Annotated in this window: 100 protein-coding genes and 1 pseudogene (1 of these 101 only partly in view); 40 read left to right on the top strand and 61 right to left on the bottom strand. The window is 63.3% G+C overall.

The genetic code is table 11. The features are described 5' to 3' along the window. Nucleotides 1-163: 163 nt before the first annotated feature. From P0D96_RS04665 to P0D96_RS04655, 3 genes are read right to left on the bottom strand one after another with little or no spacing between them, the layout of a single operon-like run. Entirely contained in the window at nucleotides 164-1,054 is an 891-nt protein-coding gene (locus tag P0D96_RS04665; protein WP_408175070.1) for a transglutaminase family protein, read from the bottom strand. Next, on the bottom strand, nucleotides 1,051-3,687 hold the full coding sequence (locus P0D96_RS04660) for a circularly permuted type 2 ATP-grasp protein (RefSeq protein ID WP_408175072.1): 2,637 nt from the start codon (nucleotides 3,685-3,687) through the stop codon (nucleotides 1,051-1,053). The genes P0D96_RS04665 and P0D96_RS04660 overlap by 4 nt, the downstream gene beginning before the upstream one ends. Nucleotides 3,688-3,716: 29 nt before the next feature. After that, the gene (locus P0D96_RS04655) at nucleotides 3,717-7,190 is read right to left on the bottom strand and encodes a transglutaminase family protein (RefSeq protein ID WP_408312074.1); all 3,474 of its coding nucleotides are present in this window, start codon (nucleotides 7,188-7,190) and stop codon (nucleotides 3,717-3,719) included. Nucleotides 7,191-7,525: 335 nt separating this feature from the next. Here P0D96_RS04655 and P0D96_RS04650 point away from each other — a divergent pair, with 335 nt between their 5' ends. Next, nucleotides 7,526-8,800, top strand: a complete 1,275-nt coding sequence (locus P0D96_RS04650) for a zinc-binding metallopeptidase family protein (RefSeq protein WP_408280941.1) — start codon at nucleotides 7,526-7,528, stop codon at nucleotides 8,798-8,800. A gap of 175 nt (nucleotides 8,801-8,975) precedes the next feature. On the opposite strand, the gene P0D96_RS04645 is transcribed toward P0D96_RS04650, so the two are convergent. From P0D96_RS04645 to P0D96_RS04635, 3 genes are all read right to left on the bottom strand, one after another. Then, nucleotides 8,976-10,253, bottom strand: coding sequence for a DUF3443 domain-containing protein (locus P0D96_RS04645; RefSeq protein ID WP_408175075.1), 1,278 nt, complete (start codon nucleotides 10,251-10,253; stop codon nucleotides 8,976-8,978). 11 nt (nucleotides 10,254-10,264) lie between these two features. Next, the gene (locus P0D96_RS04640; RefSeq protein WP_408175372.1) at nucleotides 10,265-10,714 is read right to left on the bottom strand and encodes a DUF2844 domain-containing protein; all 450 of its coding nucleotides are present in this window, start codon (nucleotides 10,712-10,714) and stop codon (nucleotides 10,265-10,267) included. Nucleotides 10,715-11,295: 581 nt separating this feature from the next. After that, nucleotides 11,296-11,721: a phasin family protein gene (locus P0D96_RS04635; protein ID WP_132377920.1), complete on the bottom strand. Its 426-nt coding sequence runs from the start codon at nucleotides 11,719-11,721 to the stop codon at nucleotides 11,296-11,298. A gap of 352 nt (nucleotides 11,722-12,073) precedes the next feature. On the opposite strand from P0D96_RS04635, the gene P0D96_RS04630 reads away from it, so the two are divergent. Then, nucleotides 12,074-12,520, top strand: a complete 447-nt coding sequence (locus P0D96_RS04630) for a hypothetical protein (protein ID WP_408175076.1) — start codon at nucleotides 12,074-12,076, stop codon at nucleotides 12,518-12,520. An 807-nt stretch (nucleotides 12,521-13,327) separates the two neighbouring features. Then, nucleotides 13,328-14,095 (top strand): DUF4410 domain-containing protein, encoded by a 768-nt coding sequence (locus P0D96_RS04625; RefSeq protein WP_408175078.1) that lies wholly within the window; start codon nucleotides 13,328-13,330, stop codon nucleotides 14,093-14,095. Between the two features lie 86 nt (nucleotides 14,096-14,181). On the opposite strand, the gene P0D96_RS04620 is transcribed toward P0D96_RS04625, so the two are convergent. The 3 genes from P0D96_RS04620 to P0D96_RS04610 form a co-directional block, all read right to left on the bottom strand. Further along, the gene (locus tag P0D96_RS04620) at nucleotides 14,182-14,859 is read right to left on the bottom strand and encodes a dihydrofolate reductase family protein (RefSeq protein ID WP_408175079.1); all 678 of its coding nucleotides are present in this window, start codon (nucleotides 14,857-14,859) and stop codon (nucleotides 14,182-14,184) included. A gap of 148 nt (nucleotides 14,860-15,007) precedes the next feature. Continuing rightward, nucleotides 15,008-15,172 (bottom strand): sigma factor-like helix-turn-helix DNA-binding protein, encoded by a 165-nt coding sequence (locus tag P0D96_RS04615; RefSeq protein ID WP_408280930.1) that lies wholly within the window; start codon nucleotides 15,170-15,172, stop codon nucleotides 15,008-15,010. Between the two features lie 178 nt (nucleotides 15,173-15,350). After that, the gene (locus P0D96_RS04610; protein ID WP_408175082.1) at nucleotides 15,351-16,448 is read right to left on the bottom strand and encodes an NADH:flavin oxidoreductase/NADH oxidase; all 1,098 of its coding nucleotides are present in this window, start codon (nucleotides 16,446-16,448) and stop codon (nucleotides 15,351-15,353) included. 87 nt (nucleotides 16,449-16,535) lie between these two features. Between P0D96_RS04610 and P0D96_RS04605 the strand changes: the two genes are divergently transcribed. Then, nucleotides 16,536-16,865 (top strand): ArsR/SmtB family transcription factor, encoded by a 330-nt coding sequence (locus P0D96_RS04605; RefSeq protein ID WP_132377930.1) that lies wholly within the window; start codon nucleotides 16,536-16,538, stop codon nucleotides 16,863-16,865. Between the two features lie 54 nt (nucleotides 16,866-16,919). On the opposite strand, the gene P0D96_RS04600 is transcribed toward P0D96_RS04605, so the two are convergent. Both P0D96_RS04600 and P0D96_RS04595 read right to left on the bottom strand, forming a co-directional pair. Beyond that, on the bottom strand, nucleotides 16,920-17,351 hold the full coding sequence (locus tag P0D96_RS04600) for a response regulator (protein ID WP_207915701.1): 432 nt from the start codon (nucleotides 17,349-17,351) through the stop codon (nucleotides 16,920-16,922). 69 nt (nucleotides 17,352-17,420) lie between these two features. Then, nucleotides 17,421-18,584 (bottom strand): MFS transporter, encoded by a 1,164-nt coding sequence (locus P0D96_RS04595; protein ID WP_408175084.1) that lies wholly within the window; start codon nucleotides 18,582-18,584, stop codon nucleotides 17,421-17,423. A gap of 336 nt (nucleotides 18,585-18,920) precedes the next feature. On the opposite strand from P0D96_RS04595, the gene P0D96_RS04590 reads away from it, so the two are divergent. From P0D96_RS04590 to P0D96_RS04575, 4 genes are all read left to right on the top strand, one after another. Next, on the top strand, nucleotides 18,921-20,468 hold the full coding sequence (locus tag P0D96_RS04590) for a sensor histidine kinase (RefSeq protein ID WP_408175085.1): 1,548 nt from the start codon (nucleotides 18,921-18,923) through the stop codon (nucleotides 20,466-20,468). Then, a complete protein-coding gene (locus P0D96_RS04585; RefSeq protein WP_408175086.1) occupies nucleotides 20,453-21,817 on the top strand; it encodes a sigma-54-dependent transcriptional regulator in 1,365 nt (454 codons plus the stop codon). The genes P0D96_RS04590 and P0D96_RS04585 overlap by 16 nt, the downstream gene beginning before the upstream one ends. 158 nt (nucleotides 21,818-21,975) lie before the next feature. After that, nucleotides 21,976-22,686, top strand: a complete 711-nt coding sequence (locus P0D96_RS04580; RefSeq protein WP_408175087.1) for a hypothetical protein — start codon at nucleotides 21,976-21,978, stop codon at nucleotides 22,684-22,686. A 34-nt stretch (nucleotides 22,687-22,720) separates the two neighbouring features. Next, the gene (locus P0D96_RS04575) at nucleotides 22,721-23,308 is read left to right on the top strand and encodes a hypothetical protein (protein ID WP_408175089.1); all 588 of its coding nucleotides are present in this window, start codon (nucleotides 22,721-22,723) and stop codon (nucleotides 23,306-23,308) included. Nucleotides 23,309-23,498: 190 nt separating this feature from the next. Here P0D96_RS04575 and P0D96_RS04570 read toward each other — a convergent pair whose 3' ends face one another. Next, on the bottom strand, nucleotides 23,499-23,807 hold the full coding sequence (locus tag P0D96_RS04570) for a DUF4148 domain-containing protein (RefSeq protein WP_408175090.1): 309 nt from the start codon (nucleotides 23,805-23,807) through the stop codon (nucleotides 23,499-23,501). Nucleotides 23,808-24,684: 877 nt separating this feature from the next. Here P0D96_RS04570 and P0D96_RS04565 point away from each other — a divergent pair. Then, on the top strand, nucleotides 24,685-26,832 hold the full coding sequence (locus P0D96_RS04565; protein ID WP_408312069.1) for a hypothetical protein: 2,148 nt from the start codon (nucleotides 24,685-24,687) through the stop codon (nucleotides 26,830-26,832). Between the two features lie 48 nt (nucleotides 26,833-26,880). Here P0D96_RS04565 and P0D96_RS04560 read toward each other — a convergent pair whose 3' ends face one another. Further along, complete coding sequence (locus tag P0D96_RS04560) at nucleotides 26,881-27,108, bottom strand: hypothetical protein (RefSeq protein WP_408175092.1); 228 nt, start codon at nucleotides 27,106-27,108, stop codon at nucleotides 26,881-26,883. A 230-nt stretch (nucleotides 27,109-27,338) separates the two neighbouring features. Here P0D96_RS04560 and P0D96_RS04555 point away from each other — a divergent pair, with 230 nt between their 5' ends. Beyond that, a complete protein-coding gene (locus P0D96_RS04555) occupies nucleotides 27,339-27,614 on the top strand; it encodes a DUF4148 domain-containing protein (protein ID WP_408175093.1) in 276 nt (91 codons plus the stop codon). Nucleotides 27,615-27,692: 78 nt separating this feature from the next. Here P0D96_RS04555 and P0D96_RS04550 read toward each other — a convergent pair whose 3' ends face one another. The 5 genes from P0D96_RS04550 to P0D96_RS04530 form a co-directional block, all read right to left on the bottom strand. Continuing rightward, nucleotides 27,693-29,135, bottom strand: coding sequence for a heavy metal sensor histidine kinase (locus P0D96_RS04550; RefSeq protein WP_408312067.1), 1,443 nt, complete (start codon nucleotides 29,133-29,135; stop codon nucleotides 27,693-27,695). Beyond that, the gene (irlR, locus tag P0D96_RS04545) at nucleotides 29,132-29,812 is read right to left on the bottom strand and encodes a heavy metal response regulator transcription factor IrlR (RefSeq protein WP_408175096.1); all 681 of its coding nucleotides are present in this window, start codon (nucleotides 29,810-29,812) and stop codon (nucleotides 29,132-29,134) included. The genes P0D96_RS04550 and irlR overlap by 4 nt, the downstream gene beginning before the upstream one ends. Nucleotides 29,813-29,817: 5 nt before the next feature. Beyond that, the gene (locus P0D96_RS04540) at nucleotides 29,818-33,039 is read right to left on the bottom strand and encodes an efflux RND transporter permease subunit (protein WP_408312064.1); all 3,222 of its coding nucleotides are present in this window, start codon (nucleotides 33,037-33,039) and stop codon (nucleotides 29,818-29,820) included. An 89-nt stretch (nucleotides 33,040-33,128) separates the two neighbouring features. After that, nucleotides 33,129-34,604 (bottom strand): efflux RND transporter periplasmic adaptor subunit, encoded by a 1,476-nt coding sequence (locus P0D96_RS04535; protein WP_408312061.1) that lies wholly within the window; start codon nucleotides 34,602-34,604, stop codon nucleotides 33,129-33,131. Between the two features lie 9 nt (nucleotides 34,605-34,613). Then, nucleotides 34,614-35,918, bottom strand: coding sequence for a TolC family protein (locus tag P0D96_RS04530; RefSeq protein WP_408312058.1), 1,305 nt, complete (start codon nucleotides 35,916-35,918; stop codon nucleotides 34,614-34,616). A gap of 201 nt (nucleotides 35,919-36,119) precedes the next feature. Between P0D96_RS04530 and P0D96_RS04525 the strand changes: the two genes are divergently transcribed. Beyond that, nucleotides 36,120-37,037: an NAD(P)-dependent oxidoreductase gene (locus P0D96_RS04525; protein WP_408312055.1), complete on the top strand. Its 918-nt coding sequence runs from the start codon at nucleotides 36,120-36,122 to the stop codon at nucleotides 37,035-37,037. Between the two features lie 78 nt (nucleotides 37,038-37,115). Here the strand turns inward: P0D96_RS04525 and P0D96_RS04520 are convergent, their stop codons facing one another. From P0D96_RS04520 to sauS, 3 genes are all read right to left on the bottom strand, one after another. Beyond that, a complete protein-coding gene (locus tag P0D96_RS04520) occupies nucleotides 37,116-38,495 on the bottom strand; it encodes an MFS transporter (RefSeq protein ID WP_408312052.1) in 1,380 nt (459 codons plus the stop codon). Between the two features lie 117 nt (nucleotides 38,496-38,612). After that, a complete protein-coding gene (locus P0D96_RS04515) occupies nucleotides 38,613-40,268 on the bottom strand; it encodes an AMP-binding protein (RefSeq protein WP_408312049.1) in 1,656 nt (551 codons plus the stop codon). Then, nucleotides 40,265-41,710: an acylating sulfoacetaldehyde dehydrogenase gene (gene sauS, locus P0D96_RS04510; protein WP_408312046.1), complete on the bottom strand. Its 1,446-nt coding sequence runs from the start codon at nucleotides 41,708-41,710 to the stop codon at nucleotides 40,265-40,267. The genes P0D96_RS04515 and sauS overlap by 4 nt, the downstream gene beginning before the upstream one ends. A 204-nt stretch (nucleotides 41,711-41,914) precedes the next feature. Here sauS and P0D96_RS04505 point away from each other — a divergent pair, with 204 nt between their 5' ends. Further along, nucleotides 41,915-42,679, top strand: coding sequence for an IclR family transcriptional regulator (locus P0D96_RS04505; protein ID WP_132377965.1), 765 nt, complete (start codon nucleotides 41,915-41,917; stop codon nucleotides 42,677-42,679). 110 nt (nucleotides 42,680-42,789) lie between these two features. Here P0D96_RS04505 and P0D96_RS04500 read toward each other — a convergent pair whose 3' ends face one another. Both P0D96_RS04500 and P0D96_RS04495 read right to left on the bottom strand, forming a co-directional pair. Continuing rightward, on the bottom strand, nucleotides 42,790-44,100 hold the full coding sequence (locus P0D96_RS04500) for an MFS transporter (protein ID WP_132377967.1): 1,311 nt from the start codon (nucleotides 44,098-44,100) through the stop codon (nucleotides 42,790-42,792). A gap of 178 nt (nucleotides 44,101-44,278) precedes the next feature. Further along, nucleotides 44,279-45,934, bottom strand: coding sequence for a GMC family oxidoreductase (locus tag P0D96_RS04495; RefSeq protein ID WP_408175105.1), 1,656 nt, complete (start codon nucleotides 45,932-45,934; stop codon nucleotides 44,279-44,281). 205 nt (nucleotides 45,935-46,139) lie between these two features. Here P0D96_RS04495 and P0D96_RS04490 point away from each other — a divergent pair, with 205 nt between their 5' ends. Together P0D96_RS04490 and P0D96_RS04485 are read left to right on the top strand one after the other, a co-directional pair. After that, entirely contained in the window at nucleotides 46,140-46,976 is an 837-nt protein-coding gene (locus P0D96_RS04490) for an IclR family transcriptional regulator (protein WP_408312041.1), read from the top strand. Nucleotides 46,977-47,094: 118 nt separating this feature from the next. Next, nucleotides 47,095-47,847, top strand: coding sequence for an IclR family transcriptional regulator (locus P0D96_RS04485; protein WP_132379389.1), 753 nt, complete (start codon nucleotides 47,095-47,097; stop codon nucleotides 47,845-47,847). A 26-nt stretch (nucleotides 47,848-47,873) separates the two neighbouring features. Here the strand turns inward: P0D96_RS04485 and pdxR are convergent, their stop codons facing one another. Then, a complete protein-coding gene (pdxR, locus tag P0D96_RS04480; protein ID WP_408312039.1) occupies nucleotides 47,874-49,406 on the bottom strand; it encodes a MocR-like pyridoxine biosynthesis transcription factor PdxR in 1,533 nt (510 codons plus the stop codon). 275 nt (nucleotides 49,407-49,681) lie between these two features. Between pdxR and tauA the strand changes: the two genes are divergently transcribed. From tauA to P0D96_RS04445, 7 genes are all read left to right on the top strand, one after another. Continuing rightward, nucleotides 49,682-50,740: a taurine ABC transporter substrate-binding protein gene (gene tauA, locus P0D96_RS04475; RefSeq protein WP_408175110.1), complete on the top strand. Its 1,059-nt coding sequence runs from the start codon at nucleotides 49,682-49,684 to the stop codon at nucleotides 50,738-50,740. 32 nt (nucleotides 50,741-50,772) lie between these two features. Beyond that, entirely contained in the window at nucleotides 50,773-51,588 is an 816-nt protein-coding gene (locus P0D96_RS04470) for a taurine ABC transporter ATP-binding protein (protein ID WP_408312036.1), read from the top strand. Further along, entirely contained in the window at nucleotides 51,581-52,501 is a 921-nt protein-coding gene (locus tag P0D96_RS04465; protein WP_408312033.1) for an ABC transporter permease subunit, read from the top strand. The genes P0D96_RS04470 and P0D96_RS04465 overlap by 8 nt, the downstream gene beginning before the upstream one ends. Nucleotides 52,502-52,717: 216 nt before the next feature. Beyond that, nucleotides 52,718-54,151 carry a phosphonoacetaldehyde dehydrogenase gene (phnY, locus tag P0D96_RS04460; protein ID WP_408312322.1) on the top strand — a complete coding sequence of 478 codons (1,434 nt, stop codon included), beginning with the start codon at nucleotides 52,718-52,720 and terminating at the stop codon, nucleotides 54,149-54,151. A gap of 168 nt (nucleotides 54,152-54,319) precedes the next feature. Next, entirely contained in the window at nucleotides 54,320-56,152 is a 1,833-nt protein-coding gene (xsc, locus tag P0D96_RS04455; RefSeq protein WP_207915703.1) for a sulfoacetaldehyde acetyltransferase, read from the top strand. Between the two features lie 142 nt (nucleotides 56,153-56,294). Beyond that, complete coding sequence (pta, locus tag P0D96_RS04450) at nucleotides 56,295-57,332, top strand: phosphate acetyltransferase (protein ID WP_408175114.1); 1,038 nt, start codon at nucleotides 56,295-56,297, stop codon at nucleotides 57,330-57,332. Beyond that, the gene (locus tag P0D96_RS04445; protein ID WP_408175116.1) at nucleotides 57,329-58,090 is read left to right on the top strand and encodes a sulfite exporter TauE/SafE family protein; all 762 of its coding nucleotides are present in this window, start codon (nucleotides 57,329-57,331) and stop codon (nucleotides 58,088-58,090) included. Before pta ends, P0D96_RS04445 begins: the two co-directional genes overlap by 4 nt. 25 nt (nucleotides 58,091-58,115) lie before the next feature. Here the strand turns inward: P0D96_RS04445 and P0D96_RS04440 are convergent, their stop codons facing one another. The 5 genes from P0D96_RS04440 to P0D96_RS04420 all read right to left on the bottom strand — a co-directional run bounded on the left by P0D96_RS04440 (nucleotide 58,116) and on the right by P0D96_RS04420 (nucleotide 64,474). Then, nucleotides 58,116-59,840 (bottom strand): cobaltochelatase CobT-related protein, encoded by a 1,725-nt coding sequence (locus P0D96_RS04440; protein WP_408312031.1) that lies wholly within the window; start codon nucleotides 59,838-59,840, stop codon nucleotides 58,116-58,118. Then, a complete protein-coding gene (locus tag P0D96_RS04435; protein WP_408312028.1) occupies nucleotides 59,837-60,826 on the bottom strand; it encodes an AAA family ATPase in 990 nt (329 codons plus the stop codon). The genes P0D96_RS04440 and P0D96_RS04435 overlap by 4 nt, the downstream gene beginning before the upstream one ends. 139 nt (nucleotides 60,827-60,965) lie before the next feature. Beyond that, nucleotides 60,966-62,396, bottom strand: a complete 1,431-nt coding sequence (locus tag P0D96_RS04430) for an amino acid permease (protein ID WP_408280864.1) — start codon at nucleotides 62,394-62,396, stop codon at nucleotides 60,966-60,968. Between the two features lie 238 nt (nucleotides 62,397-62,634). Next, nucleotides 62,635-64,050, bottom strand: a complete 1,416-nt coding sequence (locus P0D96_RS04425) for an NAD(P)/FAD-dependent oxidoreductase (protein WP_207915704.1) — start codon at nucleotides 64,048-64,050, stop codon at nucleotides 62,635-62,637. Nucleotides 64,051-64,063: 13 nt separating this feature from the next. Continuing rightward, nucleotides 64,064-64,474, bottom strand: a complete 411-nt coding sequence (locus P0D96_RS04420) for a nuclear transport factor 2 family protein (protein WP_408280861.1) — start codon at nucleotides 64,472-64,474, stop codon at nucleotides 64,064-64,066. Nucleotides 64,475-64,817: 343 nt separating this feature from the next. On the opposite strand from P0D96_RS04420, the gene P0D96_RS04415 reads away from it, so the two are divergent. Genes P0D96_RS04415 through P0D96_RS04400 form a run of 4 tightly spaced genes read left to right on the top strand, consistent with a single transcriptional unit; the run spans nucleotide 64,818 to nucleotide 69,042 of the window. Then, nucleotides 64,818-65,027: a DUF3311 domain-containing protein gene (locus P0D96_RS04415; protein WP_106300676.1), complete on the top strand. Its 210-nt coding sequence runs from the start codon at nucleotides 64,818-64,820 to the stop codon at nucleotides 65,025-65,027. A 12-nt stretch (nucleotides 65,028-65,039) separates the two neighbouring features. Beyond that, the gene (locus tag P0D96_RS04410; RefSeq protein ID WP_408312025.1) at nucleotides 65,040-66,425 is read left to right on the top strand and encodes a sodium:solute symporter family protein; all 1,386 of its coding nucleotides are present in this window, start codon (nucleotides 65,040-65,042) and stop codon (nucleotides 66,423-66,425) included. 32 nt (nucleotides 66,426-66,457) lie between these two features. After that, on the top strand, nucleotides 66,458-68,116 hold the full coding sequence (locus P0D96_RS04405) for an amidohydrolase (protein WP_408312022.1): 1,659 nt from the start codon (nucleotides 66,458-66,460) through the stop codon (nucleotides 68,114-68,116). Next, nucleotides 68,113-69,042, top strand: a complete 930-nt coding sequence (locus tag P0D96_RS04400; protein ID WP_408312019.1) for a CobW family GTP-binding protein — start codon at nucleotides 68,113-68,115, stop codon at nucleotides 69,040-69,042. The genes P0D96_RS04405 and P0D96_RS04400 overlap by 4 nt, the downstream gene beginning before the upstream one ends. 30 nt (nucleotides 69,043-69,072) lie before the next feature. Here P0D96_RS04400 and P0D96_RS04395 read toward each other — a convergent pair whose 3' ends face one another. Next, entirely contained in the window at nucleotides 69,073-69,894 is an 822-nt protein-coding gene (locus tag P0D96_RS04395; RefSeq protein WP_408312319.1) for a LysR substrate-binding domain-containing protein, read from the bottom strand. 126 nt (nucleotides 69,895-70,020) lie between these two features. On the opposite strand from P0D96_RS04395, the gene P0D96_RS04390 reads away from it, so the two are divergent. Next, nucleotides 70,021-70,872 (top strand): alpha/beta fold hydrolase, encoded by an 852-nt coding sequence (locus P0D96_RS04390; RefSeq protein WP_408175124.1) that lies wholly within the window; start codon nucleotides 70,021-70,023, stop codon nucleotides 70,870-70,872. A 59-nt stretch (nucleotides 70,873-70,931) separates the two neighbouring features. On the opposite strand, the gene P0D96_RS04385 is transcribed toward P0D96_RS04390, so the two are convergent. After that, the gene (locus tag P0D96_RS04385; RefSeq protein ID WP_408312016.1) at nucleotides 70,932-71,336 is read right to left on the bottom strand and encodes a VOC family protein; all 405 of its coding nucleotides are present in this window, start codon (nucleotides 71,334-71,336) and stop codon (nucleotides 70,932-70,934) included. Between the two features lie 453 nt (nucleotides 71,337-71,789). On the opposite strand from P0D96_RS04385, the gene P0D96_RS04380 reads away from it, so the two are divergent. After that, nucleotides 71,790-72,215 (top strand): organic hydroperoxide resistance protein, encoded by a 426-nt coding sequence (locus tag P0D96_RS04380; RefSeq protein WP_408249109.1) that lies wholly within the window; start codon nucleotides 71,790-71,792, stop codon nucleotides 72,213-72,215. Nucleotides 72,216-72,339: 124 nt separating this feature from the next. Here the strand turns inward: P0D96_RS04380 and P0D96_RS04375 are convergent, their stop codons facing one another. From P0D96_RS04375 to P0D96_RS04360, 4 genes are all read right to left on the bottom strand, one after another. Continuing rightward, nucleotides 72,340-73,362 carry an aldo/keto reductase gene (locus P0D96_RS04375; protein ID WP_408312013.1) on the bottom strand — a complete coding sequence of 341 codons (1,023 nt, stop codon included), beginning with the start codon at nucleotides 73,360-73,362 and terminating at the stop codon, nucleotides 72,340-72,342. 92 nt (nucleotides 73,363-73,454) lie between these two features. Further along, complete coding sequence (locus P0D96_RS04370; protein ID WP_408312010.1) at nucleotides 73,455-74,321, bottom strand: NmrA family NAD(P)-binding protein; 867 nt, start codon at nucleotides 74,319-74,321, stop codon at nucleotides 73,455-73,457. 49 nt (nucleotides 74,322-74,370) lie between these two features. After that, nucleotides 74,371-75,684 (bottom strand): serine hydrolase domain-containing protein, encoded by a 1,314-nt coding sequence (locus tag P0D96_RS04365; RefSeq protein WP_408312007.1) that lies wholly within the window; start codon nucleotides 75,682-75,684, stop codon nucleotides 74,371-74,373. A 50-nt stretch (nucleotides 75,685-75,734) separates the two neighbouring features. Continuing rightward, entirely contained in the window at nucleotides 75,735-76,076 is a 342-nt protein-coding gene (locus tag P0D96_RS04360; protein WP_408312004.1) for a DUF4148 domain-containing protein, read from the bottom strand. A 221-nt stretch (nucleotides 76,077-76,297) separates the two neighbouring features. Here P0D96_RS04360 and P0D96_RS04355 point away from each other — a divergent pair, with 221 nt between their 5' ends. Then, nucleotides 76,298-77,212, top strand: a complete 915-nt coding sequence (locus P0D96_RS04355) for a LysR family transcriptional regulator (protein ID WP_408312001.1) — start codon at nucleotides 76,298-76,300, stop codon at nucleotides 77,210-77,212. A 169-nt stretch (nucleotides 77,213-77,381) separates the two neighbouring features. Beyond that, nucleotides 77,382-77,795: a DoxX family protein gene (locus tag P0D96_RS04350; protein WP_408311998.1), complete on the top strand. Its 414-nt coding sequence runs from the start codon at nucleotides 77,382-77,384 to the stop codon at nucleotides 77,793-77,795. A 45-nt stretch (nucleotides 77,796-77,840) separates the two neighbouring features. Here P0D96_RS04350 and P0D96_RS04345 read toward each other — a convergent pair whose 3' ends face one another. Both P0D96_RS04345 and P0D96_RS04340 read right to left on the bottom strand, forming a co-directional pair. Beyond that, nucleotides 77,841-79,451 carry a Na+/H+ antiporter gene (locus tag P0D96_RS04345; protein WP_408175132.1) on the bottom strand — a complete coding sequence of 537 codons (1,611 nt, stop codon included), beginning with the start codon at nucleotides 79,449-79,451 and terminating at the stop codon, nucleotides 77,841-77,843. A 298-nt stretch (nucleotides 79,452-79,749) separates the two neighbouring features. Then, a complete protein-coding gene (locus P0D96_RS04340; protein WP_408311994.1) occupies nucleotides 79,750-80,196 on the bottom strand; it encodes a GNAT family N-acetyltransferase in 447 nt (148 codons plus the stop codon). Between the two features lie 102 nt (nucleotides 80,197-80,298). Between P0D96_RS04340 and P0D96_RS04335 the strand changes: the two genes are divergently transcribed. Next, nucleotides 80,299-80,979 (top strand): helix-turn-helix domain-containing protein, encoded by a 681-nt coding sequence (locus P0D96_RS04335; RefSeq protein WP_408311991.1) that lies wholly within the window; start codon nucleotides 80,299-80,301, stop codon nucleotides 80,977-80,979. 48 nt (nucleotides 80,980-81,027) lie between these two features. Here the strand turns inward: P0D96_RS04335 and P0D96_RS04330 are convergent, their stop codons facing one another. From P0D96_RS04330 to P0D96_RS04300, 7 genes and pseudogenes are all read right to left on the bottom strand, one after another. Then, entirely contained in the window at nucleotides 81,028-81,633 is a 606-nt protein-coding gene (locus P0D96_RS04330; RefSeq protein ID WP_408311988.1) for a hypothetical protein, read from the bottom strand. A 101-nt stretch (nucleotides 81,634-81,734) separates the two neighbouring features. After that, complete coding sequence (locus tag P0D96_RS04325; protein ID WP_408175140.1) at nucleotides 81,735-82,490, bottom strand: amino acid ABC transporter ATP-binding protein; 756 nt, start codon at nucleotides 82,488-82,490, stop codon at nucleotides 81,735-81,737. Nucleotides 82,491-82,519: 29 nt separating this feature from the next. Next, nucleotides 82,520-83,029, bottom strand: a complete 510-nt coding sequence (locus P0D96_RS04320) for a hypothetical protein (protein WP_408311985.1) — start codon at nucleotides 83,027-83,029, stop codon at nucleotides 82,520-82,522. Between the two features lie 171 nt (nucleotides 83,030-83,200). Further along, a complete protein-coding gene (locus P0D96_RS04315) occupies nucleotides 83,201-83,968 on the bottom strand; it encodes an ABC transporter permease (protein WP_408280807.1) in 768 nt (255 codons plus the stop codon). A gap of 3 nt (nucleotides 83,969-83,971) precedes the next feature. Continuing rightward, nucleotides 83,972-84,649 carry an ABC transporter permease gene (locus tag P0D96_RS04310; RefSeq protein WP_408280804.1) on the bottom strand — a complete coding sequence of 226 codons (678 nt, stop codon included), beginning with the start codon at nucleotides 84,647-84,649 and terminating at the stop codon, nucleotides 83,972-83,974. Between the two features lie 13 nt (nucleotides 84,650-84,662). Next, a pseudogene (locus tag P0D96_RS04305) lies at nucleotides 84,663-85,391 on the bottom strand (transporter substrate-binding domain-containing protein). Nucleotides 85,392-85,614: 223 nt separating this feature from the next. Beyond that, on the bottom strand, nucleotides 85,615-86,853 hold the full coding sequence (locus tag P0D96_RS04300) for a LysR family transcriptional regulator (RefSeq protein ID WP_408175147.1): 1,239 nt from the start codon (nucleotides 86,851-86,853) through the stop codon (nucleotides 85,615-85,617). 143 nt (nucleotides 86,854-86,996) lie between these two features. On the opposite strand from P0D96_RS04300, the gene P0D96_RS04295 reads away from it, so the two are divergent. The 7 genes from P0D96_RS04295 to P0D96_RS04265 all read left to right on the top strand — a co-directional run bounded on the left by P0D96_RS04295 (nucleotide 86,997) and on the right by P0D96_RS04265 (nucleotide 94,109). Next, on the top strand, nucleotides 86,997-87,848 hold the full coding sequence (locus P0D96_RS04295) for an amidohydrolase family protein (protein ID WP_408311982.1): 852 nt from the start codon (nucleotides 86,997-86,999) through the stop codon (nucleotides 87,846-87,848). Nucleotides 87,849-87,883: 35 nt separating this feature from the next. Beyond that, nucleotides 87,884-88,807, top strand: coding sequence for a substrate-binding domain-containing protein (locus P0D96_RS04290; RefSeq protein WP_408175150.1), 924 nt, complete (start codon nucleotides 87,884-87,886; stop codon nucleotides 88,805-88,807). 68 nt (nucleotides 88,808-88,875) lie between these two features. Then, nucleotides 88,876-90,234, top strand: coding sequence for a C4-dicarboxylate transporter DctA (gene dctA, locus P0D96_RS04285; protein WP_408175152.1), 1,359 nt, complete (start codon nucleotides 88,876-88,878; stop codon nucleotides 90,232-90,234). 167 nt (nucleotides 90,235-90,401) lie between these two features. Beyond that, nucleotides 90,402-91,442: a porin gene (locus P0D96_RS04280; protein ID WP_408175153.1), complete on the top strand. Its 1,041-nt coding sequence runs from the start codon at nucleotides 90,402-90,404 to the stop codon at nucleotides 91,440-91,442. A 64-nt stretch (nucleotides 91,443-91,506) separates the two neighbouring features. After that, nucleotides 91,507-92,532 carry an amidohydrolase family protein gene (locus P0D96_RS04275; protein ID WP_408311979.1) on the top strand — a complete coding sequence of 342 codons (1,026 nt, stop codon included), beginning with the start codon at nucleotides 91,507-91,509 and terminating at the stop codon, nucleotides 92,530-92,532. A gap of 2 nt (nucleotides 92,533-92,534) precedes the next feature. Next, nucleotides 92,535-93,218 carry a 4-carboxy-4-hydroxy-2-oxoadipate aldolase/oxaloacetate decarboxylase gene (ligK, locus tag P0D96_RS04270; protein ID WP_408175157.1) on the top strand — a complete coding sequence of 228 codons (684 nt, stop codon included), beginning with the start codon at nucleotides 92,535-92,537 and terminating at the stop codon, nucleotides 93,216-93,218. Between the two features lie 267 nt (nucleotides 93,219-93,485). Further along, nucleotides 93,486-94,109 (top strand): LysE family translocator, encoded by a 624-nt coding sequence (locus tag P0D96_RS04265; RefSeq protein ID WP_132378153.1) that lies wholly within the window; start codon nucleotides 93,486-93,488, stop codon nucleotides 94,107-94,109. Nucleotides 94,110-94,118: 9 nt separating this feature from the next. Here P0D96_RS04265 and P0D96_RS04260 read toward each other — a convergent pair whose 3' ends face one another. Beyond that, nucleotides 94,119-95,534: an aminotransferase-like domain-containing protein gene (locus tag P0D96_RS04260; RefSeq protein WP_408311976.1), complete on the bottom strand. Its 1,416-nt coding sequence runs from the start codon at nucleotides 95,532-95,534 to the stop codon at nucleotides 94,119-94,121. Between the two features lie 235 nt (nucleotides 95,535-95,769). Between P0D96_RS04260 and aptA the strand changes: the two genes are divergently transcribed. Then, on the top strand, nucleotides 95,770-97,098 hold the full coding sequence (gene aptA / locus P0D96_RS04255; RefSeq protein WP_408311973.1) for an omega-aminotransferase AptA: 1,329 nt from the start codon (nucleotides 95,770-95,772) through the stop codon (nucleotides 97,096-97,098). A 210-nt stretch (nucleotides 97,099-97,308) separates the two neighbouring features. Here the strand turns inward: aptA and P0D96_RS04250 are convergent, their stop codons facing one another. The 5 genes from P0D96_RS04250 to P0D96_RS04230 all read right to left on the bottom strand — a co-directional run bounded on the left by P0D96_RS04250 (nucleotide 97,309) and on the right by P0D96_RS04230 (nucleotide 100,093). Beyond that, on the bottom strand, nucleotides 97,309-97,827 hold the full coding sequence (locus P0D96_RS04250) for a DUF6496 domain-containing protein (protein ID WP_408280784.1): 519 nt from the start codon (nucleotides 97,825-97,827) through the stop codon (nucleotides 97,309-97,311). Nucleotides 97,828-98,072: 245 nt separating this feature from the next. Further along, entirely contained in the window at nucleotides 98,073-98,789 is a 717-nt protein-coding gene (locus tag P0D96_RS04245) for an O-methyltransferase (protein WP_408280781.1), read from the bottom strand. Between the two features lie 102 nt (nucleotides 98,790-98,891). Then, entirely contained in the window at nucleotides 98,892-99,188 is a 297-nt protein-coding gene (locus P0D96_RS04240; RefSeq protein ID WP_132378163.1) for a 4Fe-4S dicluster domain-containing protein, read from the bottom strand. 2 nt (nucleotides 99,189-99,190) lie between these two features. Further along, entirely contained in the window at nucleotides 99,191-99,499 is a 309-nt protein-coding gene (locus P0D96_RS04235) for a hypothetical protein (protein ID WP_408311970.1), read from the bottom strand. Nucleotides 99,500-99,511: 12 nt separating this feature from the next. Then, nucleotides 99,512-100,093: an RNA polymerase sigma factor gene (locus P0D96_RS04230; protein WP_408280778.1), complete on the bottom strand. Its 582-nt coding sequence runs from the start codon at nucleotides 100,091-100,093 to the stop codon at nucleotides 99,512-99,514. 151 nt (nucleotides 100,094-100,244) lie between these two features. Between P0D96_RS04230 and P0D96_RS04225 the strand changes: the two genes are divergently transcribed. Then, the gene (locus P0D96_RS04225; RefSeq protein WP_007178046.1) at nucleotides 100,245-100,496 is read left to right on the top strand and encodes a hypothetical protein; all 252 of its coding nucleotides are present in this window, start codon (nucleotides 100,245-100,247) and stop codon (nucleotides 100,494-100,496) included. A 101-nt stretch (nucleotides 100,497-100,597) separates the two neighbouring features. Here the strand turns inward: P0D96_RS04225 and P0D96_RS04220 are convergent, their stop codons facing one another. The 11 genes from P0D96_RS04220 to P0D96_RS04170 all read right to left on the bottom strand — a co-directional run bounded on the left by P0D96_RS04220 (nucleotide 100,598) and on the right by P0D96_RS04170 (nucleotide 114,749). Continuing rightward, complete coding sequence (locus P0D96_RS04220; RefSeq protein WP_408280775.1) at nucleotides 100,598-101,806, bottom strand: ABC transporter substrate-binding protein; 1,209 nt, start codon at nucleotides 101,804-101,806, stop codon at nucleotides 100,598-100,600. A 70-nt stretch (nucleotides 101,807-101,876) separates the two neighbouring features. Then, a complete protein-coding gene (locus P0D96_RS04215) occupies nucleotides 101,877-105,485 on the bottom strand; it encodes a molybdopterin cofactor-binding domain-containing protein (protein ID WP_408311967.1) in 3,609 nt (1,202 codons plus the stop codon). Further along, on the bottom strand, nucleotides 105,482-106,000 hold the full coding sequence (locus P0D96_RS04210) for a (2Fe-2S)-binding protein (RefSeq protein WP_408175168.1): 519 nt from the start codon (nucleotides 105,998-106,000) through the stop codon (nucleotides 105,482-105,484). The genes P0D96_RS04215 and P0D96_RS04210 overlap by 4 nt, the downstream gene beginning before the upstream one ends. 31 nt (nucleotides 106,001-106,031) lie before the next feature. Beyond that, nucleotides 106,032-107,231 (bottom strand): amidohydrolase family protein, encoded by a 1,200-nt coding sequence (locus tag P0D96_RS04205; protein ID WP_408311964.1) that lies wholly within the window; start codon nucleotides 107,229-107,231, stop codon nucleotides 106,032-106,034. 88 nt (nucleotides 107,232-107,319) lie between these two features. Next, on the bottom strand, nucleotides 107,320-108,033 hold the full coding sequence (locus tag P0D96_RS04200) for an ABC transporter ATP-binding protein (RefSeq protein ID WP_310817780.1): 714 nt from the start codon (nucleotides 108,031-108,033) through the stop codon (nucleotides 107,320-107,322). After that, entirely contained in the window at nucleotides 108,030-108,839 is an 810-nt protein-coding gene (locus P0D96_RS04195; protein WP_408311961.1) for an ABC transporter ATP-binding protein, read from the bottom strand. The genes P0D96_RS04200 and P0D96_RS04195 overlap by 4 nt, the downstream gene beginning before the upstream one ends. Further along, nucleotides 108,836-110,776, bottom strand: coding sequence for an ABC transporter permease (locus P0D96_RS04190; RefSeq protein ID WP_408312316.1), 1,941 nt, complete (start codon nucleotides 110,774-110,776; stop codon nucleotides 108,836-108,838). Before P0D96_RS04190 ends, P0D96_RS04195 begins: the two co-directional genes overlap by 4 nt. Before the next feature lie 181 nt (nucleotides 110,777-110,957). Then, on the bottom strand, nucleotides 110,958-111,542 hold the full coding sequence (locus P0D96_RS04185; RefSeq protein WP_106276889.1) for an amino acid synthesis family protein: 585 nt from the start codon (nucleotides 111,540-111,542) through the stop codon (nucleotides 110,958-110,960). A 60-nt stretch (nucleotides 111,543-111,602) separates the two neighbouring features. Further along, complete coding sequence (locus tag P0D96_RS04180; protein WP_408311959.1) at nucleotides 111,603-112,193, bottom strand: amino acid synthesis family protein; 591 nt, start codon at nucleotides 112,191-112,193, stop codon at nucleotides 111,603-111,605. Next, nucleotides 112,169-113,107, bottom strand: coding sequence for a UPF0280 family protein (locus P0D96_RS04175; RefSeq protein ID WP_408311956.1), 939 nt, complete (start codon nucleotides 113,105-113,107; stop codon nucleotides 112,169-112,171). Before P0D96_RS04175 ends, P0D96_RS04180 begins: the two co-directional genes overlap by 25 nt. A gap of 49 nt (nucleotides 113,108-113,156) precedes the next feature. Beyond that, nucleotides 113,157-114,749: a 6-hydroxynicotinate reductase gene (locus tag P0D96_RS04170; protein WP_408311953.1), complete on the bottom strand. Its 1,593-nt coding sequence runs from the start codon at nucleotides 114,747-114,749 to the stop codon at nucleotides 113,157-113,159. Between the two features lie 375 nt (nucleotides 114,750-115,124). Here P0D96_RS04170 and P0D96_RS04165 point away from each other — a divergent pair, with 375 nt between their 5' ends. Then, nucleotides 115,125-115,343, top strand: partial view of a TetR family transcriptional regulator gene (locus P0D96_RS04165; RefSeq protein ID WP_132378183.1) — the 5' end (the start) only. It continues 504 nt past the right edge of the window; 219 of the gene's 723 nt are visible here — the first part of the coding sequence; it begins with the start codon at nucleotides 115,125-115,127; the stop codon falls past the right edge of the window.

Genomic DNA, 115,343 nt, shown 5'->3' with positions numbered 1-115,343 from the left:
GCCGCGTTGCTGCATGCCGAGTGCAAACGTGCACCAGCGGGAGATTTGCGAATGCGGGAGAGGAGCGTAGCCGTGAGCGTGGCAGCCGCGACACATGGGTCGCGGTCTGAAGCTTATCCAAGCCGGGGATAACTATGTGAAATAGAGAGGGAAGGCGCGGCCCCTACAGCGCAAGCACCGTCACACCCACTTCCACCCGATGCGCGCCGCCGCCGAGAATCATCCCGCGCAGCAAGGACACATCGCTGTAATCGCGGCCGATGGCGAGCGTCACGTGATCCATATCGGCCAGCACGTCATTGGTCGGATCGAGATCGATCCAGCCGCTGCCGGAGCAATACACCGACACCCACGCGTGCGACGCATCCGCACCGATCAGTCTCGGCTGTCCCGGCGGCGGATCGTTGCGCAGATAGCCGCTCACGTAGCGCGCCGGCAAACCCAGCGAGCGCAAGCAGCCGATCATCACCTGCGCGAAGTCCTGACACACGCCGCTCTTCAATTCGAAGGCGCGTTCGGCGGGCGTATCGAACATCGTCGCGGAAGGCTTGTAGGCGAAGTCTTCGTGAATGCGGTGCATCAGATCGATCGCACCCGCGGCGATGGGCATGCCGGGCGGAAAACTCGGCAACGCATAGTCGCGCAGCGACGGACGCGGCACGATATTCGGCGACGCGAAACAGAACTCCACCTCGGGCCGGAACTGGCCGCCGACGCGAAAGCGCAGCGCATCGGCCACGTCGTCCCATTCGGGCGTCGCTTCCGGATCGAGATCGGTCCAACGCGGCATGAGCGCCACGGTCGTTTCGCTGACGAGTTGCAAGCGCTCATGCGGCGCATCCAGCGCGAAATACAGCACGTCGTTGCCGAATGCGTCGATCCGGCTATTCAGATAGGACGGTTCGGGTTCGATCTTTTCGCTGTGCGAGACCACCCGTTGCCACGAACAGGCAATCGGCCGGATTGTCGCGAGATGCTGCGCGGTCTCCACATACGTGGAGTAGCGATAGGTCGTGCGATGCGAGACGGACAGCACGGTCGGCGTGTGCTTCATGACCACACCTGCGAGGCGACCGTGCTGGCATGACTGAAATAGCGCGCGCTGATTTCATGCGCGGCCGCGCCGACGAAGCCGCCGATCTGATCGCACACCGCAATCAAATTGACGTACGTGCCGTTTTCGTCCACCTCGCACAGCGATTCGAGCGTCGGCAACAGATCGGTCGGCGCCATCAATTCAGCGAACGGACGATGCCGCGTGCTGCCCGCCGCCACGGCGATCTCGTCGAGCTTTTTGCGCAGGCGCTCGTACACGCCGTAGATGCCACGCGGATTGGTCGGCTCGATGACCAGCAGGTCGAGCAAGGCCGGCACTTCGAAGCGGCCCGGATAGAGCGAGCGGTACGTCAGCGTGCTGTCGAACAACTGCAGCAGCAGATCGAAACCGGCGGGCGTCGAAAGCTGGCCTTTGTCGGCGACCACGCGCAGGAACGAGGTCATCGCCGACACGCGTTCGATGTGGCGGCCCACGAACAGCAGACGCCACGCTTCGTCGCGTGTCATGCGATCGCCCTGTGCGCCGCTGATCGCCGACAACTGCACCGACAGGTGTTCGAGCGCGTTCATCAGCGTGACGCGGTCGTAACGCTCGTAGCGTTCGCCGCGGCCGTTACCGTTACCTTGTGATGAAGATGAACCATTACCGTATCCCGGCGCCGGCATCAGCATTTGCAACGCGTCGCGGAAGTCGTTGCGCGCCGCGAGAATCGTGCGCCAGTGATCGTTCGACAGACGCCCACGCACCTCCCCATTCGAGCGCGCCTGCGAGGTCAGGTTCTGGCCGATACTCGCGGCGCCGGTGCTCTCGCTCAGATTGGCGACCAGCGCACGCTCGAAAGCTTGCGGCGAATGCGGCGCGAACATGTCGCCGGATTGCACGAGCCCGCAGTGCATGGCGAGTTCGACCAGGGTAGGAAACATCGCGTCGGCATCATTGCCTTCCAGCGAGCCGAGGATAAGACGCAACAGCCGCACGTTGTTTTCAGCGCGTTCGCCGTAACGTCCGGCCCAGAACAGGTTTTCCGCCGCGCGGCTCGACACGGTGCGATGCTTGCGCGCGAGGTCGGCGGGCTGCATCGGCGAAGGCAGCAGCGTGAAGGTCGAGGTCGGCTGACTCGACAGCACCCACGTATCGACGCTGCTGCCGCCGTACTGCATCGACACGGTGGCCTGGCGTTCGGCGGCCATGCGGGTGAAGCCGCCCGGCATCACATGCCAGCCGCCGTTGACGTCCGCAATCGCATAGACGCGCAGCACCGACGGACGGCGGCCGATGGTGCCTTCCTCGTAACGCGGCGTGCAGGAAAAGCGCTGCGCCTGCTGGATCGTGTAGGTGTCGGGCATGGCCTCGATCCGCTCGCGCCACGTCGATAAGCGCTGCCGGCCTTGCTCCACGCCGGGCGGCGCATCGCGCCCGGTGACCGGCCACGTCGGCACGACGAACGCTTCGTCGAGACGCGCGAACGCATGGTCGCGCGCCGCTTCTTCGCCGCACCACCACGTCGCCACGCTCGGCAACACGAGGTCTTCATCGAGCAGCACTTCGGCAATGCCGGGCAGAAAACCATGCAACGCCGGCGATTCGACGAAGCCCGAGCCCGGCACGTTCGAGACGATCACGTTGCCCGCGCGCATCACCTGCAACAAGCCGGGCACGCCGATGCTCGAATCGGCGCGCAGTTCGACCGGGTCGCAGAACGCATCGTCCAGACGCCGCAGCACCACATGCACGCGTTCGAGACCGGCGAGGGTCTTCAGATAGAGCTTGTCGTCGCGCACGGTCAGGTCCTTGCCCTCGACCAGCGTCACGCCGAGATAGCGCGCCAGAAACACGTGCTCGAAGTAGGTTTCGCTGAACGGCCCCGGCGTGAGCAAGGCAATATGCGGCGAATGCTCGGCGTCTTCGCTGTCGTGCCGCATCGTGGCCTGCGCCGCCTGCACGAGTGTCGCGATCAGTTGCGAGTAGGTCGGCGCGAGCCGGCTCACATGCATGGCGCGAAACGGATCGGCGAACAGCGTCGACACGATCAGGCGGTTTTCCAGCGCGTAACCGAGGCCGGAGGGCGCCTCGGTGCGATGCGCCATCACGGTCCAGTCACCGTTGGGTGTGCGCGCCAGGTCAACCGCGACCACTTGCAGAAACTGGCCGCCCGGCGGCGCGTAGCCCTTCACCGAGCGCAGATAGCCGGGGTGGCCGAAGACCAGCGCGGGCGGTAATTGTCCGCGCTCCAGCAAGGTTTGCGGCCCATAAATATCGGCGACGATCGCATTGAGCAGATGCGCGCGCTGCGTCACGCCGCGCTCGATATGCGCCCACTCGTCCTCGCTGATCAGGAACGGCAGCAGGTCGAGCGCCCACGGCCTCGGCTCGCCGTTATCCGCGTAGACGTTGTAGCTGATGTCGTTGTCGCGGATCTGCTGCGCGACCGAGGCGAGGTGATCGTCGAGCCGCGCAATGCCGTCTTCGCCGAGCCGCTCGAAGAATTGCCGCCACGGTTCGCGCAACGCGCCCGAGGTGTCGCGTAACTCGTCCCAATGTCCCTCGTGGGCCGGCAGCAGGCGCAACAGGGACGAAGCGTCCGCACGCGCCGCGGACGTTTCGAAGGGAAAAGTCGATTGAAAGGCCAAGGTCGTGTCGTTTTAAGAGTGTGCTGGTTTCACCAGTAGCGCAGATCCAGTGTGAACGGAAACTCCAGACTGCGATGCGGCGCATCGACCGTGAGCGGCCCCGGCGTATGTCCAGACGCGAAGAAGCGCGCGCGCCGCCGGCTTTCCGCCTCATAGGCGTTGACCGGGAAGGTCTGGTAATTGCGCCCGCCCGGATGAGCGACATGATACTGGCATCCGCCCACCGAGCGGCCAGCCCATGTGTCGACCAGATCGAAAGTCAGCGGCGCATCCACGCCGATGGTCGGATGCAACGCCGATGGCTGCGCCCACGCGCGAAAGCGCACGCCGGCCACATATTCGCTGACGCGGCCGGTCGGCTGCAAGGGTACCGGCACGCCGTTGACGGTCAGGACATGGCGGTTGTCGTTCAGACCGAGCGCGCGCACTTCGAGCCGCTCCACCGACGAATCCACATACCGCACCGTGCCGCCCGGCGATCCCTCCTCGCCCATCACGTGCCACGGTTCGAGCGCGTTGCGGATGGTCAGCGAGACGCCGTTCACCGTGGTCTCGCCGACCAGCGGGAAGCGGAATTCGAAGTGCGGCGCGAACCAGCTGCTGTCGAAGGCGAAGCCCGCGCGGTTCAGTTCGCCGAGCACGTCGTCGAAATCCATCTTCACGAAGGTGCCGAGCAGGAAGCGGTCGTGCAGTTCGGTGCCCCAGCGCGTGAGCCGCTGTGTGTACGGCGTGTGCCAGAAACGCGCAACCAGCGCACGCAGCAGCAGTTGCTGCACGAGACTCATGCGCGCGTGCGGCGGCATTTCGAAGCCGCGCAATTCGAGCAGGCCGAGACGGCCGGTCGGACCATCGGGCGAATAGAGTTTGTCGATGCAGAACTCGGCGCGGTGCGTGTTGCCCGTCACGTCGATCAGGATATTGCGCAGCGAGCGGTCGATCATCCACGCCGGCAGGCTCGCGCTGTCGCGGCCGCCGAGCATGTCGATCTGCCGTTGCAATTCGCGGAACGCCACTTCGAGCTCGTAGACCTGATCGTTGCGCGCTTCGTCGATGCGTGGCGCCTGGCTGGTCGGCCCGATGAACAGCCCGGAAAACAGATACGACAGCGACGGGTGGTTGTGCCAGTACGCGATCAGGCTCGCCAGCAGATCGGGACGGCGCAGGAACGGACTGTCGGCGGGCGTCGCGCCGCCGAGCACGAAGTGATTGCCGCCGCCGGTGCCGGTGTGCCGGCCGTCGGTCATGAACTTCTCGCTGCTCAGATAGCTTTCAGCCGCCGACTGATACAGATACTCCGTGTGATCGACCAGTTGATCCCAGTTCGCCGCGGGATGAATGTTCACCTCGATCACGCCGGGGTCCGGCGTGACCTGCAGCACTTTCAGACGCGCGTCGCGTGGCGGCGGATAGCCTTCGAGCACCACCTGCATGCGCAACTCGGCGGCCGTCGCTTCGACGGCGGCGAGCAGATCGAGATAGTCGTCGAGTTCGGTGAGCGGCGGCATGAACACATGCAGCAGCGTGCGGCCGCTGCCGAACGCGTCCGTTTCGGCCTTCGGACCGGCCGCGCGTTTCGGGTCGCGCGCTTCGACGCAAATCGCCGTGCGGATCGTTTCTTTCGACGACTGGCCGCGCGCCGGCGCCGCCTGGTCGCCGGGCTGACGCGCATAGGCCAGCACGCCGCTGCCGGGCATGCCGCTCAGCAACTCCGCCGCAGAGGACGACAACGCCGCCGCGCGCCGCGCGTCGGCGGGACTCATGGTGCGCTGCTCGCCGTCGTATTGCATGCGTAACTGCGCGGCTGAACGCAACGGCACGGGCGGCGCAAACGGATCGTGCGCGTGCTGGTACGGATAGTCGGTCTTCGACACCCACGGCAGCGAATCGAGCGGCAAGCGATAACCCATCGGCGAATCGCCCGGAATCAGGAACATGCGCTCGTCGCGGAAAAACCAGCGGCCGCTAACCCATTGCGGCGCCTCGCCGGGCACCTCGCGTTCGCGCGCGAGCGGCAGCACAAAGCCGGTCGCGCCGCCCAGCCCGGCGTCGAACACGCGGCGCAGGCGCACGCGCTCCAGTTCGTCGTCCAGCCGTGCGTCGAAGGGATCGACGTTGACCGGCAGACGGCGCTCGCGCCACAGGTAGTACCAGACGTCCTCGAAACCGGGCTGGATGCAATCCGTGTCGAGCGAGAGCTTGATCGCCAGATGCGCGAGGAAGCGTTGTGCGTCCGCGGCGGTGTAGGTGCCGGGCTCGCGTTCGTCCGCGAACAGCGCCGGGTCGTGCCAGCAAGGCTCGCCGTCGGCGCGCCAGTACAGCGACATCGCCCAGCGCGGCAATTGCTCGCCCGGATACCACTTGCCTTGGCCGATATGCAGGAAGCCGTTCGCGCCGTAACGCGAGCGCAGCTTGTCCATCAGCGCGACCGCGTAGCCGCGTTTAGTCGGGCCGAGCGCGTCGGTGTTCCATTCGGCGGCGTCGCGATCGCGCACCGAGACGAAGGTCGGCTCGCCGCCCATCGTCAGACGCACGTCCATGTCGGCGAGCTGCCCGTCGACCTGCGCGCCCATTTTCAGCACATCGGCCCACACCGCTTCGCTGAACGGCTTGGTGACGCGCGGCGTCTCCAAGACCCGTTCGATCGACATGGTGTGGTCGAACTCGACCTCGGACTCGTCGACGGCGCCGGAGATCGGCGCCGCGCTGCCCGGCTCGGGCGTGCAGGCGACGGGGATATGCCCTTCGCCCGCCAGCAGCCCGGAGGTCGGATCGAGGCCGATCCAGCCGGCGCCCGGCAGATAGACCTCGCACCACGCGTGCAGGTCGGTGAAGTCGACTTCGGTGCCGCTCGGGCCGTCGATGGATTTGACGTCGGGCGCGAGTTGCAGCAGGTAGCCGGACACGAAGCGCGCCGCCAGTCCCAATTGCCGCAAGATCTCCACCAGCAGCCAGCCTGAATCGCGGCACGAGCCGGCGGCGCTCACGAGCGTTTCCTCGGGCGTCTGCACGCCCGGCTCCATGCGGATCAGGTAGCGGATCTCGCGTTGCAGCCGCTGATTCAGAGCGACGAGGAAGTCGGCGGTGCCGGCCGGCGTGCGGTCGATACTCGCGACGAACTCGGCGAAGCGCGGCGTCATCGGCCGCTTGACGCGGTACGGCGCGAGTTCCAGCGCGAGGCCGGGCGAATAGTCGAAGGGAAACTGCTCGGCCGAGGGCTCGAGAAAAAAGTCGAACGGGTTGTAGACGGCCATCTCGGCGACCAGATCGACGGTCACCTTGAATTCGCGCGTCTTCTCGGGGAAAACGAGCCGGGCCTGATAGTTGGCGAACGCGTCCTGCTGCCAGTTGATGAAGTGCTCGGCCGGTTCGACCCGCATCGAATACGACAGGATGGGGGTCCGGCAATGCGGCGCAGGCCTGAGACGCACGACCTGGGGCGACAGTGAAACCAGCCTGTCGTAACGGTAATGTGTGACATGATGCAACGCGACGCGTATGGACACACCGGACTCCTGGACGAAGGATGGCAGCCCGCCAAAAAGCAAGCTTCATGCCGTTTACTGAACGCTTGTTGAACAAGTGCGAAAAACTGCGTGAACTGCCTGTACTGCCCGGATCACCGCCTCTCGTGAAGTATGCCGCGCCTCGCCGACCGTCCGGTCGATCGAACAAAGCGCCCTTCCACCGCCGTTTTCAAGGCCGCGCACCAAAGCGGCGCAGCGCTCATGCACGATCATGCACGTAATGTGCGTTAAACCAGTGACGTCTGGCAAATGCGGCATGAAGATTGCGGCAGGTGTTCGCTTATGACTGCCCTCCTACGTCCCAAACTCGACCGATGAAAACCTTCCACTGCAATCACTGCTCGCACCTCGTGTTCTACGAAAACGTTCGTTGCGAACGTTGCGAGTCATTGCTCGGCTATGTGCCTGAACTGGCGGAAATCAGCGCGTTCGAAGATGCCGGCGAAGGCCGCTGGCGCAGCCTGCATCCGGGCGCCGAAGGCGCGCTGTTCCGTCAATGCCACAACTATGCCGTCGAAAACGTCTGCAACTGGATGATTCCCGCCGACTCGCCGGACGTGCTGTGCCGCGCCTGCCAGTTGACCCTCACGATTCCGAATCTGAGCGCGCCGGACAACCGGCTCTACTGGTACCGGCTGGAGATGGCCAAACGCCGTCTGCTGTACACGCTGGCCGAACTCGGCCTCGACGTGAAGTCGCGCCAGGCCGATCCCGAGCACGGCCTCGCCTTCGAATTCCTCGAGGACGGCGGCGACGGTTCGCGCGTCATGACTGGCCATGATAACGGGCTCATCACGCTGAACATCGCCGAGGCCGACGACGCGTATCGCGAGAAAGTCCGTACCGCGATGGGCGAGCCCTACCGCACCTTGCTCGGCCATTTCCGGCACGAGACCGGGCACTACTACTTCAGCCAACTGGTGGAGAACAACCCGCGCTGGCTCGAGCCGTTCCGCAAACTGTTCGGCGACGAGAGCGTCGATTATGGCGAGGCGCTGAAGGCTTACTATCGCGACGGCGCGCCGGCCGAGTGGCAGGCGTCGTATATCAGCGCGTATGCCACGATGCATCCCTGGGAAGATTGGGCCGAGACGTGGGCGCATTACATGCTGATCGTCGATGTGCTGGATACGTCGACCTCGTACGGTGTGGCGCTCCTGCCCGACGACCCGAGCGAGCCGACGCTGACCGACCGCACGCCGGTGGAAGACGCGAGCTTCGAGAATCTGATGAAGCGCTGGTTTCCGCTCACCTATGCGCTGAACAGCCTGAATCGCAGTCTCGGCATGCCGGACGGGTATCCGTTCACGCTGGCTGCGCCGGTGGTGGAAAAGCTGCGCTTCGTGCATCGCGTGATCGAAGGGGCTGGCGACAAGTCGCAGCCGAGAGAAGCGGCGACGCCGCCGGGTCAGGGTGCCGCGCAAGCCGGCGCGCAGCCGGCGGCGCCGATCGAGGCTTCACCCGCGCCGCTGCAATCGGTGGACGTGACACCTGTGCCGCAGCAGCCCGTGGCGTCCGAGCCGCCGTTGCAGCCCGCGCCTGTCGCCGCTCAGGCAGCCCCGGCGAAGCGGGCTACGAGGCGGCGCTAGCCGGGTGCGCTCGAAACCATCGAGACGTGCAAGGCGATCGCTCATACCGCGCGCGTGCCGGTCAAATTCCATTTCATGACATGCTGGAGCGAAAGCATCGATCTCGCGTACGTCAGAAAGTCGATTTACGCGACGCTGCCGGAATCGAATGTGGACGTCTATGGCTTCAACCGATTCAATACGCGACGTAAGGCCCCGTGCCGCCGGGCGTCGGCTGCTGCTCGACTGCGGCGTACACATTGCGGCCATAAAAAAACGGCAGCCCCCAATCGAAGATCGCGGACGTGACGAAAGCCGGTCCCGCCAGCAGCGGCAGCGCCGAATTGCCGCTATACATCTGCGCAATCGTCGCGGCATTGCCGACGCTGAAATTCACCGTGCTCGTGGCGCCGTTCACGCCCTGGATCAGCGCGCTCAGTTGCTCGGTCGACACTGGGCAGTAGTACGCACTGTTCGGGCTCGCGCAGACCGGCAACGCGCTGGTCTGGAAGAACAGGCCCGTCGAGCCGCTGTCCAGGATACTGCGCGAATACGTGGTGCCGTTCTGCACGGTCGTGAAGGTGCCATTCGACGGATTCACGCCGATCACCAGCGCGCCGCCCAGCGAATTGTTGGTCTGCGTGCCGATGCCAAACACCAGTTGCCCGGTGACTGACTGCGCGGCGCCCGATACCGTCGGCAGGCTCAGCATCGAACCGTTGTTGTCGGCGGCGAAGTACGGAATCGGATTAGCCACCTGCAGTTCTTCGGCGAGGGGAATCGACGTGCATGTCGTGCCGCTGCAGCCATAGTACGTGCCTGCCAGCGCCTGCTGCACGCAGTTCGCGCCGCAATCGTGCTTGAACACGCCGATGCCGAGAATGCCGTTGGCCTGCAACGTGTCCGGCGTATTGCGCGATGCGCCGAAGTTCGCGCAATCGGCGGGTAGCGTTGCGTAGTTCGGGTCGATGACCTGGATCGGCAGCGAGGCGGCTTTTTCATCGGCAATCTGCAGATCGGCGAGCTTGACCGGGCCCCACGTGTAGCCGTCGAAGAACTGCATGCATTCGGCAACCAGATGGCCCGATGCGTCTTTCTGTTGCGGCAGCGTCATCGAAGCGGGCAACTGGGATGCGAACAGGCGCAGGCCCCACGACCCGGTATCGACCAGCACGTGGTCAATGGTTTGACATTGCGTCGTGCCCGGCGTGCAGATCGTGAGGCTGACGAACGGCATGTTCGGCACATCGCTCACGCCGGAATCGACCGTCACGCTCACCGCGTTCGCGGCCAGCGTCTGCGACGAAGGCGAGGTGCTGGCCACGGAGGGACCGGATGAAGTACCGGTCGAACCATTGGTGCCGGCCGCGCTGCCCGAGCCGCTGGAGCTGCCGCCCCCGCCGCCGCACGCACTGACGAGCAACGCGAGCAGCGCCGCGCACAGCAAAGTCTTGAACGAAGACCTATGTCGCATGATCCGCTCCATTATTGAATAACGCCGACATCGACGCCCGCGGGCACCGCTTGTGGCAAATAGGCATAGCCGGAGAAAGCGCGCAGATGCCCGCCGGAGTACACGACCAGGTCGCTGCTGGAAACCGCGAGTGGCGTGCCGCGGCGCTTCGCGGTGGCGGCGACGTACACGTCGAATGAAGACCCCAGTATGGATTTCAAGTCCGGCAGCGTCGGCCCTTCCCACGCGACGCCGAACACGATGCCGTTGCGCGCGACGTACTCGCGCACCAGCGTGCCGGACGGCAGCGTCATCAGGTGTACCGAATACGCGCTTTGCGTAGTGGACGTGTGAGCCACCGCGCGCAAGCGGGACTGATCGCCGTCGACGGTGCTGACGTTCTGGCCGAGCGTCGCGTGCGCGGCGAACGACAGCGCACAGCTTGCTCCGAGCATCGCGCGGGCAATGCTGGAATAGAGCATCGGTTTCAAGTGACTTCCTTCGAGGTGAAACGCTCGTGACCAGGCGCCGAGCCGATCACGGACGGGAAACAAGGGGCGCACGCTTCGCCGGTGCTGCCGTGTCGTATTCACACTGGTTGAGCAGCGTGAATGCGTCTACGGAGTGGCGGCGTGAAACTTTAACCATCGCGGCGAGACGCTGCAATCGTTTGCAAAAGGATTTAAACCTTTCCGTCGCGCGGCGCCGTTTTAACGTATTCGATATTTCGGAACCAGATCACCAAGGGGCGGCGCTTTGACCCGGCATTTCCGCTTCACGGCTCGTTAAAAGCCAACAGCGAAGCAAACTGTCCAAGGTCCATGCAGAAAAAAATAACGCGCGCAGCATTGCGCAGCCAATGTAAGTGGATGCCGAAAAAGTCGAGCAAAATGCCTGTTTTCCTCTGACAATACGACGCCTCAAAAGGCTTTTCGTGTGAAGAGAAAATCGATTCAGTGAGCGTGATTCGCGTAACAAAAAAATGCCACGGAGGACTCGAAAGTCATCCGCGGCATCGGTCATTCGAACGTAACGCGTCAGCGATTCGACGCGTCAGCGTCCGTTACTTTTTTTGCTGCTGCAAAAGCGACTTGAGCTCCTGCACGTTTTCTTCTACGCGTTTTGCGATGACCGCATACGACTCGGCTTGCGTTTGATACGCTGCTTGAGCCAGTTGCTGCATATCGGCAAGCGACTTGTGCAGACTCTGCTGGATCAACTCGGCAGCTTTGCCCGAAGGCGCGGCACCACCGGCCGACAACTGGCCCGTCAGCGACTGCAATTCGCTCAGGGTCGAGCGCAACATGTCGGCCTGTTTCTGCGCAAGCGACTGCATCCCCTGGAAGGCCGTCTGATTCGCCTGAACCAGTGCTTCCATGTCCTTGCGTCGCGCTTCCATGATGGCGGGTACGTCGAAGCCGGGGAGCTTGAACTGCTCCAGCATTTTGGTGAAATCGCCAAACGGATTGGCGGCGTCAGGTCGGTCCATGCGAAATCCTCCTTAACGGTTGAATACTCGCCGGCGGTGCATCGCTGCGTAGTGTTTCCGTGACGCATGCACTGGCGGCGTCGCGTGCGCCGAGCGTCCGCTGGAACGGGCGGGTTCTGGGGTCGGACGGCACATCGCTCAATCATGCGCCATCCGGAAACAATCCGCCAGCGGGCACACCCTGGCTCGCGCGCTACCTGTCGACGGGACCAGGCGGCCGTTGCCCGCGCGGCATGGAAGGCCCGGTAAGTTACAAGGCGGCTTCAGTAACCCTACGAACCGGCATGTCGACTATCGTTGCTCATGTGCCGGCGCGCTGTAGCGCCGGCCCTGTCTCGATGGGAGCGAGTTCATGAAAAAAGCAATCTTGAGCACGGCGCTCAGCGCCGTTCTGACTCTGGCCGCGACGGCCGCGTTTGCCCAGGAAGCGCCGCCGCCCGCGGCCCCTCAGGCGCATGGCGAGCCGCAGCGCGGCGACGGGCCGCCGCATGGCCGGATGGGTCCGATGGGTCCCGGCATCGCGGTGATCAACGATCTGGAACAGTTGCGCCGCCTGTATGCGATGAGCGGACATCAAGGCGAAATCATCGCCGTGTATCACGACGTGCTGAACAAGACGCAAGATCCGATGCTGCGCCACTACGTGTATGACTCGCTGGCTCGCGAGCAGTTGAGGCCCGCCAATCCCGATCAGGCGATCGCGACGCTGCGCACCAGTCTGTCGGAAGACCTCGCCGCCGCGAACAAGGCGCCGCATGGCGCGCCGGGCGGGATGCCGCCGCCGGCTCTGGCGCAGTAAATTCTTGCCGTGGCGTCACGACGTCAGCTTCGCCGTGACGCCGCACATGAACCACGTGATCAGTCCATGCCGTGCTTCATCCCCGCGTGGCTCGCTAGCTGAGTGACCGTGCGACACGCAAGCTAGTGCGCTGCGCACGCGAGCATTTTTCTTTCGATAAACAGCCGCACGGCAACTCAAGCGGTCGGAGTGCCCGCTTGGAAGCGCTCCCGCCTGTAGGCCGTCTAACCATTCAGCATGCTGCGTTAGCTTTCCCACATTGCCGCTTCACTGACCCCTTCTCATCTTCCGTCAGGTGATTAGGATATGAGCACCGCAACACTGGTGCCCTGGTGAAGAATGCGCTACCCGCTGAACTTGGCCGTCGCCGCCGTCCTACTGGTTTTTGTCCTTGGCTGCATCATCAAGCTCGCCTTGAACTGATGGCCGATACGCATGGCGCCGCACGCACGGTTGCACGCGTAGTTGTACAACTTCACGCCGCTTGCCGGCGCGGTCGATCCACATCCGCACAGCCTCTCTTTTCCCGCTGCGTCCGCTGACTTTCGCGACACGCGAAAGCCCCGCGCGACGCCTTCGGCGTGTCTGTCCGCGCCGTGACATAGGACGAAATAATTGTTGAATGGAGTTCGGGAAGTGACGCGACCATACTTCGTTTCGCTGCCGGTGCGTACGAAACAGAACGCATGAGATCAAGGGTGCTTCAAGAGCGAGACGTTTCGCCGATGATCAACGATCCCACGGTTGCCCGATCATCGAGAGAACCGTTCGAACATTCCGGCACCGCGTGCCGACGACAGGATCAACATGTTGACTTCAGTGAATTTCCTCAGAAAAAATGCCGCCCGTTTGGCCTGCGTGACGATGGTTTGCTGCAGCGCGCTGCTGACCGGTTGCGCCGGCAGCAGCATCAAGGATGCAAGCACGGCGAGCACGCCGGTCCAGGTGCGCCCGGACAACATCTATGTCTACACCTTCGACGCCAATTCGGAACAGGTCAAACTGGACGGCGGCATGATGCAGAAAGTGAAGACGCAACTCGAAGGTTCGTCCACTGCGCAAAAGCAAGCCGCCGAGTCCGCCGAAGTCCGCGAGCAGGTCGCCAACGAAATCGTGCATCAGTTGCAGTCGATGGGTCTGCGTGCGATCCGCTCGGACGTCCCCGCACCGGCCGATCAGAATGTGCTGCTCGTGCAAGGCAGCTTCGATACGATCGACTCGGGCAATCGCCGTCGCCGCATGTTGATCGGCCTCGGTGCGGGCAAGAGTCAGGTCAGCAGCTCGGTGCAGATTCTGTATAAGCCCGCGGGCGGCACACCGCGTCTGGTGCAAACCTTCACCGCCAACGCCGACAGCGGCAAGGCGCCTGGCATGGTCGAGACCGCGGGCGTGGGCGCGGCGGCCGGCAGCATCGCGACTTCGGCGGCGGTGGGCGGCGGCTTGCACGCCGCATCCGAAACCAAACGTGCCGGCGTGTCAGCGGACGCGAAGCGCCTCGCCGACGCGGTGGCCAAGCAGATTGGCGAGATCGGCGTAAGCGGCGGCTGGCTTTCGACGGAACACACCAAAGGCTGATAACGCTTGGCCGATTTGTCGAACCGGAGTGATCGTGAACAGCGCTCGGCAGAGTCGGATTTCGGTCCCACTCTGCCGTTCACGTTTCAGGCCTTCGTATAGCGCAGCCACACCGAATCGTGGTCCTTCTTTTCAACGGATGTGAGCTTCAGATACGCGGGCGCTTGCCACTTCTCCATCGCCACTTCGAACGAGGAAGGATGTTCGCTGCGCCCATCCACCAGCGGCAAAATCAGCACGCTCACTTCGTCGACAAGACCGGCGTTCACGAACGCTCCGCTCACATGCGAACCACCCTCCACGATCAGCTTCTTCACGCCGAGCTCACGTGCCAATGTCTGCACGACCTTGCCGAGATCGATCTCGGTCTTGCCGCCGAACACGTATGACACGCCGATCGACTGCAGATACGCGAGGTAGTCGTCGGCAACCTGTTCGGTCAGCACTTCGATCACATGCGACTTGAGCGCGGTGTTGGTCTTCCACGCCACGCGGCCCTGCGGATCGATCGAAATCGCGTATTGGTCCGCTTTGCGTTCGACGAAATGATCGGTGCGAGGCACCGCGCCCTTGGCGAGCCCTTTCGGATAATCCGTGCCGTGCGAAATCTCCTGCATGGTGACGCGCCCGCAGATCCAGCCGTCGGCTTCGAAAGTGGCAGCCGTGTCTTCATACAGGTCCGACGCGAAGTCGAGGTGCCAGCCGTCCGTCAGGCTGCGGCCGTCGAGCGAGGACATCATGTGAGCGACGATATAAGGGGTCATGCGTCAAGCCTCCGTGTCAGGTCAATGAAATGACCTTGCAGCAAGGGCCGTTCCGCAAGCGCGTCGATTCCTTTTCCGCTAGTACACATGAGGTTGGTCGCGCGGCACGCGGGCAATTCATCCGTGATTACGCAGCACGGCCAACGGATCAGTAGAGCCCACCGTGCTGTGGCGCATGTGACACATGTCGCGCATCGGCCATGGCGCGTAACGACTCCAGTCCACGGCTGATCCAGCTCTTGACCGTGCCGACCGGCGCGTCGAGCGTATGCGCGATCTCCGATTGCGATTGCCCCCGGAAATAGGCGAGCACGAGCGCGCAGAGCGCTCGGACATGAGATGCTCCAGGCGCTGCAGTCGGTCTAGCGCGTGGCAAGGCGCGGCGCCGGCCGCTCGCGTGGAGACAGAATGAGATGTGCCGCCTGCCCCGGCGCATGAATTGGCGCGACAAGCGGCACGATCAATCGATACAGGAAACTCGGGGCGGAAGCTTAGGCGACCTTATAGCGTTCCAGCCAATGCGCGTAAGGCGCCGGCAACGTCCACGACGGACGCTCGATGCCGAGCTTCTTCGCCGCATGGTACGGCCAGTGCGGATCGGCCAGATGCGCGCGACCGACCATCACCAGATCCAGTTGCCCGTCCTTCACCGAACGATCCGCCAGTTCCGGCGTATCGATGCCCCAGGCCGACGAAACCGGGATGCCGGCCTCGCGCCGCACGCGCTCGGCGATCGGCGCGAGAAACGCCGGCGCCCACGGAATCGCCGCCGTCGGCGTGGAGAAGCCGACGCTGACGCTCAGCATATCCAGCCCTTCGCGCTTAAAGTTCTTCGCCAGTTCGATCGATTCGACCAAGGTCTCCTCGTCACGTCCGTCGTACTCGATCACGCCGAAACGCGCCGTCAACGGCAGATGCTCCGGCCACACCTTGCGCACCGCCGCCAGCGTTTCGAGCATGAAGCGGCTGCGGTTCTCGAGGCTGCCGCCGTAAGCGTCGTCGCGCTGGTTGGAGTGGGTCGAGAAGAAGCTCTGGCCGAGATAGCCATGCGCGAAATGCAGTTCGAGCCATTCGAAGCCCGCGTCCCGCGCACGCCTGGCGGCGGCGACGAAATCTTCGCGAACGCGCGCTATGTCGGCGAGCGTCATGGCTTTCGGCACCTTCGGCAGATTGCCGCCGAACGCGATCGCCGACGGCGCGATGGTTTGCCAGCCGCGGCTGTCGTCGTCGGCGATGTGGTCGTCGCCTTCCCACGGACGGTTCGCGCTGGCTTTGCGGCCCGCGTGGCCGATCTGGATGCCCGGCACCGAGCCAGCGGCCTTGATCGACGCCACGACCGGCGCGAAAGCCTGCGCCTGCTCGTCCGTCCAGATGCCCGCACAGCCCGGCGTAATACGGCCTTCAGGCGACACGGCCGTCGCCTCGACGATCACCAGCCCCGCGCCGCCGCGCGCCAGACCGGCCAGATGGACACGATGCCAGTCGTTGATCACGCCGTCTTCGGCGGTGTACTGGCACATCGGCGGAATGGCGATCCGGTTGCGCAGGGAAACGTCTTTGAGCTTGTAGGGCTGGAACAATGCGGACATCAGGCTAAACTCCTCTGGACTTGCTTGTACGGTAGTTCGATAAACATCGAATAACGAAGTATCGCAGAAACCTTTATCATTTGCAGGATGCGCACTTATAACCACCCCGCCGCCGAGGATTTCGCGCTCGGGCGGCTCTTTCATGCCCTGAGCGACCCGGTTCGCCTGGAGATTGTCCGGCGCCTCGCGTCGGTGGACGAGGCCACCTGCGGCGAACTCGACGGCGGCCGCCCGAAGTCGAGCGTGTCCCATCACTTCCGGATCCTGCGTGAGGCAGGCCTCGTGCGCACGCGCGTGGCCGGCACCGTGCATCAGAATTCGCTACGGCGCGCGGAACTGGACGCCCGGTTTCCGGGGTTGATGGAGGCGATTCTCAAGCAGATCGTCGAGGAGCCGGTGGAGAGCGAATTGGCTTGAGCTTGGCGCCCCCTGCTTGCGCCAACGTGACGCATGCAGCGCGACGCCGCGCAGCTATTCCCGCCAAAGCTTGCGCATCAGCGCGAGCAGCGCCGTCGGGGCCGTGCCTTTTTGACAATAGCCGTCGAAATTGTGACGTGCTTTGCCGGTTTCCTTCACGTGATCCTCATCGAGCGACGTGAACGCGACAATGCCCAGACTCTGCGTCGGCAGATAGCTGCGCAGCGCGCTCGCGGTTTCATAGCCGTCGCGCTCCGGCATCATGATGTCGAGCACCACGACGTCCGGCACCCAGTCCCGCACGCAGCGCAGCGCCTGCTCGCAGCCATTGGCGGCACGGGCTTCCACGCCTTCGTAGGAGAGATAAGTGGCGAGCGCCTCGGCGGCGCCGGCGTTGTCGTCGACGACCAACACGCGCGGCATTTCGTGCAAGACCCGGATCTCACGGGCACTCCACCTTTGGCAAGTAGCGGGGGTTCGGGGCATGTGTGACAGCTTGCGATAAAAACATCAGCGGGCAGCAAGCGGCGTACCAAGCGGCAGCGAAAACGGGTGTCACGACACTGGGAATGGCGCCTCGACCGCATCGCGGCCCGCTGCGTCGCGTGCCGCGCACGCATGTCTGAGCGACGCCCCGAAGCCCAGCCACAACACCAGCGAACCCGTCGACACCGCGCCGAGCGCGATGAACGCGGCGGGATAACCGAAACGGTGCGCGAGGATTCCGCCCAACGCCGGGCTCAACGCCGCGCCGCCGCCCTGCACCGTCATCACGACGCCCTGCCCCACGTTCACCCGCCCGCTGCCTTCCAGCAGCCGCACCACCAGCGCCGGCACCGCGACGCTTTGCAATCCCGCGCCGATGCCGTCGAGCGCTTGCACCGGCCACACACCCCACGCGTGAATCACCGATGCGGCGATCAGCCCGCGCATCGGCAGCGCGAGGAAAGTCAGCAGGATCACCCACCAGTAGCCGCGCCAGCGGATCAGCCGGGTCGCCAGCATCGCGGCGGCAACCATCACGAGTTGCGCAATGACGATGGTCTGCGCGGTGAACGCGCTCGGCTCGCCCTGATGGGCCGCGACGATCGCGAGCCCGTAGAGCGGCAGCATGGCCGCGTTGCCCAGATGAAACAGGCCGAGCGCCGCGGCGAGCAATAGCAAAGGACGGGATTGCAACAGCACCCATAAGCCGCTCGCGGGTGCTTTGCCGCCGGCATGCGTGCCGGCGCCGGCGCCTCGCGCGGCATCGTGATCGATGGCGTCGCGCGGAATCGACGCCACGGCGGCAATCGACAACAAGCCGAACAGCGAGCTCAAGACAAACACCGCGCCGAACCCGTAACGCCAGCCCAGCCAACCCGACAACGCCGCCGCAACCACATTGCCGCCATGATTGGCCACCTGGTTGCGGCCGAACTGCCGGTCGAAACCCTGCTGCCTGACCATGCCCAGCGTCATGCCGGCCAAGGCCGGGCCGATCGCCGCGCCGGTGATCGCGGTCGCCACCTGGGACGCCGCCACCATCCAGTAGCCGTGCGAGATCCACAGCAAGCCGGACGCGAGCATGCCGGCGATGCCGCCGATCGTCATGACCGTGCCGATCTGATCGGCGCCCCAACCGCGCGCCTGCAGGAACACGCCGAGAAACGGTCCGATACCGGCTTGCACATCGGCCACGAAGAAATTCAGCGCCTCCAGCGCGCGTTGGGCTTTCACGATGCCCCCGGCGCGGCACAGCGGTCCCGCGTGCCGCGTGGCGAACAATTCGAGCGTATCGGCTTCGACATGCGGATGACCTCACTGGCGACGAGTGCCGGGACGGCGGCCAGCCTGACGCAACTCGTATGCCATTGGCGCGTGAACGCCGCGAGTGTGGGGAAGCGGCCGGCGGTGACGCGGAGTGCTGTCCGGTTCGTGGACAGCGGTTGTCCAGCGGCGCAACAGCGAGCCGGCGCCTGTCCGCTTGCAGCGTCGTCGAATGCCTGGTGGTGACTCGCGCACCACGGGCCGGAATTTTGCTACTGTCTAGCTCCAAACCTTCCCCGCGCACTCATGACCGCTGCTCCCCGACGTTTATCGTTCGCCAGTCAGTTGATCGTCTTCTGGCTGCTGGTCGCGGTGATGTGCGCGGTCCTGATCGGGCTCGTGTGGTTCATGGCGCAAGCGAATCTCGGACGGCAGATCAGCGTCGCGCGTCAGCAGGGGCTGGCCGGCTGCGAGACGATCGGGTCGCGCTACGACCTGTCGATCGACCGGACGGCGGAGCCGATCGCCGCGCCACGCGCCGGTCAACCCGCGGCCGCCGCGCCCGCCGCGCAACCGGCGTCGCCCAATGGACCGAACACGGATCTGATGCACGCGATCCTCGACATCGTGCTCGCGCAAATGGACGGCGTGGAAGGCGGCTTCTGGCGGCCGGACGGCGCGCCGCGCGGCAGTTTCGATGCGTACGCGTTTCCGACCTATCAGGGCAGCGGCATCAAGCGCGACATCCCCGATGCCGAGACGCCGCTGATTCTGCGCACCTTGCGCGCGGCGTCCACGACACGTGCGGCGGCATCCGAATTCGTCGAAGGCCAGCAGGATGCCGTGATCGTCACCGCCTGTCCGGTGCCTCATCGGGACGGCCTCTTTGCGTGGACGCTGTCGCGCGTGCATCCTCCGCTCGGGCCGTCGGGCAAAGCGCTCGTGACCACCCTCGCGGTGTTGCTTGCAGTAATCGTCGGTATCGCCATCGCGCTCGGCGTGCTGCTGCGACGCTGGCGCGCCAATCTCGCGCGCATCGAGGCCAGCCTGAGCCGGCCCGCCGACCTGTTCATGCCGATTGCGCCGACCGGCGAGCCCGACCTCGACAAGATCGTCCACGCGTTCAACGTCTACGGCGCGCGCGCCACGTCCTTGCAGCAGCAAGCCGGCGATCTGCATACGCAGCTCGCGGCCGCGGAACGCTTCGCGGCAATCGGCCGGTTCTCCGCGCAGATGGCGCACGAGATCCGCAACCCCATCGGCGCGATGCGGCTCAAGGCGGAAAATGCCCTGAACGGCGACACCGAACGCAAGCAGCGCGCACTCGGCGCGATCCTCGAACAGATTCAGCGGGTGGAACGGCAACTGTCGGGTCTGCTCGCGCTGACCCAGCCCGTGCGTATCGACGCCCATGCCGTCGATTTGCGCAGCTGGCTCGCCGAGCGCATGGAATGGCATCAGGACGCGGCCGCGCGGGCCGGCATCGCACTCGCATTGGAGTGCGCCGAAGGGCTTCCCGCGCAGGCCTGTTTCGACGCGGAGCAACTGGCGCGCGCCATCGATAATCTGATCCTCAACGCGCTGCGTCATACGCAATCCGGCGGTCACGTCACGCTGCGCGCGGCGCGCCCCGCCGCGGCACTGCGGATCGAAGTGACCGACGACGGTCCCGGCGTGCCGCACGCCGAGCGTGAGCGCATTTTCGAACCGTTCGTGACCGGCCACGCTGCCGGTTCGGGGCTTGGCCTCGCCGTGGTACGCGAGATCGCTGCCGCGCATGGCGGCCGTGCCTTTTATGAAGCGCGCGAGCGCGGTGCCTGTTTTGTGATCGAGATCCCATGGCGCACATCCTGATCGTCGACGACGACGACGCCTTCCGCGAAAGCCTCGCCGAAACGCTCGGCGACCTTGGCCATCTCATCGAGCAGGCGGGCAGCGGCCACGATGCGCTTGCGAGGTTAGCCAGCGACACGCGCATCGACTGCATGTTTCTCGACATCAGGATGCCGGACCTGAGCGGCATCGACGTGCTCGAGCGTCTGCGCGCGATGCCGGCGCGCGCCGCGCTCCCGGTGGTCGTGCTGACCGCCTTCGCCACCAGCGACAACACCATTCACGCGATGCGGCTCGGCGCCTTCGAGCACCTGACCAAGCCGGTCGGGCGCGACGCGATCGCGTCCTTGCTGCGCAAGATCGAAGCGTCCAATCGCGGGACGTCGGGCCCGGCGCTGCCGGCGTCGAACGAAGACGTCACCGACGGCACGCCTCGCCTGCTCGGCAACAGCGAGGCGCTGCGCGACGCGCAAAAGCAGATCGGCCGCGCCGCCGCCACGGATTCGACCGTGCTGATCACGGGCGAAACCGGCACCGGCAAGGAAGTTGCGGCGCGCGTCCTGCACGACGCGTCACGGCGCCGCCACGCGCCGTTCGTCGCGATCAACTGCGCGGCGATTCCCGCCGAACTTCTGGAGAGCGAACTATTCGGCCACACGCGCGGCGCCTTCACCGGCGCGGTGGCGCAGCGCGCCGGCCACATCGTCGAAGCGAACGGCGGCACGCTGTTTCTCGATGAAATCGGCGACCTGCCGTTGCCGATGCAAGCCAAGCTGCTGCGCGTGATTCAGGAGCGCACGCTGACGCCGGTCGGCAGCAACACGAGCGTCGCCATCGACGTGCGGATCGTGGCCGCGACGCACCGCGACCTCGCGGCGGAAGTCGCGGCGCGCACGTTCCGCGAGGATCTGTTCTACCGGCTCAACGTGATTCCGGTTCATCTGCCGCCGTTGCGCGATCGTCCCGACGATATTCTTCCGCTGGCCGCGCACTTTCTCACCGCCGCCGCGAATCTGGCCGGACCCGCGCGGACCTTGAGCGGCGATGGCGAGCGGAGCCTGCTCGCGCACGCGTGGCCCGGCAACGTCCGCGAGTTGAAGAACGCGATGGAGCGTGTCGCCGCGCTCGCACGCGGCCCGCTCGTGACCGCCGACGATCTGGCTTTTCTCACCGCGCCGCGCGCCGGCGTGAGCGAGATTCCCGCCGCGCTGCTCGATCTGCCGCTGCCGCAGGCGATCGAATGGCTGGAGCGCGCAGCGATCGAACGCGCGTTGCAGCAGAGCGCGGGCAATCGCGCGGAAGCGGCGCGCCGCCTCGGCATCAGCCGTCAATCGCTCTATACGAAGATCGCCGCGTACAAGCTCGGTTGATGCGCTTGCCGGTGTCCAACTGGGCGACACCCGCCGTCCAGCCAGGCGACATCATCAACCGGACGCTACGGCGGAAAGCCTTACGCGACAACCCATAGCGGCATGGCATAGCGGTTGCGAAGACTCCTGCACGACATTGCAGTCGAAGGAGTCCGACAATGAACCGTTTCAACCCGATCGCACGCGCGGCGGCCGCGCTCGCCGTCATCGCCGCGACGGCAGCTTGCGCGGCGCAAACCATGCCGCCGCCCGCGCCGAGCGCCGGCGCACCGATGCCACCGCCGCCGCCCTTCGCCGCGGCTCCTCGTGATGGCGCTCCCGCGAGTGTGAGCGGCGTGGTCCAGCGCTATGTGATCAACCCGGAAGGCGATGTCGACGGCATGCTGCTCGCCGACAACACGTTAGTCCGGTTCCCGCCGTATATCGGCACTCAGGTGGCCGCCACCTTCGCGCCAGGCGCCACGGTCAACGTGAACGGCGTCGCGCAGCCCGGCGGTACGCTGCGCGCCAGCCAGATCGCCGACGCGAACAACGGGCGCAGCATCGTCGATCAACCGCCGCCGGTCGATGCCCAGCGTCTGCCGAAGTCGCTCGCCGGCGTCGGGCTCGTCAAGCTGGATGCCACGGGCCGCGTGCTGCGGGTCACCAGCACACCGCGCGGCGAACCCGACGGCGTACTCCTTACCGACGGCACCGTGATCAAGCTGACGCCGCCCGCGGCCGCGCGCTTCGCGAACCTGTTGCAGCCAGGCGCGACGATCGCGGCGCAAGGCTACGGCACGCGTAATCGCTATGGCGAATCACTGCAAGCCACCGCCTTCGGTACACCCGGCAATCTCACGGTGCTCTACGACACCCCGCCCAGGTAGTCCCGACTCATCACTCGAACAAAGGAGTTTCATCATGCATTGGATCGACCCCGCCTGCCTGCCGGAAACGCGCGGCAAAGTCGTGCTGTTCCTGCTCAATCCGCACGGCGATGCGGACGGCTTCATTCTTCAGCACGCCGACGGTACGCAGCAGCAGGTGCATTTCCCGCCGCATCTGGGCAAACTGATCGCGCGCCATATCGCGCCGGGCGACACGGTGCGCATACGCGGCGTGAAACCGCGCGGCGCCGATCTGATCGCCGCCATTTCGCTGACGAGCCGGCAAGGCATCGAGATCGTCGACGAAGGCCCGCGGCCTCACGAACACGGCCCGAAACATGAGCACGGCCACGGCCATGAGCACGACGGCGAGCCGATGGATGTGCAAGGCGAAGTCGTCATGCCGCTCTACGGACCGAAGGGCGAATTGCGCGGCGCGTTGCTGGAAGACGGCACTTCGCTGCGCATGCCGCCGCATGCCGCGGCCGAACTCGTCGCGTATCTGACGCCGGGCGCGCATGTGCAGGCGTGGGGCCGCGGCGTGAGAAACCGGGTGGGTTGCACGGTGGACGTACATGACATCGCCGAACTGGTCGATGAGGAGGCCGGGTCGGAGGCTTGAACGCGTAGCGCCCGGCATACGCAGTGCCGGGCGCGGCTATCGTCGAACGACGGCCGAAGCGGTCACGCGCATGACGGCGTTGCTCCGCGGCGGCTTGCTGAACCTCGATCACTTCGACGTCACCACATGCCCGCTCGATGATGCCAATGACGCCGTCACGCACGCCGCTGAAAAACTCACGCACCACTCATCACGGATGGTTGTACATCGCATTCCAATCCGCGCTGGAAACCGGCGCACGTCCCGCGTCCGATGAACCGCTCGTGGTGCCGCCAAAACCTGTCGCCGCGTGCCGTGCCGCGACGCGCGCTTCGGCGGCCTGAATATCAGCCGGATAGTTCGGATCTTCGCCGCGGGCCGGGTTATAGCCGGCCTGTTCGAGTTCGATCAACTCGGCACGCACTTGCGCACGGGTCACAGGCGAGTTCGATTGAGCGAACACGGCAACCGGCGCGGCAAGGGCAGCGGCAACCACAACGGCTTGAATAAGGGACTTCATGATGACGACCTCCAGACTTCGCTTTGCTCTGCTACGAACAGCCCTGTTCGTAATTCAGTGACGACAGTCTAGAAAGGTGGCCGCTTGAGAATAAGGGCCCTGTGTGGAGAGGATTGTTCTCGAATGTGCATAGACCGCGGATAGGGCCGCCATATCTCGACGCGGACCGGCAAGTTCGGCGAAGCATCGCGTCCGCATGCAACGGCAAAGAACTTCAATGCACTCGCGAAGATACTCGCAGTCGCGTCGCCGACCTCGAATCGCGCATTCAACGACCAGCGAATCCGCGCAGATTTCTATTCCCCGCGCTATTGCCCTAGCCTTCAACCCGATGTCTATCGCCATTGCGCGCGGACGTGAAAAGGACACTTGGCGGCCGGCTATCCGCACGGCCTTCAGCGGCAAGGTCGGCACCACCCCTTGCGGCCGTTTCACATGACACTTGCCATCTTGCTAGAGATATGATCTCCTACCACTTACCAAATATTTCATGGCTAGGTTGTTACTGCCGCGCTCGGCGCGGCATGCTTCACTGTTGTCCGATTCGGCTGATATTCCACCCGCATACGTTTGCGAATGAGCGATAGCGGCATGCGACGGTGACCGCGTGGCGCAGGTGTCAGGTCGGCAGTGTTCGTTTCATTCATGTTGTCTGACGACCTATGACTGTTGTTGAAGGTTGTCGCCGAGGTCAGCACCAGTCGTAGTGTCGCGTCGGATGCCAGGAAGAGTCACCACGGCCTTACCCGCAGGTGAATTGCGTCGAATCCGGCAATGAAAAATGCATTTGCTTTTACTTATCAAAGGAGAAGAAAAGGCAAGTAATAGGTAATCAAAAATGTGAATCACGCATCGATCAAATAAATCCGGAGACAACATGCTTTCACCAGGAAAAACCTCGTTTGCGTTTGCACTCAGTACGCTCACCGCGCTTCTCGTCACCGCTTGCGGTGGCAGCGTGAGCGACACCCCGAGCGATCCGTCGAAAGGCGGAGCCGTCTCTCTTCACGGCATTGTCTACGGCGCGTCGGACACCAGCGTGCCGTCGGGCGCCGGCGTTCCCATCACCATGATGGGACAGATGAGAGCGCTCTTCGACCTCATCAAGAAAGCGCCTGATTTCACACAAGTGGTGATGGATCTTGGCGATGGCAGCCCCGTTCATGTGCTGGACACCAACACGGGGGATAAATTCCTGCCGGGTAAGCTGGCGCTCGGCCTGTCGTACATATTGATCGATATGAAAACGAAGGGCGATCCTAAATACGCGGACTATCTTGCGACGTACCAGAAAATAACGACCGCGATGATGACGCAGATGCACGGCGCCGATTACGTGTATGCGAATACCTCCTGGGGCGAGTACTACTATCTCGTTGCGCTGAACAATTTCAAGGCGCACGGCATGCTCAATGAAGTTTTCAGCGATGCCATGCTGACCACGCTGCAAAATCGGCTGAACTTCTGCGACATGTTCGGCGCGGACGCAAGCGGCAAAACGAATACGTGCCCGGCGGCAGGCGTGCCGATCGACGTTGCATCGCTCAATACCGCTCAAAACTACTACGCGGTTTCCTACGGCATTGCGGGCTTGCGGCAAAAACTCGGCTGGAGCAATCCGAGCTTCTCGTCCAAGACCGATCCAACCGTGGCAACGATGGGCGCGCGCGACGCGCTTCTGTACACGCTCACCAATCACATTCGAAACGATTCCTCCGGCGGCTTTTCCGACGAAGCGTCGAATACGCACACCACCTACTACGACCAGGCGCGCTTCGACCGATACAGCACGCTGCTGATCGGCGAAGTGACGGAGCGAACGCTGGAAATGGGCAACGAGGCCAATCTGACGCCGGAACTGAAATCGTATCTGCGCAAATCGGTCGATCTGATTCTTCCGCAACTCAATGCCGACGGCCAGGGTTTCAACTACGGCCGATCCATCGGGCCATACGGCGATTCGGCCTTCATGGAAGTCCTGACGGCTGCGGCCAATGCAGGCGTACTGACCGCGCAGGAAATGCAGGTCGCCTATTCGTTCATCTATAAGGCGGCCTATCGCTTCGACACGTTCTGGTACGACCCGTCGCTGCCCACGCCGTCCGTAAATATGTGGGTGAAAGGCCGCGGGACCGATACGTATCGCGGCAAACCGCGCGTCATGGGTGAGAATTTCAGCCTGCTGCATCAGTTTATGTACGTGAATGCGTGGTGGGACAAGCTGGGTTTCGGCAGCAAGGCACCCATGTCCGACACCGATCTGCAAGCGTGGCTGGATGCAAGACCGCATTACACGTTGACCTGGTACAACTTGCCGGGCGATACGGCTCATCCGTACAGCGCGGCGCTCGTTACGGTGCGCGATGGCAAACGCGTCATCAATCTCAACCTGAGTCAGGCACCCGATTACAACTCGTACACGCCGTATTACCCAACACCGTTCTCCGACAAGCTGATCTACGGAACCACGGATCTGGGCTACGCGTTGTTGATTCCGCAGGTTACGTATAACGGGAAGACTTACATCCCGGTCACGTACTACAAGAATCTGAGTGTCCAGGAAAACAACGGCCAGGTTGTCGTGTCGTTCGACACGACCAAATTCCGGCAAGCCGCCAAGAACGCAACGTACGCCACCGACATCGACTTGCAAGTGCATACGGTGTTGACGTTCGATCATGGCTCGATGACCCGGACCGATACGCTGAGCTCCGCCACGCTGACCGGCAACATGGCGGTCGAGACGGATTTCACGTCGTTTGCGGACTTCCAGAACACCACGGCGAATAGCGACGGGTTTTCGGTCAAATACGCGAACAGCAATGCGACCAGCTATGGCGCCACGGGTTTCGACAGCTGCGCGCTGTCCAACTTCGAGATGGCAGCCGGCGTCACTAATCCGTTGTCCACCACGCCGATTGGGCAGTTGCATTCGAAGTTCGCTTGTACGACGCTTCCGTTTGCGCTGACGGCGGGTAGTCAACGCACGTTGGGCTGGACGCTGAAGTACGCGGATCCGAGCTGATCTCGCGGACGTGCCGGCCTTCTTACGAGGGCCGGCAAATAGGCCACGCTATCGGCGCGGAAAGACACACAGATGCATCTTCACATACAGATTCGGATTGCCGCAGCGATGGCCGGCGTAGTCGATCTGCTCGCCTGGCGCGAGATCCGTCGGCGCCTTTTGCGTGGAAGCCGACGTATTAGCGGAAGCCGCTGGCTTGCTGCCGCTACTCGCACATCCTGCGAGACCGACGGCCAGGATCATCAGCAAGGCAGATTTCTGCAGTAACGCGCGCATTCGCCGCCTCGTCATTCGTGGAAGAAGATGAGTCATCCTGCTCCGCGAAGGTCGCCGCCAGCATCACGCCAAGATGACAAAAATCTCATGCAAGTGGCGCTCGATGCCGCTTTGTCGATACCGCCTGTCCTGACATTTTTCTCATGTTGCGGTCACGATGGCACACCGCCTGCGATTCATACTGGACTCACGAATCGCCGACCGGCGGTCGCCACAAAGGAGATCTCGACATGAATGCTGCAAGACTCTTCACCCTGTCCGTCGTTGCCGCGACGATGATCGGCGCACTCTCACCAGCCGCGCAGGCGCAAGGCAAGTCTCGCGAGCAGGTGAACCACGAACTCGTTCAAGCCCAGCATGACGGCGTGACGCCAACCAGCAAGACACAATACCCGCCGGATGCCAACACGATTGCCCGGAACAAGCAGACGCACGCGGTTACGCGGCATGCCGGTGAGAAGGCACCGTCAATGGATCAGCATGACAAACTCGTCGCGAACAAATAGCGGCGCATGCCGCCGGAAGCGAGCCTCTCCGGCGGCATACCTTTGCCCGTTGCGCGCGGACGCGCGCTCGCTCAATCTTTATGGGCGGGCGGCGTCGTCCGTCATCGACACGGTCAGGCCGTTATTCGAACATTCGCGCCGGGGAAATTGCAGCCAGAAACGGGTGCTGACATGAGGCCGGCTTTCGCACCCGCACTGTCCTGCGTGGCTGTTCATGATCGACTTCACGATGGCAAGACCCAGCCCCGTGCCCGAGGCCGAACCGTGCCGCGACGGGTCGACACGATAGAACCGCTCGAATATGCGCTCGATATGACGAGCGTCGATTCCCGCTCCCGAGTCCGACACGCTCAGCGTGGTCGAGCCCGGCTCCTGCTTGCAGTCGATGGTAATCGTGCTGCCTTGCGGCGCCTGCACGAGCGCGTTCGACAGCAGGTTGCTGAGCGCGCGTTGAAAGAGCAGCAGATCGGCCTGCACGGTGCCCTCGCCCGTCACCTCGATCGTGACCTGCGCATCTTCGGCCATGGTCTCGTAGTAGCCGGCGACGCGTTCGGCCTCCGCAACCGCGTCGAGCGAACGCAAGGACAGCGGTGCGTCAGCCTGATCGGAGCGCGCGAGGAAAAGCATGTCTTCGATCATGCGCGACAGTCGCTGATACTCGTCCACACTCGATTCGATCACGTCCCGGTAGTCTTCCGCGCTCCGACGCTGTGACAGCGCCACTTGAGCCGCGGCGAGCAGATTGGTGAGCGGCGTGCGCATGTCGTGGGCAAGATTGGAGGAGAACTGGCTCAGCCGGGTGAACGATTCGTCGAGCCGCGCCAGCATGCCGTTAAAGGCGTGCTCCAGTTCCTTCAACTCGCCCGACGCTTCCAGTTCTGGCAGAGGCAGCGCCAGGCGGCTTGTCGACATCTCCTCTGCCCGAGCCACCAGCCTGCGCAGCGGAAGCAGGCCCAGCATGGCGATGCCGTACGCAAACGCGGCGGCGAGCACCACGCCTAATACTTCGATGACCACCGCGGTGTACGCATACGCGCGCAACAGAGCCTGATCACTGGTTCCATCGTACTGAACGGCGACGCGCACCAATGGCCCGATTCCGTCATTGAGCGGCACGCTTTCCACCAGGTATCGAAGATTCGAACCGGTGGGCGCGAGATTCACGGCCGCACCGCTCGCCCCGGTTGCGGGGATCGGCGGGTAGGGCCGAAACCCCAGGGTGCTCGACAGGCGCTGCCCCATCGTATCGTAGATGGCGAGCGCCAGGTTCGGGTGCCCATGCAACAGGTCGATCCACGTCTCCGCATTGCCGGCAATGCCATCGGTATTCTGGATCCCCGCCAGATGCGTGCGCAACGCCGCCATCGTGCCGGCCATATGCTCGATCGAGGTCGACTCGAGGCGGCTGCGCAGCGCCTCATATAGCGCGAAGCCGCTCAACGCGAGGATCGCCGACGTCGACAGGATGATGAGAGCAGTGAGCCTCGCCCGCAGCGTTCGCGGCACCACGCGCCTGATCAATTGCCGCCGTCCCGGTTTTCCAGCACGTAGCCCATGCCTCTCACGGTGTGAATGAGCTTGGGTTCGTAGGCGTCGTCGACCTTGGAGCGCAGCCGCCTGATTGCCGAATCCACCACGTTCGTGTCGCTATTGAAGTTCATGTCCCACACCTGCGAAGCGATCGTCGCGCGAGGCAGGATTTCGCCTTCCTTGCGCATGAGCAGCCACAGCAGCGTGAACTCCTTGGCCGTCAGCAGGATCACGTCGCCCTGACGGGTTGCCTTGCGCCGCGTCAGATCCAGCTCGAGATCCGCGACCTTCAGCGAGGTGGATTCACGTGGCTTGCCGCGCCGCAGGATCGACCGCACGCGCGCGATCAGCTCGACGAAGTCGAACGGTTTCGCGAGGTAGTCGTCGGCGCCGAGCTCCAGTCCCTTGACGCGATCCCCAACGTCGTCGCGTGCGGTGAGAAACAGCACGGGCGTGAGCCGCGTGCGGCGAAGGTTTTGCAGCAGCGTCCAACCGTCCTGTCCCGGCAGCATCACGTCGAGGATCAGCAGGTCGTAGTCTTCCGTCTCCGCCTGATGCTGACCCGTGACGCCGTCTTCCGACCAATCGACAACATATCCCGCCTCCGATAGCCCCTTGCGAAGATAGGCGCCGGTCTTCGGCTCGTCTTCCACTAACAAAATCCGCATTCACACTACCTCGAAAAAATGCCGAACCGGCGCAGTAGCTGGGCGGGCGAAGTTTTCGCCAGCCGGCTCAGGGCAGCAGCGCGCCATGACGACGAATGAGCGGCCCGGTACAGCACGGGCAAAACCAGCAGCGTCAGCGCCGTGGACGACAGGATGCCACCAATGACCACCGTTGCCAGCGGCCGCTGCACTTCCGAGCCCGTGCCGGTGGCGAATGCCATCGGCAAAAAGCCGAGCGACGCGACGAGCGCCGTCATCAGGACCGGCCGCAGCCGCGTCAGGGCGCCCTCACGGACAGCCGCGTCCAGTTCCGTGCCCTCATCGCGCAGGTTTCGAATAAAGGAAATCATGACGAGCCCGTTCAGCACCGCGACACCCGACAGCGCAATGAAACCGATCGCCGCCGTAATGGAAAGCGGGATATCCCTCAACCACAACGACAGCACGCCGCCGCTCAATGCGAACGGAATGCCCGTGAACACCAGCAAGCCATCCTTAGCATTATTAAACATGATGAACAGCAGGACAAACACCATGAAGAGCGACAGCGGCACGACCAGCTTCAGGCGCTCGGTCGCGCTTTGCAACTGCTCGAATTGTCCGCCCCACGACAACCAGTAACCCGAGGGCACCTGAACGTCCTGACGGATCTGCTCGCGCGCGTCCGCCACGAAAGAGCCGACATCGCGTCCGCGCACATTCGCGCTCACCACGACGCGCCGCTTGCCGTCTTCGCGGCTGATCTGGTTGGGACCAGGGGCGACGTCGACGGTGGCCAGTTCGGCGAGCGGCACATAAGGCGCCTGCGCGAGCGGCGCGCTGCCGCTCACCGGCGCGGGGAATGGCAACGCAATCGGCAGGCGCTTGATCGCTTCGATATCCGAGCGAAGTTCGTCCGGCAAGCGCACGACGATATCGAAGCGCCGGTCGCCCTGAAACAGCGTGCCGGTTTTCTGGCCGCCGACCGCCGCCGCGACCGTGTCCTGAATGTCACCGACCGTGACGCCGTAGCGCGCCAGCTTGTCCCGGTCCACGTTGATGGTGAGAACCGGCAAACCGCTGGTTTGTTCCATCTTCACTTCCGAAGCGCCCGGCACTTTCTGCAATGCCGCCGCGATCTTCTCGCCCGTGCCGCTGAGCACCGCCATGTCGTCGCCGAAGAGCTTCACCGCGACGTCGCTGCGTACGCCGGAGATCAATTCGTTGAAGCGCAGTTGAATCGGCTGGGAGAACTCGTAGCTATTGCCAGGCAGTTCAGCGAGCACCGCTTCGATTTCCTCGACGAGTTTGGCGCGCGACTTGTTCGGGTCCGGCCACGTGTCCGTCGGCTTGAGCATGATGTAGCCGTCGGACAGATTGGGCGGCATCGGATCCGCGGCGATTTCCGCCGTCCCTGTACGGGCAAACACGCGCTCGATCTCCGGGAAGCGTTGCTTCAACGTTTTCTCAATAGACTTTTGCATGCTGACCGATTGGGACAGACTCGTGCCCGGAATACGCAATGCGGCAACGGCCAGGTCGCCCTCGTTCAGACTCGGGACGAACTCGCTGCCGAGTCGCGCCGCCAGACCGATGCTCAGCGTGACGATCAGCGCCGCGCCGGCGAACACACGTTTCGGGCGCGTCATGAAAGCGGTGAGCAGCGGTTCATAGGCTCGCCTCGCCCAGCCCATCAAGCGGTTTTCCTTTTCCTCGACGCGCTTGCCGATGAACAGCGCCACCGCGGCGGGGATGAAGGTGACCGTCAGCACCATCGCGGCAGCCAGCGCCATCACGACCGTGACCGCCATCGGGTGAAACATTTTTGCCTCGACGCCGGTGAGCGCGAAGATCGGCAGATAGACCACCATGATGATCAATTGACCGAATATCAGGGCGCGGCGCGCTTCCTGCGACGCGCCGAAGACTTCGGCGAAACGCTCCTCGCGGGTCAACGGCCGGCCGGCGAGCGTCTGCGCATGAGCAAGGCGCCTCACGCAGTTTTCGACGATCACCACCGCGCCGTCGACGATGATCCCGAAGTCGAGTGCGCCCAGACTCATGAGGTTGGCGCTCACCTTCGCATTGACCATGCCGGTGAAGGTCATCAGCATCGACAGCGGAATGACGAGCGCCGTGATCAGCGCCGCGCGCATGTTGCCGAGAAAGAGGAACAGCACGACGATCACGAGCACCGCGCCTTCGAGCAGGTTCTTCTTCACTGTCTGCACGGCTTTCTCGACCAGCACGGTGCGGTCGTACACGGGAATCGCGCGCACACCTGGTGGCAAGGTACGGTTGACGTCTTCCATCTTGACGGAGACCGCCTTGGCGACGGTGCGGCTGTTCTCTCCGATCAGCATGAACACGGTGCCGAGCACGACCTCTTCGCCGTTCGACGTCGCGGCGCCCGTGCGCAATTCACGGCCCATGTCCACCTGTCCGACGTCCTTGATACGAACCGGCACGCCGCCCACGTTGGTGAGCACGACATTGGCGATGTCTTCGACCGAGCGGGCCTGGCCTGGCACGCGCACGAGATACTGCTCGCCGCGCTTTTCGATGTAGCCCGCGCCGACATTCGCATTGTTACGGTCGATCGCGCGCACCACGTCCGCGAGCGTCAAGCCGTATGACATGAGCTTGGCGGGATTCGGCGCGACCCGGAACTCCTTCACGAAGCCGCCGATGGAATTCACCTCGGTGACGCCCGGCACGTTGCGAAGCTGCGGCTTCACGACCCAATCTTGAAGCTCGCGCAAATCTGCCGGCGTGTAGCGGGTTCCGTCCGGCTTGACGGCCGACGCGTCGGCCTCCACCGTCCACAGATAAATCTCGCCGAGACCCGTGGAGGTCGGCCCCATCGCCGGCGTCGCGCCGGGCGGCAGCTTGTCCTTGGCTTCCTGAATCCGCTCGTTGACGAGCTGACGCGCGAAGTAGATGTCGGTGCCGTTCTTGAAGATCACCGTGACCTGAGAGAGCCCGTAGCGGGAGATGGAGCGCGTCTGCGCCAGATTGGGAAGTCCGGCCATTGCGGTCTCTACCGGATAGGTGATGCGCTGCTCGGCTTCGAGCGGCGAATAACCCGGCGCTGAAGTGTTGATTTGCACCTGAACGTTGGTGATGTCGGGCACGGCGTCGATGGGCAGCTTCTGATAGCTGTACACGCCCCATCCCGCGACCGCGGCAACGGCCAGCATGACCAGCCAGCGGTGCGCGATGGCGAAGCGAATCAGTCTTTCAAACATGCGGAGGGTCCTTGGAAACCGAGGCTCGGGAAAGCGGTCTGCTTACTGCAAGTCATCGCAGGTCATGACGGGTTCATGGCGTCGGGGCGTCAATGTTCCTCGACACTGCCCTTCCCGAGTTCAGCCTTGAGGACGAAACTGTTCGCGGTGACATACTTCTGGCCCGGCAGAAGTCCTTTCACCACTTCGACGACCTTGTCGTCACGGCGCCCCGTCTCGATCGCCTGAGCGACAAAACCCTTGGGCGACTGCACAAAGACGGCGGGCCCGCCGTCTATCTCCTGCAGCGCGTCGCTCGCCACCGCGAGCGGCACGCTTTGTTTGCCGGCATCCACCGACACATTGACGAACATGCCCGGCCGCCACGCGCCATCGGGATTCGGCAGCACCACCCGCGCCGGCGCGGTGCGGGTTTGCTCGCCGAGCAGCGCGCCGACGTAGGCAATCGGACCACTCGACTTCGAGTCGAACGCGGTGGCGCTGACCGTGGCTTCGCGGCCGACACGCACATCGTTCAGGCGCTGCGCCGGCACCGCCATTTCGGCCCACACGGACGAGAGGTCCGAGAGAATAAAGACCTTGGCATCCGCGGCGATCGCCTCACCGGGCGTCGCGTGCTTCTCGACCAGCGTTCCGGCAAACGGCGCGCGCAATTCGTAACGGTTCAAGGCGCCGGCCGATGGCGGGGCATTCAGCGCGGCAAGCTTCGCGCGGGCGTTCTGCGTGGCGATCTCGGCTTCGCGTAACTGGACCTGCGCCTGGAGGTAGTCCTGCTCGGCGGAGATGCGCTCCTGCCAGAGCGTCTTTTCGCGTTCATACGATGTTCGTGCGGCCGCGAGCCGGCGCTCCGCGCTCAGCAATTCGCTTCTGCGATCGGCAAGATCGGTGCTGGCGATGACCGCCAGCACTTGCCCCTTCGCGACTTTCTCGCCGATCGAAACATCGACTCGCTCGACGATGCCCGCCACGCGTGGCACGACGTGGGCCGTGCGATCCTCATTGAATCTGATCTCACCAGGAAGCTGGAATGTCGTGAGAATCTGCGCGGGACCGACGCGGTCGAGACGAATCTGCGCCGCCTCGATTTGCGCCGCGCTGAGCGCGATTGCACCATCGGCCCGCGAAAACACGAACGATGCGGATTGTCCGCGCCACTTGAGATGAATGAATGCGTCGAAGACGTGAGGCTTCGCGATCGGTTCGGCGGACAGCAGCTTCTGACCTGCCGACGCGAACTGCAATGGCTGCATCGAACCGTCGTAACGCGTAATGGAACCCGACACGACCAGGTCCTTGTCCGCGGGTTTGCCGTCGACGAAAGGATAGACGACGAGCCGCGCGTCCCCCGGCTTCTCGGACAGGACGACTTCGACCGCCAGCGCACCGTCTGTGAACACGGTGCCGCCATGCTGGCCGGACGAACCCTGCGCGCTTGCCGATGCTTCGACGGCGCCCGAAGTATCTCCAGTATTCGACGACACCCGCGTCATCGCGAACACGGCGAGCGCGACGCTCACGCCGCTGAGAGTCACCACAGTGGCGACGATGAGTTTTCTGCGCAGCATGAAAATCCTTCAAGGTAGGCGGGACGCGCTGTTGCGAAGCGGAACACCGACAAGCCGGCCGATTTCGGCGTAGGCCAGGTGCGCATCGGTCAATGCCTGGACGTATTGCGACTGGCCCTGAAACAGCGTGCGCTGCGCATCCAGGACATCGAGAAAGCCAAACTTGCCGAGCTCATAACCGCGCGACATTGCGTCGAGCGCCTCGCGCGCGGCCGGCAGGACATCGGTTTTCAGGCGCCGCGCCTCCAGGCTCGATCGCTCGTAATTGGCGTACGCCTGAGTCAGCTCCAGTTGCAGGCGCGCCTTTTCACTGTCGAAGTCGGCGCTTGCCTTCTCGGCTTTGTGAACCGATTCGAGCAGCGCGCCTTTGTTGGTGTCGAAAAGCGGAAGCGGAATGGAGATGCCGACCACAGCCTGGTTGTCGGGCACCGCGCCGGTCACGACCCGCTTCATGCCCGCGCTGAACGTGATGTCCGGAATGCGCTTCGCGCGCTCGACGGCAATGGCGGCGTTGCTCCGCAACGTCTCGGCCTTCGCGGCGCGCGCAAGCGGCGCGTCGATCAGTTGAGGCAATAGTTCGGCAAGCGGTTCGATCGCCGGCACGCTTTCGATATCGCCGGTCGCGGGGCGTCCTCGCACGAGCGGACTGCCCGTCACGTTGGCGAGTTTTTCCGCGGCAATGGTCAGCCGCGAGGCGGCGTTGGCCTGCTCGATCTGAACGCCGGTGGCGGCGACCCGCGCTTTGGTCGCCTCGACCGGCGACACCTTGCCCGCGCGCGCGCGTTTCTCCGCCAGCTCCGCGGACCTCGCCGCGATGTCGGCCGATTCACGCGCGACGTGCAACTGGCGCTGAGCCGCGAGCATTCCGTAAAACGCGGCAATGACGTCTGAGCGCAAGGCCGCGCCGCGCGCATCGAACGATGCGAGCGCCACTTCGCGTCCATAGGAAGCGACGTCGAGGCGCGCCTGACGCTTGCCGCCGAGTTCGACGGTCTGGTTGACGAGTGCCGTCGACGTGCGCTCCGTGCGGCCGAACCCCTCCTGCAGCAGCGAGATCTGCGGATTGGGTCGGGCGCCCGCCTGCATGAACGTGCCGCGCGATGCATCGGCGTCGGCGCGCGCGCCGCGCAGCAGCGGGTTGTTCTCGGCGGCGATGCCGAGCGCCTCGTCGAGCGGCAAGGCGGCGCCGGACGGCGCGGCCAGTGCGGTCGATGGCGAAGGCCGATTGCCTTCCACGAGCGCCGCATCGGCTTGCGCAAAGGCCGGATTCACCGCAGCGATCGCAAGTACGGCAGCAAGGTTGCGGGTGAGCATGGATGCGTGATGTGTTGACGAGGTGCGACCGATGCTACGGCGCTGCCGCAGTGCCAACATGGCGAAAAAATGAGATTTTTGTCATCTTCGGCAAGCGGCGCGGGCGGCAGCGGCGGCACAACGGCGCGTCACGGCTAAAAAACGCCAGCCTTGTCATAATGATTGCCCCACCCCAAACCCAGCCCACTCCACGGAGCCCCAATGAATCATCCAACCGCGCAGCCCTCCACCGCCACCGTCCGCCGCGTCGCCTTTCTCGGCCTCGGCGTGATGGGCTATCCCATGGCCGGCCATCTCGCGAAAGCGGGCCTCGACGTGACCGTGTACAACCGCACGGCGTCGAAGGCGCAGCAATGGGTATCCGAGTACGGCGGCCGGGCCGCGAACACGCCGCGTGAAGCGGCGAACGGCGCCGACCTGATTCTCGCGTGCGTCGGCAACGACGACGATCTGCGCAGCATCACGCTCGGCGATAACGGTGCGTTCGCGGGCATGGCGCCCAATACCGCGTTCGTCGATCACACGACGGCGTCGGCGAACGTCGCGCGCGAGCTAGCGGAAGTCGCGCGCCAGAAAGGTCTGCATTTCATCGACGCGCCCGTGTCGGGCGGCGAATCCGGCGCGCAGAACGGCAAGCTGACGATCATGTGCGGCGGCGAGCCCGCCGTCTTCGAGCAGGCATCACCGGTCCTTGCGCACTACGCGGCGGCCGTCACGCTGATCGGGGCCGTCGGCGCCGGGCAACTGGCGAAGATGGTCAACCAGATCTGCATCGCCGGCATGGTGCAGGGACTGTCTGAGGCGATCAACTTCGGCCAGCTCGCGGGCCTCGACATGCCGCTGGTGCTACAAGTGATCGGCAAGGGCGCGGCGGCCAGCTGGCAGATGGACAATCGCGGCAAGACCATGATCGACGGCAAGTTCGATTACGGCTTTGCCGTCGACTGGATGCGCAAGGACCTCGGCTTCTGTCTCGACGAAGCGAAGCGCAATGGCGCGTCGTTGCCGGTGACCGCGCTCGTCGATCAGTTTTATGCGGACGTGCAGGCGCTCGGCGGCAATCGATTCGATACGTCGAGCCTGATCTGGCGCTTGCGGGCCCTCAAGGCGGCGCAATAACAGCGGCGGGCGCTGCATACGCGCCCGCCTTGCATGACTCGCGTCACTTACTCATTTGTGCCGCTTGCGTCACTCGTATCACTTGCGCCACCGCAACGGCCGGCGCAAGTGATGGCGCTCCAGCCGCACCGCCGCTCCAGCGTGCAGGAAAGACGGCATGCCCAACTCGACGCCGGCGGCGCGCTCGCGTTCTTCATCGGCCTCGACGGTCTTGCTGGTGTCGATGAAGAGCGCCGCCAGCATACCGACCGCGAGCAGCCCCGCGGAGATATTGAACGGCACGTTGTAGCTGCCGGTCTTCTCGATCAGATAGCCGAACACCACCGGCGACACCATCCCCGCCACGCCGAAGCCCGTGTTCATCATGCCGCCGGCCGTGCCCGCATACTTGCCGGCGATGTCGAGCGGCAACGTCCACAGCACAGGGTTGGTGATTTCGAGGAAGAAGAACGAAGCCGACAGGAACCACACGGCCGTGAGCGGATCGGTGGCGGACACCATCGGCAGCAGAAACACCAGCGAGCCGCCCATGCCCACCACCAGCACCGCACAGCGCGCGAAGCGCAGGCGGCCCGTGATCTTGAAGAGCTTGTCCGACACGACGCCGCCGAGCGTGTCGCCGACCACGCCCGCGAGCAGCGGCAGCGCGGTGAAGAGCGCCAGTTGCTTGAGATCGAATCCGCGCGACTCGCGCAGATAGGACGGCAACCAGGTCAGATAGACCCACAGCAACCAGCCATAGCAGAAGTCGACGAACGTGACGAGCCACATGCGGCGCACCAGTTTGCGCCATGGCGTGGCCGCATGTTTGGCGCGGTCGCAATCGCCGGCGCGGTAGCCGATCTCCGCGGTTTCCTCGGCCGTGATGCGCCGGTTCTGTTCCGGCGAATTCGTGAACACGAAGAGGTAGAGCACGGTCCACGCGAGGCTCGCGATGCCGAGCAGGATGAACGCGTCGCGCCAGCCGCCGGTCGCCACCACGGCCAGCACGAGCGGCGGCGTGATCGCGCCGCCCAGGCGCGCGAAACTGTGCGTGATGCCTTGCGCGAAGCCGCGCTCGGCTACAGGCATCCAGTAAGTGAAGGCGCGCGTCGCGGTAGGAAACGCGCCGCCTTCGCCGATGCCGAGCGCGAAGCGCATCACGACCAGCATGGTGACGCTGCCCGCGAAACCGGTGGCGAGCGTCGCCACGCCCCAGATCAGCGATAGCACCGTGAGCACCAGTTTCGGCCCGTACTTGTCGGCGAGCCAGCCGCCGATAATCTGCATCGCCGCATACGGATAAGCAAAGGCCGAGAACACCAGGCCGAGCTGAACGGTCGTGAGGCCCATCTCGTGACGAATCAACGGGCCGGCCACGGCAATGTTCACGCGATCGATGTACGAAATGAAGTACATCAGGCACATGACCGCCAGGATGATATGGCGTGTCTTGACACGCCGGATACGCGTTTCCATGCTGTCTCCTATCTCTTTTATGTATCGACGACGGCCGCGAGCGGCCGCCCGATTTACCGGACTGCGACTGCCTGCCTGTCTCCGCCCGCGCCTTGCCCGCTCGCGAGCGGCACCGCGTCAGGTGGGCACCAGCTTGAGCCGCTGCACCTTGCCGGAAGGTCCGCGCGGCAGTTCATCGACGAAGTGGAATTCTTTCGGCGTCTTGTAGCGCCCGAGTTCGCGCACGCAGTGCTCGCGCAGATCCGCCGGGTCGGGCGCGCTGCGTCCCTCGCTCGTGCGCGCCACCACGAAAGCGACGATCTCCTGGCCGTATGCCGGATCGGGCACGCCGACCGCCGCCGCGTCCAGCACATCGGGATGACGCAACAACGCTTCGTCGATTTCGCGCGGCGCAATGTTTTCGCCGCCCTTGATGATCAGTTCCTTGGCGCGGCCGTTGATGTAGAAGTAGCCGTCCTGGTCGCGATAACCGAGGTCGCCGGTGCGCAGCCAGCCGTCCGTCGTGAAGGCGGCGGCCGTTTCCTCGGGCCGCTTGTAATAGCCGCCCATCACCTGCTCGCCGCGCAACACCAGTTCGCCGCATTCGTTGGCGGCGCATTCGCGCCCCTCACGGTCGATCACGCGGGCTTCGCCGCCCGAGGGCAGACCGATGCTGCCGACGCGCCGCCGGTCCATCTCATACGGATTGCTAAAAACCGGCGCGGCGGTTTCCGTCATGCCCATGGTTTCGATCACGCCGATCCCGAAACGCGCTTCGAACGCGCGATGATGATCGGCGGGCAATGCGGCCGACGCGCTGCGGCAAAACTTCAGCGCCGACAGATCGTAGGTGCAGGCTTCGTCGGCATTGAGCAGATAGGCGACGATGGTCGGCACCACGTTGATCCACGTGCAGGCATGAAGCGCGACGTCGCGCCAGAACGTGCGGGCGGAGAAGCGCGATGTCATCACCGCCGAGCCGCCATGGAACAGCGGCGCGAGCAGCGTCACCACCAGACCGTTGATGTGATAGAGCGGCAACGACGCGAGCACGCGATCGTCCGACGTCAGCCGGTGCTCGGCGCTGATGTTGCGCGCGTTCGCCATTAGATTGCGATGCGTCAGCAGGACGCCTTTGGGCGTGCCCGTCGTGCCCGAGGTGTACATCAGCAATGCGACGTCGTCTGCTGCGGGCTCGTGCGCCGTTGCGGCATCCGCTGTGTGCCGCGGCGCGCGGCCGCGCTTCGCGAGCGCTGGCGCGGCGGCAGCGTTCGCGCCATGTGCCGCGGTCTCGGCCAAAGCAGGTTCACGCTTTGCGAGCGAAGGGGGTTCGGCATCGTCCGGTTCGGTCTGGATCAACGCGATCTCGCGCGTCAAGCCAGCAGCGCGCAATTCGGCCACGGCCGTGCCGATCACCGCCTGCGTGTCGCGCGCGGTGAAGATCATCCGCGTATCGGAATGGTCGACGATATAGCGCACCTGCGAGGGCTGACACAAAAGATTGAGCGGATTGGCGACCAGCCCGCTGTACATGGCCGCAAGCAACAGACGGGCCGTCTGGATTCCATTGCCCATGAACACGGAAATCACATCGCCCGGCCGCAGGCCGGCTTCCCTGAAGCGTGTCTCGATCACTCGGCAGTCGTCGCGCAGTTCGCGAAACGTCAGCACGGTCGCGCGCCGGTCAGGAACCGCCGTTTCGTCGTCGTCGAGTGCGGCCAGCAGGAAGGGCTTGTCCGGATGCTGCGCGGCGCGCTCGTCGATCAGCGCGCGAAGGGTGGCGGGCGTGTTCATCGGCCGTACCTCGCGAAGAAATCGCCGAGCAATTCGTCCGTTTCCGGCACGCGCTCTTCGATTGGGTACGCGACCCGCGTGGTGTTCAGATAGTGGCGGAAGCCCAGATTGCCCGAGAAGTTGTTGCGGCCCCACGTACCACAGCCCATCGACAGCGAAAACGGCAAGCCGTTGTCGAAGTTGCCGCCGGTGGCGAGGCAATGCGCCTGATTCACGATCACGCGCGCGACCGGCAATGTCACGCCAAGCTGAACCGCTTGCGCGGTATCGGTCGAATGCAGTCCGACCGAATGGCCCGCGCCCATGTACGCGTAGATGCCGCGCACCACGTCGGCTGCGGCATCGAAATCGGCGGCGCGATACACGGCGAGCACCGGCGCGAGTTTCTCGCCGGAAAACGGATAGTCGGTGCCCGCGCCGCTCTCTTCCACCATCAGAAAGGCCGGGTGACGCGCGGCGATTTCATCCAGACCCGCCACGCGTGCGATCACCTCGGCGGACTTCGCCGTGCACTGCTCCGAGAGCGTGCCATTGACCCACATCACCTGTTGCAAGCGGGCCTTCTGCGCGGCGTCGAGGAGTACCCCGCCGCATGCGGCCAGTTCGGCCAGCATCGGCTGATAGACGGCGTCTTCGATCACGACGCTGTTTTCGGACGAGCAACTCGTCGCGTTGTCGAAAGTTTTTGAGCGCAGGATCTTGCGCGCCGCATCATGCAGATCGGCGGACGCCGTGACGATCGAAGCGACATTGCCCGCGCCCACGCCGAACGCGGGCGTGCCGCTCGCATACGCCATGCGCACATTCGCCTGCGAGCCGGTGGCGACGACCAGATCGCACTGCCGCATCAGCGCGGCGGTCGCCGCCTTGCTGATCGGCGCGGGCAGCATCTGCACGAGGTCCGGATCGATACCGGCTTTGGCGAATTGCGCGTGAATGAACTCGATCAACAACGCGCAAGACGAGTAACCTTTGGGGGACGGCGCGACGATTACTGCATTGCCGCATTTGAGCGCGTTGATGATCTTGTTGGCCGGTGTCGCCGCCGGATTGGTCGACGGCGTGATCGCCGCCACCACGCCCACTGCGCGCGCGATCTCGACGATGCCGCTCGCCCTGTTTTCCGCGATTACGCCGGTGGTCTTCTGTCCGTGCAGGTCGCGCAGCAAGCCGAGCGTTTTGCGATAGTTCTTGCGGAACTTGTCGTCGGCGTTGCCGAGACCCGTATCGTGCACGGCGCGTTCCGCCAGTTGCCGGTTGCGCTCTGGCTCCATGATGGCCCACGCGGCGGCGTCGGCGGCGGTATCGAGCGCCTGTTGTCCTGCATTCTCGAAAGCACGCTGCGCCGCGCGCGCTTTCGCGACGAGCGTGGCGACGATGCGCTCGGCTTCGCCGTCCGCATGGTGGCCTGCGATTTCGACTCCTGTGGCCCTGACGTTCATATGGATTCGCTCCGCGTGAATGAATTGATTGCAGTGCTATCAATCTAGCCAGCCGCGCTTAGGGCGAAGTCCCGTTTTTCGAGCTATCCACTGCAGTGCGTTTGCCAGCATCGGAAAACGCAAAATTCGGTACTTTCCATAGTCCCGAAAAGCAATGAAGTCGATGCAAAATCAACGCTGTGAATACGCTGGCGAGGGAGTGGGATGTCGACGTCAAACCAGTCGAATGCAGCTGCAGTGCGCGCGTTTCGCGTACTCGAAACGCTTGCCGAAGCGGGCGGCCCGCTTTCGATGACGGAACTCGTCAATGCGCTCGGCCTGCCCAAGCAGACCGTCCACCGGATCCTCGTGCAACTGATGGATGCGTGGCTCGTCACGCGCGGCGCGGGCGATCGTCTTTACGAATGTTCGCCACGTGTGCGCATGCTCGCGGTCAATGTGCTGATGCATGCGGGACCGGCCGCCGCTCGCCACGTGCTGCTCGAACAGCTGGTGGCGAAAATCGGCGAGACCTGCAATCTGACCATGCTCTCCGGCAACGATGTCGTCTATGTGGACCGCGTCGAAACCGAATGGCCGCTGCGCATGCATTTGCAACCGGGTTCGCATGTGCCCTTGCATTGTTCGGCGAGCGGCAAGCTGCTGCTGAGCTTTCTGCCGAAGGACAGACGCGAACGCGTAATCGAGACGCTGCCGCTGCGCGGTTATTCGGAACGGACGATCACCGATCGCGACGCGTTGCGCAAGGAACTGACCACCACGCGGCGGCGGCTTCTCGCGATCAACAATCAGGAACATCTGCAAGGGCTGATCGCGATTGCGGTGCCTGTCATGCTGGATCGCAATCGCGCCTGCGCGGCGATTGCCGTGCAGGCGCCGGTGGGCAGAGTCACGCTCGACGATCTGCTCGCCTTCGTGCCTGACTTGCGCCACGCGGCGGAAGAGACAGCGAAGACGTTTCGGGAATGACGCGGCGTGAGGCCGCGCGAGCCTGGCCGTGGCGAGAAACGCGCTTCAATGAGCGGCGCGCTGCATCACGCCGCGCACCGCGCTTCTGCGATCCAAAGCAAACTGCAGACTCAGGACTGCGCATGCGCAACCGCATCGAACGCACCCGCCCGCTTCCTCTCGATCGCGCGCACCGATAGCGCCGATATCAATGCCGAGAACAGCACGTACGCGCACACCGTCCACGGTTTTCCGCCGTTCAGTCGCATGAGGATCGTCGCAATGATCGGCGTGAGTCCGCTCGCGAAGATGCCGGAGAATTGATACACGAACGAGATACCCGTATAGCGCACTTTGGCGTCGAACAGTTCGGCAAACAATGCCGCCTCAGGACCGTACACCATCGCGTAGAAAATGCCGAATGGCACCACGATGGCCGCCCAGATCAACAACGTGTTGGCCGGCTGCATTTCGATCAGCCAGAAAGCCGGAAACACCGACACGCCGCAAATCAGCGAGCCCCAGAAATACACCCGCGCGCGGCCGAGCTTGTCGGACATGCTGCCGAACAGCGGGATGAAAAAGCACATCACGCCCGCCGCGATCATCACGCCGAGCAAGGCGTCGGTGCGGCTCATCGAGACATGTTGCGTAAGGTAGCCGATCGAAAACACAGCGAAAATGTTGAAGAACACGCCATCGATATAACGCGCGCCCATGCCGAGCATCACGGCGCCGCGATAGCGCGTGATCATGTCGACGAACGGAATCTTCGCTTCGCGCCGATTGCGTTTGAGCGCAAGGAATTCGGGCGTCTCCATCACTTTGGCGCGAATATACAAGCCGATCAGAACGAGACCGAGCGATGCGCCGAATGCGATCCGCCAGCCCCACGACAGAAAGGCCGCTTCGGGCAATAAGCGGGACAGGCCCGCGACCATCCCCGATGCGAGACATAGGCCGATCGACAAACCGATCTGCGGCAAACTCGCGTATAGGCCGCGCTGTTCAGGCGGCGCATATTCATACGCCATCAACACCGCGCCGCCCCATTCGCCGCCGAGCCCGATGCCCTGCAACACGCGCAGCGACAACAACAGGATCGGCGCCCAGATGCCGATCTGCGCGTAGGTGGGAATGAACGCGACGCCAGCCGTCGAAATCCCCATGATGACGAGCGTCAGAATCAGCGCGGACTTGCGGCCGATCCGATCGCCGAAATGGCCGAATATCACGCCGCCGAGCGGCCGGGTCACGAAGCCCACCGCAAAGGTCGAATAAGCGAGCAGCGTCGACACGAGCGGATCGTTGGCGGGGAAATAGAGCTTGTTGAATACGATGCCGGCGACCACGCCGTAAAGAAAAAAGTCATACCATTCGACGGTTGCGCCGATCACACTGGCGAACGCAACGCGACGGATAGCGCGGGGATCGATTGCCATAGCAGCAGCTCCTCAATGGACGGCCATGCCGTGCGTGTCGATACGCACGGCCGGCCGGGAACCCCAGTTGTCTCCTCCGGGGCGGTTTATGTGCAGCCTCCAGGGCATCCATTCGCTGGCCGTCCCGCGGCTGCGTATTGCGGCGGATAGTGCCCGCCGTTGTTTTGCACCTGCTACGTTATGCGGCCACTTTCGCCGCGGGCGTCGTCGCCACGCCTCGATCGACGCCGCTTGCGTCGTGCAGAATCATGTCCGACGCTTTTTCAGCCACCATCACGATCGGCACATTGGTATTGCCCGACACGAGCGTCGGCATGATCGAGCAGTCGACCACGCGCAGCCCCTGGGTGCCGTACACGCGCAAACGTTCGTCGACCACCGCGAGCGGATCGCCTGCCGCGCCCATCTTCGCTGTACCAGACGGGTGGAAAATTGTCTGTCCGTACTCCCGGCAGAAATCGAGCAGTTCGTCGTCGGTTCGCGCGTCCGCGCCTGGGCGCACCTCGCGTTTCATCAGCCCGTTCATCGGCTCGGCCGCCGCGACGCGACGCGCGAAACGCACGCCGGCGATGGTCGTGCGCCGGTCCAGATCCGTGTCCAGATAGTTCGGCTGGATGGACGGCGCCTCACGCGGATCGGCGCTGCGAATGCGCACCACGCCGCGCGATTCGGGGCGCAACTGACAGATCGAATACGTGCAGCCGGGAAAGTCGTGGACGTTGCCGCCCGCGGAGTCCGCCGACAAGGTCGAGAAATGGAACTGGATATCCGGTGTCGCCGACTCCTCCGGCAAGGCCCGGCAGAACATGCCGCCCTGGTTAATGCCGACCGCAAGCGGGCCGCTGCGCATCAGCGCCCATTGCAGGCCCATCTTCGCGCGCCCGGTCCATGAACGCAGTTGATCGTTGGTCGTGATCGGCTTCGTCACTTCATAGATCAGACGGATTTGCAGATGGTCCTGCAGGTTCTCGCCGACGCCCGCGCGGTTAGCCACCACGGGAATGCCGAACTCGCGCAGCAGCGCGGCCGGTCCCACGCCGGACAGTTGCAGCAATTGCGGAGACTGCAGCGCCCCGGCGGTCAGGATCACTTCACGATTGGCGCGCACTTCCCGCAGCTCGCCGTGTTGCCGGTACTGCACGCCGCAAGCGCGGGAGCCTTCGAACAGAATCTTCGAAGCCATCGCATCCGTTTCCACATGCAGGTTCTGGCGTTGCCGCGCAGGCTTCAGATAAGCGACGGCCGTCGAGCAGCGAAAGCCGCGGCGGGTAGTCAACTGGTAGTAGCCGACGCCCTCCTGATCGCCCGTGTTGAAGTCGTCGATGCTTGCCACGCCTAACGAGTTCGAGGCCGCGATAAACGCGTCGACCAGTTCATGGCGCTGCTTGATCGTCGAGGCCCACAGCGGTCCGTCGACACCGCGCGTCGGACCTTCGCCCAGTTCGTTGTGTTCCAGCCGCCTGAAGTACGGCAGGCAGTCTTTCCAGCCCCAGCCGCGATTGCCAAGGCGGGCCCAGTGGTCGTAATCGTCCTTCTGTCCGCGCACATAGATCAGGCCGTTGATCGAACTGCTGCCGCCCAGCGTGCGGCCGCGCGGCCAATAGAGCCGGCGATTATGCATGTTCGGATCGGGATCGGTATAGAAGCCCCAGTTGTAGACCGGGTGAAACATCGTCTTGCCATAGCCGATGGGGATATGAATCCACATGAAGCGATCGGCGGGGCCGGCTTCGAGTAGACATACCGAGTAGCGGCCGCCTTCGGAAAGCCGGTTCGCCAGCACGCAACCCGCCGATCCCGCGCCGACGACGACAAAGTCGAATCGGTCTGCCATGTGACCTGTCTCCTGCATGTTTTATAAAAAACGGTATGTTTCGTTGAAATTTATGTTCAGCCCGTTTCCTGTTCAAGAAATTCCCGCTACTATCGGCTCATCTGAAACAGAAACTGCGGTTTTTGTTTCACTTTTAGAAATGACCCGCCGGCCCGCGCGGCGTACGCGGACGCTGGACAGCCACTGATCGACAGCAAGGAAGCGTATGCAAGCACTCTGCTCGTCCCCACGCGGTGAACCTCTCGCCGAGGATTCACGGGCGCTGCGCGCATTGGCCGTGCTCGAACAACTCGCAGCCGCGGGTCAGCCGTTTTCGCTTTCGCAACTCTCGCTGCGCCTGCACATTCCCAAAGCAACGCCGATGCGGCTGATCGAATCGCTCGAAGCGCAGGGCTATGTGACGCATCTGCCCGATTCGCGCGGCACGGACCGCGGCATCACGCTGGGCCCGAAAGCGGCGCAGCTCGCGCTCACCACGCTGTCCAACAACACCTTCGGGCGCGCCTGCCGTTCGCTGCTGCGCTCGCTGGTGGACACGCTCGGCGAAACCTGCAACCTCACCGCGCTGGATCACGACACTGTTCTCTATCTGGAGCGCGTGGAGACCACTGAACCGCTGCGCCTGCATCTGCAACCCGGTACGCGCGTGCCGTTGCATTGCACCGCGAGCGGCAAGCTGTTCCTGTCGCAGATGCCGCCGGCCGAGCGCCGTCCCGTGCTCGCGCGGCTGACGCTGGAGCGCAGAACGCAAGGCACGCTGACGGAACTGAATCTCCTCGAAGCCGAACTCGACCGGCTCGCCGTGCGCGGCATCGGCATCGACAACGAGGAGCTGGTGCGCGGCATGGTGGCGGTCGCGGTGCCGGTGCGCGATGCCAGCGACGGGCACGTGCTGGCCGCGCTGGCGATTCATGCGCCGACCGCGCGCGCGAGTCTGAACGACCTGCTGAAGGCCGTGCCGAAACTCAAGGACGCGGCGCTGAAGCTGGCTCCGCTGTTATCCGCCGGCCCTTCCACGGAGCATCCGTACCATGAGCGCTGAGGCCTTTCCCATGAGCGATCCGTTAGACACGGTGGAGTCTCCAGCCGGCGGCGCCAAGGTCGGGCGGCGTAAAACGGAGCTGTACAATGACGCCGATCCATTTTCCGGAACGGCAGGCATGACCAAAGCGGATACTCCGACGCTGCGCGCATTTGCGCTGCTCGAACACCTCGTCAACGCGGACGGCCCGGTGTCGCTTGCCGACATCGCGCAGGACGTCGCGTTGCCCAAGGCGTCGCTGCATCGGATGCTTGCTTCGCTGGAGGCGGGCGGGCTCGTGATCCGCGAGCCGGGCCAGAAGAACGCGTACGTGATCGGCCCGCGGCTCGCGCAACTCGCGTTGGGGGTGGTGATGCATTCCGGCGCGCGCCGCCTGCGTCATGCGATCCTCGCGCGTCTGGTGGCCGATCTCGGCGAGACCTGCAATCTCACCATGCTGCATGAAACCGAGGTGCTGTATCTCGATCGCATGGAAGCGCCGTGGCCGTTGCGCCTCGATCTCAAACCCGGTTCGCATGTTCCCGCGTATTGCAGCGCGAGCGGCAAACTGCTGCTGGCCATGCTGCCGCGCGAACAGCGGTCGGCGCTCGTGCGCGCGCTGAAACTCGAACGCTTCACGCAGAACACCATCACTGATCCGGAACTGCTCGAAGCGGAACTCGACCGGACCGCGCACAAGCGCATTGCGATCGATAACGAGGAGTTTCTGGCCGGCATCGTGTGCGTGGCGGCGCCGATTATCGATGAGAGCGGCGCGTGCATCGCGGCGATCGCCGTGCATGCGCCGGTTTCGCGTGCGCCGCTGTCGCGCGCGCTCGAATTCGTGCCGCGTCTTCAGGAAGCTGCCAGGGAACTCGCGGCCACTTTCTGACGCGGGCGCCATAACGGGCGCAAGCGTTACGGCGCGGGCTTCTGCTTGCGCACGAGTTCGGCCAGCAGGCGTACGCCGGCGTCGATCTTGTCGAGCTTGATCGCCGAGAAGCCCATCCGGAAGCAATGCTTCTGCTCCAGTCCGTCCATGAAGAACACGCCGCCCAGTTCGATCAGAATGCCGTGCTGTTCGGCGTCGGCGGCAAGACGCACGGCGTCGAGCCAGGGCGGGCCTTCCACCCAGCACGAAGCCCCGCCCGTAATCGGGATGTGACGCGCTTCGGGTAGGTATTTATCGAGCGCCGCCATCAGCACCAGCGCGCGCTCGCGATAAGCGTGGGCCAGCCTACGCAGCAGCGCGTCGTGGTGGCCGAGCGCGAGAAACGTCGCGAACGCACGCTGAATGTACGCCGCCGGATGCCGCACCATGAGCCGGCGCAGCGCGCGCAATTCGTGCACCAGTTCGCGCGGACCGACGATATACCCGAGCCGCAAGCCGGGCGCAAACGTCTTCGACAAGCTGCCGATGTAAATCACGCGGTCGGCCTTGTCCAGACTCTTGAGCGCCGGATGCGGCAGGCCCGAGAAGTTGTTCTCGCTTTCGTAGTCGTCTTCGATCAGCACGAAGTCGTGCTTCTGCGCGAGTTCGAGCAACGCATGCCGGCGTTCGATCGGCATGGTGGCCGTGGTCGGGCATTGATGGCTCGGCGTCACGTAGACGTAGTCGCACTGGGCGAACAGGTGCGCATCCTCGACGGGGCGCACGCCGCCTTCATCCACCGGCAGCGGCACCAGTTGCGCATTGCGGTTCTCGAAGATATTGCGCGCGTCCGGATAGCCGGGGTTCTCGAAACCCACCGTGGTGCGCTGGCGCGCGAGCAGATCGGCGACCAGATATAACGCCTGCTGACAGCCGATCGTGATGACGATCTCATCCGGCATCGCAAACACGCCGCGCCGCGGCAGCACGCGCGTGCGGATCTGCTGGATCAGCGTATCGTCGTCGCGGCCTATAAGATCGGGCGCCCAGTTGCGGATCTCCATCACCGAAAGCGCCTTCATACAGCATTCGCGCCAGTCGTTGGTCGGAAAGAGCGATTGGTCGAACTGTCCGTAGATAAACGGATATTCGTAGTCCTGCCAGTTGCCCGGTTTGACGATATTGCGCTGCGCGGACGGCCGGCGTTGCACACGCTGGCCCCAATCGGGCCGCGCGGGCGCCTGGTCGTGCTCGCTGCTGGTGGGGACCGTCTGCGCGGGCGTCTTGAAGCCGTGGCGTCCCTCCAGCATCGCCGGATTGACGAAGTGCCCGCTGCGCTCGCGCGAAATCAGATAGCCCTCCTCCACGAGCTGCTGGTACGCCAGCACGACCGTATTTCTCGCGACGCTCAGTTGATCGGCCAGTTCCCGGCTGGACGGCAACGCGGTCTGCGGCGGCAGCTGGCCGTCCAGAATCGCGGCCACCAGCATCTGGCGGATCTGCCCCTGCAGGCTCATGTTCGAGTCGCCCGGACGCTGAAAACGCTGCGTCCAAAGGGCCGTCGCTGTACGGCTGGACATGCTTCCTCCTGAAAGTGAAAGAGCCGCGCCAGTCACGACGATGCTGCGCGTGACAGCCGCTGCCGCCTTGGCGGTGTTGGGCGCGGGCCGGCCAGAGCGCTTCGGCGCGCCGATGTGGACTCAACGATCGGCGCCGTCTGGCACTAACTTGCTCTATTTTTTACTGACGATACTCGACTCACCCCGTCCAAGGCGATTGGGACAAGCACCCGTCGTGGCCACACGACTTCCGTGCTCCATAAACAGCCGCTGTTCAGACCTTTGTGAGACCTATTATGAAACGCCATAAAAACCCGACATCGAAGCCGTGGTTCCAATGGACGGCACGCTGCGTCCTGTCGCTGGTTTTCGCCGCGACGGCGAGCCTTGCGGCGACACCGAGCCACGCGGAGGAAAAGGAAATCACGATCGCCTATCAGCAGATCGTCGATCCGTGGGTGGTCGGCATCGCGAACGGGTCGATCGAAAAGGCCACCGGCTACAAGATCAACTGGCGGCAGTTCGAGTCCGGCGCAAAAGTCGCGACCGCGCTGGCATCCGGCGACGTCAAGGTCGGCGTGATCGGCTCCAGCCCGCTCGCCGCCGCCGTGAGCCAGGGTCTCGATCTGCAGCTCTTCTGGATTCTCGACAACATCAACCAGGCCGAAGCGATGGTGGTGCGCAACGGCTCCGGCATCACGAAGCCGGCGGACCTGAAGGGCAAGACCATCGGCGTGCCGTTCGTTTCGACGACCCACTATCACACCATGTTCGCGCTGCAGCACTGGGGCATCAATCCGTCTGACCTGAAGATTCTCAACATGCAGCCCAATCAGATCGTCGCGGCCTGGTCGCGCGGCGACATCGACGCCGCCTACGTGTGGGATCCCGCGCTCGCCGAGCTGAAGAAGAGCGGCAAGGTGCTGATCACGTCCGGCGACCTCTCGAAGCTCGGCAAGCCGACCTTCGACGGCATTGCGGTTGATCGCAAATGGGGCGAGGAACACAAGGACTTCATGGCGAAACTCGTCAAGGCGATTGCCGACGCGGACCAGCAATACCGCAGCAATCCGTCGCAATGGAATGCGGGCTCGCCGCAAGCCGCGGCCATCGCGAAGATGATCGGCGGCTCGCCGGCGGACGTGCCGGCATCGCTGTCGCTCTACGCGTTCCCCACGCTCGGCGAGCAGGCCTCCGCGCAATGGCTGGGCGGCGGCACGACGAGCCGCGCCGCGCTCGCGCTGAAAGACACGTCGGAGTTCCTGAAGAGCCAGAAGCAGATCAGCGCCGTCCTGCCCGACTACTCGAAATTCGTGACGCCGGCTTATGCCGACGCCGCTGCGAAACTCAAATGACGTAACCGTGATCCTTGGGATCGGGAGGCAACATGGAAAACATGACTGTCAAGAACGTAAGCGTGATGTTTCCGGGGCGGCGTCCCGGTCAGACCGTGCAGGCGCTCGACGATATCAACCTGACTATCCGCTCGGGTGACTTCGTGGTCGCGCTGGGCGCGTCCGGCTGCGGCAAGACTACGCTGTTATCGCTGATGGCCGGCTTCATCGCGCCGAGCCGGGGCGAGTTGCTGCTCGGTGGCGAACCCATTGCGGGGCCGGGCGCGGACCGCGGCGTGGTGTTCCAGAAGCATGCGCTCTTGCCGTGGCTCAACGTGATCGACAACGCGGAATTCGGCCTCAAGCTGCAAGGCGTGCCGCGCGCGCAGCGGCGCGAAATCGCCGTGCGCAACCTCGCGCTGGTCGGCTTGCAGGATTTCCACAAGCACATGATCTATCAGCTCTCCGGCGGCATGCAGCAGCGCGTCGGCATTGCCCGCGCGCTCACCTGCGATCCCGCCATGCTGCTGATGGACGAGCCGATGGCCGCGCTCGACGCGCTCACTCGCGAAACTATTCAGGAGCTGCTGCTCGACGTCTGGAAGAAGACCAACAAGATGTTCTTCTTCATCACGCACAGTGTGGAGGAAGCCCTGTTCCTCGCGAGCCGGCTGATCGTGATGTCGCCGCGTCCCGGCCGCATCACGCATACCTACGAACTGGACTTCAATCGCCGTTTTCTCGAAACGCGCGACGCACGGGCGATCAAATCGAGTCCCGATTTCATCGAAATGCGCGAGCGTGTCCTCAACATCATTTACGGCGACGAGAAGCTGCACGGCGCCGAGGCCGGAGTCGCTCATGTTTAGTTCTAAATCCGCTCATGCCGTGTTGCACGGCGAGGCCGCGCCCATGGAGACGAACACGCCGATCCGGCCGCCCCGCCGACCCGGGCGCGGTCCCCGTATGCTCGCGAAGAAACCCGCCCGGCCCGGCGACACGTTCGGCGTGCCGGGGCAAGGCAGCAGTGTCGCCACCAGCCTCATCACCGTCGCCGCGTTCATCGCACTCTGGTTCGCGGCGACCAATCTGCACTGGATCAAGCCGCTGTTCCTGCCGTCGCCACAGGCCGTCTACGCGAAGTTCATCTTTGTCGCGACGGAAGGCTTTGCCAATTCGACGCTCGCGCAGCACACCGGCATCAGCCTGCTGCGGGTGTTCGGCGCATTCGCGCTCGCCTGTCTGACGGCGATACCCGTCGGCGTGATGATGGGCGTGTCGCGCTTCGCGCGCGGCGCATTCGATCCGCCCATCGAGTTCTACCGGCCGTTGCCGCCGCTCGCCTATCTGCCGCTCATCATCATCTGGTTCGGCATCGGCGAATTCTCGAAGGTGCTGTTGATCTACCTGGCGATCTTCGCGCCGCTCGCCATTGCCGCGCGTGCCGGCGTGCGGTCGGTGTCGATCGAACAGATTCACGCCGCGTATTCGATGGGCGCCTCGCGTACGCAAGTGGTGCTGTACGTGATCCTGAAGTCGGCGATGCCGGAGATCTTTACCGGCATGCGAATCGGCATCGGCGTGGGCTGGACCACGCTGGTGGCCGCCGAAATGGTCGCCTCGACCAGCGGCCTCGGCTTCATGGTGCTCAACGCGGCGGAATTCCTCGCGAGCGACGTGGTGATCATGGGGATCATCGTGATCGGCTTCTTTGCGCTCTGCTTCGATTTGCTGATGCGCTATATCGAACGCGTGCTGGTGCCCTGGAAAGGCAAAGTCTGAGAAAGCGTCGCGGTACTTCGCTGACATGGGCCCTTCTTCGGGCCCTTTCTTTTTTGCGTCACGTAGCGACCCGGCGCTGGACTCAGCGACTCCCCCAAGCTGGCTCTACCCCGTTGCCGTGCCCAACGGCAATATCAACCTCAACGGTAAGACATTTATCTTCCGCGATCGTCAATCCAGTCAGGGGGCCGCTTGAACGCCATCGTCAAACCCAGGATGCCTTGTGCAGTTCGGCACGAGGCCATGCGTATCGGTGGTGAAAAGATCACGCGCACCGAAATCATCGAGGTGTTCAACCCCTATACGCGCGAACTGGTCGGCACCGTTCCGAAAGCCACCGTGGACGACGTGCGGCACGCCTTCGAGTATGTGCACGCCTATCGCGCCCGACTCACGCGCTATGAGCGCGCGCAGATCCTGCGGCGCGCGGCGGATATCGTGCGCGAGCGGACCGCCGAAATCGCCGATCTGATTACAGCGGAATCGGGGCTCTGTAAAAAGGATTCGCTATACGAAGCCGGCCGCGTCAGCGACGTATTGGTCTTCGGCGCCAATGAAGCGCTGAAGGACGACAGCCAGGTCTTCTCCTGCGATCTGACGCCGCACGGCAAACAGCGCCGCGTCTACACGCAGCGCGAGCCTCTGCTCGGCGTGATCTGCGCGATCACGCCGTTCAATCATCCGATGAACCAGGTGGCGCACAAGATCGTGCCGTCCATCGCCACCAACAACCGGATCGTCGTCAAGCCGTCCGAAAAGGTGCCGCTGTCCACGTGTCTGCTTGCCGACATTCTCTACAGCGCCGGCCTGCCGCCACAAATGCTCCAGGTGGTGACGGGCGACCCGAAAGACATCGCTGACGAACTCATTACGAACCGGCGCGTCGACCTGATCACATTCACCGGCGGGGTCGCCATCGGCAAATACATCGCGAGCAAGATGGGTTACCGCCGAGCAGTTTTGGAACTGGGCGGCAACGATCCGATCATCGTGATGGAAGACGCGGACCTCGACGAAGCGAGCACGTTGGCCGTTTCCGGCTCGTACAAAAACTCGGGGCAGCGCTGCACCGCCATCAAGCGGATGCTCGTGCATGAAGCGGTGGCGGACCGCTTCGTCGAATTGCTGGTGGAGAAGACCCGCGCGATACGCTACGGCGACCCGGCCGACCCTGCAACCGACATGGGCACCGTGATCGACGCGGACGCCGCGAAGTTCTTCGAAGCGCAAGTCAACGACGCCGTGAGCCGCGGCGCGAAGCTGCTGGTCGGCAACGTGCGCCGCGGCGCGCTCTATTCGCCCACCGTAGTCGATCGCGTCACGCCGGATATGCCGCTCGTCCGCTATGAAACCTTTGGACCGGTTTCGCCGGTCATCCGTTTCCGCGATATCGACGAAGCGATCCGTATTTCCAACTCCACCGATTACGGCCTGTCCTCTTCCGTCTGCACCAACCGGCTCGACTACATCACGCGGTTTATCGCGGAGCTGGAGGTGGGAAGCGTGAACGTGCGCGAGGTGCCGGGCTACCGGCTCGAACTGACGCCGTTCGGCGGCATCAAGGATTCGGGGCTCGGCTACAAGGAAGGCGTTCAGGAAGCGATCAAGAGCTTTACCAACGTGAAGACGTACTCGTTGCCATGGCAGTGAGGGATAGTGACGCCTTTCGTCGCCATGGCACACATACTTTTTTTGATACAAAACGTTCCATTTATTTGAATTTATGTTGACGCACAGGAACCGCTGACCTACATTTCAGACACCAAGCATTTTTCGGTATTTTTTGTTCCACTTATCTCAAAGAGCTGGAGACACCCCATGAGCGAGCAGAATCCTTCCCCGCGTGACGCTACCGCCGACAACCGTGCCAGCGGCCCGCAGGCCATGACGCCGTCGGAAGCGTTTGTCGAAACCCTGGCGGCCAACGGCGTGACCGATATGTTTGGCATCATGGGCTCCGCCTTCATGGACGCCATGGATATCTTCGCGCCCGCCGGCATCCGCCTGATTCCGGTGGTGCACGAGCAAGGCGCCGGCCACATGGCCGACGGTTATTCGCGCGTCTCGGGACGTCACGGCGTGGTGATCGGCCAGAACGGCCCGGGCATCAGCAACTGCGTCACCGCCATTGCGGCGGCCTACTGGGCGCACAGCCCGGTCGTGATCGTCACGCCGGAGGCCGGCACCATGGGCATCGGCCTGGGCGGCTTCCAGGAAGCCAAACAACTGCCCATGTTCCAGGAGTTCACCAAGTATCAAGGCCACGTCACCCATCCGGCGCGCATGGCGGAATTCACGGGCCGCTGCTTCGACCGCGCGATGGCGGAGATGGGGCCGACGCAGTTGAATATCCCGCGCGATTACTTCTACGGTCAGGTCAAGGTGGAGATCCCCCAGCCGCAGCGTCTCGATCGCGGCGCGGGTGGTGAGCAAAGCCTGAACGAAGCGGCCGAACTGCTCGCGCAAGCCAAATTCCCGGTGATCATTTCCGGCGGCGGCGTGGTGATGGCCGATGCGATCGAAGAGTGCAAGGCGCTCGCCGAGCGCCTCAACGCACCGGTGGTCAACAGCTATCTGCACAACGACTCCTTCCCCGCCAACCATCCGCTGTGGTGCGGTCCGCTCGGCTATCAGGGCTCGAAGGCGGCGATGAAGCTGCTGTCGCGCGCCGACGTCGTGATCGCGCTCGGCTCGCGCCTCGGACCGTTCGGCACGCTGCCGCAGCACGGCATGGACTACTGGCCGACCAACGCCAAGATCATCCAGATCGATGCCGACCACAAGATGCTCGGCCTGGTGAAGAAGATCTCAGTGGGCATCTGCGGCGACGCGAAAGCCGCTGCCGTCGCGCTGACCGAGCGCCTTGCCGGACGCAAGATTGCCTGCGACGCCACGCGCGAGGAACGCGGCGGCCAGATCGCATCGGAGAAAGCGGCGTGGGAGAAAGAGCTCGACGACTGGACGCACGAACGCGACGCCTACAGCCTCGACATGATCGAGGAGCAGAAGCAGGAACGCACGCCCGGCGGCGGCACCTATCTGCATCCGCGCCAGGTGCTGCGCGAGTTGGAAAAGGCCATGCCCGAGGACGTGATGGTCTCGACCGACATCGGCAACATCAACTCGGTGGCCAACAGTTATCTGCGCTTTAACAAGCCGCGCAGCTTCTTCGCGGCGATGAGCTGGGGCAATTGCGGCTACGCGTTTCCGACCATCATCGGCGCCAAGGTCGCCGCGCCGCATCGCCCGGCCGTTTCGTATGCGGGCGATGGCGCATGGGGCATGAGCCTGATGGAAACCATGACCTGCGTGCGCCACAACATTCCGGTGACGGCGGTGGTGTTCCATAACCGCCAATGGGGCGCCGAGAAGAAGAACCAGGTGGACTTCTACAATCGCCGCTTCGTCGCGGGTGAACTCGACAACCAGAGCTTCGCCGCCATTGCCCGCGCGATGGGCGCCGAGGGCATCGTGGTGGACCGTCTCGAAGATGTCGGCCCGGCGCTCAAGCGCGCGATCGACGCGCAGATGAACCACGGCAAGACCACCATCATCGAGATCATGTGTACCCGTGAACTGGGTGATCCGTTCCGCCGCGACGCGCTCTCCAAGCCGGTGCGCATGCTCGACAAGTATAAGGACTACGTCTGAGCGTTTTGGGCGCCGGCGGACTTCGTGCTCAGGCGGACGGAGCCCGCCGCGCTCACAGGCCGGAAACAGTTGCGCCCGCGCGGGCGCTCTGTCTCCGGCTTCTTCGTTGTACGTCTCGCTGCCTTTTCAACCGGCCACTCCTATGAAAGCCATCAACCGCATCATTGAACAAGCGCGCCATTCGCCGATGCGCATCGTGCTGAGCGAGGCCGAGGATCCGCGCGTGTTGCAGGCGGCGCAGCGCGCGAGCAGCGAAGGCATTGCGCGCATTCTGCTGGTCGGTGACGCCACGCGCATCCGAGAAGCCGCCGCTCGCTTCGACGTCGATCTAAACGGTATGGAACTGGTGGACCCCGCCACTTCGGCGCTAGCACCGTTATATGCCGACGAACTGTTCGCTCTGCGCAGCAAGAAAGGCATGACGCTCCAACAAGCGCAGAGCGAAATCCTCAACCCGCTATGCTTCGCGAACCTGATGGTGCGCCTCGGCCACGCCGACGGTTCCGTGTCCGGCGCGGTCAACACCACCGCCGACGTGGTGCGTAACGCTATCCAGATCATCGGTATCGCGCCTTCATTCAGGCTCGTGTCGAGCTTCTTCCTGATGATGCTGTGCGAGCCGTTCCACACGCTCAAGGGCGGCCTGATCTTTTCCGACTGCGCGCTCGTGGTGGAACCCGATGCCGCCCAACTCGCCGAGATCGCGATGGCCGCGGCGGACAGCGCAAAAAGCCTGCTGATGGACGAGCCGCGCGTGGCGATGCTGTCGTTTTCGACGAGCGGCAGCGCTCATCATGCGGCCGTCGACAAAGTGGTCAACGCCACCCACATCGTGCAGGAACGCCGCCCGCATCTCGCGATCGACGGCGACGTGCAACTCGACGCGGCTATCGTCTCCGAAATCGCGCTGCGCAAGGTCAAGCACTCGCAGGTGGAGGGCCACGCCAACGTGCTGGTGTTTCCGAGTCTCGAGGCGGGCAACATCGGCTACAAGCTGGCCGAGCGGATCGGCGGCGCGAAGGCGATCGGCCCCTTGCTGCAAGGCCTGCGCAAGCCCGCCAATGACCTGTCGCGCGGCTGCAGCGCGGACGACATCTACTACGTCACCGCCGTCACCGCGGTTCAGGCTCAAGCCGCGCTCACGCATCCCGACGCCCTCCTCACACCGTCTCATTCATGATCGTTCAGAAGTTGCTGCCGCTCCTCGCACTGATGGGCGTCGCGAGCTATTTTCAAACCATTACCGGCTTCGGTCTGAGCATGATCGTCATCGGCGCCGCCAGCGGCCTCGACCTGGCGCCGGTCACGAGTCTCGCCGCTTTGCTCAGCCTCGTGACCCTCGCCAACAGCGCGACCGCCCTGCCCGGCAAACTTCATCACATCGACTGGCGCGCGGTGGGCGCCGCTACGCTGGGCATTCTGCCGTCGGTGGTCGCCGGCGTGCTGGTGCTGGATCTGTTGAGCAATGCGGCTTCCGGCGTGTTGCAACTGCTGCTGGGCGCCGTGGTGCTGTATGGCGGCCTGAGCGCGGCGCTGCGGCCGGCTCCGCTCGCTTGCCGCTCAGGCAATCGGAGTTTCTTCGTCAGCGGGGTGTTCGGTGGGCTGCTGAGCGGCATGTTCGGTGTATCCGGGCCGCCGTTGATTTTTCAGTTCTATCGCCAGCCGCTCTCGCTCGTGCAGATCCGCTACGCGTTGATTCTGATCTTTACGGTGACGTCGATCACTCGCACGCTGTTTAGCGCGTACGAGGGTCAACTCGACGCCGATCTCTGGATGCAGGCCGCGTTCGCGGTCCCGGTCGTCGCGCTGATGACGATCGTGGCGCGGCAGTATCCGCCGCCTCTGTCGGGTGTGATGACGCGCCGTATCGCGTATGCGATTCTGGTGGTGATTGGCGGCTCGCTGATTCTGCATGCGTTGCAGCAGTTGATCCGCTAAGGCGCCTGATAACGCCACGGTCCACCTACCGCCGTGCGCCGATCCATCCGACGAGTTCGGCGAACAGCGACATATCCGGCGGTGTGGACAGATCGACCGCAAAACAACGGCGGTAATACGGACTGAGATCGAGTCCGACGCCAAGGCCCAGCAATTCGACGTCATGCGCGGCTTCGTTGCGTGCGACTACTTGCTTCAGGTGATTGTCCAGGTAGTAGGTGTCGTTGACCTGAGCGGTGGCGCTGTCCATCGGACTGCCGTCCGAGATCACGACGAGAATCCGCCGCGCCTCGGCACGCGCGCGCAGCCGCGTGCAGGCCCAGTCGACCGCCTCGCCGTCCACGCCTTCGCGGAACAGATCGGCCTTGAACAACGCGGCGATGTCGGCGCGAGCGCGCCGCCAACTCGTCGCGGCATCCTTGAAGACGAGGTGGGCGAGCTCATTGAGCCGCCCCGGATGATGCGGCCGGCCGCCGGCCAGCCAGTCGAGCCGCGCGCGGCCGCCGTTCCAGGCGCCGGTCGAGAAACCCAAGACCTCGCTGGCGACACCGGCCTGATCGAGCGCGCGCGTGAGCACGTCCACCAGCAGCGCCACCGGCTCGATATAGGTTCGCATGGACCCCGAACAATCGATCAGAAAACTCACCACGCAATCGGCGATCGGCTTGTGCCGTTCAAGCAGAAACAAACGCCGCTCGGCCGGCGAGCTGACCAGTTGCGCGAGACGCCGGCCATCGATGCGGCCGTGCTCTTCACCGAACGACCAGCCGTCGCGTTGCGGCACCGCGAGCGCGGCCTTGAGCGCATACGCGAGCCGCGGCACGTTGATGCGCTGCGCGGCGATGCGCTTATCGAGCTGGTCGCGGTATTCCGCCAGCAACTCGCTGCGTATGCGCGAGCCCGGCGCGAACTCGTGGTCGTAGCGCGTGGTGTACGCGAGGTAGCGATGCTCGGCGTCTCTGAGAACGCGGCTATCGCCGGTGGCGGCGAGGCCCATGTCGACCTGCTCGCCTTCGTCGGTGTCGAACCAGAGCGTGAACATGGCGCGCACGGCTTCGTCGTCTTCCGGTGCCTGCTCGTCTTCTTCGAGGGACTGCGCGCGCGCTTCACGCATCATCACGCCAACGAGACGGGCGAACTCGAGCGCATGAATCGCGAACTCGCCCTGCTCCATTCGATGCCGCCGCAGTGCCGCGAGCGGCACGCCCAAGGTCGGCGTGATCGCGGCACGCGTGGCTTCGATCAGACCTTCGGTCTCTTCCAGTACGGGCCAGCCGGACAGACGCGACCAGACGATCTGGGCCACGGTGTACAGCAGAATGCCCAGGTGCCCGTCGATCAGTCCAGTGCGATAGAAAGCGCGCGACCATGTCTCGAAGCGATGGCGCAGATTCTGCGCGAGCCCCGGCATGCTGGCCGGTGCGAGCGCTTCGCAGCGCAACTGTTCGAACAGTTCGAACAGGAGTCGCTCGATCGGCTCGGCGGGACACAGCCTCGCGTGGAGCTGCGCATCGGAATGCGTCAGGCGTAATGCAGCGCCATCCGCGGCACCGCGCAGGGACATCAGATCGTCGACCTGCGGGTCCGTGCGCAGATGCGGCGCGTGCAGCGGCAGCGCGCGCAGGCCACGGTACAGACGGCCGGCGCGGTAATGCAGCTCGGCGTCTCCGGTCAATGCGCGCACCGCCGCCGCGCACAGGTTCTGACGCTGTTCGGCGCGGCGTGTTGCTTGCCGCTCGGCAGGCGTCATTGCGGCACCGTCGAGCGCGCCTCGCGCTCCGCCGCGCTTTCCAGCTCCCTATCGAAGCAGCGTTGGAAATACTCGGCCACGAGGGGCCGTTCCGCCTCGTCGCACTTGTTGACGAAGGTCAGGCGAAACGCCATCGCCGGATCGCGGAAGATCTGGCAATTCTCCGCCCAGTCGATCACCGTGCGCGGCGACATCAGCGTGGAGAGATCGCCGGTGGCGAAGCCTTTGCGCGTCAATTCCGCCACGCTGATCATCGACTCGATCAGCGAGCGGCCAGTCTCGTCGGCGAGTTCCGGCACGCGCGCCAGCACGATGCTGGCCTCTTCGGCGCGCGGGAGATAGTTGAGCGTGGCCACCACGTTCCACCGGTCCATCTGCGCGTGATTCAACAACTGCGTGCCGTGATAAAGGCCGTTCAGATTGCCGAGGCCGACCGTATTGGTCGTGGCGAACAGCCGGAAATACGGATGCGGATGAATCACGCGGTTCTGATCGAGCAGCGTGAATTTGCCGTCGCGCTCGAGAATGCGCTGGATCACGAACATCACGTCGGGACGGCCGGCGTCGTATTCGTCGAAGATCAACGCCATGGGCCGTTGCAGCGCCCACGGCACGATGCCTTCCTGGAATTCGGTGACCTGCACGTCGTCGCGCACGATGATCGCGTCTTTGCCCACCAGATCGAGACGGCTGATATGCCCATCCAGATTCACGCGCACGCAGGGCCAGTTCAGACGCGCCGCAACCTGCTCGATGTGCGTGGATTTGCCCGTGCCGTGCAAGCCCTGCACCATCACGCGGCGCTCGCGCATGAAGCCGGCGAGAATCGCCAGCGTCACTTCAGGATTGAAGCGGTACACCTCGTCGATTTCCGGAACGTGGTCGTCGCGTTCGCTGAAGGCCGGCACCATCAAGCCTGAGTCGATGCCAAACAACGTGCGCACCGAGACCATCCGGTCCGGCTTGCCTGTCACGATATCGGTCACTACGGTCTCCTCCGCACTTCGTCACGACGGCGGCCGACACCCGGCAAGCAGGCGGCGCGGCCTCGCCGGTCCATCATACGCACTTTCTTTTTTCGATACAAATCATCTCGTTTTTTACAACCGACGCGCCATTCTCATATCAGTGATGGTGGTGCCGGTACTCCAGCGTGTCCGGTTCGCTGAACCCGGCGCCCGTCTTGCGGACGCGCAGCAGATAAGCGAGAAGCAGCACGCCGAGGCTCGCGACCCCGAACCACAACGGCTGACGCTGCTCGGGAATGAACGCCATCGCCACCAGAATGCCGACCATGCCGATGATCGCGACCCACGTGAGATACGGGTAGCACCACATCCTGACGCGCAGTTTCTCTGGCGTATCCCGCTCGATGCGAGCGCGCAGTTTCAGTTGCGATATCGCGATCAGGACGTAGACGAAAATCGCCACCGTGCCGTACGAATTCACGAGGAAGGCGAACACCGTATCCGGCGACACATACGACATCACCACCGACGCGTAGCCGAACACGGTGCCAATCAGAATCGCGCGCACCGGCACGCCGCGGCGATTGACCTTGGCGAGCGCGGCAGGCGCGTCGCCATGGCGCGTCAGCGCGAAGATCATCCGCGACGCGGCGTAGAGCCCCGAATTGAGCGCCGACAACACCGCGGTAAGCACGATCGCGTTCATGACGCTGGCGGCGGCCGGAATACCCATGGCATCGAGCGCGCTGACGTACGGCGTCGCCATCTTCGGAGAGTTCCACGGTACCAGCGCGACGACGAGCAGGATCGAGCCGACATAAAAAACCAGCACGCGCGTGATCACCGAGTTCGTCGCTTTGGCGACGGCCTTGGCCGGCTCCTGCGCTTCAGCCGCCGCGATCGTGACGATCTCCGCGCCGAAGTAAAAGCCCGTGGCGGCGACCGCGCCGCTCAGCACGGGTCCGATGCCCTTCGGCATCAAGCCGCCGTGCGAGAGCAGCGTCGGCAGCACGGCGGTGACGTGCTTCGCCGCGGGCCACAGTCCCAGCACATACATGCCGCCGAGAAACAAAAACACCATGATCGCCGCGACCTTGATCGACGCGAACCAGAACTCGAATTCGCCGTAACTGCCGACTGAGACCAGGTTGGTCGCCGTGAGCGTCACCAGCAATACGAGACTGATCGCCCACGCGGGGACATCCGGCAACCAGAACTGCACGAGCTTCGCGCCCGCCACGGCCTCCACCGCGACGACGATGACCCAGAAATACCAGTACATCCAGCCGGTCAGAAAGCCCGCGAGATTGCCGGAGGCGCGCTTGCCGCCGAACGCCAGCCGCGCGTATTCATAGAACGAGCCGACGGCCGGCATCGCGCAGGCCATTTCGCCGAGCATCCGCATGACCAGCACGACCAGCGCGCCGGTGATCAGAAACGACAGCACCGCCGCGGGGCCGGCCTGTTGCACGACCACGCCGCTGCCGACGAAGAGCCCCGCGCCGATCACGCCGCCGAGCGCGATCATCGTCATGTGGCGCTGTTTGAGGCCCGCCTTCAATTCCGTTGTATCTGTAGATCGCTGCATGTCACCTCCACGTTCCGTTATCCGATCGCGGACCGGGCCGGTCTGCCATGCAGCCGCCCAGGTCCTGCCGTCTTCAAGACTGGATGAGGCGAGGACGCCCATGCGTCTCGCCCTATGATTTTTTATGAAGCACCGCGTAGCCTGGGCGCATGGTGCAAGTGTGCGCCGTTTGCGCCGTGCGCGCGGCAAGTTGCGAGTTCAGCGCCGCATGCGCGCGGGCGAATCTTCGCCCGCGGCATCAGGGCTTTTCGTCGCGGCGGAAATAAAGCTGATACAGCATCCGCTGGCCGATTCGCCGGAATGGCGCAAACGGGTGCCCCGGCAAGGGCGACGTGAAGATCGGCAGCGTCTGTTTCGCGCCCTTTCCCGCGATGCGTTCGGCGAGCCGCCGCCCGGCCTGCTGCGAATACGACACGCCGTTGCCGCCGTAGCCGAGCGCGTAGTACACCGTCTGCATCGGATCCGGTTGATACACGCGCGGCATCATGTCGTGGCTGACGTCCACCCAGCCCCACCATGAATAATCGATCGCGACGCCGCGCAAGGCCGGAAATTTGCGCAACATGCCTTCCACCAGCAGATCGTAGTGGCGCGAATTGGGCGCGTCGGCGCCGGTGATCGCGGAACGGCTGCCGATCTGCAAGCGGTTGTCAGGCAGGAAGCGATAGTAGAAGCGCAGCGTGCGTGTATCGGTGAGCACCTGGGTCGTGCGAAAGTTGCACGCGTCGATTTCCTGCTTCGTGAGCGGTCGCGTGACCATTGAATTCGACAGGATCGGCATGATGCGGCTGCGCAGCGAATTGTGCAGCGTTTGCGCCGTATACGCGCCCGTTGCAATGCCGACCGCGCGCGCCCGCACGATACCGCCAGGTGTGCGCAAATGATGCACGCCGTTGATCGTTTCCCAGCCGAGCACGGGGCTCGCCGGATGCACCTTGGCGCCCGCTTCGCGGGCCAGCCGCAGATAGCCGAAGGCGAGCTTCAATGCATGAATGCCGATGCCTTCCGGCTCGTGCAGCGCGCCGGCCGCTTCGTGATCGTTGACGTACTCGCGCTGGAAGGTCTGCTTGTCGATCAGCTCGGACGGATAGCCGAACACGTCTTTCCAGACCTTGGCCTCGGCCGCCAGCTTCTGCATGATGCGCGGACGGTGCGCGATCAGAAAGTGGCCGCCGGGTTGCGGATCGCAATCGATCTCCGCGATCAGCGACTTGAAGTTATCGAAACCTTCCTGAATCTCGTCGTGCATTTTCAACGCGACGTCTTTACCCCAACGTTCGATCCATTGGGAACGCGACAACCGGCCCGAGGCATTCTGACCTTGCCCGCCGTTGCGGCTGCTGCAGCCCCAGCTCGTCTTGTTGGCTTCCAGCACGACCGCCTTGATGCCGTGCTCCCGCGCGAGACAAAGCGCCGTGGCGAGCCCGGTATAGCCGCCGCCGATGATCGCCACATCCACGTCGACATCCGCCGTGATCGGACCATCGTCTTCGGGCGGTGTGCCCGCGGTCGCGACCCAGTAGGTCGGCGCGTATTGCTTGCCCCAGCCCGGTCCCGGCGACACCAGCGGGTCGTACGCCGGATCGTAGCGCGTATCGTCTTCGCGGCCGGACGGCATGCCTTGCGCGACGCGTTCGATTTCACTGTGCTCCATGTGAAGCTCCCGATCAGCGTGCGAGGTTCTGCTTCGGACGTTCCTTGCGGAAGGCCCGCTTGACCGCGATGAGGCCGTCGCGGAACTCGAACAGGTCACAACCTTCCGCCTCGATACGCCAGCCTTCCGCGTGCGTTCCGGTGAACACCCACTCGGACACGCCGTGTTCGCCGCTCACGTAGTGGCGGCCCTTGCCCCAATGCGCGTCGGGAAAGGTCTTGAAGACCGCTTCAAACGCCGCGCGGGTCGCGTCGCGGCCCACGAAGCGCGTGCCGAAGACTTCCGGACCGCCTGCTGCATCGAACACGCAATCGTCGGTCATGAAGGTCATCAACGCATCCGCGTCATGACGATTGAACGCATCGGAAAACGCGGCCAGCGTCTCGGCCGTGACGTGCTGCAGCGGGGTCTGTGTTTGAGCCATTGCTTTCTCCTCCTGGATGACTTTCGCTTTCGTTTCGATAAGGCATGAGACGCAGCCGGCGGCTGGCGATCCGTGAGGAAATTGTAGGCAGGGGGTCTGTCCGACGGGTAGGTCCAGTGCGGTGCTTTCGCCTGGTGCAGCGAGTACGGACGCGGGTTTCGCCGTATCCACGGCATTTGCTGAATTGGACTCATAGACTCCCGGCAACTGGCTCTATGGTTCTATTTTTTTGTTCGGCAACACTGAGGGTACTGGCCGTTATCTTCACCGATTGCCTGTCCTTGCGCGACTGCCAGAGCTGTTGGCCGCGCCTGTCCACGACTTCACGCTGCGAGGAGTTAAGGTGCTCAAACTGTTTATCGGACTCGGCATTCCCTATCTGGGCGTGGTCGGCCTGCTGCCGTGGGTGGCGTCCGTCGACCGCTTCGTATTGGGCGTGCCGTTCATCTACGCCTGGATCTTCGCGTGGTTCATCCTCACCTCCGGGTGCCTGATGATCTGCTGGCGCGTGTTCGACTGCCGCCACGACGAGTCCCACCCGCAAAACCGCTAAAGGAGTGTCCGGATGGCCACCGCAGTCTTTCTCGGCTTTCTCGCTTTCTCGCTCTACCTGGCGATCCGTTCGAACAAGGGACGTGGTCCGCAAAGCGTGCATGACTTCTTCGTGGCGTCGCGGCAATTCGGCGCCTACCTCGTGTTCTTCCTCGCGGCCGGCGAGATCTACAGCATCGGCACGATGGTCGGCTTTCCGGGCGGCATCTATGCCAAAGGACCGACCTACGGCGTCTGGTTTCTCGGCTACATTCTGCTGGCCTATCCCGTCGGGTATTTCATCGGTCCGAAGATCTGGCAAGCCGGCAAGCGCTATAACGCGATCACCCTGCCCGATCTGTTCAAAGGACATTTCCAAAGCCGCTCGCTCGAACTGATCGTCGCGGGCTCGGCGATCGTCTTTCTGCTTCCGTGGGGGCAGTTGCAGTTCACCGGACTCGTGGCCGCATTGAACGGTCTCGGCTGGAACTTCAAACCGCTGTATCTGATCCTGTTTGCGGCGTTGCTTGCGTTCACCTATATCGCGATCGCCGGCGTGCGCGCATCGGCGTATATCGCCGTGCTGAAGGATATCCTGATGGTCGTCGCGATCGTCGTCACCGGTGTCGCTGTCTCGATGGAAGTCGGCGTGACCGATGTGTTTCATGCGGCCAGCCTGCATGTGAGCAACCGGATGAATTCGCACCAGTTGACCTTCTCGATGAGCACCATGCTGTTCCAGTCGCTCGGCTTCTACGTCATGCCGTTCGCGGTGCAGAACTTCTTTACCGCGAAAAGCGCGAACACCATTCGCCGCACGCAGGTCGCCATGCCGCTTTACATGCTGATGTATCCGTTTCTCGTGGTCGCGTCGTACTATGCGATCAGTCAGAACCTGCATCTCGCGTCGCCCAATGAAGCATTCTTCGCTGCCGCGATCCGGCTGTTGCCGGGCTGGCTGCTCGGACTCGTCGCCGCCGGCGCGTCGCTCTCCGGCTTGCTCGTGCTGGCCGGCATCTGTCTCGCAATCGGCCCGATCGTCACACGCAATCTCCTGCCGGGCATGCCGGAAGCCCGCCAGAAGACGAGCGCGAAAGTGGTGATCGTGCTGTACCTGCTGGTGTCGATCGTGATGACGCTGCTCACGCCGAATCTGATGCTCACGCTGATCAACACCACGTATTACGGCGTGACGCAGTTTTTCCCCGGCGTGATGGTCGTGCTGTTCGGATTGCGCGTGCGGTCGTCCGCCATTGCGTCTGGCATGTTGACCGGGCAGGTTCTCGCGATCATCCTGTACGTATTGCAGATCGACCTCGGCGGCTTCAATCTGGGACTGGTATGCCTCGGCGTGAATCTGCTGGTGCTGACGGCGGTGAACCTCACCGCGAAACCGAGCCGCGCGCACGCGCTCGGTTGAAACCGAGCTGAACGAATTTCAATCACTGCACTATGACTCGACGAGAAGAGCAGCACCCGACACAAGTGTTCGTTGCGAAGAAGATCGTGACGATGAATCCCATGCAACCCTATGCGACGCACGTCGCGATTCGCGACGGCAAGATCCTCTCGGTAGGCGGCGCTGACGACGTGAAGCAATGGGGCGACGCGGAAATCGTCGATACGTTCAGCGACAAAGTGCTGTTGCCCGGGTTTGTCGAAGGCCATTGCCATCTCATGGAAGGCGCGATGTGGGACGCAGTCTATGTCGGCTACTACGACCGCCGCGGCCCCGACGGCCGGCGCTGGCCCGGCCTGACGACGCTGGACGCCGTGATCGAGCGGCTGAAGGCGGCCCAGGCGGAGATGACCTCGGCCGATGCTCCGTTGCTCGCGTGGGGCTTCGATCCGATCTTCTTCGGCACCCAACGCCTGAGCGTGCGCGAGCTGGACACGGTGTCGGCCAGGCGGCCCATCGTGATCCTGCATGCGAGCGTGCACCTGATGAACGTCAATTCGGCGATGCTGTCTCTTGCAGGCATCGACGAGGAAACGGATATCGACGGCATCGACAAGGACGAGAGCGGACAGCCGACCGGCGAGTTGCAGGAGTTCGCCGCGATGTTCCCGGCCTACCGCGTGATCGGCGCCGGTCTCTCGATCGCCGCGAGCGAAAGCACGAAGGCCATCTGGAATTTCGGCCGGGTCGCGCAACTCGCCGGCGTGACGACCGCGACCGACCTGGTCAATGACTTCTCCGAACTGGGCAACCGCAACCTGCGCGAAGTCACCGCCAACGAGGATTTTCCGGTGCGCATCGTGCCCGCCTTCGCACCGCAACGCAGTCCGGAAGGCGGCGCGCAACAAGTGCTCTCCGCGATGGAAACCGCGACACCGAAGCTGCACTTCGGGCCCGTCAAGTTCATCGTCGACGGATCGATTCAGGGCTTCACCGCGCGCCTGAAATGGCCCGGCTATCTGAACGGCAAGCCCAATGGCTTGTGGCTGATTCCGCCGAGCCAGTTCGTCGACGTGTTCACGCCGTTTCACGAAGCCGGCCTGCAACTGCACGTGCACACCAACGGCAACGAGGCGACCGAACTCGTGCTCGATGCCTTCGAGCGGCTTCTCACGCTTCATCCGCGACGCGATCATCGGCATACGCTGCAGCACTGCCAGATGGCGGACGCCAGCCAGCTCGCCCGGGCGGCGAGCCTCGGGCTGTGCATCAATTTCTTTTCGAACCACATCTACTACTGGGGCGACGCGCACTATACGCAAACCATGGGCGCGGATCGCGCGAATCGCATGAACGCGGCGGAGTCGGCGCGCCGCCTGGGCATTCCGTTCGCCTTTCATTCCGATGCGCCCATCACGCCGCTCAATCCGCTCTTCACCGCATGGTGCGCGTCGCAGCGCGAGACCGCGTCGGGCCGCGTGCTCGGCGCGAATGAACGCGTGCCGGTTGCCGACGCGTTGCGCGCGATCACGCTCGGCGCCGCCTACACGCTCAAGATGGACCATCTGGTGGGCAGTATCGAAGTCGGCAAATTCGCGGACTTCGCGGTGCTCGCCGAAGACCCGGCCGAGGTCGCGCCGCAGCGTCTCAGGGATCTGGAAGTGTGGGGCACGGTGCTCGGCGGACGCATCTTCCAGGCGCCGGTGGGATGAGTGCGATTTCGCTCGTCGTCATTGGCGGCTATCTCGGCGCGGGAAAGACGACACTGCTCAACCATATTCTGAGCAACGCCGGATCGCGGCGCATCACCGTGCTCGTCAACGACTTCGGCTCGATCAATATCGATGCTTCGCTGATTCGCCAGCGCACCGACGACGTGATCAATCTGGAAAATGGCTGCGTGTGCTGCTCGATCGGCGGCCGGCTGGTCGAAGCGCTGCTTGCCGTGAGTTCGCGCAGCGACGCGCCCGATCTGCTGATCATCGAGGCGAGCGGCGTGTCCGACCCGGTGCGTATCGCGCAGATCGGCTTGCTCGACCGCGCGTTTCGTCTGGACGGCATCGTCGTGCTGGTGGACGCGGAGCGCGTCGAAGAGACGCTGGCCGATCCTTATGTCGGCGACATCGCGCAGCGGCAGATTGCGGGTGCCACGGCCATCGTGCTGAACAAGATGGATCTGCTCAGCGAGCCTTCGCGCGAGGCTGTCAAAGCGCGCGTCGAAGCGCTTGCGAATAGCCGTGTCATCGTGCAAGCGACGCACGCAGCCGTGCCGCTCGGTCTGATCTTCGACCGGCATGTGCTGCCCGCGCGCAACACCGGCGCACTGCCGCTCTCCGCCTCTCCCACGCCGCGCGATTTGTGCAGCTTTTCGTTTACCACCAACGCGTGCCTGAGCCGCAAGAAGCTGAAGGAAGCGCTGCGGAGTTTTTCGGCGAAGCTGCTGCGCGCGAAAGGCTTCGTGCGCCTGGAAAGCGACGGCGCGTTGCATGAGTTGCATGTGGTCGGCAATCGCGTCGTGCTCAGCGTGTCGTCGGCCCGCGCTTGCGCGGAATCGCAGATCGTTCTGATCGGCATGTTCGATCGCCAAGACGAGTTGCACGCGCGAGCGGCGCTCAAGGCCGCTGAAATCGGGCAATGATCTCGGGCCACTGACCCGAATGCCGGAAAGCTAGCGCCTCAACTCCGAAACGATCTTCTCCGCCAGAAAATCGCACGGCGGACGATTCGAAGCCGTACTGCGCGCCAGCACCATTTCCAACGCGGTGATCTCGGGCAAGCCGTGCGCACGTCCAAGCAGCGTGAAGTGTGCCGGCACCGCGCATCGCGCGAGCGGAACAATCGCCAACCCCGCTTCGGCCATCGATAGCAGGCCCAGCAGACTCGGACTTTCATACGAGGTGCGGTAGGGAATCTTCGCCCGCTCCAGGCTGCGAATTGCGTTCTCGCGCGCGACGCTGCCCGGCAGGAACACGGCGATCGGTAACGGCCGCTCGCGCCATATTTCATCGGCACTCGGCGCCGCCGCCCATTCCATCGGCTCGAGCCGGATGAATTCGCCTGACAAGCCCTTGACTCGCGTCGCGCACACGAGATCGACCGAGCCGTCTTTCACCATCGGCGCGAGTGCCACGCTCGGCAAACCGACGACCTGAATCTCCACCTTCGGATAGGTCGCGGAAAACTTCTTGAGGATCGGCGGCAGCAGCGACGACGCGTAGTCGTCCGGCACGCCGATGCTCACGCGCCCGGTCACGTCCGGCCGGACCACCGCCGCCCACGCCTCGTCGCGCAATGCGAGCATGCGGCGAGCGTACGTCAGCAGCACTTCGCCGTCCTGCGTCGGGACCACGTTTCTCGGCTTGCGCACGAACAGCGGCTTGCCCAGCGCGGTCTCGAGCGTCTTGATCTGCATGCTCACCGCCGATTGCGAACGATGCACGACTTCCGCCGCCCGGCTGATGTTGCCGGTGTCGGCGACGGCGACGATCATGGTCATCACGTCCAGGTCGAGGGCTTTCAATGGGTCTGGTATCAGAAAAGTAGATAGATTCGATCAATATTACGCGATTTTCTAAAGTAGCGACATGGGGCATAGTGGCCGCAAAGGAGCCAGTCCATGAACGCCCGTACCGACCTCTCAGTGCTTGCCGTACCCGAACTGTCGTTTGCGACCATCGCATCGGGCATCTGCGTGCCGTACGTCGAGTGCGGAGAAGGCGAGCCGCTCGTGTTCGTGCACGGCTCGCTGTGCGACTATCGCTACTGGAATGCCCAGACCGCAGCGCTCTCGCAGCATTTCCGTTGCATCTCGGTGAGCCTGAGCCACTACTGGCCGGCGAGCGAGGCGTGCATCCAGGGCGAGTTCGGCTGGCAGACGCACGTCGCCGAGCTGGCCGAGTTCATCGAGGCGATCGACCTCGGGCCCGTCCATCTGGTCGGCCATTCGCGCGGCGGCTGCGTGGCGTTTCATGTCGCGCGCGACTATCCGCGGCTCGTGAAGACGCTGACGCTCGCGGACCCGGGCGGTCCGCTGCAGATCGACGGCATGCCGGACGCGATGCTGCCGGCCACGACCAATGTGCTGCGTGCGCGCGTCGCCGAACTCATCGAGAGCCAGCAGATCGATGCGGGTCTGGAGCTTTTCGTCGATTCGGTGAGCGTGCCCGGATCGTGGCGCAAGAGCCCGGTTGCATTCCGCACCATGGCGATCGACAACGCGGGCACGCTGCCCAAGCAGCTCCGCGATCCATTGCCCGCCTATTCCCGCGAAACCGCGCGCGGCGTGAAGTGCAGGACGCTGCTGATCGACGGGCAGCGCAGCCCGCGCATGTTCCGCAACAACGTCGAAAAGCTCGCGGAATGGATCGACTATGCGGAGCGGCAAACCATCGCCGGCGCGTCGCACGGCATGAATGTGTCGAACGCCGGCGCTTTTAACCGGCTCGTGCAGGCATTCGTCAGCTTCTGATTCCGGCGTTTCGGTTCAGCATTCGGCATTCAGCATTCGCGGCAAGATCGCCGAGAAGGTCAGAGGTCGAAGGTGCCGCGATATTGCTCGTCGGCATCCGAACGCGTATTGATTTCGACGAGCACGCCGCCGGGTACCTCGCAGAAAAATCGCGAGCCGCGTTCATGCTTGAAGACGCCGGTTTTCATCACGACACCCGCGGCGGCCATCCGCTCGTAAAGCCCGCGAACCTCGTCGAGGGACGCCAGTTCGAAGCCGATGTGAAAGTTGTGAGGCCATTGCACCGGATGGTCGGCGGCATCATCGATCACGATGTCGAATCCGGGGCGTTTCAGAAACCAGCTCGTTCCTCGCGCGGCAACCGTACAGCCTAGATGGTCCTCGAAGAAGGTGGCGGTGGCGCTCACATCGGATGAAGGGAAGCTCACGTGATTGAGCTTCATGGCGGTCGTGATATCGGTCATGTCGATCTCCGTTGAATCGGATCGCTCGTTGCGTTCCGTACGGAGGATATTACGAGTAAAAGCTCACATTCAATACTCGCATCACCGTGCTCGTGCCATGGGTCGCGCAGGGCCGCGCCACGGGCGTTTCCGGCTGTGCGATGCTAGCGTGTGCGTGGCTTGCTCGCGTTTCGTGCCGGTTGCTGCGACTACCTCGCTTCCAGGAGATGCTTGCGCTGTCGGGGTAGACGACCGGTTGGGGTTGCTTCGTGATTGTCCGGTCGACACGACTGTTGCGTTCGTACTATCGTCTTGATCAAGCATGCACACGTCGCTTGATCGAGCGGCCCGGCTCGCACCGAGCGCGTTCGCGTCGCTTTGAGTATGCTTGTGCATGACGCTTCACGGCGCGGCCTTCAACTTGCTGACGCACCGGGAAGTCTTCGACCACCCTGACACGTAAAGGAGTCTCGAATGTCGATTGAAAAAGTCTTGTACCGTGCTCATGCGCACGTCACCGGCGGGCGCGACGGGCGTGCGACGGTTCCCGAGAGCAACCTCGATCTCAAGCTGACCACGCCGAAGGAGCTCGGCGGCGGAGGCGGCGACGGAACCAACCCCGAGCAACTCTTCGCGGCGGGATATAGCGCGTGCTTCATCGGCGCGTTGAGGGCGGTCAGCGCGCGCGAGAAGATCGCCTTGCCGAAGGACGTCGCCATTGACGGCAGCGTCGGCATCGGACAGATTCCCAATGGCTTCGGCATCGAAGTCGAACTGAAAATCTCGCTGCCGGGCATGGACCGCGCAGAGGCGCAAGCGCTGATCGACAAGGCACATGTGGTCTGTCCTTATTCGAACGCGACGCGCAACAACATCGACGTCAAACTGACGCTGGTCTAAGCGGTACGTCAACACGCGCTTTTTTGTGCAAGCAGCGGATGCCGTGTCGCGTAGAGCGGCACGGCATCCGCTGCATTCTTTCGTCGCCCTCGATCGGGTGACAGAATTGTCGCTCGCCAAGCAATCAGACCACCACCCGATCCTTGTCGTGGAACTGCTGCATCCAGTAAGGATAAGGCAGGTGCGGCTGCGAAACCTGATTCAGACGTTCGGTCTGCGCCGCGTTCAACGCGATCTGCTGAGCGTCGAGGTTAGCGGCGAGTTGCTCTGGCGTGCGCGCGCCCACAATGACAGAACAGACTTCACGGCGTGCCAGAATCCACGCCAATGCCACCTGAGCGGGCGACGCGTTCAACTCCGCAGCGATGTCGCACACTACGCGAACGATAGGATCCGCCTTTGCGGGATCGATCGGCGGAAAATTCAGCCTGGTCCGACGCCCGGTTTCGCCGCTGCTTCCCTGCGTGTACTTACCGCTCAGGTATCCGCCCGCGAGCGGACTCCACACCATAAGCGCAACATCGTTCGCCTTTGCCACGGGCGCGATCTCATGCTCGGCGTCGCGGCTCGTCAGCGCATAGTGAACCTGATTGCTGACAACGCGGGCCCAGTGCGTGCGGGCGGTAATGCCCTGTGCACGCTCCAGGTCGCCCGCGCTGAAGTTGCAGACCCCGAGGTGGCGCACCTTGCCCTGCCTCACCAGGTCGTCGAGAGCTCGGAGCGTTTCTTCCAGCGGAACGAGTTCATCGCGGTCGTGCAATTGAAACAGATCGATATGATCCCGGCCGATACGCCGAAGACTCGTTTCCACCGACCGCATGATGTGCGAGCGGCCGAGCCCGACGTCGTTGTGGCCGGCTCCTGTGCGCAGCCGGACTTTGGTCGCGACCAGCATGCGCGATTCGTCGAGTCCAAGGTCGGACAGCGCCTGACCGACGACCGCTTCAGATTGCCCTTGCGAATAGGCGTCAGCGGTATCGATCAGATTGATACCGCGCTCGACGGCCATCGCGACAAGCCGGGTGGCCTGGGCACGGTCGAGGCCGGCAATTTCGCCCCAGATGCCGGTACCGGCGCCAAACGTCATGGCGCCAAGACAAAGACGCGAAATGCGCAGCCCAGACCTGCCGAGTGTGCTGTATTCCATAGCGAATCCCTTGATATGAATCCCTCGATGAACGATGAGCGCGGAGCACCCGGCGACGCGGCATGCTGCTCGCGTCACCGGATGCGCCCGCGTTAGCCCGCCTGCGAGACGAGGTCGCGCAGAACGGTTTCCAGTTCCACCTCGCCCTTGACGACGTCGGTTGGATCGCCTTCGAAGGCGATCCAACCTTCATTGAACCCGTCGAGCATGCGCATACGCGGCAACGGGTCCTTCGTACCTTGGGAGCGGAACAGCTCGCCCCATGTTTTGCGCGGCACCACCTCCGCCCGAACCGGACGACCCAGCACCCGGGCAAACGCCTCGGCCAGACCGTTCGGGCTCACACGCTGCGGCCCTTCCAATTCGACGACACGCGCGCCGCGCCACGTTTGCTGAAGCAGTTGCGCGGCAACGCGACCAACGTCCGCGGTCGCGACCATCGGCACGGCCTTGTCGAGCGGCTGCAAAAAGCTGGAGATGATCCCGTTGTCGCGGGCCGGCGCGACGTCCCACGCGGCGTTTTCCATGAACCAGCCGGGACGCAGGAATGTCACGGGCATCGGTAAATCGCGAAGCGCCTGCTCCATCAGCGTACGTTGCGTGAGCAGATTGGTCTCGGTGGCCTGCGCGCCGATCGTCGACAGGCAGACCACCTTGCCCGGTGCCGCCGACTGAAGCGCTTCGCGCACGGCGTCAATGACAGCACGTGCCTCGGGAAAGCCCGGCAACGGATCGAACTCGGACGGCGGCAGAATGAACACGCCTTGCGTGCCCTCGAAAGCGGCGGTAAGGGACGCCGCGTCGTCCATCTCGGCTGTCACCACTTCACACCCGCGCTCAGCCCACGAACGTGCCCGGGCGGCATCGCGTACCACCGCGCGTACCGGCTGGCCCGCGGCGAGCAACGTGCGCGCCACCGCGCCGCCGACCTTTCCTGTTATCCCTGTGATTGCATACATTGCAGCTTCTCCTTGCATAGATAGATGTGTGCCGCTCCGTGAGCGGGGCTCACGCGCGTTGCAAACCGTGATACAGCCCCTGCTCGAACTGACCGTACAGATCTACCACACGAGGGTCGTAGAACGGCAGAATCTGCGTGAAGAGCGTGCCGGCTACCTTCCTGACCGGATCGACCCAGAAATAGCTGTTCAGCAGGCCCGCCCAGCTGATGCTGCCCGCGCTGCGGCCATGCGGACCCGGCTGTGTGTTGATGTCGAAGGAGAGCCCCCACTTGTGAGGCGTCCCGGGAAACTGATCGAAGCTGTTAGACCATGCGGGCTGCGCCGTTTTCATTTCGGTTACCTGAAGATCTCCGATCTGATTCTGGAACATCGTCGCCACGGTGTCGGCACGCAGGATTCGCTCGCCGCGGTACGTCCCATCGTTCATCAGCATCTGGAGAAGCGCCATGTAATCGCGCGGCGTGCTGAATGCACCGCCGCCGCCCATGAAGAACTCGGGCCGCTGGTTGATCTCGAACGGCGCGGGCTTGAGCGATCCGTCGGGTTGCCGGTTGTGCATTGTCGCCACGCGCTGCTTCTGTGCGCCGCTGATCAGAAATCCCGAATTGCTCATGCCGAGCGGCGCGAAAATGTGCTCCCGGAAGTAGACCTCCAGCGACTGATCCGTCACTGCCTCGACCAGCTTGCCCACCCAGTCCATGCCGATGCCGTACTGCCAGCGTTCGCCGGGTTCGAACTCCAGCGGTGCCTTGAACGCGCCGTTCATCGAGTAACCGATATCCGGCATGCCGGTCGCCTTTTCGTACCGGCTGATGTTTTCGCTCCAGATGCCGTACGTGAAGCCAGACGTGTGAGTCAGCAGATGACGCACGGTTATCGCGTTTCGTGCAGGACGCAGTTTCGGCTGTCCCGATGCATCGAAGCCGTCCAGCACTTGCGGCGACTTCAGTTCCGGAAGAATCTCGCCTGCGGGCTGGTCGAGGCGAAGCCGGCCCTGCTCGATGAGTTGCATGCAGGCCGTGGCGGTGATCGCCTTGGTCATCGATAGCAGCCAGAACACCGTGTCGGGCGTCATTGCCGTACCGGCCTGGGGATTGGCATGGCCTGATGCGCCTTCGTAGACGAGGCCGCGCTGCGTGGCGCCCATCGCCACCACACCGGCTACGGTGCCGTTGTCGACGGCCTGCCGCAAGGAAAGGTCAATCGAGGCAAAGGCAGGGTTGCGGACCAGAACGCGATTGCGCGCCTGATGCACCTCCGTGGCCTCGGTATCGATGCTGGTCAATCCGCCCACTGCGGCGACGGCCAGCAGGCCGGATGCTCGCTTCAACAGATCGCGGCGGGTGAGTTGAACGGTCATCTCCTACTCCCTGAAAATTGGAATGAACAATGATGGGTGTGGCGTGCCAATCAGCGATGTGCGTAAAGCGAATCGAACGGTGCATTCGCGGGGGCCGCCGCTGCGGTGACGCGGTTGCCCGACGCGGACGAGCCGCTGCGCACACCGCCCACACTGTTGCCGATGATCGACTCGGCGCCCTTCTGCGACGCCACAGCCGCTTCGGCAGCCTGAATGTCGGCGGGGTAATGCGGATCATTGGCGCGGCCGGGCCGGTAGCCCACGCTTTCCAGTTGCACAAGCTCTGCGCGCACCTGCGCACGAGTGACAGTCGAGCTGGATTCCTGCGCGTATCCAGCGACAGGGAAGGCGATGGCGGCCGCGATGGCAAGCGCGAGATGACGGGTATTCATGGCAATGCTCCTTTGAATCGCTGAGGTTGAAACGACCTGTTGGGATGCATTGTGGGCAAACGCGATGAGAAACTAAATGACACGAATGACACTTGTGAAGTGACTGCTGGTTACTAATGAGTCATAGTGCGGTTTTTGACGCACGGTGCAGGGCCAGCCGATAGCGGCTTGGCATTCGACTGAACGTCTTCCGACCATTAAATGACCAGGATGCAGCGCCCATGAGATCGTCCGGCGAGAATCTCTCTAGCGGTATCAGCGTATTTGCCGCCGTCGTCGATGCGGGAACGTTCGCAGCCGCGTCCGAATTGATGGGTATGTCGCCGCCCGGGGTTAGCCGGGCAATCGCTCGACTCGAAAGGCGGTTGAAAACACGGCTCTTCAATCGGACGACCCGCGCCGTGTCCCTGACTGAAGCGGGCCGGCGGTTCTACGAGCAGGTCATGCCGCACTTGAGGGGCATGGAGGAAGCCGCCGCAGCCGCGGCAGGAGGCGCCGCGGCCGTGCGCGGGAAGCTGCGAATCAATCTTGACCCGGTCTTTTCGCGGATCATTCTGGGTCCGAAGCTCGATGAATTCATGGATGCGCATCCTGAACTCGAACTCGAGTTCATTGCGAGAGATCAACTCGGCGACCTCGTCATGGACGGCTTCGATCTGGCCTTGCGCTTCGGCGAACCTCGCTCATCCAGTCTGATTGCGCGAAAGCTCCTCGACACCGCGGTTGTCACCGTCGCATCTCCCTCGTACCTCGCTCGCCGGGGGCGGCCGGCGGAGCCTCAAGAGCTGAGTCGCGGGGAGCACAGGTGTTTGGAATTCCGGAACCCGGATACCGGAAAGCCGTATCCGTGGGAGTTTCATCGCAAGCGCAAAAAGCTCGTTGTCGAAACGAATGGTCGGCTTACGGTGAATGATCCGAGCGCACTCCTCAACGCGTGTCTGGCTGGCGCCGGCGTCGCGCAGATGCTGCTGCTTGGGGCCGAGCCCCTGATCCGGGAGGGCCGGCTCGTCATCCTGTTTCCAGACTGGCCGGATGAGCGCTTCCCGCTCTATGCGTACCACCCGTCGCGGCACCACATGCCGGCCAAGGCAAGGGTATTTCTTGACTTTATCGTCGCTTTGACGAGTACGAGCTAGCAAGTCGAAATAGCCCCGGTCGTTCAGATTTTTTCAGCCGACGCTCGAGGTTAGCGGTCAAAGCGAACACCTTTTACCTCACGCTTAAGAACACTTAAGGAATCTGGAAGGACGTTCAGTCCGCGCTAGCCTATGATCGCTCAATCCAGGCGAGAACAAAGAGGCGCGTGTGAAATTAAGGGCAACGACCGCGGATTTTGGACTGCTGTATTTACGAGTGACCGCGAGCCTGCTCGTCCTCGTGGTTCACGGCTTGCCGAAAGCCATGCACTACGCGAGCCAGGCAGCGGCGATCGAAGATCCGTTTCACCTGGGTCGAACCGTGTCGATTACATTCGCGATTTTCGCGGAAGTCATCTGTCCGCCGCTGATGATCCTCGGGATCGCGACGCGACTCGCTGCGTTGCCGATCCTCATCGTCACGGTGGTCGCGCTGGCCTTCGTCCATCGCGACTGGTCGCTGGCGGAGGGACAGTTCGCGTGGATGCTGCTGATTCTGTTCGGCACGATCGCGATTGCCGGGCCGGGCCAGATCCGTTTTGGCGGCCGAGCGGAGCAGCGCGACGGAACAGCCCGGCAGTAAGCATCGCGTTTTCCACTTGTGCCGTTTTCCTCGCGCATCGCCGCCTCACGGCCCCAACAGTTTTTTCAGCCGTGCCTCTTCGAAATCGAGTTCCGATTCGATCCGGTGCAGGGTCTTGTCCTTGATCCGGTTCTCGTCGTGCAACTGAAGCAGCGCCGCGCGGCCCGCCTGGACCGCTCGCAGCCCGAGGTTCAGCCGCGTCAGCCGCAAGTGCACGAGCGTTTCGCCGCCCGTGTGCGCACGCACGTTGCTGTCGATACGATAGCTGTATTCGTCGATCAGCCGCAGCACCACGTCTTCGTTGCCTTTGCATTGCGCGAGGTCGATCTGCTTCAGCGCGTCCAGCGACGCCTGAAACGTGAGGGATCGAGCCTGATATTGCGTGAGATATTTCGATTCGGCGGACGCGTGAGCATCGTTGAAACCGACCAGGCGCGCGAGCGGCGCCAGCGTCAGACCTTGCACGAGGACCGTCACGAAGATCACCGCGAATGTCGAGAAAATCAGCAGATCGCGATCGGCTAGCGACTCGGGCAGCGCCAGTGCAGCGGCGAGACTCACAACGCCGCGCATTCCGGCCCAACCGAGAATCGTCGCCTGCTTGAGGTCCGTTCTGGGCTGGGTGCCACGCGCGCGCGAGAGGAGATATTCGGGCAACGCGATCGCCGCCATCACCCAGACGAACCGCGCGACGATCACAACCGCGACCGTGACGCCGGCCACCACCCACACACGCTCGGGCAGCCACCACGAGAACGTGTGTCCCGCATCGAGCTTTGCCAGCGTACCGGGCAGCGACACGCCGATCAGGATGAACACGAGCGCTTCCAGCACAAAGACGACGACGTCCCACGTGCCCGTGGTTTTCAGCCGCGTGGTCGCGTCGAGTGTCATGTGCTGGCACAGTCCAACGATCAGGCCGCACACCACCACCGACAGCACACCGGAGCCATGCAGGCGTTCACCGAGCAGATACGCGGCCCACGCAGCGAGGAAGGTCAGCACGACGGCCAGATGCGTGTCTTCGAGCCAGCCGAGCAGCTTGATCGTTGCCCAGCCGATGAGCGCGCCCGTTGCGATGCCGACGAGCGAAAGCGTCGAAAAGGTGAGGACGGCGCCGCTCGCGCTGAAGGTGCCCGCCGCCAGCGCAACCAGCGCGAAGCGATAGATCACGAGCCCTGACGCGTCGTTGACGAGGCTTTCGCCCTCGAGCACGGTGACCAGCCGCTCCGGCAACGGCAACTCGCCGAGCAGGGCTTTGGCCGCCACCGCATCGGGCGGCGACACGATCGCGCCGAGGGCGACGCATGCGGCCCACGGCAACTGTGGATCGACCCAATGGACGGCGCACCCGACGCACGCAGTCGTGAAAATCACCGACCCGAGCGCCAGCGACGCGATTGGCGCTGTCTCGCGGCGAAACTCTCGCCAGGCGGTATAGAACGCACTGGACATCAGCAGCGGCGGAATCAGCACGACCATGATGACGTCGGGGTCGAACGCAACGACGGGCGCATCGGTCGCGAAGCCGATCGCCGCACCGCCGACCAGCAATACGGCAGCCGACGGCAGATTGAAACGGCTGGCAATGAGCGATAGCACGCACGCGCCGAGCAGTACGAGAAGCAGGCCTTCGAAGAATACGATGTGGTTCATCAGTGGGCGCTCAAGGGTGCGGTGGCGGCCGGCCGTTGCCGAAACCGTTATGCTTGCATATCGTAATGTACAAACATTTTCAGCCGCCCATGAAGCCCGCCTTTGCAACCCGGCAAAAATACGCCGCGAGACTTCGGCGTTATTCCCTCAGCGCCGCAACCATAATCGTCCATGCAGGAAAGTCGGAACGAATATAACGCTCCTTCACGGCGCTGAAATCACCAAGCTGTGACGCGATATCCACGTGAATGAAACCAGTTCGACGAGGTCGCTTTCGGGCAATCGCAGGCGCTTCGCATCACAAGTCAAGACGCAACCGTGGTCCAACCTCGACAAAACCCGCGGACTGATAGAACGCAAGCGTCCGGCTCCAGCGGGGCTGGCCCGGAGCGCCCACGTCGAGTCGTTTCCATCCGCGTTCCTTGCCGAACCTCGCGGCTTCGCAGACCAGCGCCGCGGCCAATCCACCAGACCGGCATTCGGGTCGGACATATAGCTCGGTAATCTGTCCGAAGGCCCCTCCCGCGTATATTGCCATTCCTTCTGTCATTAGAAGTACGCCTACGGGACTATCCCCTTCGAGCGCCAGATATCCGAAGCAGCGACTCGCTTGGGTCAGAACGGCTTCAGCGATAGACACTCGATCCGCGTGTTCAAGTTCGCCATGGTGAAGCTCCACAAGAAGCGCATCCACGAGGTGCGCAACGGAACGTGCATCTGTCGGTGCAATAGGGCGAATATGCATCAACGCAGTCTCCTTTGCTATCTCGCGCGGTACTGCCAAAAAGCCGTTGACTTGCCACTCATGCGTGGCAATGCCTCATATAATGGCAACAAGTAGTCATCTTTGAACTGCTCCTTCATTGAAGGCACCATGCCAAAAACTCAGAGTCAGCCACCCGCTGAAGAATCTCCGGACATCGAGGTAGCAGAGAAGCAGACGGACCCTGCAGTGGAGAAAGTGTCCCGTGCTCTGGCTGCACAGATTCATGCTTTCCGAACCTCAGCAGGAATCGCTTCGGGCACCCTCGCGAAAATGGCCGGCATTTCCCATTCGATGCTCTCAAGAATCGAAAAAGGAACGGCCACTCCGTCGATAGAAACGCTTACGCGGCTGGCCAATGCGTTGGGCAAACCTGTATCGCGCTTTTTCGTCGATCAGAGCGAGCGCCACGACTGCTCGTTCGTACCCGCGGGACAAGGCGTGACTGTCGACAGGGAAGGTTCGTCGTATGGCCACATCTATCGGCTCGTTGGCCACGTATTGTCAGGGAATCTCTCCGTGGAGCCGTATGTCGTTACGCTCGACGAAAAGTCCCAGCCGTGGTCAACCCACCAGACAACGGGTATTCAGTTCCTTCACGTACTCGAAGGCAAGATGAAATACCGTTACGCCAATCGGCTCTACGACCTGAAACCCGGCGACAGCCTGCTGTTCGACCCGAATGCGGCGCATGGTCCGGAAGAAATCGAAAGCGTGCCGGTCAAATTTCTCGCAGTGTTCTTCAACATCCGCGAATACAGCTAGAAAATAGAGGCCGTAGCCTCTCGCAACCACCCTATCGCACGCACCGGTTTATCGTTGCGACCGCTGCAGTTCTGCGAATTGCTTTGCCACCGCGCTTTCTCGACTGGCGACAATCTCTCCCGCTCCAACGCGCTCTCGGCCGTACACGATCCAGGCGTCATCGGGCGAACCGATCGTGGCATCCACTCGCAGCGTCTCCGGTTGCGAGTCGAAATAGTATCGATAGACCAGCGCGGAATCGCATTCTCCCTTCATCAGTCGCTCGAAAGCCACCGGAATCGAGACTGCGGGAATCCGCCTGGAATACGCGCCGAGGTCGACGTAGTCATCGGTTGCGGGAGAAACGAGCGAGATGGTTTCCGGCTTGTCCACGTCGTTACGCGTGAGAATCGCCAATGTCTGACTCGGCGAGATGAACGTGTCGACAACGAACCGCTCACGGAAATTACTGCCCATCACACGCGGGGAATCCGGATGAACCGCGCACTGAATGAGATAGTCGATTTCGTCGGCGTCAAACGCAGCTAGCGCGTCGTCGAAATTATCAAAGAGTTTGACTTCCGCCTCGAGGCCGTGGAATTCAATGTAACGACGCGTCACATACTCGTGGTTCGTTCCGGATGGGCCAAGGGTGCCAAATCTGATTGTGGCCATGCTTTACTCCTGAAGATCTGCGGGATACCGTTTTATTGTGGGCGAAGCGTCTCGACCTCTTTGAAAAGTTCGAGTTCTCGCGCATGCCTAACATGACATATTCATTTGTGAATCATCTGACTGAGGAATCGCCTCGCTCGCTCAGTCCTCGGCGCATCAAAGAAGTGGCCAGGCTCGTTGTCTTCTACGATCTCACCCTGGTCCATGAACAGAATGCGGTCGGCCACCGCCCTCGCGAATCCCATTTCGTGGGTGACGCAAAGCATGGTCATGCCGTCTTGCGCGAGCAGCGTCAGCGTGTCGAGCACCTCCCTGACCATCTCCGGGTCGAGCGCGGACGTCGGTTCGTCGAGCAGCATGATGGTCGGCGACATGCAGAGCGCTCTTGCGATAGCCACCCGCTGCTGTTGACCGCCGGAAAGCTGGGAAGGGTATTTCCCGGCGTGACTCGCCACGCGAACGCGTTCGAGCATTTCAAGCGCCCGTGCTTCGGCCTCCTTCCGCTTCAAACCACGAACACGCATGGGAGCCAAGGTGCAGTTTGCCAGCACCGTCATGTGAGGGAACAGATTGAAATGCTGAAACACCATGCCGACATCGGCACGTACCATGCGTACGTGTCTCACATTGTCAGTGAGCTCGATTCCGTCGACGCGGACATCTCCCGAATCATGCCTCTCCAGTCGATTCACGCAGCGAATCAGTGTCGATTTTCCGGAGCCGGACGGTCCGCACAGAACAATCTTTTCACCTCGCCGGACATTCAGCGAAATAGAATTGAGTACATTGAACTCGCCGAAACTCTTTGAGAGTCCGTTGATAGATATCGCGAATTCATTATTGGGGATCGTATTCATAGCGAAAGTCCTGTGCATTGGCATGCGACTCAGGTGTCAAGCCGCGTGATTGTCTGAGCGTGGAATGCCTGAGCCGCCGGACTCTCCTTCCAGGCGACAACCTGGCCGTCGGACAACCGCTCACGGCCGTAGACAATCCAGGGGTCGTCGACAGTTCCGATCCGCTCGTCGATTCTGAAGCGGGTGGGATTCTCGGTAGCAAGGGACGAGTAGGTCAGACCGCTTTCGTATTTGCCCGAGAGGAGTCCATTCGCAACCGAGGCTGTCGATGTCTCCGGAATGAGCGTCAGTCCATCTGTGTTGACATAGTCGCGCGTGGCGGGCTGAAGTGCGAGCGTGCGCGGTATCTCGACGTCGACGCGGGTCACTACGGCCATGTCTTTGCTGGAAGAGACGAATGCATCGATGACGAAAAGTTGTTTGCGGTACTTCGCAACGATGTCAGCCGTCGAAGGATGGACTGCAACCTGCACGATATAGTCGGCCTCGCCGTCGATCACCAGTCGTGCGGCCTCGTCAAAGCTCAATACCAGCGCCATCGACGCCCGTCCTTCCAGACCGTGATGTTGAATGTATCGGGCAGTCACGAACTCGTGATTGCTGCCACTTGGTCCAAGTGTCAGAAACCGAAGCAATTTGCGTTTCTCCATTAACTTTTCGTAAGGGACTCGGAGGCATGAGTCCGCCTATCAAGATGCGCCATATGACGACTAGGTCGCGTGAGCGTCACCAGAATCTGAAGACTTCAGCATCGCGGCTTGCTTGGGCTTTCGAGCGTTGACGACGTTGACGTCCTTCCCTGTTCTGCGTGCAATGTTCAGTTCGAGAATCCGGAACGCGTGCGAGAGAAAAAACGTCATCGCGAGATAAATCAATCCAGCGGCGACGAAAATCTCATAGGGCGCGTAAGTTTCACTAACCAGCAACTTCGACGTTCCCGTCAATTCCATGATGGTCACCGTCGATGCCAGCGACGTCGCCTTCAGGTTCAGAATCGTTTCGTTCGCATAGGCGGGGATTGCAATCCGAATAGCGATCGGTGCTTTGATGCGAGTGAGTATGGAGGCTCGACTTAACCCGAGTGCCTCGGCAGCTTCGACAATGCCTTTCGGCACGGCAGACAGCGCCCCCATCAGAATGCGCGCCGTGTACGCACCCGAATTCAGGCCCAAGGCAATGACTGCACAGGTGAATGGGTCACGCAAGAGCGGCCAGACCACGGAGTGTCGAATAAAAGAGAACTGTCCGAATCCGTAGTAGAGAAAGAACAATTGCACGAGCGCCGGCGTGCCACGGAATGCGCCGATGTAAAACTTAACGCTACCGCTCAGAACCCTGGACGAGCTCAATCCAACAAGCGCCGTGGGCACGCCCACAATGATGCCGACGACCACGATGGCGACAAACAATTCGAGCGTGATGGGCAAGGCAGCGAGCAGACGCGGAAAGCTCGAAATGAGCAATGAGAAGTCGAACATGCGTCACCTCGCCAATGCGGTCGATGTCTTGCGACGAACCGTGCTAAAAACGTTTGTCAAAGCGAAGCTGAGAACGAAGTACAGCACGCCGGCAATCAGGTAGAAGAAGAACGGGCGATTTGTCGCTTCGACGGCAAAGCCTGTTCTTCGCATCAGGTCTTCCAGACCGACCAGCGAGACAAGCGCAGTTTCTTTCAGCAATACGGTCAACTGATTCCCGAAAGCAGGTACGGCGAGGCGCCACGCCTGTGGTGCAATGACGTGCACAAAGCCCCCTGCGCCCGTCAATCCCAGCGCTGCGGAGGCTTCAAACTGGCCGCGCGGAACTTCCAGAATTGCGCCCCGGAAGATTTCCGTCGCATAGGCGCCGAACACCAGTCCCAGCGACACGGCACCCGCCCCGAACGCATTGATTTCAATGGGCCGGCCCAGGACATGAGAAAGGGTTGCGCTGCCGCCGTAATACACAAGGAAAATGACCAGCAGGTCCGGCACACCTCGTATGGTGGTCGTGTAGGCCCCGGCGAACTGCCTGAGAAGCCGCAACGGAGACAGCTTGGCAGCCGCCATTAGTATTCCGATTACCGAGCCGATCGCTGCGGCCGCGAGTGCGACCAGCAGAGTCGTCAGGGCCCCAAGCAGAATGAGTCCGCCATAACCGTTCAGAGTGAAGCTGAGCATGCTGGCTCCCGCATTACATCAGAGCGAAAGGGAAATACTTCTTTCTGATCTGGTCGTAGGTGCCGTTCGCCATGATCGCGGCCAACGCTGCGTTAATACGATTGCAGAGTTCCGTGTCGTCGAGGCGAACCGCAATTGCGTTCCCGTCCCCGAGTACACCGCCTTTGAATTCAGGTCCGATGAACGCGAAGTCCTTCGCGTCTGGTCGCTTGAAGAAGTCGGAATAGAAGGTCGCCTTGTTGCCGATGATGAGGTCCACGCGACCTGCTACGAGATCCAGTTCCGGCTGACGGGTATCGTCATACAGCACGAGTGACGCCGTCTTGTCGTAACCGTTGGCGACGAGCCACTGGTGCTGCGACGAGCCGCGTTGAACGCCGATGCGCTTGCCCTTCAGTGCCGCGGGCGAGACGTCCTTGATGCCGCTGTCTTTTGCCGCGATAAAGCTCGACGTCGTGTCCTTGTACTTGTTGGTGAACAGAACCTGTTTGCGTCGCGCAGGCGTCGTCGACATCGACGCGACGATGGCGTCATATCGATTGGCCTGAAGACCAGGAATGATGCCGTCCCACGCTTGCGCAACGATCTGGCATTTCAGCTTCATCTATGCGCAAAGGGCATTCGCAATGTCCACGTCGAAGCCCTGAAGCTGGCCGGAGGCGTCTTTGAAGCTCCACGGCGGATAGGTGCCCTCGGTTGCAACTCTCAACGTGTCGCCGGCCGAAAAGGCCGGCGCTGACATGAGCACTGCTGCGCCCATCAGGGCGCTGACGACCAATCCTCGAAAACGTCGAAACAGGGTGTGTGACATGGCAACTCTCTCGTCGCGATTGCTGCGCCCCGGGTAGTCCGTCGCATTAGAGGTAAAGGTAGTCGGTCGTTAATTTAACGTCAATATTTTACTTTTATGCAAATTCCCTAATCGGGTTTACCCGCAAATCGCCGTTCGGGTAGCGCACCGGCCGTCACGGCTCGTAGTTGGATTCGGCCGCGCATTCTCCGCGCAAAACCTCAACGAAGGCCTGCTGCACCGCCGTGCCCAGCCAGTCGGTGCGCACGGTATAGCCGACCGCCCGGCTTGCCTCGGGCGTCTCCAGTTCCAGCGCCACCAGCTCGCGTCCCGGATAGGCGTCGCGGATCTGCGCACGGGATAGCAGCGTGATGCAATCGCTCTCCATCAGCATCGCGAGCATCATCGCGAGCGAACTGGTCTCGAGCACCAGAGGCGGCTTGACGGGCAACTGCCCGAAAATCGAATCGATCACCGCGCGTCGCGGCACGTTGCGCTGAGGCATGACCCAGTCGTAGTCGGCGAGATCGAGAAGCCCGACGGTTTTCCGTTTGGCCAGTCGATGCCCCTTGCGCACAGCCACGACGTAAGGATCGGCAAACAGTTCGGTCTCCTGCACGGAGCCCGTGAGGCGAGGCTCGCGCAAACCACCGACAATGATGTCGATCATGCCGCTGCGCAATTCGTGCAGCAAAAGCGCATGGGAACCCTCTTCGACCGTGACGCGCGCGGCGGGATAGCGCTCGCGCAGCCGTTGAATGGCGCGCGCGACGAGCCGCGACGGCAGCAACGGCAAGACGCCGATCGCCACCTTCCCGGTGAGCTGCCCGCGGGCGTATGCCAGATCCTCCCCTGCCTGCGCGATCTCGTAGAGCGCGAGACTCAGACAGCGCGCGAATTCGATCCCCGCGGCGTTCGCCGACACGCTGTGCACGCGCCGCCGGTAAAGCGACACGCCGACGTTCTGCTCGATTTGCCGCGCGGCCCGATGCACCGCCGGCTGTGAAATGCCCAACGACAACGCGGCCTCCGCCGCGGACCCCGCGTTGGCGATGGCGATATGACAGCGCACCTGCGCGTCGGTCAGACGGCGGCAAATCTTGGCCGCGTTTGCCGCCGATTGGCCGCTCAGGCTCGTCACGGCACGCTCCATCTGATCGAGCATGCGGCGCACGCGCCGCTGCAGGATCGCGCCCTCGCCCGTCAATTCGCTGCCGCCGAAACCGCGCTCGAACAGTTGGCCGCCAAAGCTCGCTTCCAGCTTGCTAATGGCGACACTCACAGCCGGCTGCGTGCGCCCCGCGCGGACCGCCGCCTGCCCGATTCCACCGGCTTCGCACACCGCGTCGAACAGGAAGAGACGCCTCAATCGCGCCAGATCGTCGTCCGCCGATGCATGTTCGACAGCCTCCATCGACCCTCCAAACCGGCTATGTGAAAACCCTTAGCTTAACGTAAATCTATGGGCTGGGCCTCACTTCATATTGAGGACTCCGGCCACATCGCGCTTACAGTAACGCTCATTCCATTAGAAAGTTTTCAGTCAGGAGCGCCTTCATGTCCGTCGTCATCGACACGCACACTCACGCAATTTCCCCGGATAAACAACGTTATCCACTCGCGCCGGTCGGCGGCCATCAATCGGAGTGGTCGGCGAAACGTCCGGTCAGTTTCGAAGGTCTGCTCGCCTCGATGGACGAAGCCGGCATCGACCGCGCGGTGGTGGTGCAAGCTTCGACGGTATACGGCAACGACAATAGTTATGTGGTCGAAGCGGTGCGCAGCCATGCGGATCGTTTCGCGGGCGTATTTTCGATCGACGTGCTGGCAAGCGACGCCGTCACGCAAATGCAGCGCTGGCTCGACGCGGGCCTCTCGGGCCTGCGTCTTTTCACCACCGGCAGCACGATGCCAGGCCAGGCGGGCTGGCTCGACGACGAACGCTCGTTCCTGGTATGGGACTACGCGCAGCGCCACAACGTGTCGATCTGCCTGCAGATGACCGCGCAAGGCATTCCCGCGCTCGTGAACATGCTCTCGCGCTTTCCGGACATCCGGGTCCTGCTCGATCACCTCGCACGTCCCGAACTCGCTGGCGGCCCGCCGTACGAAGCAGCGGCACCGCTCTTCAGCCTCGCGTCGCATCGGGGTGTGTTCCTGAAGCTCACGAATCGCACGATCGTCGAAGCCTCGCGTGGCGCGTCGACGCCCGCCGCATTCTTCCCGCGCGTGCTCGACGCATTCGGCGCCAATCGTATTGCGTGGGGCTCGAACTTTCCCGCTGCCGAAGGCGCGCTGCCGCAACTGCTCGCCGAGGCCCGCGAGAGTTTATCGATGCTGCCCGCCGACGCGCGCGAAGCGATTTTCGGCGGCACCGCGCGTGCGGTTTATCCGGCACTCGCCGCTTGATATCTTCACCTCGAACGAAACAGGAAAACCCGATTGTGAGCACCTCCACACAACCGCTGCGCCTGAAGACCGCGCTGAAAACCTATCCGCACACGCGGGCGCTGAAAGCCGGCGAACTGACTGACCCGGCCGTCGAGTTGCTGTTCGAGGACGTCGAGCCGATTCATCGTGCGTTCGCGCCGATGGCGCGCCGTCAGGCGTATGACGTCAGTGAACTGGCGATCGTCACGTATCTGCAGGCGAAGGCCTATGGCAAGCCGGTGGTGCTCTTGCCCACTGTCGTGGCCGCGCGCTTTCAGCAAGGCTGCATTATTTATAATGCGGAGCGGGGCAAACTCGATGTCGGCAGTCTCGCAGGCAAGAAGGTGGGCGTGCGCGCCTACTCGCAGACCACCGGCATGTGGGTACGCGCCATTCTCGGGCAAACCTATGGCGTGCCGCTCGAACAGATCGAATGGGTGACAATCGAAGGCGCGCATCTGGAAGAGTATGCCGACCCCGTTTTCGTGCAGCGCGCCGCCCCCGGCAAGCAACTGCTGCCGATGCTTCGCGCGGGCGAGATCGACGCCGCCATTCTCGGCAACGATCTGCCGGACGAGCCTGAATTCAAACCGCTGATCGACAATGCGGCCGCCGCCGACCGCGAGTGGTACACGCTTCATCGTTACGTGCCGATCAATCACGTCGTGGTGGTGACGCAAGCGCTGGCCGATTCGAATCCGCAAGCCGTGCGTGCCGTGTACGACCTGCTGAGCCGCGGCAAGGCATTGGCCGCCGCAGAGAACGCCGCGGAAAACGCCAACAAGCCGGACAAGCTGCTATTCGGCTACGACGCACTGCGCGGGCCGCTTGAAGAAACCCTTGCGTTCTGCGAGCAGCAACAGCTGTTGCCACGCAAGCTGACCGTCGACGAGATCTTCGCCGACAGCCTCGACATTTTGGGCGACGCCGCACGCTGACACAGCATTCGTCCGTTTCACGATTTTTGAGCGAACCCAAGTTCGCCGCAGTTTGTTAAGGAGACACCATGAGCTTGCCCGGCAAGTCCACCGCCGCGAAACCCAGGGAACGTCAGCCGTTCTATCTCGACCTGTCGTTCCAGGTGTTGGCCGGCATGGCGCTAGGTATCGCCACGGGTTACTTCTTTCCGAAGTTCGGCATCGATCTGCAACCCGTGGGCGACGCCTTTATCCGCATCATCCAGATGCTGATCGGTCCGATCATTTTCTGCACCGTATGCAGCGGCATCGCGGGCGTCAACGACTTCAAGAAAGTTGGCCGCGTGGCGATCAAGGCGCTCTTCTACTTTGAAGTGGTGACCTCGCTCGCCCTGGTGCTCGGCCTCGTGGTCATCAATGTGCTCAAGCCCGGTGTCGGCATGAACGTGGACATGCATAGCGTGCACTCCGCCGCCGTCGATACGTACGTCGCCAACGCGCATCACGTCGTCACGACGAGCGAATTCCTGCTGAACGTGATTCCGCACACGGCGATCAGCGCGTTCGCGGGCGGTGACGTGCTGCAGGTGCTGTTCTTCTCGGTACTGTTCGCATTCGGCCTCGCCGCAATCGGCGAGCGTGCGCAGCCGGCGTTGAATCTGATCGACTCGGTGTCGGGCTCGCTCTTCTGGATCATCGGCTTGACGATGAAAATCGCGCCGCTCGCCGCGTTCGGCGCGATCGCCTTCACGGTCAGCAAATTCGGCTTCGGCACGCTGATCTCGCTCGGCAAACTCGTGCTCGAGTTCTATCTGACCTGCGCGCTGTTCTTCTTGCTGATTCTCTGGCCGATCGCGAAAGTCAACGGCTTCAGCCTGCTGCGTTTGATGCGCTATATCGGCGCGGAGTTGCTGCTGGTGATCGGTACGAGTTCGTCGGAGACGGTCTTCCCGCAATTGATCGACAAACTCGAACGGCTCGGCTGCGAAAAATCGGTGGTCGGTCTGGTCCTGCCGACGGCGTACTCGTTCAATCACGACGGCACGTGCCTGTATTTCGCCGCAGCCGCCGTGTTTCTCGCCCAAGCTACCAACACGCCAATGAATTGGCACGATCAACTGGTACTGCTCGCCGTCTTGCTGCTCACGTCGAAGGGCGCGGCAGGCGTATCCGGTGCGGCGATTGCCGTGCTGGCAGCGACGCTCGCCGCATCGAACACGATTCCGGTCGAATCGATCGCCCTGATTCTCGGCATTCACAAGGCCATGTCCAGCGGATTCGTGTTCACCAACATCGTCGGCAATAGCGTGGCGACCATCGTGGTGGCGAACTGGGAGAAGGCACTCGACCGCGGCGCGCTGCGCCGTGAACTGAAAACCGGCTTCAAGCCGGTTCCGCCTTCGCCGGGGCGCCTCAATCAGACGAGCAGCGGTCGGGCAGGCAACTAGCCACGAATGTCCGCAAGGCCGGTGGCACCGATGAGTGAGCTCCGCCGGCCCGATGAAATTGAAAATCGGATCTGAAAGCATAGCTTTTATTTAGTCATACGAATCGTATGGCGCGGCCCTGCCATTGCCAGCGGTTCCACACAACGACATTAGATCGGAGACGTACTATGAAAACAAAGGTTTGGAGAACCATTGGGGTTGGACTGTCGGCAGCGGCCGGCACGCTGGGCGCAATGTCCGCACACGCGCAATCGAGCGTCCAGCTATACGGCACGGTAGACGGTGGCGTGCGTTACCAGACGAACGCGGCAAAAGGCGGCGGCACGGTGGTGACCATGAATTCGAACGGCTACTACAGTTCGAACAAACTCGGCTTCCTGGGAAAGGAAGACCTGGGTGACGGCTGGAACGCGCACTTCCAGTTGGAGAACGGCTTCAATCTCGGCAACGGGCAGTTCGACAATACCACCGGCGTCGAATTCAACCGGCAGGCATTCGTCGGCATTGGCAATTCGAAGTACGGGTCGATCGACCTCGGCCGCCAATACACGATTTCGCACGACATCATCAGTATCTACGATCCGTTCGGTTTTCACTTCACGCCGATCCTGCCGTTGACCACGGCCTCGGACGGCACGCGCAACAACAACGCCGTCAAGTACAAGAATGTTTTCGGGCCATTGCTGTTCGAAGTGGACAACTCGTTCGGCGGTGTGCCGGGAAATTTCAGCAGTGGAGCGACGCGTTCAGTCGGCATGAGCTATAGCGCCGGTCCGGCGAGCCTCGGCGGCGTGTACGGGCATCGCAACATACTGACCGGGACGACCTACATCGGCGACAGCTATTACATGGCCGGTGCCGCCTACAAAATCGGCCCGGTGCGGGTGTCGGGCGGCTTCATGTCCGAAGACCTGCAGAATCCGGCCGCACCGCACCAGGTGACCAACAACGCCTTCGGCGGCATTTCATGGACCATCAGGCCGGACATGATTTTCGACGGCGGCTACTACCAGACCACCGTGTCGAACGACAAGGCCAGCCGCCGCGGCCTGTCGATCGTTTCGCTCGCCTATCTGCTGTCCAAGCGCACCACGCTCTACGGCGAAGTCGATTACACCTCGTACAAGCACGCGGTGGTCAGCACGCTGAACCCAGCCGGCGCGTCGAGTCAGACGGCCGTCACCGTCGGCATCGACGTGCTGTTCTAGTACGTCGAACTCACATCCCGATGCGCGTGATCGATGCACGCGCCGAATTTCCCAGGAGCCAACCATGATCATCGACATCCACGGGCACTACACGACCGCGCCCAAAGCGCTGGAGACCTGGCGCAACCGCCAGATCGCGGCAATCGGCCAGCCGGCGAGCCGCCCCAAGCCGTCCGAACTGAACATCAGCGACGACGAACTGCGCGACTCGATCGAGACCAACCAGTTGCGACTGATGCGCGAACGCGGGCTCGATCTCACCGTGTTCAGTCCACGTGCGAGCTTCATGGCGCATCACATCGGCGACTTCGAGGTGTCGAGCACCTGGGCGGCGATTTGCAACGAGTTGTGCTACCGCGTGAGCCAGTTGTTTCCGCAGCATTTCATTCCCGCGGCGATGCTGCCGCAGAGTCCGGGCGTCGATACGGCGAGCTGCATTCCCGAACTGGTGAAATGCGTCGAAGAGTACGGCAACGTCGCGATCAATCTGAATCCCGATCCGTCCGGCGGCCACTGGACGAGCCCGCCGCTCTCCGACCGCTACTGGTATCCCATCTACGAAAAGATGGTCGAGTACGACATTCCGGCAATGATTCACGTGAGCACGAGCTGCAACGCGTGTTTCCATACGACCGGCGCGCACTACCTGAACGCGGATACGACTGCCTTCATGCAGTGCCTGACGTCGGACCTGTTCCATGATTTCCCCACGCTGCGTTTCGTGATTCCGCATGGCGGCGGCGCGGTGCCGTATCACTGGGGCCGTTTCCGCGGTCTCGCGCAGGAGATGAAAAAGCCGCCACTGGAAGAGCACCTGCTCCACAACATCTTCTTCGACACCTGCGTGTATCACCAGCCCGGCATCAATCTGCTGACCGAAGTGATTCCCGTCGACAACATTCTGTTCGCGAGCGAGATGATCGGCGCGGTGCGCGGTATCGATCCGTACACGCAGCACTATTTCGACGATACGAAACGCTACATCGAGGCCGCCGACATGCACCCCGAACAGCGCTTCAAGATTTACGAAGGTAATGCACGCCGCGTCTATCCGCGTCTGGATGCCGCCCTCGCCGCGCAAGGACGTTGATCATGTACGAACTCGGAGTCGTTTATCGCAACATCACGCGCGCGGACAGCGGCGTCGCGGACGCACTCGGCGTCCTCGGCAGCGCTACCGTGCATGAAGCAATGGGCCGCACCGGTCTGCTCAAGCCGTATATGCGCCCGATCTATGCCGGTGCGAATGCATCGGGCACCGCCGTCACCGTGCTATTGCATCCCGGCGACAACTGGATGCTGCACGTGGCCGCCGAACAGATTCAACCCGGCGACCTGGTGGTTGCCGCCATCACCGCCGATTGCACGGATGGCTATTTCGGCGATCTGCTCGCCACCAGTTTCAAGGCGCGCGGCGCGCGCGGACTGGTCATCGATGCGGGCGTACGCGACGTCAGCGTGCTCGCCGAAATGAACTTCCCCGTGTGGAGCAAGGCGATCTCGTCGAAAGGCACGATCAAGGCGACCTTAGGCTCGGTCAACGTGCCGGTGGTATGCGCGGGCGCGCTCGTCACGCCGGGCGACGTCATCGTCGCGGATCAGGATGGCGTGGTCGTCGTACCGCAAGCAATGGCGGCGCGAACGCTCGAGAACGCGAGCGCACGCGAGGCGAACGAAGCGCAGAAGCGCGCGAAACTCGCCTCGGGCGTGTTGGGGCTCGACATGTACCAGATGCGTGAGCCGCTCGCGAAGCTGGGGCTGCGTTATATCGACTGACAGGCGTCGGTGTTGGACGCAGCGTGGGTGGCGCAGCGCACGCTGCGCCGCCGGTCTTTTGGAACGATTGGCCAGTTCTCCGGCGACACCTTCCGCTGCGATATCAATCTCAGTACTACGGTCGTCTTATATCGATCCGCGGACCGCCGCACGCAGGCAATCCACCGCCACCCGTACCGGACACCATCTCACAAACCGTACCGGTACTGTACCGGCAACGCTCGCTAGAATGCTCCAATGTTCTTCCGCCCGACACCGGAGCTTGCCATGTCATTTCTCAGTCTCAGCGCGCTGCCCGCCGGCATCCTGTTCGCGCTCGTCACCACCATCACGCCCGGTCCGAACAACACGATGCTGCTGGCCTCGGGCGTCAATTTCGGGTTCCGCCGCACGTTGCCGCATCTGTCCGGCATTAGCGCCGGCGTCGTGCTATTGATGCTGTCGGTCGGGATCGGTCTGGGCGAAGCCTTCGTGCATTTCCCCGTGCTCTACACGGTGCTCGAGGTCGCGAGCGTCGCGTATCTGCTGTATCTCGCGTGGAAGATCGGCACTTCGGGCGAGTTGAAGGTAAAAAAAGGCGAGCGCCGGCCCATGAAGTTCTACGAAGCGATCGCCTTCCAGTGGGTCAATCCGAAGGCATGGATGATGGTGCTGACCGCCGCCACGACGATCCACCTCAGCGAGAGCTACAGCATGAACGCCATTGCGATGGCGGTGATCTTCTACGTGATCGGCTTTCCGTGCATCTGCCTGTGGGCGGGTTTCGGCACCGCCATGCGGCAGGTGTTGTCGGACCCGAAGCGGTTGCGCGTTTTCAATGTGGCGATGGCGCTGCTGCTGGTGCTGTCGCTGTATCCGATCGCCCTGAAGCTGATCGGACAGTCGGCCTGAACCCGGCCGCTATAACGCGCCCTGCCCGACTCGCTCGATAAACCGCCACAACGCATCGTCCGTCGAATACGGTGCGTTGAAGCGGAACCAGGCGCTCGGGGCATCGTCGGGACGGAAGTAGGAGCCCGGCGCGAGCCAGATACCGTGAGTGAGGGCGGCCGTCGCCACTTCGCCGGCCCGCTCTGCTTCGATCGGCAAGCGCGCCCACAGGAACAACCCGGCGCGCGGCCGGTGAAACAGCTCGAGGCCGAGCGAATCGAGCCGCTCTTCGACGGTCGCGTGCGCGAGCTTGAGACGTTCGTTGACGGCTTCCACGTGACGCGCATAGCGCCCCTCCAGCAACACCTTGTCGACGATCCGCTCGATCGCCTCCGACGACGTCAATCCCACCGCCATCTTCGTGCGCGCCAATTCGCGCAGCACCGCGCGCTCGGCGACCACGTAGCCGCAACGCAGCCCCGGCGTCACCGTCTTCGAAAAACCGCCGACGTAAAGCACCCGCTGCAAGCCTTCCATCGCCGCGAACAACGGCGCGCCGGACGGCGCGAGTTCGCGGCTCACATCGTCTTCGATCACCCACATGCGCTGACGCTCGGCGATCTGCAGCAGGCGGAACGCCGCCGACATGCCGAAGGTCGCGCCGGTCGGATTCTGCAGCGTCGTGTTGACGAAGATCGCCTTCGGCTTGTGCTCGACGACCAGCGCTTCGAGCACGTCCGTATCGACGCCCGCCGGCGTGCGCGGCACGCCATGCACCACCAGTCCGGCCAGCTTCAGAATCTGCAGCAGATTGCAATAGCCGGGATCTTCGACGATCACGGCGTCGCCCGCGCGCAGCAGCGTGCGCACGATCAGATCCAGCCCTTGCGTCGCGCCTTGCGTGAGCAGGATGTTGGAGACATCCACCGGCAGACCGCGCCGGTCGAGTTGCTCGGCGATCCGCTCGCGCAACGGCGCGAATCCGTACGGATGTCCGTAGTCTCCGAGGCGCGCCGCCGGCACCCGGCTCATGGCGCGCAGCGCATGTTGCAAACCCGTCTCGTTGATCCACTCGTTCGGCAGCCAGCCGCCGCCCGCCTTGATCGGCACCGAATGATCGGCGAACACGTCGGACAGGAGCCAGGTCGCGGTGAGGCTCGGCGGCTGCCATTCGGCGGCGGCGACCCGCGCGGACTGCGAGCGCGCCGCCACGCGATAGCCGGAACCGCGCCGCGCGACCACGAGGCCCATCGACACCAGCCGGTTGTACGCCTCCGTGACCGTGAAGGTGCTCAGGTCGTGGCTTTGCGCCAGTTGCCGCACCGACGGCAGCAGCGCGCCCGCGCGCAGCGATTGCCCTTCGATGGCGCGCGCAAAGCCTTGCACCACCTGCTCGACGAGCGTGGGAGCGGCGCGCCGGTCGCGCTCGAGTTGTAGTTCGATCATGATCAGGACGAAAAAGCGGGCCGCGCAAGGCGGCTGAGCATATGAGTACGTTCGAAATGCGGCGCCGGCGAGTTTGCCGGCCTGCTACGGCAAGCTTCGACACAGTTGCTGCGAATCCACCAACACAGTTAGCGCCACACTGCGTCAACTGTTTATGCCGCCATTAAACCGCGAACGCTACAGTTTCGCCATGCCCCAATGGAAACCCTTGGGCGACCACTTCGAGGAGATACCCATGACTTCGCGCCCCGTCATCGACGATCTGTCGTCTTTCTGGATGCCCTTTACCGCCAACCGCCAGTTCAAGGCCGCGCCGCGCCTGCTGGAATCGGCCAAGGGCATGTACTACCGCAGCACGGACGGGCGTGAAGTGCTCGACGGTTGCGCGGGTCTCTGGTGCGTGAACGCCGGTCACGGCCGCGAAGAAATCGTCGCGGCGATCACCCAGCAACTCTCGAAGCTCGACTTCGCGCCGACCTTCCAGATGGGCCACCCGCTCGCGTTCGAAGCGGCCACCAAGGTCGCCGAACTGATGCCGGAAGGCCTCGACCGCATCTTCTTCACGAACTCGGGTTCGGAATCGGTCGACACCGCGCTGAAAATCGCGCTCGCGTACCACCGTTCGCGCGGCGAAGGCCAACGCACACGCCTGATCGGGCGCGAGCGCGGCTATCACGGCGTGGGCTTCGGCGGCATCTCGGTCGGCGGCATCGCGCCGAACCGCAAGACCTTCTCGGGCGCGCTGCTGCCGGCGGTCGATCATCTGCCGCACACGCATAACCTCGAACACAACGCGTTCTCGAAAGGCCAGCCGGCCTGGGGCGCGCACCTCGCCGAGGAACTGGAACGCATCGTCACGCTGCACGATGTGTCGACCATCGCCGCGGTGATCGTCGAACCGGTGGCCGGCTCGACGGGCGTGCTGATTCCGCCGCAAGGCTATCTGCAAAAGCTGCGCGAGATCTGCACGAAGCACGGCATCCTGCTGATTTTCGACGAAGTGATCACCGCTTTCGGCCGCGTCGGCAAGGCCACGGCGAGCGAATACTTCGGCGTGACGCCGGACCTGATCACGATGGCGAAGGCGATCAACAATGCCGCGATTCCGATGGGCGCGGTGGCCGCGAGCCGCACGATCCACGACACGATCGTGAACAGCGGCGCGCAAGGCGCGATCGAGCTGTTCCACGGCTACACGTATTCGGCCCACCCGGTCGCGACGGCAGCCGCAGTCGCCACGCTCGATCTGTATAAGCGCGAAGGTCTGTTCGAACGGGCCGCGACGCTTGCGCCGACGTTCGAAGCGGCGGCTCACTCGCTGCGTGGCGCGAAGCACGTGAAGGACGTGCGCAACCTCGGCATGATCGCCGGCGTGGAACTCGAATCGCGCGACGGCGCGCCGGGCGCGCGGGCTTACGAAGCGTTCGTCAAGTGCTTCGAAGCGGGCGTGCTGGTGCGCTTCACGGGCGATATTCTCGCGTTCTCGCCGCCGCTCATCATCAACGAAGAGCAGATCGCGCACATCTTCAAGACCGTGGGCGACGTGCTGGCTACGGTGCAGTAATCAGCTCGCGACAGGCAGCAGAAAGCAGGCGGCGCGTTATTTGCGCCGCCTTTTTTTCGAATGCGCTATGTGCGTCACACGCTCAAGCAACGCACGCCGAGGATGGCGGCATCGCGCAACGCGGCGCGACCGCCGCCGGGCGCGGCGGGCGGCGAGCCGCCGGCCCGGCTCAGCTCAGCTGACCGTCGCGCCGCGCGACTGCCGCGAAGCTCAACGGTGCGTACGTGAAGCCCGCGTATGAGCGGCTTTCTTCGCAGCCGCCGAACGGCCAGCAGCACCCTTAGTCGCAGCAGCCTTCTTCGCCGCTGCGGAACGGCTGGCGGCGGGGCGTTTGGCTGCCGCCGTCTTCGTCTGCTTCGACAGCGCTGCCGGCGATGCGCCCGCGCTGCCCTCGCGCTTCAACGCATTAGTGGCGGCGCGCGAGCGCTTCGCAGTCGACTCGGTGCTCTTCTTCGTGGTGCTCTTGTGCTGGCCAGCGGCGTTATCCGTAGCGGCCTTCTTGCGGGTGGCCTCGCTTGCCGTGCCCTTCTTCGGCGACTTCACGGCGACGCCCGCACGGCGCGCTTCCGAGAGGCCGATCGCAATCGCCTGCTTGGCCGACCTGACGCCGTGCTTGCCGGCACGCACCTTATCGACCTGTTCCTTGACGAATTCACCTGCTTGGGTGCTCGATGCTTTGCCGGCGCGTTTGTCGGTCTTAGCACGCTCGATCGTTTTCTTTTCAGGCATGACAGTTCTCCAGTTGGATGTGGCCTGTGTCATGCAGCAACGCGTGTGCCGCGCGGCGTCTGGCAGGCGAATCGCGCTGAAAAATGCCGTGTGAAGCCAGCCGACTTCGACAATTGCCCGTGGCGTTTCGTCAAGTTCGCCGCCCGCAGTCCCGGTCGGGGGCTGCTCATTCTCCCGTACTCATGTGATGGAAGTGCCTGTCCTGACGGCTCTTCGCCAGTACGGCGGCACCGCTCTTCGTTAGCTTACGAGACGACAACCGTAAATTCGAGCCCCGATTCAAAGTCCAGCGTCGTTGTCGAGAAGCGCGGATTGCCGGCAAGGTAGTGCTTGTATGGCCGGACGGCGTCCTCGGCTGTGTACATGTTGTCGGCGAGAACGATAGATCCGGGACGTAGCAGCCGTTCAATTTGCTTGAATAGATTGAGATAGGTGCTGGCCCATACGTCGATAAAGACCATGTCGAAAGTGCCGTCCAGTTCGGAAATGGTCTGGAATACATCACCCTCCCGCAGGTCGACATACGCTTGCACGCCCGCCGTTCTGACGTGGGCCCGAAGATGTGCGCATTTAACAGCGTCGAGTTCGGTCGCTACAACCATGCCACTGCCTAGCGTGCGAAGGGCCTCGGCGAAATACAGCGTGGACACGCCGCAGGAACTGCCGAGTTCGAGGATTCGGGCCGGTTTGTGCGAGAGCACCATATTGCTCAAAAACCTTCCCGTCTCCGCCGACACGGCTAACGATAGCGGTGTGCCTTGCGAGGATTCGAAGTCTTCGCTAGATAGCCCGAGCGTTTCGAGAAACCGTCCACGCAGACGTGGCGCGAGCATGTCGTATTCCTCTGCAAGATCCTGAAACTCCTGGCTCGATCCCTGGAACTGCGCCCGTGCGCGGGCTATGACTTCTGTCTGGCTCTGTTCATGAAGCCGTTGCAGAAGACCTGTGGTTGATGAAGCCATGTGCGCTCCTCGACGAGACCGAAAATGCTGTTGACGTATCAAACGACAGACCACTGCCTCAGGCAGGCACTGTCGTTCCGCCATCAGCTAAAACGTGTGGCGCTATGCCGTCCTGGCCAGCTTGATCGCGCGTTCCGGGCACGCCGTCACGCACAGACCGCATGACCGGCAGGCGTGCGCGTTGGGCGTGTAGGCGACTTTCATTCCATGCACGCGCAGCTTGAGGCGATGCATCAAATCGAGGCTGCGATAGTCGACCTCATCGATGCGCCGGATCTCAAACACCTTCTCTGGGCAGACCTCGAGGCAATCGCCTTTTCCCTCGCAACGTGTCAGGTCGACCACGGGCGCAATCACGCCCGGCTTCTGTTTGCACTCGGCCGGTGATGTCTCGCGCATGTTCAATCTCCCGTGCGCCGAGCGCGACCCGATCGCCACGCCGTCTGGAAATGCTCGCGTTCTTCGGGCGTCATCGCTTCCCATTTGCGCCAGCGACGCCGTTCGCGCCAGCCGCCGTGTCCGCGGAATCCGCCAAACAGGATGCGGCTCAAAACCAGCAAGCCCAACGCATGCGCGAAGTCGATCGCACGGGCGCCGACGAATAGCGCCGGAATCACCCAATTCCATAGAGTCATGACCACCCAGCTGAGCACGCCGATAGCGACCACCACAAGCAGTGCCTTACCCGCACATCTGATTCGAAAATTCATCCTTCGACTCCTCTAGATACCCAGTTCGTCATAAATGGCCTGCAGCCGGGCGCGCAGATGCAAGACCGCGTAGCGTTTGCGCGCGAGCAACGTATTGAGCGTGACACCGCTTTCCGCCACCATGTCCTTGAAGGACCGGCCCTCCAGTTCGTGTGCGATAAATACCTCACGTTGATTCGCCGGCAGCTCATCGAGCGCATCCTGCAAGGCCTTGAGCAATAGAGCGCGCGCGTAGAGGGCTTCGGGACCCGCATCGTGCGCCGGCAGGTCGAGGTCGAGGCGATACTCACTGTCGGCGTCGTCGCCAGCCGCGGACAGATCTGCCAGCGGCTGCTCTTTCTTCTTGCGGAAACGATCGACGATGCGATTGCGCGCGGCACGGAACAGCCACGCGCTCGCTTGTTCGATCGGAGCGGGAAGCCGGTAAGCCTGCACGAATTCGTGGAACACATCCTGCAGGATGTCCTCGGCATCGTCCGGGTCGCGTATTCGACGCCGGATAAAATTGACGAGCCTCGTGCGCTCACGCACCACGGTCGCGGTGATGTCGGTGTCTCGTTCGGTCATCGTGTGCGAAGTGAGTGGCGGTTCCATGCGCCTGAAGACGTTTCAGGCGCGTGAATATTGTGGCGCGCGCGAAAAATCTTTCCTCGAGCAACTGTGCAACAGGACTCGCGCCGCACATCTGGACGGCGTATGGTATTGGTAAGGGTTGGCGTGTGGTCCGGCCCGACGGGAGACGTCCATGAAGATACCTACCGTACGTGCCGGCGCGCATATCGAAGGCGTGCACTGGATCGCCGAGTACGCCGAAGACGTTCATGAGATTCGCGTCTTTCGCGAAGGCCAGGAAGTGGATGTGCACAACGCACCGTCCACTCTGTTCGGCGACGAGGAGAATGCGGGCTCCAAAAGCACCGCGGATCATCGCGCGGTCGAAGCCGCCGTGCTGGCTTATCTGAAACGGTTCGTGATCGAGCACGACGCGGAGGAGTAATTCTCCGCCTATCGCCGTGCGTTGCCGTGCGTTGCCGTGCAGCGGCGGCGTATGTTGCTCTCCACATGCCTGCGGCGGCGCGCGCCGCAGGCGTCAAGACCTTACTCGGCAGGCCGCAGCTTCTTGACCTCGGCATCCGACGGCTGAACACTCGCGCCATCGATATACCGGTACGACGTCATCACGCCCTTGCCGTCCTTCAAACCCGTCACGCCGACATATGCGCCCATGGTCGACTGATTGTCCTGCGCGCGATAGCTGATCGGCCCAAACGGTGTATCCACACCAAGGCCCTTGAACGCGGCGGCGAGTTTGTCCGGATCGACCGACCCGGCCTTCTTGATGCCGGCGGCAATCGACATCAACGCCGAATAGCCCACCACCGAGCCGAGCCGCGGATAGTCGTGATACTTGGCCTGATACGCATCGACGAACTTCTTGTTGGCCGCCGTATCGATCGAATACCACGGATAGCCCGTCACGATCCAGCCGGTCGGCGCTTCAGCGCCCAGCGGGTCGAGATAATCCGGCTCGCCCGTCAGCAACGACACCACGCTGCGATCCTTGAAGAGCCCGCGCGTATTACCCTCACGCACGAACTTGCCGAGGTCCGCGCCGAACAGCACGTTGAAGATCGCATCCGGCTTGGCGTCGGCGATTGCCTGCGTCACGGCGCCTGCATCGACGTTGCCGAGCGGTGTGGCCTGCTCGGCGACGAACTGCACGTCGGGCTGCGCCGCCGTCAGCAGCTTCTTGAAGGTCGCCACGGCCGATTGTCCGTACTCGTAGTTCGGATACACCAGCGCCCAGCGCTTCTTATGCAGCTTGGCCGCTTCCGGCACCAGCATCGCCACCTGCATATACGTGGAAGGCCGCAGACGGTACGTGTATTTGTTGCCATCGGCCCACACGATCTTGTCGGTCAGCGGTTCAGCGGCGAGGAAGAAAATCTTCTTCTGCTTCGCGAAGTCGGTCAGCGCAAGACCGGTGTTCGAGAGGAAGCCGCCGAACAGCAACTGCACCTGCTCGCGCGCAATCAGTTCCTGCGCGACGCGGATCGTGTCGCCAGGATTGCCGTTGTCGTCGCGCGACACCACTTCGAGCTGTTTGCCGAGCACGCCGCCGGCGGCGTTCACCTGCTCGAGCGCGAGATTCCAGCCGTTCTTGTAAGGCCCGAGAAAGGCGGGCTGCGCCTTGTAGCTGTTGATCTCGCCAATCTTGATGGTCTGCTGTGCGCTCGCGCTCAAGGCGGCGAGCGAGAACAGCGTCGGCACCATGAGGCGAGAGATCCATCCTGCGCGCGTGGTCATGCGTTTCTCCGTTATCAAAAGGATTGCGGGAATGCGGTCATTGTTATCGAGCGTTCGAGCGGTTCGCGATTCAGTCGGCCCGCGGCGTTGCGCGAATCCGCGCGACGCTCGCCGTGACGTCCTGCCATGCCGGCTCGCCACCGGCGAATTGCTGACGCAGGTACGACACGAGTTCGGCGACCTGGGCGTCGTTGAAACTGTCGCGGTAAGCCGGCATCGTACCGAGTTCGGGCCGCGCAGGCGAGCCGATGCCGTCGAGAATCACGCGAATCAGGTTATCGGGCGTCGCGCTGTGCAGATTCGTGTTAAGCGCCAGCGAAGGATGCGCGCCGAACAGTTGCGGCCCGCTGCCCGTGTGATGACAAGCAGCGCACGCGCCGTCGAAAAGCCGCGCGCCGAGCCCGGCAGGCGCGCCCGAGATCGCGCTGGCCTGTTCGTACTGACGCGCCACTGCTGCCGGATCGGCGTTCGGCTCCAACGGATTGAGCGACGCGAGATACGTGGCCATCGCCCGAATATCACTGTCGGGCAGCGCCGCCAGATCGCCGACTACCGGCGCCATCGGCCCTGCCGCGACGCCGTGCAGCGGCGCGTGGCCGTTGCGCAGATAGCTGAAGAGTTCGTCCTCGCTCCAGGGCACGGGCGCGTTCGAGAGTGTCGACAACGCGGGCGCTTCCCAGCCGTCCGCCGTGCCGCCGCCCATGAACGCCGCGCCGGATTTCTCGGCGCCGAAGGCGTTGCGCGGCGTGTGGCACGCGCTGCAGTGGCCGAGTCCGTTCACCAGGTACGCGCCGCGATTCCATTGCGCGCTTTGCGTCGCGCTGGCAGTGAAGGTCGTGCGTCCGAGAAACAAAGCGTTCCAGGCAGACATCAACGGACGCACGCTGAACGGATAGGCCAGCTTCGTTTCCGGCGGACGCGCGCGCACCGGCGTTTGCGCCATCAGGTAGGCGTAGAGCGCCTTCAGATCGTCGTCGGAGGTGTTCTGAAACGATGTGTACGGAAAGGCCGGATAGAGACGATGGCCATCGCGGCTGATGCCTTGCCGCATCGCCCGCACGAAGGCTTCGAGCGACCAGCTGCCGATGCCGGTCTGGCCGTCCGGCGTGATGTTGGTGCTGTACACGGTGCCGAAAGGCGTGTCGAGCGGTTTGCCGCCGGCGTTCGGCACGCCATTGTGCGCGGTATGGCAAACCGCGCAATTGCCGAGCGACGCCAGCAATTTGCCGCGCGCCACGAGATCCGGCGCAAACGCGCTCGCGAGCGGCGGCGTGATCGGTGCGATAGCGTGAGGCGCGAGCGACAACGCGCCGAGCCAACCCGCCGCGCCCGCTGCCAAAACGCCGAGAAAACCAATCCGCCAGCGCTTTTTCTTGCGAGCCGCCGCCTCTTCGGCTTGAGCATCGGCAAGCGCAGCGCGGATCGTTTCCGGCGTGAACGGCGGCCGCCGAAACCGCACGCCCGTGGCATCGAAGAGCGCATTGGCAATCGCCGCCGCGCCGGGCAGCGACGCGGATTCGCCCGCGCCCATCGGCGGCTCGCCGTGGCGCGGCATCATCACCACGTCGATCACCGGCACTTCACGGAAGGTCAGGATCGGATACGCGCCCCACTCCTGGCTCGTCACCGCGTTCTCGCCGAACGTCACGCGCTCTTTCAGCGCACGGCTGGTCGTCTGGATCACGTTGCCGTGAATCTGATGACGCACGCCGTCGGGATTCACCATCGTGCCCGTATCCTGGCCGACCACCACGCGCGTCACCGCGAGTTCGCCGCTCCTGCGGTTGACTTCGACATCGGCCACCCACGCGGACCATGCCGCGCCGAAGCCGGGGAATTTGCTATGCACGTAGCGGGCATATGCGATGCCGCGCCCGCGTGCGATGTCGCCTTCATCATCTTTACGCTCGGCGTTGCGCGGTTCCCAACCGGCCTTTTCCACCACCGCTTTCACGAGTTCAATCGCGCGTGGATCGGTCAAATGCTTCAGCCGAAACTCGACCGGATCGACGCCCGCTTCCGCCGCGAGTTCGTCGATGAAGGACTCGTGCGCGAACGTGTTCGGCAACGCGGACACCCCGCGCAGCCACGACGCCCGCACGATCGGCGGCGTGTCGTCGCAGACGATGCGCATGGTGCGGTAGTCGTACGGCGGCACGGCCGTGCGGTCGCCCATTTCGAACACTTGTGGCTGCGCGGAGATCGTGCCGGTCAGGAGCAGCGCCAGCGTCGGCGCATCGTTCGACGGATAGCGCGTCGCAAAGTCGTACGCGGCCAGTTCGCCCTCGGCATTCAACGCGCCGCGCACGTCCATCAATTGCGCGGCGCCTTTCGGCTCCCACGCGTGCTCGTCCTCGCGCGAGAGTTGCACACGCACCGGACTGCCGGCGGCGCGCGAGAGCAGCGCGGCGTCGGCGGCGACATCGTCCGCGCAATTGCGGCCGTAGCAGCCCGCCGCCTCCATCCGCACGATGTCGATGTTCGCTTCGTCCATGCCCATCAGCAGCGCGAGATCGGCGCGCAGCGAATGCGGATTCTGCGTGCCCGACCAGACCTTCAACGCGCCCTCGCGATAATCGGCCACCGCGCACGACGGTCCAATCGACGCATGCATCTGAAACGGCCATACGTAGGTGCGTTCCAATGTGCGAGCGGGATCTTGCGCCAGTGCTGCATCCACATCGCCGTCGATCACCAGATCGCGTCGCTTCGCGGTATTCGCGCGCAGCGCCGCTTCCACTTCTTCGCTGGTTTCGAGCGACGGCAAAACGTCGACCGTTTTCCATTGCACGCGAAGCCGCTTCACGGCCTGCTGCACAACTTCCTCACGCTCCGCCACGAGGCCGACGAAATCGCGAATCACCACCACCTTGACGATGCCGGGCAAATCGCTGACGGAGTCTTCATCCACCCGCAGCAGACTGTTGCCCATGAAGTCGCCCTGCGCAACGCCGGCGTACGGCGGCCGCACCACGCGGCCATGCAACATGCCCGGCACGCGCACGTCGTGTACGAAACTCAATTCGCCGGTGGCCTTCGCGGGAATATCGACGCGCGGCGCGCTCTTGCCGACGATCTTGTACGCGTCCGGCGATTTCAAAGGCGCGTCCGTGGCGAGCTGCAATTCGACACGTTTTCCGCTGATCAGCTCGCCGTAGCCAATGCCTTTCGTCGCCGTGCTGCTGTCGCTTTGATAGACGACACCATCACGCACGTCGAGTTGCTCGACGCTCACATTGAAGCGCGCCGCCGCTTCCTTGAGCAGAAACTGCCGCGCCTGCGCCGCAGCGTGCCTTAATGGCACCGCCGATATCTGAATCGTCGCGCTAGCGATCGTCGGCCCCTGATTCGGCGCTTCACGCGTATGGCCGAGGACGATCGACACGCGCGTCAACGGCACATCCAGTTCTTCCGCGACGATCTGCGCGAGCGCCGTGCCGATGCCGGTGCCGAGGTCGACGTGACCATTGAACGCGACCACGCTGCCGTCGTCGCGCACCACGAGGAACATGTCCGCTTCGGTCGGCACGAACGATGAACGCGAGCCCGGCTGACCGATTGCCGGCTTCACCGGCGCTTGCGGCGGCCGCGTGACGATCAGCACGCTCTGCGCGTCGTAGAGTTGCTGACGCGACGGCGGCGCGTTGCGTCGATCGACGCTGAAATCCGGTCCGGTCATGCGCGCACTCCATCGTGCACGGCTGATTGCGCCGCCGCTTGAGCGGCGAGCAATTCAGCGGCGCGCTGCACCGCGCGCACGATCTCGACATGCGTGCCGCAGCGGCACAGATTGCGCGACAGCTCGCGCCGGATCGTCTCGACGCTCGGATGCGGATCGCGATCGAGCAGCGCCTTGGCTGTCATGATCATGCCATTCAGGCAATAGCCGCATTGCGCGGCCTGTTCTTCGATGAACGCCTGCTGCACCGGATGCAACGCGGCGCGCGTGCCCAGTCCTTCGAGTGTGGTGATCTCGCGGCCCAACGCGACCTTCGCGGTGGTGACGCACGCGCGCGTCGGCATGCCGTCGAGCAACACCGTGCACGCGCCGCATTCGCCGAGGCCGCAGCCGAACTTCGGACCGTTCAGCGCGAGGTCGTTGCGCAGCAGGTAGAGCAAGGGTGTGTCGGCGGCGGCGCTGACGAGGTGCGTCGCGCCGTTCACGTTCAGCGTAAGAGGCGCCGGGCGGTTCATGTTCGTGCCGGCCTCGCTGTGCGATACGTGTTCACAGCACCACCGGCACTTCCGTGGCCGGTGGCGTATTGCGGCTGCGCCGGCAGCGGATCAAGCCGTCGATCATCACCATGCCCACGCCCGGAATATCGCCGAGCTGCACGCTTTCGAGCAGCGTATCGGCCGCCGTGTGCTGCGCGCGATCCATGAACACGAGGTCGGCGGGACGGCCCACTTCGATCAGCCCCTGGCGCAGATTGCGCTGACGCGCGGTGTTGCCGGTCGCGAAACAGAAAGCGATTTCCGCGGGCACGTCGGCGAGACTCGAAATCAGCGCGATCATCCGCAAGATGCCGAGCGGTTGCACTCCGGATCCCGCAGGACTATCGGTGCCGAGAATGATCCGGTGCGGACACTTCAATTCGATCGCGTGACGCGCGGTCAGCAAGGCGATTCGTTCGTTGCCGTTGTGGACGATTTCCAGCGCGCGGCTCGACTGCTCGCACAGGTCGCAAACATGCCGGTAGGAGAGCGACGTGTGCCCGCCGTTGATGTGGCCGATCACGTCGGCGTCAGCGGCGAGCACCACGTCGCGATCGATCAGGCCCGAGCCGGGAATCGACGGACCGCCGGTGTGAATCGTGCTCTGAATGCCGTACTTGCGCGCCCACGCGACCATCTGCGCCGCTTCCTCGCCGCCCTTCACGCTGCCGAGGCCGACTTCGCCGAGCAGCTTCACGCCCGCTTCCGAGAGTTCCTTGAAGTCCTCTTCGACCATGCCCTTTTCGATCACCGGCGCGCCCGCCATCACCTTGACGCCGCCGCCGACACCCGCGCCGCGCATCCCTTCGAACGAACGTTGCGCGGTAATCGCCAGCGCTTTCACGCCGACCACGTCTTTCGGGCGGCCGGGCAAATGCACTTCGCCGGCGGAAATCATCGTGGTGACGCCGCCGTTCAGATTGGATTCGATCCAGCCCATCTGATTCTGGCGCGGCGTCCAGTCGCCGAACACGGGATGCACATGCGAGTCGATCAAACCGGGCGCGACCGTCGTGCCTTTGCAATCGACCGTCGTGCGCGCGCCTTCGAGGTCGCAGTCCTTCTCGCGGCCGACCGCGACGATCACGCCGTCGTCGATCACAAGCGTGTCCGCGTCGAGAATCGGCTGATCGATGTCGCCCGATAACAGCAGCCCGATGTTCGTTATTGCGACCTTGCCCGACAAGCCTGTCAACGTCTCTGCTGCCATCTGCCTCTCCTTTCACAACGCGAGTTTGGAACGACTACCCGGCGCCGCGAAGCGCGCCACTCAGTGCGCGCTGCGCTGTCCGGTGGAATCACACGCTCAGATAAGCGCGCCTCACTGTTTCGTTCTGTGCGAGTTCGCCGATCGTGCCGCTAAAGCGGATCTGCCCTTTTTCGAGCACATACGCGCGGTCGCTGACCAACTCGGCGAAGTGCAGGTTTTGTTCGGACAACAGAATCGACAGCCCTTCGCGCTTGAGTTCGAGAATCATGTTCGCCATCTGTTCGACGATCACCGGCGCCACGCCTTCGGACGGTTCGTCGAGCAGCACCAGATACGGATTGCCCATCAGCGTGCGCGACACGGTGAGCATCTGCTGCTCGCCGCCGCTCATCTGGCCGCCCGGACGTTGCGGCATTTCGCCGAGATTGGGAAAGAGGCGAAACAATTTTTCCGGCGTCCATTGCGGCGCGCCGTCGCGCGGCGGCTGGCGGCCCGTGTCGAGATTTTCCATCACAGTCAGATCCGCGAACACGCGCCGATCTTCGGGCACGAAACCCATGCCCATGCGTGCGATCTTGTACGGCGGCAACGCCGTAATGTTCTGCCCACGAAAATTCACTTCGCCCTGACGGCGCGGCAGCAAACCCATCACCGCTTTCATCGTGGTGGATTTGCCTGCACCGTTGCGGCCCATCAACGCCACGACTTCGCCTCGCCCCACTTCGAGGCCGACGTCGAACAGAATGTGCGCACGGCCGTAGAACGCGTTGAGGCCGGAGACTTTCAGCATCGGCTCGCTCATTGCAGCGCTCCTTGACCTTGATGGCCGCCCGCCGCCTCGTGCAGCGGCGCGTGCGGCTGGAACGTCTTGCCGGTGCCGAAATAGACTTCCTGTACGCACGGGTCGTTGCGGATCGTGTCGGCGTCGCCCTCGGCGATCAGCTTGCCGCGCGCGAGCACGATCAGGCGATCGGCGTACGCGAATACGACGTCCATGCTGTGCTCGGTAAACAGCACGCCGATCTTGTGTTCGGTGACAAGACGCTTGGTCAGCGCCATCAATTCATTGCGCTCCTTCGGCGCCATGCCGGCGGTGGGTTCATCCATCAGCAGCAGCTTCGGGCGATTGGCGAGCGCGATCGCGAGTTCGACGCGCTTCACGTCGCCGTACGCGAGCACGCCGCAAGCGCGGTTTGCATCCGCGGCCATGCCAACCTGGTCGAGCAGCGCGAGGGCTTCATCGGCATAGCGCGAGCCCGCGGATTGCCATAGACCGAAGGTTTTGCGTTCGCGCGAGACCAACGCCATCTGCACGTTCTCGATCACGGTCATGGAATTGAAGGTCGCGGCGATCTGAAACGTGCGGCCCACGCCCAGCCGCCAGATGTCGCGCGGACGCATGCCGACCAGCTCTTGACCGTCGAGACGAATCGATCCGGACGAAGGCGGCAACTGCCCGTTGACCATGTTGAAACAGGTCGATTTGCCCGCGCCGTTCGGTCCGAGCAAGGCCAGCAATTGACCGGCTTCGAGATCGAACGAGACATCGTCGACCGCCTTGAGGCCGCCGAACGATTTGGAGAGACCGGCAACGCGCAGCAAGCTCATAGCCCCTCCTTGATCGCGGTACGTTGGGAAGGCGAGACGGCGGTCTGTTCCGCCTGGTCGGCGCTGTCGTCGCCGAAACGCTCGCGAATAAAGCCGACGATTCCCTGCGGAAACGCGATCACCAGCAGCAGGATCGCGAAGCCCAGCAGCGCCTGCCAATAATCGGTTTGCCGCGCGACCGTGTCTTGCAGCCACGTGAACACGGCCGCGCCCACAATGGGCCCGGTGAGTGTCTGCAAGCCGCCGAGCAGCACCATGACGAGGCCGTCCACGGAACGGCTCACGCTGATCACTTCCGGCGAGATCGTGCCCTTGGAAAACGCATACAGCGATCCGGCGAGCCCGCAGAACAGAGATGCGATCACGAACGCGGCCCATTGCACGCGCTTCACGTCGATGCCGATCGCTTCGGCGCGCAGCACGGAGTCACGCGACGCGCGCATCGCGTAGCCGAGCGGCGAAAATAGCATCTTGCGCAACAACCACACGCCGATCACGGCGCAGACGAGCGTCACGTAATAGAAGGCCACCGGCGAGGACAACCAGTTCGACGGCCACAACCCGAGAATGCCGTTGCTGCCGCCCGTCACGTCGTCCCACTGGAACACGACCGACCAGACGATCTGCGCGAACGCGAGCGTCAGCATCGCGAGATAGACGCCGGAGAGCCGCACGCAGAACCAGCCGAACACCAGCGCGCCGGCCACCGCCAATAGCGGTCCGAGCAGCAAGGCGGCTTCCATCGGCAGATTCAGCACTTTGAGGAACAGCGCGGCGCCGTATGCGCCCAATCCGAAGTACGCGGCGTGGCCGAACGAATGCATGCCGCCCGGTCCCATGATGAAATGCAGGCTCGTTGCAAACAGCACGGCGATCAGGATTTCGACCAGCAGCACGGGCATGTACGGAAACGCGTTGGCCGCCAACGGCGCCAGCACAAGAACGAGCAAGGCGATGGCGGCCAGCCACTTGAGCCGTTTGCCCGCCGGCCGCAAAGGAGTTTCCGGCGCCGCCATGCCGCGCACCGCGGCGCTCGCGCGGCCGAGCAAACCCCAAGGACGCACCACCAGCACGACCGCCATCACGACAAACTCGGCGACGAGCGTAAACCGGCTCAGCGACAACCCGACGCCGAAGATCGTCACATGCCCGATGCCGATGCACAGCGCCTTGATCTCCGCGATGATCAGCGCGGCAATGAACGCACCCGGGATCGAGCCCATGCCGCCGACCACCACCACCACGAACGCGTTGCCGATCGTCTCCAGATCCAGCGACAGATTCGCCGACATGCGCGGCCCTTGCAGCGCGCCGCCTAACCCAGCGAGAAACGCGCCGACGAAAAACACACCGGTAAACAGCCACGCCTGATTGATGCCGAGCGCGCCGAGCATCTCGCGGTCCTGCGTCGCGGCGCGCACCAGCGTGCCCCAACGCGTGCGTGTCAGCGCATACCAGAGCAGCAGCAACACCACCGGGCCGATCACGATCAACGCGATGTCGTAGGTGGGCAGCGGATGGCCGAGGAAATCGACCGCGCCCGCCAGATGCGGCGCACGCGGTCCGAACAGGTCTTCCGGGCCCCACAGCCACAGCGCGGCATCGCGAAAGATCAGCACCAGCGCGAATGTGGCGAGCAGATGAAACAGCTCGGGCGCCTGGTAGATGCGCCGCAGGACGACCAGCTCGACCAGCGCGCCCAGTACCGCGACCACCAGCGCCGCTGCCAGCACCGACAACCAGAAGCCGCCCGCCGTATGTCCGAAACGGCTCGCTATGCTGTACGCGACATAGATGCCGAACATATAGAACGAGCCGTGCGCAAAGTTGACGATACGCGTCACGCCGAAGATCAGCGACAAACCGGCGGCGACGAGAAACAGCGTCGACGCATCGGCGAGCCCGTTGACCAGCTGTACCAGCAAATTCGAAAGCATCGCGACCCTTGGCAGTTTGCTGAACGGCGAAGGCGCGGCTTTGGCGCCTTCAACGCGATCGGCAGACATTGCAGCGCGTGCAGCACCATGCGCGCACGCGTCAACGGCAGGACAATACAATACGCCCCGAAGAAAGTCCCTTAGGTCATTCGGAGCGCCGAAGAAATCGCCTCACGCAAACTCAGCGCAAACCGTCTTCGCCCTTGATCTCGCTCACCTGCAAGCCGCCGATGCGCGGCAGCGGCCGCCCCGACGCCGTCACCGCGACGGCCACGACGATTTCGTTCGCACGCGGCGCGTCCGACACGCGCGCTTCGATCGCATCGAAATGGCTGCGCACGAAGGCGGCGTCTTTATGGCCGAGCGGCACGTCGATCGCGGTGCCGAGCGTGCCCATCTTCTTCGCCGACGGGACCAGCGCCGCGCCCTTCTCAACCGCCACCCGCAGCGGCGCGCCGAGCTTGGGATGCAAAATCGCCGCGGCATGTTCCAGTTCGCCCGCCTCGCCGACGATGGCGGCCTTGCCGTAGCTTTGCGCCTCGCCCGGCGCGATGCCCAGCGCTTGAACACACTTGTTGCCGAGCAGCGCGCCCAACTCTTCGCCCGCTTCGATCAGCGCGTCGAGTTTGGCCTCGTAACGGCCGGCATAGGGATTGTCGATCACCGCGATCGCGACCGCGCGGCGCGCCGGCGGCTCGACGGCCTGGCCCATTTCAATGCGTGTTTCATCCACTTGCACGACCAGCTTGCGAAGCTTGATTGCCATTTCGCTCTCCGAGTTTCGATGCCTGCTCTGCGTGATCTCACTGCGCCAACCAGGCGCCGCTCAGCGCAATCCGTCCTTGCCCACGATCGCCTCTTTCGCGAGGCCGCCGACGCGCGCATGCACGCGCTGCCCCGTGCTCATCACGAGGATATACACCAGTTCATCGGCGGCGGGCGCGCCGGGCACGCGTACTTCGATCGCGTCGAAATGGCTGCGCACGTAGCTCGCGTTGACGTGCGTGAGCGGCACGTCGAGCGCGGTGGACGGCGCGCCGACCTTCTTGGTGGACGGCACGATGGCGTTGGTGGGCACGCCATTCTTCTCCAGCAACTCACGCATCGCGTAGCCGCCGGGAACATGCCACAACGCACCATGTTCAAGTTCGCCGCGCGCGCCGACAATCGCGCCCTTGCCGTAACTCTCGATCGACGCATGCGGCACCGCCATCGCCGCCAGCAACCGTTGCGCCATATCGAAACCGATCGGCTTGAGCGCTTCCATCGCGGGCTCGATTTTCGCTTCGTAGCGGCCGGCGAACGGGTTCGTCATCACCGCGGCAATCGCGCCGCGTCTGAGCGGCTGCGCGGGCGCGGGGCCGAACTCGTGGAAGATATCTTCGACGTGCGTCAGCACGCGGCGTATTTCGAACACGGAGCCTCCGTTGTGATCTGCGCGCGCTGCGTGTGCAGCCCGCCTGGGTCGTGAATACCGGCCACGCGCACCCGCCCCTGCAGGAATAGCGCGGCGCCTTCGATCAAGCCTCGTTCGAGCAGACGCTGCGCGGCTTCGACTCCACGCGACAGCGCAAAGTCGATCAGCGGCTGCGGCAAGGACGGCACGTCGACGGTGACGAGCATATCGCCAAGGTCGCTATCGTCTTTCAACGACGAAGCCGGACGCCGCAGGATACCGGCATGTTCCAGATCGACGGCGTTGGCGATCATGGTCGCGGCGGCGTCGGCGGCGGCGGCGTTGCGGGCGAGCACGGTGACGCTGTCGGCGATGCCGAGGCTGAAGCTGCGGCCGCGCCAGCCGCTCGTCGCAATGCCGCGAATGGGCAGGCTGGCGTCGAGCGTCAGATTGGCGTCGAGCGCCTGATCACGCGACAGCCGCACGGGTGAAAACGACGCGAGGTCCGCGAACACGCCGACGCGGTATTGCTGCCCTTCGGTCAGATAGAGCGCAATGTCGCCGCCATTGTTGATGAAGGCGCGCACGATGCCTTCGCGTGCGAACGCCGTGATCAGTTCATCGGCAACGCTTCCCGCGACCGCGGCCATCGGCGTGATGTAGCGCGCGCGGTGAGGATGGCAGGCCGACCACATACGGCGGGCAACCGCGCCTTGCAATTCACTGTCGTCCAACGCGGCTTCGGCCGGTACCGGTTGACGCAGGCGCTTCAGTTCACCGACCAACTCCGGCAACACGTCGACAAAGCGCGCCCAGCACGCCTCATACGCGGCCCGCACCGCCTGGGGCGTGCCGTCCGCGCTGAGGATCAGATCGATCGGCCCATGCTGCCAATGCCAGCGGGTCGCATCGAGTCGGGTGCGAGTGGGGTTCATTGTTTCGGTCGCGTTCGTTGCGGTCGTTACATTAGCGCGGTCGGCGCGGTCAGCCAGGCATCGGCGGCATGGCGGGCGGCCACGGGTTGTCGGGATTGCGCGCCAGCGTACGTCGCGCGAGCGGCGCGCCCTCCGTATGTTCCGGTCCGTTCGCGAGCACGCTCTCCAATGACCGCACGGCGTCGAGATGACCGCCGAGATCGCGATAGGCGTCGTACGTCATGGTGAACTCGATCGGCGCGACGATCGCGGGCGTCGGCACCGTGCCGAACGAACGGTCGGGCATGCGCGAGACATCTACCATCACGGTGATCCCGCCGCCCGGCCACACATAAGCCGGCGCGCCGCCGCAAGTCACGTTGACCAGCTTCTGTTTGATCGCGCGCGTGAGCAGCACCGGATTCTCCGTGGCGCCCGCGCGCAGACTGCCGCCCGCGCCGCCGAGAAACAGCACCGTGGCGAGCGAAGGCTCGCAATTCTCGCCGATCCGCTCGACGGTGTGGCGCACCGCGTCCGGCATCGCCGTGATGCGCGGCACGAGATCCTGATCCAGTTCGTACCACTGCGCGTGCTCGCCGGTGGTCGACACCATCAGGAGGCGCATGCCGGGTTTGGCGACGGCGGGATCGAAGCCTTCGACGATCGCGAGCGGGTCCTGAATGTCGGTGCCGCCCCAGCCGGTGCCCGGATTCGCCACCTGAAAATAACGGCCCGGCGTCGACTTGCGTCCGCGAATCTTCACACCTGAACGCGTCATGCCGAGACAACGTCCGGCCTGATGTTCGGTGAGCACACCGGTAATGTGATCGTCGACGACCACCACTTCGTCGGCATGGCCGAACCATTGCTTCGCGAAGATGCCGATGGTGGCCGACCCGCAGCCCACGCGCATGCGCTGTTCCTCGACGCCGTCGACAATCGGCGCCGCGCCCGCGCGAATCACCAGACTCGCGCCGCCGTCGATGCTCAACTCCACCGCTTCCTTGTTGCCGAGCGCGAGCATCATGTCGCACGTCACGCGGCCTTCTTTCTTGCTGCCGCCGGTCAGATGATGCACGCCACCGAGACTCAACATCTGCGAGCCATATTCCGCCGTCGTCACATGGCCGACAATCTCGCCGTGGCAACGCACGTTCGATTGCTCCGGCCCGAGGAAGCGGTCGGTGTCGATCTTCACCTTGAAACTGCAATAGCTGAAGATGCCTTCCGTGACGACCGTGATCATGTCGACGTCGTCGAGCTTCGAGGCGACGATAAAAGGCGCGGGCTTGTAGTCGGGATAGGTAGAGGAAGCGCCGACGCCGGTCACGAACAACGCCTGTTCGGCGGCGGGGTCATGCACTTCGGAAGAGGCGCCAAATTCGATCGCGGCGTTCGCTTCGGACGTTGACGGCGCGCGCGACAGGAACACCACCGGATCGACACGAATCAACCGCCCATCCGCGTTCGCATAACGATCGCACGCTCCGGTGCGCCCTTCGGATATCTGGCACAGCACCGGGCAGGCATTGCATTCGATCTTGTTCGACGCCATCCGCTCACTGCGCGGCGCCGCCTTCTCGAGCACGGTCGGACCCGGCGTCGAGGCGGTTTCGCCGTCGACGCTGTCCGCACCGAAATCGACCTTCGTATGTTCTGTCATGGTGGGGTTCCCATACGACGACATTACAATCGGTCCCGCTCCGACTGACGAATAGTGCCTGTTTATCGGCACTTTCGCGTGATCCGCTGACTTCCATGTTGCGGTCACTCACCGTTCGTGTAGTATCCGCTACACCAAACTCGTTAGAAATCTACTCGATCAATTTAGTCTGCGCAACGTATTTACCGGCGTGCGCGTGATTGGTGCAATGCCACATTGCCGTGTGGGTCACGCTTCAATCTACGCCGAAGTGAATGATCGCGCTGCGCATGCCGCAGCAGTCCATGCGGGCTGTATGATGAAGACGCGTCCGTGCCTTGGCCGGCTGCGGCGCATGCCGTTCAACCTGACGCTAACAAGAGATTCGAGACCGCCATGAGTCCCACCGCCGCCCGCAAGCCGGGCGCTACCGGCATCCGTGCGAAACAGGCGCAGGACACGCGCGCCAAGATTCTGAAAGCGGCCATCAAGGTCTTTGCCAAGCAGGGCTATGCGAGCGGACGCGTGGAGAGTATTTCAAAGGCGGCGCGCTCGCACGATCGCATGATTTACTACTACTTCGGCAGCAAGGAGCAACTGTTCGTCGAAGTTCTC

Origin of the sequence: Paraburkholderia sp. RL17-347-BIC-D (assembly GCF_046027915.1) — a bacterium.
Lineage (GTDB): Bacteria > Pseudomonadota > Gammaproteobacteria > Burkholderiales > Burkholderiaceae > Paraburkholderia.
This window is presented reverse-complemented; position numbering and strand designations above follow the sequence as displayed.

Coding starts and splice junctions, on each gene's coding strand:
- P0D96_RS04665 (WP_408175070.1), bottom strand. CDS start 1,054: ATGAAGCACACGCCGACCGTGCTGTCCGTCTCGCATCGCACGACCTAT.
- P0D96_RS04650 (WP_408280941.1), top strand. CDS start 7,526: ATGAAAACCTTCCACTGCAATCACTGCTCGCACCTCGTGTTCTACGAA.
- P0D96_RS04645 (WP_408175075.1), bottom strand. CDS start 10,253: ATGCGACATAGGTCTTCGTTCAAGACTTTGCTGTGCGCGGCGCTGCTC.
- P0D96_RS04640 (WP_408175372.1), bottom strand. CDS start 10,714: ATGCTCTATTCCAGCATTGCCCGCGCGATGCTCGGAGCAAGCTGTGCG.
- P0D96_RS04635 (WP_132377920.1), bottom strand. CDS start 11,721: ATGGACCGACCTGACGCCGCCAATCCGTTTGGCGATTTCACCAAAATG.
- P0D96_RS04630 (WP_408175076.1), top strand. CDS start 12,074: ATGAAAAAAGCAATCTTGAGCACGGCGCTCAGCGCCGTTCTGACTCTG.
- P0D96_RS04625 (WP_408175078.1), top strand. CDS start 13,328: ATGTTGACTTCAGTGAATTTCCTCAGAAAAAATGCCGCCCGTTTGGCC.
- P0D96_RS04620 (WP_408175079.1), bottom strand. CDS start 14,859: ATGACCCCTTATATCGTCGCTCACATGATGTCCTCGCTCGACGGCCGC.
- P0D96_RS04610 (WP_408175082.1), bottom strand. CDS start 16,448: ATGTCCGCATTGTTCCAGCCCTACAAGCTCAAAGACGTTTCCCTGCGC.
- P0D96_RS04605 (WP_132377930.1), top strand. CDS start 16,536: ATGCGCACTTATAACCACCCCGCCGCCGAGGATTTCGCGCTCGGGCGG.
- P0D96_RS04600 (WP_207915701.1), bottom strand. CDS start 17,351: ATGCCCCGAACCCCCGCTACTTGCCAAAGGTGGAGTGCCCGTGAGATC.
- P0D96_RS04590 (WP_408175085.1), top strand. CDS start 18,921: ATGACCGCTGCTCCCCGACGTTTATCGTTCGCCAGTCAGTTGATCGTC.
- P0D96_RS04585 (WP_408175086.1), top strand. CDS start 20,453: ATGGCGCACATCCTGATCGTCGACGACGACGACGCCTTCCGCGAAAGC.
- P0D96_RS04580 (WP_408175087.1), top strand. CDS start 21,976: ATGAACCGTTTCAACCCGATCGCACGCGCGGCGGCCGCGCTCGCCGTC.
- P0D96_RS04575 (WP_408175089.1), top strand. CDS start 22,721: ATGCATTGGATCGACCCCGCCTGCCTGCCGGAAACGCGCGGCAAAGTC.
- P0D96_RS04570 (WP_408175090.1), bottom strand. CDS start 23,807: ATGAAGTCCCTTATTCAAGCCGTTGTGGTTGCCGCTGCCCTTGCCGCG.
- P0D96_RS04565 (WP_408312069.1), top strand. CDS start 24,685: ATGCTTTCACCAGGAAAAACCTCGTTTGCGTTTGCACTCAGTACGCTC.
- P0D96_RS04560 (WP_408175092.1), bottom strand. CDS start 27,108: ATGCGCGCGTTACTGCAGAAATCTGCCTTGCTGATGATCCTGGCCGTC.
- P0D96_RS04555 (WP_408175093.1), top strand. CDS start 27,339: ATGAATGCTGCAAGACTCTTCACCCTGTCCGTCGTTGCCGCGACGATG.
- irlR (WP_408175096.1), bottom strand. CDS start 29,812: ATGCGGATTTTGTTAGTGGAAGACGAGCCGAAGACCGGCGCCTATCTT.
- P0D96_RS04540 (WP_408312064.1), bottom strand. CDS start 33,039: ATGTTTGAAAGACTGATTCGCTTCGCCATCGCGCACCGCTGGCTGGTC.
- P0D96_RS04535 (WP_408312061.1), bottom strand. CDS start 34,604: ATGCTGCGCAGAAAACTCATCGTCGCCACTGTGGTGACTCTCAGCGGC.
- P0D96_RS04530 (WP_408312058.1), bottom strand. CDS start 35,918: ATGCTCACCCGCAACCTTGCTGCCGTACTTGCGATCGCTGCGGTGAAT.
- P0D96_RS04525 (WP_408312055.1), top strand. CDS start 36,120: ATGAATCATCCAACCGCGCAGCCCTCCACCGCCACCGTCCGCCGCGTC.
- P0D96_RS04520 (WP_408312052.1), bottom strand. CDS start 38,495: ATGGAAACGCGTATCCGGCGTGTCAAGACACGCCATATCATCCTGGCG.
- P0D96_RS04515 (WP_408312049.1), bottom strand. CDS start 40,268: ATGAACACGCCCGCCACCCTTCGCGCGCTGATCGACGAGCGCGCCGCG.
- sauS (WP_408312046.1), bottom strand. CDS start 41,710: ATGAACGTCAGGGCCACAGGAGTCGAAATCGCAGGCCACCATGCGGAC.
- P0D96_RS04505 (WP_132377965.1), top strand. CDS start 41,915: ATGTCGACGTCAAACCAGTCGAATGCAGCTGCAGTGCGCGCGTTTCGC.
- P0D96_RS04500 (WP_132377967.1), bottom strand. CDS start 44,100: ATGGCAATCGATCCCCGCGCTATCCGTCGCGTTGCGTTCGCCAGTGTG.
- P0D96_RS04495 (WP_408175105.1), bottom strand. CDS start 45,934: ATGGCAGACCGATTCGACTTTGTCGTCGTCGGCGCGGGATCGGCGGGT.
- P0D96_RS04490 (WP_408312041.1), top strand. CDS start 46,140: ATGCAAGCACTCTGCTCGTCCCCACGCGGTGAACCTCTCGCCGAGGAT.
- P0D96_RS04485 (WP_132379389.1), top strand. CDS start 47,095: ATGACCAAAGCGGATACTCCGACGCTGCGCGCATTTGCGCTGCTCGAA.
- pdxR (WP_408312039.1), bottom strand. CDS start 49,406: ATGTCCAGCCGTACAGCGACGGCCCTTTGGACGCAGCGTTTTCAGCGT.
- tauA (WP_408175110.1), top strand. CDS start 49,682: ATGAAACGCCATAAAAACCCGACATCGAAGCCGTGGTTCCAATGGACG.
- P0D96_RS04470 (WP_408312036.1), top strand. CDS start 50,773: ATGGAAAACATGACTGTCAAGAACGTAAGCGTGATGTTTCCGGGGCGG.
- P0D96_RS04465 (WP_408312033.1), top strand. CDS start 51,581: ATGTTTAGTTCTAAATCCGCTCATGCCGTGTTGCACGGCGAGGCCGCG.
- phnY (WP_408312322.1), top strand. CDS start 52,718: ATGCCTTGTGCAGTTCGGCACGAGGCCATGCGTATCGGTGGTGAAAAG.
- xsc (WP_207915703.1), top strand. CDS start 54,320: ATGAGCGAGCAGAATCCTTCCCCGCGTGACGCTACCGCCGACAACCGT.
- pta (WP_408175114.1), top strand. CDS start 56,295: ATGAAAGCCATCAACCGCATCATTGAACAAGCGCGCCATTCGCCGATG.
- P0D96_RS04445 (WP_408175116.1), top strand. CDS start 57,329: ATGATCGTTCAGAAGTTGCTGCCGCTCCTCGCACTGATGGGCGTCGCG.
- P0D96_RS04440 (WP_408312031.1), bottom strand. CDS start 59,840: ATGACGCCTGCCGAGCGGCAAGCAACACGCCGCGCCGAACAGCGTCAG.
- P0D96_RS04430 (WP_408280864.1), bottom strand. CDS start 62,396: ATGCAGCGATCTACAGATACAACGGAATTGAAGGCGGGCCTCAAACAG.
- P0D96_RS04425 (WP_207915704.1), bottom strand. CDS start 64,050: ATGGAGCACAGTGAAATCGAACGCGTCGCGCAAGGCATGCCGTCCGGC.
- P0D96_RS04420 (WP_408280861.1), bottom strand. CDS start 64,474: ATGGCTCAAACACAGACCCCGCTGCAGCACGTCACGGCCGAGACGCTG.
- P0D96_RS04410 (WP_408312025.1), top strand. CDS start 65,040: ATGGCCACCGCAGTCTTTCTCGGCTTTCTCGCTTTCTCGCTCTACCTG.
- P0D96_RS04405 (WP_408312022.1), top strand. CDS start 66,458: ATGACTCGACGAGAAGAGCAGCACCCGACACAAGTGTTCGTTGCGAAG.
- P0D96_RS04400 (WP_408312019.1), top strand. CDS start 68,113: ATGAGTGCGATTTCGCTCGTCGTCATTGGCGGCTATCTCGGCGCGGGA.
- P0D96_RS04395 (WP_408312319.1), bottom strand. CDS start 69,894: ATGATCGTCGCCGTCGCCGACACCGGCAACATCAGCCGGGCGGCGGAA.
- P0D96_RS04390 (WP_408175124.1), top strand. CDS start 70,021: ATGAACGCCCGTACCGACCTCTCAGTGCTTGCCGTACCCGAACTGTCG.
- P0D96_RS04385 (WP_408312016.1), bottom strand. CDS start 71,336: ATGACCGATATCACGACCGCCATGAAGCTCAATCACGTGAGCTTCCCT.
- P0D96_RS04380 (WP_408249109.1), top strand. CDS start 71,790: ATGTCGATTGAAAAAGTCTTGTACCGTGCTCATGCGCACGTCACCGGC.
- P0D96_RS04375 (WP_408312013.1), bottom strand. CDS start 73,362: ATGGAATACAGCACACTCGGCAGGTCTGGGCTGCGCATTTCGCGTCTT.
- P0D96_RS04370 (WP_408312010.1), bottom strand. CDS start 74,321: ATGTATGCAATCACAGGGATAACAGGAAAGGTCGGCGGCGCGGTGGCG.
- P0D96_RS04365 (WP_408312007.1), bottom strand. CDS start 75,684: ATGACCGTTCAACTCACCCGCCGCGATCTGTTGAAGCGAGCATCCGGC.
- P0D96_RS04360 (WP_408312004.1), bottom strand. CDS start 76,076: ATGAATACCCGTCATCTCGCGCTTGCCATCGCGGCCGCCATCGCCTTC.
- P0D96_RS04355 (WP_408312001.1), top strand. CDS start 76,298: ATGAGATCGTCCGGCGAGAATCTCTCTAGCGGTATCAGCGTATTTGCC.
- P0D96_RS04345 (WP_408175132.1), bottom strand. CDS start 79,451: ATGAACCACATCGTATTCTTCGAAGGCCTGCTTCTCGTACTGCTCGGC.
- P0D96_RS04340 (WP_408311994.1), bottom strand. CDS start 80,196: ATGCATATTCGCCCTATTGCACCGACAGATGCACGTTCCGTTGCGCAC.
- P0D96_RS04330 (WP_408311988.1), bottom strand. CDS start 81,633: ATGGCCACAATCAGATTTGGCACCCTTGGCCCATCCGGAACGAACCAC.
- P0D96_RS04325 (WP_408175140.1), bottom strand. CDS start 82,490: ATGAATACGATCCCCAATAATGAATTCGCGATATCTATCAACGGACTC.
- P0D96_RS04320 (WP_408311985.1), bottom strand. CDS start 83,029: ATGGCGCTGGTATTGAGCTTTGACGAGGCCGCACGACTGGTGATCGAC.
- P0D96_RS04315 (WP_408280807.1), bottom strand. CDS start 83,968: ATGTTCGACTTCTCATTGCTCATTTCGAGCTTTCCGCGTCTGCTCGCT.
- P0D96_RS04310 (WP_408280804.1), bottom strand. CDS start 84,649: ATGCTCAGCTTCACTCTGAACGGTTATGGCGGACTCATTCTGCTTGGG.
- P0D96_RS04300 (WP_408175147.1), bottom strand. CDS start 86,853: ATGGAGGCTGTCGAACATGCATCGGCGGACGACGATCTGGCGCGATTG.
- P0D96_RS04295 (WP_408311982.1), top strand. CDS start 86,997: ATGTCCGTCGTCATCGACACGCACACTCACGCAATTTCCCCGGATAAA.
- dctA (WP_408175152.1), top strand. CDS start 88,876: ATGAGCTTGCCCGGCAAGTCCACCGCCGCGAAACCCAGGGAACGTCAG.
- P0D96_RS04280 (WP_408175153.1), top strand. CDS start 90,402: ATGAAAACAAAGGTTTGGAGAACCATTGGGGTTGGACTGTCGGCAGCG.
- P0D96_RS04275 (WP_408311979.1), top strand. CDS start 91,507: ATGATCATCGACATCCACGGGCACTACACGACCGCGCCCAAAGCGCTG.
- ligK (WP_408175157.1), top strand. CDS start 92,535: ATGTACGAACTCGGAGTCGTTTATCGCAACATCACGCGCGCGGACAGC.
- P0D96_RS04265 (WP_132378153.1), top strand. CDS start 93,486: ATGTCATTTCTCAGTCTCAGCGCGCTGCCCGCCGGCATCCTGTTCGCG.
- P0D96_RS04260 (WP_408311976.1), bottom strand. CDS start 95,534: ATGATCGAACTACAACTCGAGCGCGACCGGCGCGCCGCTCCCACGCTC.
- aptA (WP_408311973.1), top strand. CDS start 95,770: ATGACTTCGCGCCCCGTCATCGACGATCTGTCGTCTTTCTGGATGCCC.
- P0D96_RS04250 (WP_408280784.1), bottom strand. CDS start 97,827: ATGCCTGAAAAGAAAACGATCGAGCGTGCTAAGACCGACAAACGCGCC.
- P0D96_RS04245 (WP_408280781.1), bottom strand. CDS start 98,789: ATGGCTTCATCAACCACAGGTCTTCTGCAACGGCTTCATGAACAGAGC.
- P0D96_RS04240 (WP_132378163.1), bottom strand. CDS start 99,188: ATGCGCGAGACATCACCGGCCGAGTGCAAACAGAAGCCGGGCGTGATT.
- P0D96_RS04235 (WP_408311970.1), bottom strand. CDS start 99,499: ATGAATTTTCGAATCAGATGTGCGGGTAAGGCACTGCTTGTGGTGGTC.
- P0D96_RS04230 (WP_408280778.1), bottom strand. CDS start 100,093: ATGGAACCGCCACTCACTTCGCACACGATGACCGAACGAGACACCGAC.
- P0D96_RS04225 (WP_007178046.1), top strand. CDS start 100,245: ATGAAGATACCTACCGTACGTGCCGGCGCGCATATCGAAGGCGTGCAC.
- P0D96_RS04220 (WP_408280775.1), bottom strand. CDS start 101,806: ATGACCACGCGCGCAGGATGGATCTCTCGCCTCATGGTGCCGACGCTG.
- P0D96_RS04215 (WP_408311967.1), bottom strand. CDS start 105,485: ATGACCGGACCGGATTTCAGCGTCGATCGACGCAACGCGCCGCCGTCG.
- P0D96_RS04210 (WP_408175168.1), bottom strand. CDS start 106,000: ATGAACCGCCCGGCGCCTCTTACGCTGAACGTGAACGGCGCGACGCAC.
- P0D96_RS04205 (WP_408311964.1), bottom strand. CDS start 107,231: ATGGCAGCAGAGACGTTGACAGGCTTGTCGGGCAAGGTCGCAATAACG.
- P0D96_RS04200 (WP_310817780.1), bottom strand. CDS start 108,033: ATGAGCGAGCCGATGCTGAAAGTCTCCGGCCTCAACGCGTTCTACGGC.
- P0D96_RS04195 (WP_408311961.1), bottom strand. CDS start 108,839: ATGAGCTTGCTGCGCGTTGCCGGTCTCTCCAAATCGTTCGGCGGCCTC.
- P0D96_RS04190 (WP_408312316.1), bottom strand. CDS start 110,776: ATGCTTTCGAATTTGCTGGTACAGCTGGTCAACGGGCTCGCCGATGCG.
- P0D96_RS04185 (WP_106276889.1), bottom strand. CDS start 111,542: ATGGCAATCAAGCTTCGCAAGCTGGTCGTGCAAGTGGATGAAACACGC.
- P0D96_RS04175 (WP_408311956.1), bottom strand. CDS start 113,107: ATGAACCCCACTCGCACCCGACTCGATGCGACCCGCTGGCATTGGCAG.
- P0D96_RS04170 (WP_408311953.1), bottom strand. CDS start 114,749: ATGACAGAACATACGAAGGTCGATTTCGGTGCGGACAGCGTCGACGGC.